Below are 115,343 nucleotides of genomic sequence, written 5' to 3' on the forward strand. Positions count from 1 at the left end.
GGCCCACGGAAGTATCGCTTCACGTCCATCCATACGGAGCGAAGTCGCCCCGTCCCTCCTGCCCGTAGGTAAATGCTGCTGTGAGTAAAGACTGTTCTTCGGACGGTACCCCAGCATGGTCTCCGGCGTCCGCCTCGGACGTCCGGCAATCCCGCCTTCGAAGGCTCAACGGCGGGAAACCCGCGAGGGTTCCCGGCGCCCCCGGCGGCGGGACCGCGATCCCTCAGCCTCCGTATACGTGCGGGGCGAGGGTGCCGACGAAGGGGAGGTTGCGGTACTTCTCCGCGTAGTCCAGCCCGTAGCCGACGACGAACTCGTTGGGGATGTCGAAGCCGACCCACTTGCAGTCGAGCGCGACCTTGGCCGCGTCCGGCTTGCGCAGCAGGGTGCAGATCTCCAGCGAGGCGGGCTCGCGCGAGCCCAGGTTCGACATCAGCCAGGACAGCGTCAGGCCGGAGTCGATGATGTCCTCGACGATCAGGACGTGCTTGCCCTTGATGTCGGTGTCCAGGTCCTTGAGGATGCGGACGACACCGGAGGACTGGGTGCCCGCGCCGTACGAGGAGACGGCCATCCAGTCCATGGTGACGGGGGTGGACAGCGCGCGCGCCAGGTCCGCCATGACCATGACCGCACCCTTGAGGACCCCGACGAGGAGCAGGTCCCTGCCGGCGTACTCCGCGTCGATCTTCGCGGCCAGCTCGACCAGCTTCGCGTCGATCTCTTCCTTGGTGAGGAGCACCGACTGGAGGTCGGTGCCCATGTCCTTCTCGTTCACCCGCGTCTCTTTCCTTGCCTGCCGGGTCCGGGGTGGAGCCCCGGACCCGCACGGCCGCTCGCCCTGCATGTCAGCCGCTCGTGCGTCAGCTCTGCCGGATGACCAGTCTGCCACCCTGGCGCAGGGCTTCGACGCGGCCGGGGAGGTTGATGGCCTGCTGGCCGCGCCAGCCGGTGACGAGGCGGTCCACTTCCTCGATGTGCCGGGCGAAGAGCGAGCCGGCCGGGGACCCCGCCTCTATGGCGGCCCGGCGCAGCACCCGGCGCCGCACGGCGGGCGGCAGCGCGTACAGCTTGGCGCACTCCAGCCGGCCCGCGTCGTCGCGCACGTCGCGGTCGGCCTCGGCGGCCCAGGTGTCCAGGGCGTCGGCGTCGTCGCGGGAGAGCTGCGCCGTACGGGCGAGGGCTTCGACGACGCCCTTGCCGAGGGCCTTCTCCAGCGCGGGCAGGCCCTCGTGGCGGAGCCGGGAGCGGGTGTAGGCGGGGTCGATGTTGTGGGGGTCGTCCCAGACGGGCAGGGACTGGGCGAGACATGCGGTGCGGGCGGTCTGCCGGTCGAGCTGGAGGAAGGGACGACGGTAGCGGCGGGCCGGTCCCGAGGCGGCGGCCATGCCGGACAGGGACCGGATGCCGGAGCCGCGGGCGAGGCCCAGCAGGACGGTCTCGGCCTGGTCGTCGCGGGTGTGGCCGAGCAGGACGGCGGCGGCGCCGTGGCGTTCGGCGGCGGCGTCGAGGGCGGCGTAGCGGGCGTCACGGGCGGCGGCCTCGGGGCCTCCCTCGCGGCCGACGCGGACGGCGACGGCCTCGACCGGGCCGAGGTCCATGGCGGCGAGCCGGGCCGCGACCTCGGAGGCGCGGGTGTCGGAGCCGTCCTGGAGGCCGTGGTCGACGGTGATGCCGCCGGCCCGGACGGGAAGTTTGCGGGCCTCGAAGGCGAGGGCGGAGGCGAGCGCCATGGAGTCGGCACCGCCGGAGCAGGCCACGAGCACCAGAGGGGTGTCGGGGCGGTCGGGGAGTGCGCCGTGGCGGCTGCCCGCTCCGGCCTGTGCGAGCTCGGGGTGCGGGGCGGCGTGGCCGGCGCGTTCGGTCTGTTCGGCGTATTCGTCGATGACGTCGTGGAGTACGCGGCGGACCGCCAGGCGTATCGCCGCGACCGCAGGATGGGGACCCATGTCCGGTGCCCTTCGTGAAGTTCTTCAGGGGTGGCTCGGAGTGCCGGGACGGAAAGGAGTGCCGTCACTCAGAGTGCGTCGATGGTGACAGAGCAATCCCGTTCATCGAGCATTGCACGCCTTCCCATGCCCTCACGGTCCCTCGGATGGGTGATTACCGGCGCGTTGCCTTCGGCCCTCGGGCCGTGATCACGACTCTGCCTTACGGTGCACCCTCGCGATCCAGTCCCCGGGCCGGGCGATCTCGGCCTTGGTCGGGAGGGTGTTGGGCGAGGTCCACACGCGGTTGAAGCCGTCCATGCCGACCTCGTCGACGACGGCGCGCACGAACCGTTCGCCGTCCCGGTACTGGCGCAGCTTGGCGTCGAGGCCGAGCAGTTTGCGCAGCGCCTGGTCGAGGCGGCCGGCGCCGCGGGCGCGGCGCTGCTGGAACTTCTCGCGGATCTCGGCGACGGAGGAGACGACCTCGGGGCCGACGCCGTCCATGACGTAGTCGGCGTGTCCTTCCAGGAGGGACATGACGGCGGTGAGCCGGCCGAGGATCTCGCGCTGGGCGGGGGTCTGGACGAGCTCGACGAGACTGCGGCCGCCGTCCTCGCCGTCCTCGCCCTCGGGCCGGCCGCCGGTGAGGGACTGGACGGCCTCGCGCAGCCGCTCCAGGAACGTCATCGGGTCGACGTCGGTCTCGTCCAGGAAGGACTGGATCTCGCCCTGGAGGTGGTCGCGGAGCCAGGGCACCGCGGTGAACTGGGTGCGGTGGGTCTCCTCGTGGAGGGCGACCCAGAGCCGGAAGTCGTGCGGGTCCACCTCCAGCTCGCGCTCGACGTGGACGACGTTCGGCGCGACGAGCAGGAGTCTGCCGCCGCCGGCCGCGGAGGCGGGGAGTTCGCGGGTGGCGGGGGCGAAGGTCTCGTACTGGCCGAGGACGCGGGAGGCGAGGAAGGACAGCAGCATGCCGACCTCGACACCGGTCACCTTGGAGCCGACCGCGCCGAGCACGGCGCCGCCCGCGCCGCCGCTGCGCCGTTCCTCCATCTTCTCCAGGAGGGGGCGCAGCAGTTCGCGGAAGCCCGCGACGTTGGCCTTGATCCAGCCCGTCCGGTCGACGACCAGGACGGGGGTGTCCTCGGGTTCGGTTCCCCCGGGGATCATCCGGGTGAAGGAACGGACGTGCTCCTCCGCGGCCTTCGCGTGCCTGCGCAGCTCCGCGACGACCTCGCGGGCCTCCTCGCGGCTGATCTCGGGGCCCGGCCGCACAAGCCGGGTCGCGGTCGCGACCGCGAGGTTCCAGTCGACCATCCCTGCACCACCGATGCTCGTCATGCGTCAACCGTACGTGCTCGGCCCTTGATGCGGTGAGGTGTTGACGGGGTCATCGTCTGCCGGCCGCGAGAGCGGTGGCGAGTTCGTCGAGGGCGGCCTGGGCCTCGGTGGGGGCGGTGGTGCCGGAGGCGAGGAAGGCGAAGGAGAGGAGCCGTCCCCGGGTGTCGACGACCGTTCCGGCGAGGCTGTTGACGCCGGTGAGGGTGCCGGTCTTGGCGCGGATGAAGCCGGTGCCGCCGTCCTCGCTGGTGTAGCGGCCGCTGAGCGTGCCGCTGAATCCGGCCACGGGGAGGCCGGTGAGGACGGGCCGCAGTTCGGGGTGGGCCGGGTCGGCCGCCCGGGCGAGAAGACCGGCCAGCAGGGCGGCGGTCGCCCTGTCCTTGCGGTCGAGCCCGCTGCCGTCGGCGACGTTCACGCCCTTGAGGGGCAGACGGAGCTTCTTCAGCTGGGCGGTGACGGCCCGTCGGCCGCCGTTGAAGTCGGCGGGTTCACCGGCGGCGATCGCGGTCTGCCGGGCCAGGGCCTCGGCGATGTCGTTGTCGCTGTTGGTCAGCGCCCGTTCGACGAGGCCGGAGAGCGGGGCGGAGAGGTGGGTGGCGACGGTGCGGGACTTCCTTGCGGGGCGGCCGGGGACGGGGGCGCCCTTGGTGGGGACGCCGGCGTCGTGGAGGAGTCCGGCGAAGGCGCGGGCGGCGTCACGGGCCGGCTCCTCGCTGCGCGGGGCGGGGCCCTTGGAGGAGTCGTCCTGTCGGCCCTCGTTCACCATCAGGGCGCTCATCGGCGCGATGTTCTCGTTGGGGCCGATCGGGTGGTGCGTGGGACCCGAATAGCCGGAGGTGTCGTAGCGGAGGCGTACGGAGCGGGCCTTGCCCGTCTTGAGGGCGCGGGCGGTGCCGGTGGCCAGGGCGCGCAGGGCGGCCTTGTCCAGGGTGGGGTCGCCGCCGCCGACCAGGGTGACGGTGCGCAGGTCGGCGGAGGCGCGGACGGTGGTGGGGATGCGGTGGGCGGGGCCCAGCGCGCTCAGGGCGGCGACGGTGGTGGCGATCTTGACCGTGGAGGCGGGCGTCATGGGGGCGTCGGCGCCCTTGCCGTAGAGCCGCCTGCCGGTGGCGGTGTCGATGACGACGGCGGCGCGCCGGCTGCCGAGCGCGTCGTTCTCCAGCAGCGGGTCCAGGACGGCGCGCAGGTCGCGGGTGGCGCCGGCCGGGGCGTCCTTCGCGGCGGCGTCCGCGGTGCCCAGTGCGGCGAGCACGGCGGGGGCGCTGGGCGCGGGGGCGGGGTCCGTGGTGTCGCCGGCGGCGTGATGTGCGCCACCTGTGCGTTCGGCTGCGGCCGCCCGGTCCCGCTCGGCCTTACGCTGACCCGAGTCCCAGGGGCCTGCGGCGAGAACGGCGCCGGCCGCGAGGGCCAGTCCCGCGACGGCGGAGACGGCCATGACCTGCCAGTTGTTCGCTCCGCCGGGTACGCCCGGGCGGGCCGCGAGACTCCCGCCCGGCCTGCCGGGCGGTTCGGTCGACGCTCTTTCCACCGGCTCGGCCACCGTTGACCAGCCCCTTTCGCGAGCACACATCTGCGTGAGGGACACTTAACCACCAGTCGTATGTGTTGATCATGGAGGAGCCACCCGTGGAGTTCGACGTCGTTATCGAGATCCCGAAGGGTTCGCGCAACAAGTACGAGGTGGATCACGAGACCGGCCGGATTCGTCTGGACCGTCGGCTCTTCACCTCGACCAGCTACCCGGCGGACTACGGCTTCGTCGAGAACACCCTCGGCGAGGACGGCGACCCGCTGGACGCGCTGGTCATCCTGGAGGAGCCGACGTTCCCGGGCTGCCTCATCAAGTGCCGTGCGATCGGCATGTTCCGGATGACCGACGAGGCCGGCGGTGACGACAAGCTGCTGTGCGTCCCGGCGTCCGACCCCCGGGTGGAGCACCTGCAGGACATCCAGCACGTGTCGGAGTTCGACCGCCTGGAGATCCAGCACTTCTTCGAGGTCTACAAGGACCTGGAGCCGGGCAAGTCCGTCGAGGGCGCCGACTGGGTCGGCCGCGCCGAGGCCGAGGCCGAGATCACCGCCTCCCGCAAGCGCCTTGAGGCGCAGGGCGGCGCTCACTGACATTCCGCTTCCGGCAGCGGAGCGAGCGGATCACGAAACGGGCGGTACACCTTCACAGGTGTGCCGCCCGTTTCGCGTGACCTCCCTTGGGCGTGGCCATACTGGGCAGGAGCGCAGCCGAGGACGTGAAGCCGAGGAGGAGCGAGGTCGAGTGGTGGCGGAACCGGGCGGGTCAGATGACGAGAAGCCCCAGTCCGACGAGGCGCACAGCGCCTTCTCGCGGCCTGCCGGAACCGAGCCCCCCGCGGCGCCGCCGGAGGAGGACCACCCGACGTCGGAATTCGCTCTTCCGGCCGGTGTGACGCCCGAGCCGCCGTCCGGAGGCTCCGGTTCCGGTTCCGGTACGGGTTCCGCTTCCGGGTCGGAGACGATCGGTTCGGCGTTCGCCCCGCCGAGCACGTACAGCTTCCGGGACTCCCCGCCGGCGTTCACTCCGGCGTACGGCGTCCCGATGGTCCGGCTGACCAAGGAGGCGCCCTGGCAGGACCGGATGCGCACGATGCTGCGGATGCCGGTCGCCGAGCGCCCGGCGCCGGAGCCGGTCCAGCGGCACGACGAGGCGGGCCCGGCGGTGCCGCGCGTGCTCGACCTGACGCTGCGCATCGGGGAGCTGCTGCTCGCGGGCGGCGAGGGCGCCGAGGACGTCGAGGCGGCGATGTTCGCGGTGACGCGCAGCTACGGCCTGGACCGCTGCGAGCCGACCGTGACGTTCACCCTGCTGTCGATCTCGCACCAGCCGTCGCTGGTGGACGACCCGGTGACGGCGAGCCGTACGGTACGCCGCCGGGGCACCGACTACACACGTCTGGCGGCGGTCTTCCGGCTCATCGACGACATCACCACGGTCGAGGGCGAGGTCTCGCTGGAGGAGGCCTACCGGCGGCTCGCGGAGATCCGGCGCAACCGGCACCCGTACCCCGGCTGGGTGCTCACACTGGCCGCCGGTGTGCTTGCCGGTGCGGCGTCGGTGCTGGTCGGCGGCGGTGTACTGGTGTTCGCGATCGCGGCGCTCGGGGCGATGCTCGGTGACCGGCTCGCCTGGCTGTGTGCGGGGCGCGGGCTGCCGGAGTTCTACCAGTTCGCGATCGCGGCGATGCCGCCCGCCGCGATGGGCGTGGCGCTGACGCTGACCCACTGGTCGGACGTACGGCCGTCGGCGGTGATCACCGGTGGGCTGTTCGCGCTGCTGCCGGGGCGGGCGCTGGTGGCGGGCGTGCAGGACGGCCTGACCGGGTACTACATCACGGCCTCGGCGCGGCTCCTGGAGGTCATGTACTTCTTCATCGCCATCGTCACCGGGGTGCTGCTGGCCCTGTACGGGGGCCTCCAGCTGGGCGCGGAGCTGGACCCGGAGGCGCGGTTCATCACGCACGACCGGCCGGTGATCCAGATCCTGGCGTCGATGACGCTGACCCTGTCCTTCGCGATCCTGCTCCAGCAGGAGCGGGCGACGGTGCTGGCGGTCACCCTGAACGGCGGGGTGGCCTGGATCATCTTCGGGGCGATGTCCCGGACGGGGGGGCTCTCGGCGGTGGCCGCGACGGCTACGGCGGCCGGGCTCGTGGGACTGTTCGGGCAGTTGCTCTCGCGGTACCGCTACACCTCGTCGCTGCCGTTCATCACGGCGGCGATCGGGCCGCTGCTGCCCGGTTCGGCCACGTACTTCGGTCTGCTGGGTGTGGCGCAGAACGAGCTGGACCGGGGGCTCGCCTCGCTCTCGACGGCGGTGGCGACGGCGCTGGCCATCGCCATCGGGGTGAATCTGGGGAGCGAGATCTCCCGGCTGTTCATGCGGGTGCCGGGTGCGGTCGGCGGCGCGGGCCGCCGCGCGGCCAAGCGGACGCGCGGCTTCTGACCGTGCGGGCCGCCGGACGCGCGACGGCCCGCGGGTCACGGTTCACGGGGATACGGCGCTCAGCGCTTGGCGTGACGGCCGCGACGGCCGGCGGCCGGTTCCTGCGGGGGCGCCTCGCCGCCGCCGGAGGCCGCGTCCTTCTTGGCCTTGCTCCGGGCGCGCAGGAACTCGATGGCGATCGGGACGACGGAGACCAGCACGATCAGGACGAGGATCGCCTCGATGTTCTTGTGCACGAACTCGACGTTGCCGAGGGCGGCGCCGAGCAGCGTCACCCCGACGCCCCACAGGACGCCGCCGATGACGTTGAACACGAGGAACGAGCGGTAGTTCATCCGGCTGACGCCGGCGATGATCGGGGTGAACGTGCGCACGATCGGCACGAAGCGGGCCAGGATCAGCGACTTCGGGCCGTGTTTCTCGAAGAACTCGTGGGCCTTCTCGACGTTCTCCTGCTTGAAGAGGCGCGAGTCGGGCCGGCTGAAGAGCGCGGGGCCGACCTTGCGACCGAAGAGGTATCCCACCTGGTCGCCGATGATCGCCGCCAGCGCGACCAGGACGCAGACCAGCCACAGCGGGGTGTGCAGCTTGTCCGCCGTCACCAGCAGGCCCGTGGTGAACAGCAGGGAGTCACCGGGCAGGAAGAACCCGATCAGCAGCCCGGACTCGGCGAAGACGATGACCAGCACGCCGAGCAGGCCGAACTGACCGATGAGATGGTCCGGGTCCAGCCAGCTCGGTCCGAGCGCAAGCGTATTCAAGGGTCCGGGCTCCAGGATGAGGTCGATAAGCGGCTGCGTGGCCGCCCCAAGCTATCAACGCCTCGGGGCGGCCCCGGGTTCCACCCGCCTCCGTGACCGCTTACGAGCGGCGGCGCGCGTTGGCCTCGATCGCGTCGCGCAGGTGCTCGGCGAGGCCCGGCCGCATGGAGTCGTAGAACTCCTTGAACTGCGGATCGGTGACGTACATCTCGCCGAGGCCCCGGTGGATCTCGTAGGTGCACTCGTAGAACCAGGTGCAGATGTGGAGCCGGTGCTCCTCCGCGAGGTCCGTGGCGCGCTCGCCGTCGGCCGGTTCGCCGGCCTCCATCAGCGCGTCGTAGCGCTCGCCCCAGGAGGCGACCTCGGCCTTCATCCGCTGCCAGTCCTCCTTGGTGTAGCGGGCGGCCCGGCGCTGCGACTCGGCGTAGGTGTCGGTGCCGCCCCAGCGGCGCTCGGCCTCCTCGGCGTGACTCTCGGGGTCCTTGTCGCCGAAGACCTCGAACTTCTCCTCGGGGGTGAGGTTGATGCCCATTCTGCGTGCCTCCATGGCTGTCTCTACGGCGGCGGCCATCCGCTGGAGTTCGGCGATCCGGTGCGACAGCAGCGCGTGCTGGCGTCGCAGGTGCTCCTGCGGGTCCGCGCCCGGGTCGTCGAGCAGGGCCGCGATCTCGTCGAGGGGGAAGCCGAGCTCCCGGTAGAACAGGATCTGCTGCAGCCGGTCCAGGTCGGCGTCGTTGTAGCGCCGGTGGCCCGCGTGGCTGCGCCCGTTCGGCGAGAGCAGGCCGATGGAGTCGTAGTGGTGCAGGGTGCGCACCGTGACCCCGGCGAAGCCGGCGACCTGTCCCACGGAGTGCTCCATGGCTTCCCGCTCCTTCCCGTGTGGGTACGCGTCCGAGCCTGGGCCCTGACGCGACGTGAGGTGCAAGCCCGGCTCGACCGGCCGCCGCGAACCGCCCCTTTTGAAGGGTTGTACGGCTTTTGTCTCGCTAGGGTGTGCCGGGTGCCCACCGATTCCGCCGTCGCCGCCGCCCAGCCGGCCCCCGCCCGCCGGCTGCTCGCGCTCATCGTGCCCGCCCTGGCCGTCGGCGTGGCATCGGCCCTGGTCCTGCTCGGGGTCAGCCTGCTCGCGGACGGCCTCCAGGACGTGCTGTGGGAGACGCTTCCCGACGCCCTGTCGGTCGGGCGGTACTCCTCGCTGTGGATGATCGTGATGCTCACCGTCACCGGTCTGGTGACCGGTCTCGTCATCCGCTCCGTGCCCGGCCGCGCCGGACCGGATCCGGCGACCCTGGGGCTCGTCGACCCGCCGCTGCCCCCGCTCGTGGTGCCCGGCCTGCTCCTGGTCACCGTCCTGGCCCTGGCGGGCGGGGTCAGCCTCGGCCCGGAGAACCCGATCACCGCCGCCAACATCGCCCTGGCCGCCTGGGCGGGCCGCCGGCTCGTGCCGGGCGCGCCCGGTGAGCTGTGGTTCGTGCTCGCCGCCGCCGGCACCATCGGCGCCCTCTTCGGCACCCCGGTGGCCGCCGCCCTGATCCTCACCGAGACGCTGGCCGCCAGGCCCGGCACCGGCGCGCTCTGGGACAAGCTGTTCGGGCCGCTCACGGCCGGGGCCGCCGGGTCGCTCACCATGTCGCTGGCCGAGCACCCGAGCTTCGACCTGTCGCTGCCCGCGTACGCCCACACGGGCTGGGGCGACCTGCTCGCCGCCCTCGTGATCGCGTCCGCCGGAGCGGTGCTCGGCCTCGCGGCGGTGTACGCCTTCCCCCTGGCGCACCGCTTCTTCCGGGCCCTGCCGCATCCCGTGCTCGCCCTGACGCTGGGCGGTCTGGTGCTGGGCCTGCTCGGGGCGCTGGGCGGGCATCTCACCCTCTTCAAGGGCCTGGACGAGGTCAAGACGATCGCCGCCGATCCGGACGGCTGGTCGGCTGCCGAGTTCGGGACGATGGCGGTGGTGAAGACCGCGGCCCTGGTGATCGCGGCGGCCTGCGGCTTCCGGGGCGGCCGGATCTTCCCGGCGGTGTTCTCGGGCGTGGCGCTCGGCCTGTGCGCCCACGCCCTCGTCGACGGGGTCCCCGTCTCGCTCGCGGTGACGTGCGCGGTGCTGGGGGTCCTGCTGGCCATCACCCGGCAGGGCTGGCTGAGCCTGTTCACGGCGGCGGTGCTGGCCGCCGACACGGCCCTGCTGCCGGTGCTGTGCGTCGCCTCGCTGCCCGCCTGGCTGCTCGTGACCGGCCGACCGCTGATGCAGCTGCGCGAGGACGGTACGGCGCTGCGCTGAACCGTACGGCCCAGCAGCGGGTGGCGGACGCGGGCCCGGTCCGTATCGTCGGATTCGTCCGGTCTCGCGAGCGCGAGCCGAGAAGGGCAGGTCCGTGATGCCGCTCCACCGGGGCTCCGCGCACGACGGCGAACCGGCCGCCGAGGAGCGCAGGCGGGCGCTCAACCCGTTCTTCGGCGAGGCCGACCCGGTCGCCGGGATGGAGTGGGCGCCGCCCCGGCACCGGATGCCGGACGGACCGCTGCCGCCCTCCACCGCGTACGGGCTGGTCCACGACGAACTGATGCTGGACGGCAACTCGCGGCTCAACCTCGCCACCTTCGTCACCACCTGGATGGAACCCCAGGCCGGGGTGCTGATGGCCGAGTGCCGCGACAAGAACATGATCGACAAGGACGAGTACCCGCGCACCGCCGAACTGGAACGGCGCTGTGTGTCGATGCTCGCCGACCTCTGGCACGCCCCCGACCCCTCGGCGGCCGTCGGCTGTTCGACGACCGGGTCCAGCGAGGCGTGCATGCTCGCCGCGATGGCGCTCAAACGCCGCTGGGCGCTCAAGAACGCCGACCGCTACCCGGCGTCCGCCAAGCCCAACCTCGTGATGGGGGTGAACGTGCAGGTCTGCTGGGACAAGTTCTGCACGTTCTGGGAGGTCGAGCCGCGCCTCGTGCCCATGGAGGGCGACCGCTTCCACCTCGACCCGCAGGCCGCCGCCGACCTCTGCGACGAGAACACCATCGGGGTGGTCGGCGTCCTCGGCTCCACCTTCGACGGCAGCTACGAGCCCGTCGCCGAGCTGTGCGCGGCCCTGGACGCGCTCCAGGAGCGCACCGGCCTCGACATCCCCGTCCACGTCGACGGGGCCTCCGGGGCCATGGTCGCGCCGTTCCTCGACGAGGACCTGGTGTGGGACTTCCGGCTTCCCCGGGTCTCCTCCATCAACACCTCCGGCCACAAGTACGGCCTGGTCTACCCGGGCGTCGGCTGGGCGCTGTGGCGCTCGCCCGCCGAGCTGCCCGATGAGCTGGTCTTCCGGGTGAACTACCTGGGCGGCGACATGCCCACCTTCGCGCTGAACTTCTCCCGGCCCGGAGCCCAGGTCGTCGCGCAGTACTACACCTTCCTGCGGCTGGGCCGCGAGGGCTACCGGGCCGTGCAGCAGGCGGCCCGGGACGTGGCGACCGGCCTGGCCGCGAAGATCGAGGAGCTGGGCGACTTCCGGCTGCTCACCCGGGGCGACCAGCTGCCCGTCTTCGCGCTGACGACCGGACCGGAGGTGACGGCGTACGACGTCTTCGACGTGTCACGGCGGCTGCGCGAGCGGGGCTGGCTGGTGCCCGCGTACACCTTCCCGGCCGATCGGGAGGACCTGGCGGTCCTGCGGATCGTGTGCCGCAACGGCTTCTCCTCGGACCTGGCGGAACTGTTCCTCGAGGACCTGCGGTTCCTGCTGCCCGAACTGCGCGCCCAGCCGCACCCCCTGCCCCGGGACCCGAACGCGGCGACCTCGTTCCACCACTGAGGGGGGCGCTACTCCGTCGCGTACGGGTTCTCCTCGCCCTCGGCGAGCACCCCCACGAACGGGGCGCCCTCCCCCGCGAAGACGTACGCCCCGCCCTCGATCCGCTCGATCAGGCCGCGCGTCCACTCCGCTCCGGCGTCCGCCGCGTGGACCCACATGTTCATGATCTCGCCGATGTGCCCGGCCGCCCCCGGGGTGTAGCGGTCGGTGACATCGGTGCGCCAGGCCGCCAGGTGCGCCAGCCGCTTCCGGAGCAGGGCCACCGCCTCGGACCGCTCCAGGTCGACGATGAAGCCGATGCCCGCGGAGAGCACGTCCATCTTCTGGTCGTACGAGGTCAGTGCGGCGCGCAGCAGGGCGAGGTACTCCTCGGTGCCGCGGTCGGTGATCTCGTACTCGATGCGCGGCGGGCCGCCGGCGGTGCTCGGGGCCACCTCGTGGGCGAGCAGCATGCCCTGCTTCGCGAGCTGCTTCAGCGCGTGGTAGACGGAGCCGGGCTTGGCGTTGGACCACTCGTGCGCGCCCCAGTACTCCAGGTCGTTGCGGACCTGGTAGCCGTGGGCCCGGCCGTGCTGGCGCACGGCGCCGAGGACCAGCAGCCGGATCGCGGACATGCCCTCACCTCTCTGGTCAACCCGACCAGCGTAGCGGGGGGTGTGCCCTCGGGGGCGTACGGCGATGTCAGAAGGGGAAGACGCCGCGGCCGTGCTGGACGGAGATCCACTTCTGGGTGGTGAACGCGTCGACCGCCGCGTCCCCGTTCATCCGGCCGAGGCCGGAGTCCTTCTCACCGCCGAAGGCGATGCCCGGGTCGTCGTGGACGGTGGAGTCGTTGACGTGGAACATCCCGCTGCGGATCCGCCGGGCGAAACGCACGCCCCGTCCGGTGTCCGCGGTGTGCACGGCGCCGCTGAGCCCGTACGGGCTGTCGTTGACGATCCGCACCGCGTCGTCCTCGCCGTCGAAGGGCACCAGCAGCGCCACCGGCCCGAAGATCTCCTGGCGGAGCAGGGGGGAGTCGTCGGGCAGCCCGGTGAGCACGGTCGGCTCGACGAGGTTGCCGCGCACCCGGCCGCGCACCGGCGCCCGGGCGCCCTCGGCGATCGCCTGGTCGACCAGGGCGGCCAGCGATTCGGCGTGGAAGGTGTTGATGACCGGGCCGATGCAGGTGTCCGGCTCGCGCGGGTCGCCGGTCTTCAGGGCGGCCACCCGCGCGCAGAACTTCTCGGTGAACTCCGCGGCCACCGGGCGGTCCACCAGGATGCGGTTGGCGGCCATGCAGACCTGGCCCTGGTAGACGAACCGGCTGAAGACGGCGGCGTCGACCGCGTAGTCGATGTCGGCGTCCTCCAGCACCACCAGGGCGCTGTTGCCGCTGAGTTCGAGGACGGTCCGCTTGAAGAGCGCGCCCGCGGTGGCGGCGACGTGGCGGCCCACCCGGTCCGAGCCGGCGAAGGAGATCACCTGGGGGACGGGGTGCTCGATGAACGCGTCGCCTATCTCGGCGACGTCGGTGACGACCACGTTGAGCAGGCCGGCCGGCAGCCCGGCGTCCTCGAAGATCTTCGCGATCAGCCCGCCGCCGACGACGGGGGAGTTCTGGTTGGCCTTGACGACGACCGCGTTGCCGAGAGCGAGGGCCGGGGCGACCGACTTCATCGTGACCAGGAGCGGGAAGTTGAAGGGGCTGATCACGCCGACGACCCCGACGGGCAGCCGGTAGAGGAGGTTCTCCCTGCCGTCCGCGGCGGAGGGCAGGATGCGTCCCTCCGGGGTCAGCGCCTGCCGGGCCGCCTCGCGCAGGAACTCCCGGGTGAGGCCCAGCTCGTACTCGGCCTTGGAGCGGGTGCCGCCCAGCTCGTCGATGATCGTCTCGGTGATCTCGCCGGCCAGTCGCTCGGTGACCCGCAGCGCGCGCTCCAGGACGTCGCGGCGACGGTGGGGGCCGGCCGTCGCCCACTCCCCCTGCGCGCGCTCGGCGGCACGGTAGGCGAGGTCCACCTCCGCGGCCGTGGCGACGGTGATCGCGGCGAGCTTCTCCCCGTTGTACGGGTTGAAATCGATGATGTCCCAGGAGCCGGTGCCCGTCCGCCATTCACCGTCGATGTACTGGCCGGACAGTTCTCGGAAGAAGGACATGCGATCCCTTAACTCAGGTGCAGACTCCTGGGGAATCGCCATCCTACTGAAATATCAGGAGAGTTGGAGAAGACCCCGGAGCAGGTCACGGCTCTCCTCCGGACCGGGACTGTCCTCATGGAGCCGCGTCATCGCCTTTTCGTACTGGGCGACTTCTTCCTCCTTGTCCAGATAGAGCGCGCTTGTCAGCTGCTCCAGATAGACGATGTCCGACAGATCGGATTCCGGGAATCGCAGCATGGTGAAGGAACCGCTCTCGCCGGAGTGCCCGCCGAAACTGAAGGGCATCACCTGGAGCGTGATGTTCGGCTGCTCCGACATATCGATCAGATGCCGCAATTGCGCCCGCATCACTTCCCGTCCGCCGTACGGGCGGCGCAGCGCCGCCTCGTCCAGCACGGCGTGGAAGCGGGGCGCCCGCTCGGACACGAGGATCTTCTGCCGTTCGAGCCGGAGGGCGACCCGGCGCTCGACCTCGGCGGCGGGGGCGCCGCGCATGCCGCGCGAGACGACCGCGTGGGCGTAGTCCTCGGTCTGCAGCAGCCCGTGCACGAACTGGACCTCGTAGACCCTGATGAGCGAGGCCGCCCCCTCCAGACCGACGTACGTCTGGAACCAGCCGGGCAGTACGTCCCCGTAACTGTGCCACCAGCCCGCCACATTGGCCTCACGGGCCAGGGCGAGCAGCGATTCCCGCTCCGCCTCGTCCGTGACGCCGTAGAGCGTGAGCAGATCCTGGACGTCCCTGGCCTTGAAGCTCACCCGTCCCAACTCCATGCGGCTGATCTTCGATTCGGAGGCCCGGATGGAGTAGCCGGCCGCCTCGCGCGTGATGCCGCGCGAGTCACGCAGTCTCCTGAGCTGAGAGCCCAGCAGGATGCGCCGCACCACGGACCCACTCGACTCGCCTGCCGCCACTGGTCCAACCCTCCCCATCGCTTCCTGGCATCGGGGCTCCCCCTGAACCCCAAGAGGCGGATTCTGCCACCAAAACGCTTCAGCCCGTACTCGTTCGATTACGGAAATGGGAAGACCTTGAGGAGAGGGCGAAAACACCGGCGGGAAGAAATGAGCAAGAACCGGACGGGGTTGGACAGGTCCGGCGCGTGCACGTGCATCTGCCCTTGCATCTGCTGTGCGCATTCGGAACCATGGAGCCGCGCACCTGCGTTCTCGTTCGTGTTGTGCCGCTGTAGCCGGTACGCAGTACCGGTCCAGCCGCGATTCCCGGGAGTGCCTCGCATGGGGACGAATGGATCGACGATGCTCGAGCCGTTACGGCAGGGGCTTCCCCCCATCGACCCCTCCGCCGCCTCCGGATCGGCCACCTGCACCCTGCCACCACGCTACGAAGCGGTCGGCGGGGCCAGGCATTTCACCCGCGCGACCCTGGGCGGCTGGGGACTGACCGAACGCTTCGACGACGTCGCGCTGGTCGTCTCCGAACTGGTCACCAACGCCCTGCGGCACGCCCTGCCGGCCGACGCCCCGCGCGAGCCCCAGGAGCCGCCCGTACGGCTGCACCTGATGCGCTGGACCTCGCGACTGGTGTGCGCGGTGCGCGACCCGAGCCAGGCGAGCCCGGTGGCCTCCGAGGCGGCGGACTCCGCGGAGTCGGGCCGGGGACTGTTCCTGGTGGAGTCCTTCAGCGACTGCTGGGGCTGGCACCCCTCGCCCGTACTGAGCGTGGAGAGCTCCCCGGGCCCGGCGGCGCCACGGGGCAAGGTGGTCTGGGCCCTGTTCAGACTGGCCGACCCGGTGTGACGGGGCGGTGCGGCCGGCCGGCGCACCGCGTGGCACACCGGTCCGAGGGCCGGATCCCGCTGCGGGTGAGCGGGGTCCGGCCCCCGGTCGCGCCCGGCACCGCGGGGCGTCAGCCCACGAGGTGGTCGAACTCACCGTCCTTCACACCGAGCAGCAACGCCTCTATCTCCGCCGGCGTGTAGACCAGCGCGGGCCCGTCGGGGTGGCGCGAATTGCGCATCGCCACTCCCCCGTCGGGCAGTTTCGCGAACTCCACGCAGGAACCCTGGGAGTTGCTGTGTCTGCTCTTCTGCCAGACGACTCCGCGAAGCTCTGTGGCCGCCATGCCGTTGTACACGTGGTGCACAGGACGCTCCCCGAGTTGCAAGGTGCAAGTGTCAACTGACCCGGATCATAGCTGTGTTCAATTCTTGGTGCATGAGCGTATGCACGGGCAGATGCACGTGCACGCGGGGTGTTCCCGCGATTACAGCTCCTGCCGACAGAGACGTGCGAACGGCCTCCCCGGCTCCCGGTTCACGGAGTTGACTCCTCGGCACTCCTTGCGGCCCACTGGTAGCTCGGACGGCCATTCGTCTTCCAGGGGGAATTCCGCATGCACAAGATCGCACGTACCGGCGTGGTCCTCGCCGCCGGTCTGCTGACCGCGTTCGCGCTCACCGGTTGCGGAAGCGACGGTGACAAGAGCGACACGGGCAAGGACTCCGGGGCCGGGGCGAGCCCGACGGCGGGCGGGGAGAGCGACTCGCCCTCCGGAGGGGACGGCGGCAGCGGCAAGGACTCGGCGGGCGACGCGAAGGCGCTGGAGGGCGCCTGGGCGGGCCAGACGGACGGCAAGCCGGTCGTCCTGTCCGTCACCGCCGGCAAGGCCGTCGTCATCGCCGAGTCCCACGTCTGCTCGGGCAGCGTCTCGGACCCGGGCAGGCCGGCGCTGGAGCTGAAGTGCGCCGACGGCGACACCACCCGGACCAAGGGGTCCGTCGAGTCCAACGACGGCGAGACCGTGGTGGTCTCGTGGGACACCGGGGTCGAGGACAAGCTCGCCAGGACCGACGCGGACTCGCTGAAGAACCTCCCGGACCTGTCGGACCTGCCGACGCCGTGAACCGCGCGGGCGCCGTGCGGCCGTGACGCCGTGACGTAGGCATGCGGAACGTCGGGGACCGCGCGGCGTCATGACGTCAGCCCCCGGGAGAAGTCCTCCAGCGTTTCGAGCAGCAGGCCGACGTTGTTGCGTACGAGCGCGGTCCCGGTGGAGGCCGGCGCCCCGGCCGCCTCCTCCCGTGCCAGGCACTCCGCCTCCCAGCGCTCCAGCGCCTCCCGCACCGGCGTCCAGTCCGGTACGCGCCGCTCCCGTACCGCCTTCGCGCCCCGCTCGGTGGCCCGGCGCAGCGCCTCGGCGAGCGGCGCGGCCCCCGGTACGAACACGGCCCCCCTCCTGGGGATGTGCGCCTCAAGGAGCATCGCCACCCGGCCGAGCTGCACCAGGGCGTGCTGGGTGGCGTCGGCGGCGCCGTGCGAGAGGCCCCGGTGGCGCACCGGTTCGTGCCGGGCGGTCGCCACCGCCTCCTGCCAGGCGATCCGGGCCTCCCGGGTGGCGAGCAGGGCCTGCCGTACGTCGTCGTGGCCGCGCTCGGCCGGGTCCGCGTACTGGTCGACGACCGCGGCGGCGTACCGGCCGTCCTCCTTCAGCCAGTCGCCGAGCCGGGTGCGCAGGCGCGGGGTCTCCCAGGCCGGGTAGACGGCGTACGAGATCATCGCCAGGAGCCCGCCGGCCAGGGTGAGGAGCACCCGCTCGAACACGGTCTGGGAGAGGTCGTCCCCGGCCATGCCGAGCAGGAAGACGACGTACCCGCCGACGCATGCCTGGGCGACCGCGTAGCCGGTCCGCATCAGCAGGTACATCAGCAGGGCGCAGATCACGGCGAAGGCGGCGGACAGGCCGGTGCCCGGGTGCGCGACCTCGACGACGGCGGAGGCGAGGAAGACGCCGACGAGGGTGCCGCCGAACCGGGCGACCGCGCGGGAGTACGTCTGGGAGAACTCCGGCCGCATCACCATCACGGCCGCCATCGGCGCCCAGTAGCCGTGTCCGAGCGGGAGCAGACGGCCCAGCAGGTAGCCAATCGCGGCGACGACGGAGAGCCGGACGGCGTGCCGCAGGATCGGGGAGCCGTGGTGCATCTCGCGGCGCATCGACCGCAGGATCACCGGTACCAGCCGCAGCAGGCTGGGGCGCTGGTGGTGCTCGGCGGGCAGCGCGCCGCCCCGCCCGCCCCCGATGGCACCGGCGGTCTCCTCCGCCCCGGCCCGCTCCGCCTTCGTACCGTCGCCCTCGGCCGCCTCGATCACGTCGGAGAGCAGGGCGGCGAGCCGGTCGGCGGCGCGCAGCGGCGGGCCGGTGAGCAGGGCCCCGGTGTCGGGGGTCTTCAGCGCGGCGACGGCCGGCGCGGGCAGTTTCACGGGGTCGCCCTTGCGGATCGCCCGCGCCGCCGCGTCGAGCAGCGATCCGGCGGCGGCCAGCAGCTCGCGGACGCGGTCGCGCTCGGGGCCCTCGGACGGAACGCCCATGGCCGGGTCGGCGAGCGAGGCCAGCACCGGCCTGATGCGCTCGGCGACGCCGCGTGAACCGTGCAGTTCGGCCGGGCGGCGGCGGGCCTCGCGCGCGGTGACGGCGGCGGCCCTGCGCGCGAGCATCAGCGGCACCGGGTCGAAGTGGGCGACCGGGTCATGGCGCAGCCGCCGCGCGTAGTCGGCCTCGGCGGCCAGGGCGTCGGCGAGCGCGTCGCGCTGGGCACCCCATCTGCGGACCGGGAAGAGCACGATCAACGAGGCCTGGACGACCCCGCCGAACATGATCATCGCGCCGTGCAGGGCCGCCTGGGCGACGGAGGTCGGCAGGGTGATGGTGACGAGCATGATCGCGACGTTGGACGCGGCGATGATCCCCCCGGTCGGGCCCGCCGCCCAGGCGAGCCCGGCGAGGAAGGTCCAGATCACCAGGAGGAGCACGAAGAGCGGGAGGTGGGGACCGGCCACATAGCCCACGAAGGTGGTCAGGCCGAGGCTCACGCCGGAGACCAGGGCGAGCACGGGTCGGGGGCGCCAGCTGCGCTGGAAGGTGGCGATGGCCGCCTGGAACGCGCCGAACGCGGAGCTGGCGGCGACCACGGGTCCGAAGAGCGCGAGGCTCGCCCCGATGACCACGGCGAGCCCGGCCGCACCACGCAGCGCGATCAGCGGTTCGAGGCGCCGCCGCTCGATCTTCAGGCCGGAGCGGGCGGTCTCCTTCAGCGCCCGGAGCCAGCTCATGGACCGAGCCTAACCGGATTTCCCGTTTTGCCCGAGTTGCCGGTGCGGGGCTCCGGGGAGCGGGCGGTCGGGACCGGATCCGGCCGGCTTCCCGCCGAAGCGGGACCACCGGTCCCGGCCCGGACGGTCCCGGTCCGGACGGACCCGGCCTGGACGCACCCGGCCCGGACGGTCCCGGTCCGGACGGTCCCGGCCCCGGCGGCTCAGCCCCTGATGCCCGGCGCCTGCCCGCCCATCCGGGCGCGGTCCGCCGCCCGGGTCCCGTGGGTCCAGCCGTCCAGGTCGGTGGCGCCCCGGACCCGGGTGGTCGTGGTGCGGGGGAACATCTGCTCGGCGGTCTCGCTGACCGCCAGGTCACGTGCGGCGAGCACCGGGAGCAGCCCGGAACCGGCGTCCGTACCGCCCTCCGCGTCGGCCTCGGCCGTGGCGCGGGCGGTTCCGTCGGCCAGCCGGCTGCCCAGGCGCTGGGCGTACGCCATCAGGAAGGACTGCCGGAACGTCTTGGTCCGCTTGCGTCCGCCGGCCCGCTGGCCGGCCTCGGCCCGGGTCATCGCGGCCGTGCCCTGCACCAGGAGCGAGGTGTGCAGCAGTTCCACGGCCTCCAGGTCCGCCTCGAAGCCCACCACCGTGGTGAAGCCGAGCTCGCTGTTCCAGACGGCCCGGCAGCGGTTCGCCGAGGCCACCGCGTCCAGCAGGATCGCCTTGGCCGTCTCGTAGGGGGCGTCCACACCGATCCGGCAGGCGCCCGGGGTGCGGTCGCCGTGCGTACGGGCGGCGAGCAGGGCCTCGTCGATGCTGTGCCGGGCCATCAGCTCCTGCGCCTTGGTGGTCAGCGCCTCCGCCTCCTCCGGATACCCGGTCGCCTCCGCCTTCGCCAGCAGGGCCCGGATGCGGGTCAGCATGCGGGGCTCACCGGCCGCCGGCGGCCGGTGCAGGGCCTCGCGCCCCGCACCCGGCGGGGGCCCGACGGGCTCGACGACCGGCAGGGCGAGCAGCAGCCGGTGGAGCGCGAGGAGCGCGGAGGCGTACGAGAACCGGTCGGGCCGGCCTGCCGGCGGCGCGGGCGGCAGCTCGTCCAGCTGGGATCGCCAGCGCGGCGGCAGCTCGTCGTAGCGGCGGACCTCGGAGGCGATCAGCCCGGCGGCCACTCCCGCCGCGTGCTCGCCGAGGTCGCGGCGGACGATGCGGACGACGTCGGCGGGCAGCCAGCCGCGCTCCCAGGCCCGCCGGACGAACTCCTCGCCCCGGCGCACCAGCTCCGCGTCGGCCTCCGGGGCGGCGGCGAGCAGCGAGGCGCCGGTGTCGAGACCGGCGTCGCCCTCCGTGTAGAGGGCGGCCGCGAACGCCTGGTCGATCACCGATTCCATGCGCTCAGGGTAGGCGCCCGCCGTCCACAGCCTGTGGATATCGAACACGCGACCGATAGCGGGAGGGCGGTCCGGTGCTCCCGGCCGTTGCGTCAGTCCGTGCCCGAGCCACGACCACCGGAACCTGGGTATCAGCATCAATGTCAGTGCCGGGTGCCAGACTCGCTCGCATGACCGAACGCTGGGCGCTGGCCGTCACGGAGAGCGGAGGCGCCCGCCTCGCCCCGTTGAACCGCTCCGGCCGGCCCGCGGGCCCGGTCCTCACCGAACCGGACCTGGCCGGGGCGGTCCGCTCCCGGCCGGACGTCACCCGCTGGGTGTGGCGCTCGACGGCCGAGGTCTACCCGCGGCTGCTGGCCGCCGGAGTGCGGGTGGAGCGCGCCTACGACGTGGAGGCCGCCGAGTCCCTGCTGCTCGGACACGAGGGCCGGTTCGGCGAGCCCCGTTCGGCGGCCGCCGCGCTCGCCCGGCTGCGCGGCGGGCCGGTGCCGCCCGATCCGCCGCCCCGGCCCGCGGAGCCCGGCTCCCAGTCCTCCCTGTTCGAGCCGTCCTCGGGCCCGGAGCTGCCGTTCGACGCACTGACCGAGGTGTACGCGGCGCAACTCGCCCGGCACGACACGACGGACCGGCCGGACCGGATGCGGCTGCTGACGGCCGCCGAATCGGCGGGGATGCTGGTCGCCGCCGAGATGAACCGGGCGGGCCTGCCCTGGCGGGCCGACGTCCACCGCGAGGTGCTGCGCGAACTGCTCGGCGAGCGGTACGCGGGCGGGGGCGAGCCCCGCAGGCTGGCCGAGCTGGCCGACGAGGTGTCCGCCGCCTTCGGCCGCCGGGTGCGCCCGGATCTGCCGGCCGATGTGGTGCGGGCCTTCGCGCAGGCCGGGATCAAGGTGCGCTCGACGCGCCGCTGGGAGCTGGAGGGGCTGGACCACCCGGCGGTCCGGCCGCTGGTCCAGTACAAGAAGCTGTACCGGATCTGGACGGCGCACGGCTGGAGCTGGCTCCAGGACTGGGTCCGCGACGGCCGCTTCCGCCCCGGGTACCAGCCGGGCGGCACGGTCAGCGGGCGCTGGACGACCAACGGCGGCGGGGCGCTCCAGATCCCGAAGGTGATCCGGCGTGCCGTCGTCGCCGACGAGGGCTGGCGCCTCGTCGTCGCGGACGCCGACCAGATGGAGCCGAGGGTGCTGGCCGCGATCTCCCGCGACCCGGGCCTGATGGAGGTGGCGGGCCACGAGGGCGACCTCTACACCGCGCTGTCCGACCGCGCCTTCCACGGCGACCGCGACCACGCCAAGATCGCGCTGCTCGGTGCCGTCTACGGGCAGACGTCCGGGGACGGCCTGAAGAACCTGGCGGCCCTGCGCCGCAGGTTCCCGCGCGCGGTGGCCTATGTGGACGACGCCGCGAAGGCCGGCGAGGAGGGCCGTCTCGTACGCACCTGGCTGGGCCGCACCAGCCCGCCGGCCGCCGGGCGCGGGGAGGACGGGGAGGCCGGGCTCCCGCAGGAGGAGGCCGAACCGACGGAGGAGGGGCGCCACGGCTTCCTGCCCGGTTACGCCTCGTCGGACGCCCGGGCGCGCGGCCGGTTCACGCGCAACTTCGTGGTCCAGGGCAGCGCGGCGGACTGGACGCTGCTGGTCCTGGCGGCCCTGCGCCGGTCGATCGCCGAGGCCGGGCTCCGGGCCGAGCTGGTCTTCTTCCAGCACGACGAGGTGATCGTGCACTGCCCGGCGGCGGAGGCCGGGACGGTGGCGGCGGCGATCCGGGAGGCCGCCGAACTGGCCGGACGGACGGTCTTCGGCGAGACACCGGTGCGGTTCCCGTTCACCACGGCGGTGGTGGAGCACTACTCGGACGCGAAGTGAGAACGGGGAAGCGGCCGGCCCGGGCCCGCCCCCTCGGACCCGGGCCGTGCGCCGTACGTGCCCCGGGGAGAGAGCCCGGGGCACGTGGCGCGGCGGATCGGCCGCCCGCTCGTCCGGCTGTCTACCCGCGTTCCCACAACGCGGGGACATGCGGCGGCTCCCAGCCGGTCAGGGCGGTGTGAGCCTGCAGACAGCGGTACGCGGCCCCGCCGTAGGTGACGCGGTCTCCCGCGGTGTAGGACGTCCCGGCCGTCCAGGTGCCGCCCGGTCCGGTCGGCGGGTCGGTGGGGGGATCGGTCGGGTCCGTCGGGTCCGTCGGGTCCTGGGCGACGTCGAGGACGAAGTCGAAGGTGCCCTCCCTGCCGGAGCCCGCCGCCCGGACGTTCATCAGCAGCGCCGCGTCGTACAGCATGTCGGTGCTGTTGCGCGGCTCGCCCGGGAAGTACAGCTGCGTGGTGAGGATGCCCGAACCGGGCGCCTGGGCCTTCACATGGATGTGCCGGGTACGGCCCGGGTAGAGCCCCGGCACGATCGTGGTGAGGGTGAACGCGCCGTTCCGGTCGGTGAACTGGTGGCCGCGGAAGGCGTAGCCGTTCATGTCGTACGCGCCGTTGGTGTCCGCCTGCCAGAAGTCGAGCAGCACTCCGGGGATGGGCCGGCACTCGCGTCCGAAGACGTAACCGCTGACGGTCAGCGGCACACCGGGCGTCGACGCGGTCACCAGGCTGGTGCGCAGCGGGGAGTTCGGCTTGAAGTACGGGCCCTCCATCTGGTCGTGCGTCGGCTCGTCGCCGTCGTCGCAGTCCGGGGTCGGGGCGAGCGGCCGGCCGGTGTTCCCGGCGTCGCGGGCCAGCGCCACCCCGCCGCCCGCGAACAGCGGTACGGCGGTGGCCACGAGCGCGGCCCTGAGGAGGGACTTGCGGCTGATCGCCGGACCGCCGGCGGCTTCGGCGGGGGCGGTGGGCTCGTTGCTCTCGGAGGGCTCGGGGGAGGCTGGGGGCATGACTGACGGACTCCTCGGGATGGTGGGGAAGGGCACGTGCGCGGTGCGGGGGCCCGGGGCCGACGGCGGCCCCGGGCCCGTTCCTCGATCGCCGGAGGGGCGGGTGCCGCGGTGTTACAGGGCCCGCCAGAGGGCCGGGACGTTCGGCGGGGTCCAGCCGGGCTGCGCCAGGTGGCCCTGGAGGCAGCGGTAGCTCGCCGAGCCGTACGTCACGACGTCACCGGCCGCGTAGGTGGTCCCGGCCGCCCAGGTGCCGCCCGGGTTCGTCGGCGGGTCGGTCGGGTCCGGTGGGGTGGTGGAGCCGTTGGTGACCAGGGTCAGGCCGTACACCTGAAGGGCCGGGTTCAGCGGCTGGAAGTACGTCACGCCGCCCTGCGAGCAGTTGCCGGTGCCACCGGAGGTGACGCCCTGGGCCTGGCTGCCCGAGACGAACGAGCCGCCGGAGTCGCCCGGTTCGGCGCACACGTTGGTCCGGGTCACCCCGGAGACGGTGCCCTCCTGGTAGGTGACGCTGCTGTTGCGCTGCTGGACCGTGCCGCAGTGCCAGCCGGTCGTCGAGCCGGACCGGCAGACCGAGGAGCCCTCGATCGCCTCGGTGGAGCCGGTGACCGTCACATCGCCGTTGCCGTAGCCGTTGACCAGCGGGCGCGGGGTCCAGCTGGTGTTGGTGGCGACCCAGGAGTAGTCGCGGCCGGGGAACGTGGAGCCCTGGAAGGAGCCCTGGGCCTGCTGGTTGTAGCCGCTGGTGGAGACGCCCGGCGTGCCGCAGTGCCCGGCGCTGACGAAGCCGCTCTGGGTGCCGCGCTTGACGGGGAAGCCGATGGAGCAGCGGCCCGAGCCGTTCATGTAGTACGCGTCGCCGCCGCGCAGGTCCGCGAAGGTGCGGGGCCGCTCGGTCGAGCGGGTGACCGTCACCAGGTCCCGGGAGACGCCGGCCTTCGCGAGGAACGCGTCGGCGGCGGACGCCTCGCCGGCCTGGACGACGACGCGGTTGCTGCGTACGTCGACGTACCAGGCGGGTATGCCCTTCGGCGCGGTGCGCAGCGCGACCCGGTCCAGGGCGGCCTTGGCGGCGTCGAGTTCGGCCAGGCTGTGGTCGACGACCTCGGCGCGGGCGCCGGCCTCCGTGATGCGGGCGGCGTCCGCGGCGTCGGTGGTGGCGACGGTCAGGTCCGCGGCGTCACCGCTGACCCGGGCCCCGGCGAACCGGTCGCCGAGCGAGTACCGCAGCCCGGCGGTGAGGGCGGCGGCCCGCGACTCGTCGGCGATGCGCCCGCGGGCCTCGGTGGCGGTGAGTCCGAGGTCCCGCTGCATGGCCTTCAGGAGGCCGGGCGAGAGGTGGGCGGCGTCCGCCGCGGGGGCGGGGGCGTGGGAGGCGGGGCCGGCGGACGCGGTGCCGGTCAGCCCGGCGAGCGCGAGCGCGCCGACGGCCACGGTGGCGGTACACGCGGCCAGGGCCCGCCTGCGGAGCATGGATCTCTCCACGTAACTCTCCTTGGCTTCAGAGGAATCGCTTCAGAAGAATCGCTTCAGAGGAATCGCTTCAGGGTGTTGCCGGGGGAAGCGCTTCGGGGAATCGCCGCCAAGGTAGCCGCGTACACGTCAGCTGCAGGAGATCCCGTCCGCCCCATCGCACCGCGTTATGGGGCGGACGGCGTCGGCCGGGGCTCCCCTCGCACACGGGGCGCGAGTAGGTTCCCCCCATGCGCATAGGCCAACTGCTGGGCAGCGGACGCAACGCGGACGTGTACGAGCTGGACGAGGCGTGGGTCCTGCGGCGTTACCGGGACGGGCTGGACGCCACCCGTGAACTGCCCGTCATGTCCTACCTGGCGGCATCCGGCTACCCGGTGCCCCGGCTGGGCCCGCGGCCCCCGTCGGCCGGCCCCGGCGACCTGGTCCTCCAGCGCCTGCACGGTCCGACGATGCTGGAGTCCCTGCTGTCCGGGGCGGTCGGCGCCGAGGAGGGCGCCGCGCTGCTGGCCGGCCTGCTCGCCGATCTGCACACCGTCCCGGCCCGGCTCTCGCCCGACCCCGAGGACCGCGTCCTCCACCTCGACCTCCACCCGGACAACGTGATGCTGACGGCGGACGGGCCCGTGGTCATCGACTGGAGCAACACCGAGGAGGGCCCGCCCGCCCTGGACCGGGCGATGTCGGCGCTGCTCCTGGCGCAGGTGGCCGTGGACCCCGGCCACCCGGCGGCGGACGGGGCCCGGGAACTGGTGACCGCCCTGATGGCGCGCCTGGTCGCCGACGACGGCGTCCCCGCCGCCCGTCTCGCCGACGCGGCCGCCCGGCGCGCCCACAACCCGACGACGACCCCGGCCGAGGCGGCCCTCCTCGGGGACGCGGTGGCCCTGGTCACCGCGCTGGCGGGTCGGTAGCGGGCCCGGCGGGCTCCACCGGCCGGGTGCGAGAGGCGAGCGCGGCGGACAACGTCCCGGCCGGCCGGCTCCGCGACGCGGTCGACGCGGGTTCCGGACGGGACTTCCGAGACCGCCGTCGCCCGCCCCTTGTCGCGCGCCCAGCGGGTCATTAGGGTCGCCCCGTTGTCGAAGCGCTTCGACGGAGCCGCTTCGCCACCGCCTCCGGCAGCACGCCCGCGCGACGTACAGGAACGGATGCCATGCCAGTCCGAGACCAGACGGGCACCACCGTCAGCAACCCGGTGATCCCCGGATTCCACCCCGACCCCAGCGTCTGCCGGGTCGGCGAGGACTACTACCTGGCGTGCTCCAGCTTCGAGTACTTCCCGGGCATCCCCCTCTTCCACAGCCGCGACCTCGTCCACTGGACGCAGATCGGCAACGTCCTCGACCGGCCGGAGCAGTTGCACCTGCCCGCCGGCACCCGGGCCTCCGGCGGCGTCTACGCGCCGACGCTCCGCCACCACGACGGCCGGTTCTGGCTCGTCGTCACCAACGTCGAGGTGGGCAACCTCCTCTTCACCACCACCGACCCGGCCGGCCCCTGGTCCGACCCCGTCCCCCTCCCCGGCGTCCCCGGCATCGACCCGGACCTGGCCTGGGACGAGGACGGCACCTGCTGGTGCACCGTGGCCGGCGTCTCCCAGGTCCGCATCGACCCGCACACCGGCGAGACCTTCGGCGAACCCCGCCGCATCTGGTCCGGGGCGCCCGGGGCGAAGGCGCCGGAGGCCCCGCACCTGTACCGGATCGGCGACCACTGGTACCTCCTGATCGCCGAGGGCGGCACCGAGCGCGGGCACGCGGTGTCGGTCGCGCGCGGGCCCTCGCCCGCCGGACCGTTCGAGCCCTGCCCGGACAACCCGGTGCTCACCCACCGGGGCCGCGAGCACCCCGTCCAGAACACCGGACACGGCGACCTGGTGCAGGGGCCGGACGACTCCTGGTGGCTGGTGCTGCTCGGCGTGCGGCCAGGCGGCGGCACCCCCGGCTGGCACGTGCTCGGCCGCGAGACCTTCCTGGCCCCGGTGACCTGGGTGGACGGCTGGCCCGTCGTCGGCGAGGTGTCCACCGAACTCCCGGCCCCTCCCTGGCCGTTGGCACCCGCTCCCGACGCGCCGGCCCGGGACGACTTCGACCTGGCCGAGCCGCGCCCGTACTGGATCTCGCCCCGCCGCTCGACCGCCGGGCGGGCCGGGACGAAGGAGCGCCCCGGCTGGCTGACCCTGCACGGCCGGGGCGGCACCCTGGACGACCCGGACGCCGTGTTCACCGGCCGCCGCCAGCAGCACCTGTCGTGCCGGGCCCGCACCCTGGTGGACGCGGCGGACGGGCACGGCGGGCTCGCGGTGCGGCTCGACGAGGCGCACCACTACGCGGTCGAGGCGGGCGGCGGCGAGATCCGGCTGATCGCCCGGATCGGCCCGCTGCGCACGGTGGTGGCGGCCCGCCCCGCGCCCCCCGGTCCGGTGGTCCTTGGCATCGACGCCGTACCCACCCGGCCGCCCCTCGGCCCGTGCACGGGACCGGACACGGTGTCCCTGGGCTTCGAGGAGCCGGACGGCACGTTCACCGTGCTCGGCGCCCTCGACGGGCGCTACCTCTCCACGGAGGTGACCGGCGGCTTCACCGGCCGGGTGATCGGCCTGTACGCCGCGAGCGGCACCGTCCACTTCGACTGGTTCGCGTACGAGCCCTTGGACGTCCGGGGGCCGGAGGCCGAGGGGCGCACCCCGTAACGCATCGCCCCCGGCCGGCGGCGTCGCCGGACTTCCGCCGCCGTTCCGCCGAGGACGCCTCCCCTGCCCAGCGGGTCGGCGGGGACCGGACGGCGGCCGTGCCGGACGCCGGTCCGCGAGCCGCGCCGCCCCGGGGCGCGTGGGGTTCCGGGGCGGGGGGACACCCGAAGGGGGACGGCGGGGGGCACGAACGGGGAACTGGATCCTGGAGGGGTGGGTTGGCAGGGTGGCGGTGCGCCGGTCCGGCCCGGACCGGCCGGGACGGGAGGCCGACCGAGTGGGCACGCCGAACTACGTAGTCACCCCGGCGATGGTGACCGCTGCCAAGAACTCCTGCCGTACGACGGCCGAGGAGATCAACGCGCAGCTCTCCACCCTGCGGACGTACGTCGTCAACCTGGAGCAGGTCTGGCAGGGCATCGCCCAGCGGACATTCGACACGTACATGGCCGAGTACGACGTCTACGCGAAGATGCTCAACCAGGCGCTCAACGAGATCGCCGACGGCCTCTCCAGCACCCACCTGAACTACTCCGAGGCCGAGGCCACGGCCATGCGGAACCTCCAGGCGCTGGAGAACGAGCTGCCCTCGGCCCGGCTGGACTGAACGCCGGCCAGGAGAACGGAGATCACTGTGACGGGCATCGAAGACAGCAGAATCCTGGTCCACGCCGACCTGTCCACCGCCGGACCGGAGATCAACCGCAGGGCGGCGGAGATCAGCGAGGAGCTGTCCCTTCTGATCAGGCAGTTGCAGCCGCTCGCGGCGACCTGGACCGGAGAGGCCAAGGAGTACTACGAAGTGCTCCAGGCCGAGTGGAACATGGCGGCCGAAGGCCTGTTCGGACCCGAGGGTGTCCTCGGCCGGATCGCGCACGCGCTGAACGTCAACTGGGCGAACTACTCCAACGCCGAGTGGGCCAACGTCTCCACCTGGCGCACCAGGAACTGAACCATCCGGCACCGCGTCCCCTGCGGACCGGCGCCACGGCCTCCGCCTCCCCGGGGCAGGAGGCCCTTTCACGACCCCGAGAGGAACCGGCACCCATGGCCGACGAACACTGCCGGATCACCGTGGTGGCCGAGCGCCGGCAGGTGGACCTCGCCGTACCCGCCCACGTGCCGATCACCGACTGGATCGACGGGGTGGCCGGGCTGTGCGGTGCGGACGACGACGAACTGATGCCCGTCGCATGGTCGTTGCGGGCCGGGCCGGCGGTCCCGCTGCCTCCCGATCGTTCCCTGGCCGAGTCCGGTGTGACCGACGGCGAGGTCCTGCACCTGACCGACCTCCTGGCCGACGAGTACGACGAACCCGTGGTCCGGGATGTCGCCGAACAGGTCACCGAGGTCTCGGAGCGGCTGCTGGACCGCCGCTGGGACACCCGGTCCCGGGCCGTCGTCGTGCTGCTGTCGGGGCTCGTCTGGCTGTCCGCCGGAGTCCTGCTCGGGCGGACCGTGAACGGCGGTACGGACGGCGCCGAGCTGGTCTCCTGGACCGCGCTGGGCGTCTGCGGCCTGCTCCTCGGCGTGCTGCTGCCGGTGCTGGGCTGGGTCGCCGGTGAACGCCGCTGGGCGGTACCCGTCGGAGTGCGTACGGCCCTGGCGGTCTGCGCGGTGCCCGCGTTCGCGATGGCCGGCCTCGGTCTGACGGCCGGTGCGGCGCCCGGCGGCTCCGGCATCACCGGCGGCGCCGTCGCGGCCGTCACCTGCGGCGCGCTGATCGGGGCCGTACTGGCCTGTGCCGCCGCGCTGAACGCGGTGACCGCCGCCGTACTGCTCGTGGTGTTCACCGCGACGGTCCCCACCGTGGTCCTCGCGCTGACCGGTACCGGCCTCGACCGGAGCGCGGCCGTCGCCGGACTGCTGGCCTTCGCGCTGCTGCTGGTCGCGCCGGGGACGGCGGGCCGGGTCGCGGCAACCGGATACCGGCACTCCGGACGGGAGCTGCCCGCGTCGGGACCGGCGCTGGAGGCCGCGGTGCGGAACGCGATGCGGCTGCTGCTGGTGTGGAGCGGGCTGCTGTCGCTGACCCTGGCCGTCTCGCTGGCCCTGCTGGCCGGGACCGCGTCCCCCTACGGTCCGGCGATCGCCGCCGCCCTGGCGCTGGGGCTGCTGCTGCGGGCCGGACAGGCGGTCACCGTGAGCGAGGTGGCCCCGGTCGGGGCAGCCGGTGCGGTGGGCGTGTTCTTCCTGCTGCTGAACGCCCCCGAGCGGTTCGGGCTGCCCCCGGTGGCCGGGCTCGCGGGAGTCATGGCCGTGGCCGTGGTCCTGGTGGCGTACGGGTTCCGGCGGCTCATGCGGCCGGAGTCGGCCGGCGCGGGCCGGCCCGGCTGGCTCGGGAACGCGGGCACGGTCGTCGGCGCCCTGGCGATCCCGCTGACCGTGGCCGCCTTCGGTGTCTTCGACATGCTGTCCGGTCTGGGCAGCCACCTGTGAGACCGAGGCGCGGGGCGCCGCGCAGACCGTCCCGGCCCGAGCCCCACGACGGCCTTCCCGGCGGTACGACACGGGGCCGGGGCACGGCCGGTGCCGTACCGGGCAGCGCGACCTGGGCCACGGAACGGGGCGGTGGGCTAGCGGGCGGCGCTCGGAACGGCGTCCTGCCGGGGGTCCCGCGAGGGCTCGGAGAGCAGCCCGAGCTCGATGGCCCGGCGGGTCAGGTCGGCCTTGTTGCCGACGTCCAGCTTCGTCCGGATCCGCTTCACGTAGGTGCTGATGGTCGCCTCGGTCAGGCCGAGCCTGCGACCTATCTGGCCGTGGGTGAGGCCGCCGGCGAGCAGCCGCAGGGTCTCCTGTTCGCGCCTGGCCAGCGGTCTGGGCTCCGAACCGGTCGCGCGGTCGGCGAGTTCGGCGTACAGCCGGGGCATGAGCAAGGGCGAGATGTGCAGGCCGCCCTCGCTCACCGTCTCGACGGCGCGCAGCAGTTCCCGTTCCTCCACGTACTCGGTGACACAGCCCAGCGCCCCGGCGCGGATCACCGGGAGGATGGGATGGGCGGCCACGGTGTCCCGGACCACGAGGACCCGGCCACGGGCGGCGAGCCGGGTGATGGACCCCGTCGCCGGTACGAAGCGCCCGTCGGCGTGGGCATCGGACCCGCCGGCCGCGTCGACGTCTGCGTCTGCGTCTGCGTCTGCGTCTGCGCCGAGCGAAGAACCGCGCGCCGCGCCGGGCCGTGGCTCCGGGCCGGCCGCGGCACCGGGGCCGGTGCGCGGAGGGCCGTAGAGGATGACATCGGCGGTCATGCCGGCGGCCGCGAACTCCGCCGCGGTCGGTGGCGCGGGGAGAAGTTCGGTCCCCTCGACAGCCGATATGACGCGGGCGAGTCCGTGGCGCACCAGGCTCCGTTGCTCGATGATGGCGATCCGCATGTGCGCAGTCCTGCTTCCCGTCCTCTGTCCGGCACAGTCGTGGGTGGGCACCGTCCTTGCCGATGGAGGTGCACGGGCCGTCTTCGTCCCGTGGCTCGCGACGGCGCCACGAGGCCCGCTGCCCTCTCGCGAAGGCGTTCACCTGCGGCGATGCCCCCGGTTCGGCGGTCAGGTTACGCATCGCCGGGATGCCCGAAGCGCACTTATCGCATGCCTGTGTGAGCGAAATCGGAAGTTCATCTTCCACTGGTGCGATCTTCACCTGGGCTTTCGCATACCCCTCTTATCCCGTCCGTCCGCGCTGGATACCCTCACGCGGCCCGCACCAGGAAAGGCAGATCCGTGTCCGACCCGGAGACCCCCGAACAGCCCGCCGGCTCCCCCGCGCCGAACCGTCTCACCCAGGAGGACCGCCACGGTTTCATCTCGGCGTTCGTCTCCGGCGTACGCCCGGCCGGTGAATCCGGGCGGGCGGGCGGCCGGCTGCTGCTGGTCGGCATCTCGGTCGTGGTGGCGCTGGGACTGACCGCCGTCGTGGTGGGCGCCTTCTCCGGAGGCGGGTCCGACGACAAGGCCGCTGCGCACTCCCCGTCCGCCTCCCCGGTGGGCAGGAGCGGCGGGCCGGGCGGACACGCGTCCCGGACGCCGGACGGATCCGGCGGCGCGAAGGGCGGATCCGGCGGCGCGGCAGGCGGCTCCGGCGGCGCGAGGGGCGGAGCCGGCGGCGCGGCAGGCGGCTCCGGCGGCGCAACGGGCGCAACGGACGCAACGGACGCAACGGACGCAACGGGCGGATCGGGGCCCGGCAGCACGGGCGCGGGGTCCGGCCCGGGACCGGGTAAGGGCAGCGGCACCGCCGCCAACGGCGCGTCCGGAGCCGGCACCGGGCCCACGGGCACCGCCGCCCCCGCCGCGTCGCCCAAGGTCCAAGGCGCCACCGTCGCGAAGGCCACCTTCACCGCCCTCGCCGGTTACGGCTGCCCCAGCGGTTCCGGCGCCACGGTGTGGGCCGCCGACCCCGACTACGACGCGGGCATCGACGGCTGGCTGCGCAGCTCCACCGGCGGTTACACCGGCGGCGGATGCAGTGGACGGTACGTGTCGCTGCCGATGTCCGGCTCGGCGGGCAGCCGGGACGCGGACACCTACTTCCTCTGGAAGTTCGACTACGGCTCGGCCTTCACCTCCGGTACCTGCACGGTGTCGGTGTACGTACCGAACCACGCCAGCAAGACCTATGTGGGCGGCTCCCCTTCGTACTACGCCCTCTACAACTCGACGAAGAGCGGCGGCACGGCGGCCGGATCGTTCAGCGTCAACCAGGTCGCGCACCGCGGCGACTGGGTCAGGGCGGGTTCCTGGAGGGTCAGCGGCGGTCCGCTGACCATCCGGATGGTGAACACCGGGACCGGCGAGGACAGGGACACCCAGCACGGGCACCACGCGGCCGCCCCGATACGGCTGTCCTGCGTCGCCGCGTGATCGGCCGGGGCAGCGGCACGGCCCTGCGGGTCGGCCCGCACGGGTGGGGCGCCCACAAGACCATCGGCGCGGCGCTCAGGGCCGCCGCTCCCGGCGCCGTCGTCTCGGTCCAGCCCGGCGTGTACGCCGAGACGCTGGTGCTCGCCGGGGATGTCGCGCTCGTCGCCGAACAGGGTCCCGGTTCGGTGCGGCTGACCGGCGCCCGGGGCGTACCGCTGACCGTGACCGGGGGCACGGTCAGGGTCGGCGGGCTGGTGGTGGAGGGCCCCGGCGGCCGGGCGGCGGTCCGGGTGACCGGCGGCGCGGTGGAGTTCGAGGAGTGCGAGATCGGCGGCGGCCCCCTGGAGGTTTCCGGGGACTCCGTCACGGCCCTGCGCGGCTGCCGGGTGCGGGCGACCGGGACGGCGGTGGCGGTACGGCTGTCCGGGCCCGGCCGTACCGAGCTGACGGATGTGACGCTGGACGGGGCGGGGCTGCTGGCCGAGCGGCACGTGGAGGTGCGTGCGCACGGGCTGACCGTGACCGGCGCGCCCGAGGACGCGCTGGTGTTGCGGGACGGCGCCGGGGGCGAGTTCACCGAATGCACACTGAGCGGCGCCGCCGCCAGTGCCGTACAGGTGGTGGCGGGCGGACGTCCGGTGCTGCTGCGGGACTGCCTGCTGGCGGACAGCGGGAAGCAGGGCGTCCTGGTGACCGGCGGTGATGCCGGTAGGGGTGGTCCGGCCGGCCCGGCCGGTGCTCGCGGTTCGGCGACCGCCGGTCCGGGGACGGGCGGCCCGGTGACGGACCGTCCGGGCGCAGGCGGTGCGGTGACGGACCGTCCGGCGGCGGGGTTCCCGGACCCCGCCGGCGCCGTCGTTCTCGACGCCTGCCGGATCACCGCCGGGCACCTCGGTGTCCGGGCCGGCGGCCCCGGCGCCGGGCTGACGCTGCGGAACTGCCGGATCGAGGGGACCGGCGGGGTGGGCGCGCTCGCCGACGACGGAGCCGTTCTGCGGATGTCGGACTGCCGCGTCAGCGACACCAAAGACAGCGGGGTCGCCGTGCACAGCCGTGCGCGGGCCGCCCTCGACGACTGCGCCGTGACCGGCGCGGGCGGCAACGGGGTGTTCGCGACGTATCGGGCGGCCCTGCGGCTGACCGGCTGCACGGTGACGAAGAGCACCTGCACCGCCGTCCATCTCGGCGACGGCGTACGGGCCGTGCTGCGCGGCTGTGTCCTCAGCGACGTGCCCCAGCACGGCATACGGGTGGGCGACGGCGCACTGGCCACGGTCGAGGACACCAGGATCGGGCCGGTGGGAATGGCCGGGATCTCCGTCGCGGGCGGCGACCTCACCGCCCGCCGGATCCGCGTGACCGGCGCCGAAACCGGGATCGACCTGACCACCCCGCACCGCCCGCTGCTGGAGGGCGGCGAACTCACCGCCTGCCGTACCGGTCTGCTGATCGGGGCCGACACCGGAGCCCAGGTGAGTGGTCTACGCGTCCGGAACAGCGGTGAGCTGGGCATCCGGATCGGAGAACGCGCCGCGCCCTGGCTGATCGGCTGCCACGTCCTCGACACGGCGGGCAGCGCCCTGGTGATCCTCGCCGGGGCCCGCCCCCGGATCACCGGGACCCGGGTCACCCGCGCCGAAGGCAACGGTCTGTACGCGGCGGACGGCGCGGCCGGTGAACTCACCGACTGCACGTTCGGCTCGACCGACTGCCCGGCGGTGTTCGCGGGCCGGGACGCCTCACCCGTGCTGCGGCGGGTCCTGATCCACCACACCGCCGAGGACGTCCGGTTGGCGGAGGGCTCCCGGGCGGTGTTCCGGGACTGCCGGATCGACGCGGTGGAGACCAGCGATCTGCCACCGGGTTCCCTGGCGGCCGCCGGCACCCCGGTGGGCACGCCGGAGTCCGATACCGGCACCGGCACGGATGCCGGCTTCGCGCCGGAGGGTGAGCGTACGACGGTGACGGGCGGGTCGGGGCCGGGCGGCGGCTCTGTGGCCGTACCGGTGACGGGCGACGGCGGTGCCACGGCGTCCGGGGAGGAGCCCTTGGAGGAGCTGCTCGGCGAACTGCGCGCGCTGGTGGGGCTGGAGCGGGTCAAGCAGGACGTCGAGACGATGGTGAAGCTGATGCGGCTGGTCCGTCGCCGCACCGAGGCCGGTCTGCCGCCGCCCCCGCTCAGCCGCCATCTGGTCTTCGCGGGCAACAGCGGCACCGGCAAGACCACGGTGGCCCGGCTGTACGGGCGGCTGCTGGCCGCGCTCGGCCTGCTCACCAAGGGCCACCTGGTGGAGGCCGACCGGGGCACCCTGGTCGGCGAGTACGTCGGCCACACCGCGCCGCGCACCACGGCCGCGTTCCGGCAGGCGCTCGGCGGGGTGCTGTTCATCGACGAGGCATACGCGCTGGTACCGCACGGACAGGGCGGCGATTTCGGCCAGGAGGCCATCGCCACCCTGGTCAAGCTGATGGAGGACCACCGGGACGACGTGGTCGTGATCGTGGCCGGATACCCGGAGGAGATGGATCACTTCGTCTCCGCCAACCCGGGCCTGGCCTCCCGTTTCACCCGCACCCTGGTCTTCGACGACTACGACGCCGAGCAACTGGCCGGGATCGTGGCGCGGCACGCCGCCGAGCACCGCTACGAGCTGGGCGAGGGGACCGCCGAGGCGCTGCGCGAGCACTTCGACGGCCTGGTGCGCGACGAGACGTTCGGCAACGGCCGGGGTGCCAGGCAGCTCTTCCAGCAGATGACCGAACGACACGCGGGCCGGCTCGCGGACCTGCCCGAGCCGACGACGGCAGAACTGGTGACCCTGCTGCCGGCGGACGTACCGGAACCGGAGTGGGGGGAGGACCGGCGTCGTGCCCCCTCCGCCGGGGGCGGTTACGAGGCGCTTCGGTGACCGGTCCGGGGGCTTCGGGCGGTCCTATCCCACGACGGGCGTCGGCGGCATCTCCGGGAAGACCGAGTTGTAGTCGGCGTTGGCGTAGGTGCTGCCGGCCCGGTCGATCAGCACGATGAACTGGCCGACGAGTTCGATGGCGTCGGCGCATTCCCGCATCACCTTCGTCATCGCCGGGTTCATGCCGGCGGCGAACTCCTTCGCGGCCTGCTGGAGTTCCGTGTCCGGTTCGAGGTGCGGGCCCTGGGGATCGAGGGACCAGATGCCGGTGGAGAAGTCGAAGAACGAGTTGTCCACCATCAGCTGGGCGTTCTGGCCGAAGACGGTGCTGTCGTTGACCGCGCCGGAGACCCGCGCGACCATCGCCATGTAGCCCTCGACCGCCGTCCTGGACGACTCCAGCAGGCCCTGCATGGACTCCCGGATGCTGCCGAGGTCCACGGTGATCTCCGGGTGGGAGCCGCCGACCGCGGTCGAGGCCGCCCCGCCGCCGCCGGACGGCGTCGGGCCCAGGTTCGCGGTGATCGGCGGGGCGTCGCCCCAGATCATGGCGAGGGCGGGCATCTCCACGGTGGCCTCGGCCGCCGTGCCGTTACCGGTGCTCTGGGTGTCCGAGGAGCTGCCGGAGGTGTCCAGGGGGGCCCGCGCCGGGCCGTGCGCCGAGTTCTTCGGCTCGATGGTCGCCACGGTCACTCCCGGTGCTGGTGGGACGGATGCGGTGCGGCCGGGCCCCGGGCCGCCCGGTACATCGCCCGGTACCCGGTCTCGGGCGGCAGCCGGCCGCAGCCACCCTGCCGGTGCCCGGTCACCGCGTCCAGGTCCCTGTTCGGGGACGCGATACGGCGCGGGAAAAGGGAAGTTACCCCTGGCGGTGGCCCGTCCTAGGGTACGAGCGTGCCCAGTCCTCCCAGCCCCGGTGATTTCCTGGCCGATCTGGCGCAGCTGCGCGAGGCCATCGGCACCGTCAACGGCTGCCACCAGACCCTTGAAGAGCTCACCGCCCAGGTGGACAAGGCGTTCAGCGGTGCCGAGGACGTATGGCACAGCCGGGCAGGTACGTCATTCGCCGTTCTGCACACCGATTTCGACGCGGCGATGCGGCAGCTGTTCGAGCTGTTGGCCGAGATGGCCGTGCGGATGCAGAGCGCCTACGACACGTACCACGAAGCGGAACTGCAGAACACCGTGAACGTCACGGCGTGACGACCGCGGCCCGCCGCACGGGCCGACCAGGGCAGGAGGACCCGTGATCACACAGCCTGACATCGACGCCCCCTACGCCGCGGCGACCACGGTCACCGACGGGGTCATCACCGTGTACGCGAGCCAACTGGTGACCCTGGGACGGCTGGTGGGCGGCACGGACGGGGCCGGCGGTCTGGTGGGTGAGATCAGCGACACCCTGAAGACGCTGTTCAACACGCTCAGTGCGCTGGAACTCGGCTGGCAGGGCCAGACGCAGGCGGAGGCCAAGAAGTTCGCCGACCGGCTGGACGCCTGTCTGACCACACTGCTGGGCACGGACGACGAGGACGCGAAGTACAGCGTGCTCAACCGGGTCGCGGTCGCCCTGAGCAGCTCCGGGAACAACTATCTGCTGGCCGAGGACGCCGTGGTGAAGATGTTCACCGAGTTCGGCGCCAACATCTCCCGGAGCGGCGACGCCTCGGGCGCGGGGACCAGCATCAACGACGCGACCCGGACGGCGATCAGCGAGATCTTCTGAGCCGGGCGGCCACGCCCGCGCTCACCATCCCGCCGATCCCGTCCTGCCGATTCCGTCCCGCCGATCCCCTCCCGCCGAACCCGTCCCGCGGCCCGTTCCCCGGCTGGTACGGCGCGGGCGGACACGGGCGGCGTCCCGCCCCCGCCCGACCCCTCGCTCCGACCATGCGCACGACAGGTGATCCCCTTGAGCGTCGAACCCGCCGATCCGAATCTCGCGACCGGGATATACGAACTCGGCAACGCCTGGATCGACTTCAGCGACATGCTGTGGGAGCGGATGTCCGCGATGGACACCGCGGTGCACTCCGCGCGGTGGACCGGTGACGGCAAGAACATCACGGACACCACCTGGAACCAGGTCCACGACAACCACCTGCAGAAGGCCGTCGACGACGCGCGGGCGATCGGCAACGCCATCAACAACTGGGGCGACCAGGTCCAGCAGATCTTCGACCAGCGGGTGGAGCAGGAGAAGCAGGAGGCCCTGACCGGCCTCTTCGGGGCCGTGCTGTCGCTGGTGCTGTTCTTCGTTCCGTTCATCCCGCTGCCGGAGATCCTGTCCGTGCTCTTCCGGGTGGTGGCCGAGCTGGTGTCCTCGGTGCTCCAGTCCATCCCGGCCGCTGTCGCCTTCGCGGCGGAGGTGGCGGTCGCCGCCGTCACCTCCGCCGGGGTGCAGCTCGGCATCGATGTCGCCGCGCAGGCGCTGGGCGCCGTGGCCGCCGGGGGCGACATGCCGGACTTCACCAGCGCGGAGTGGTGGAAGGGCGAGGCGATCAACCTGGGCGTGGCGGCCGCACTGGGCGTCACGATGGCCAAGGCGGAACCGGCGGTCACCTGGGCCTCCGACAAGACCCTGCCGACGAAGATCGAGGCACCGTCGATCACCGAGCGGAACGCCGGTGTCCCCGCCGGTGCGCCGGGCGGGATCGGCACGCCCCTGTACAAGGACATGGTCACCGTGACCGGCAAGACCGCCGGGAAGGACCTGAACACGGCCCCGGCCGGGCCGTTGAACAGCTCGGTGAGACCGGTCACGAACACGACGGTGAAGAGCACGGAACTCGGTGTCCGGCCCGCCAACGACACGACCACGCCCGCGCCGGCCCGGACCGTACCGAAGAACAACGACGAACTGCTCCCGCCGGTCGCCCGGAACGAGTCCGTGCGCCCGACGACACCGACGACGACCGGGCCCCGCACGGCGGACCGGCTCCCCGACGGCCCGGGCGGCAAGGCCGGGACGTCCGGAAACCCCGGCGCACCGACCGTCACACAGGGCAAGGCGACGAATCTCGACACGGAACCGTTGCCGCCGGCCGGCGGCAGCACCGAGAAGTTCGTCGCGCACTCCGATGACGGAGAGAGCACCTCGTACGTCGGGAACACCAGCGAGTCGCCGTACTCCGCGGGCTCGAAGAACCCGCTGAACTCCGAGAACTCCACGCCGGTGCCGATGCCGAAGGAGGAGAACGGCGGGCTGTACCAGGCGCCCGCCAAGTCCCTGTCCGGCGACAGGAACGTCACGCAGGACGTGCGGGCCACGCCCGTCGACAACCCGCGACCCACGCCGTCGGACAGCGGCAAGGCCCCGGTGAAGCCGACCGAGGCACGGGACCTGACCGCCAGCCTGGGGACGAGACCCCACGCCTCCGAGAACCCCGGCCGGCCGGCCGGGACGCCGCTTTCGGTCAAGGAGGAGCCTGCGGCGACCGCCACCGCGCATCAGCAGCGGTTCACCCGGGGTGTGGAGGAGCTTCGGGACAGGTTCGTCAGCTCCTCCAGCACCTCCCGCAAACTCCAGGAACTGGGACCCGAGGGCCGGCAGGAGATATTCGACGGGATGGTCCGGGACGCCAGGGCCAAGTACGACGAGATCTACGGTACGAGCACGGACAAGCGCATCGAGCGGCCCCTGACCTCCGCCGAGGCGGACAAGAAGTGGCAGCAGACCGTGCGGGACCTGTCCCATACGGTCAAGGGGCGGGCCGACCGCTTCCACGTGGACGTGGACCAGCGCATCGACCGCGCGACGTCCCACGCCGGCGACGCCTGGGAAGGCAAGCACGCTCCCAGGGAACTGGTCGAGCGGGCCGCGAAGCAGTACCGGGCCGAACTCCAGCACATCGGTGAGCAGACGTGGGGGCGGATCTCCGAGAAGCCCCACATGTCCGGAGAGGAGGCGCACAGCCAGTTCGTCGCCGCCGCCCGGCAGACGCGCGACCGTATGGACCAGGTCGTGGACCGGCTCACCGCCGGCCGCGAAGACATCAAGGCAATCGTCTCGAAGTGGGACGGCGGCCACGCGAAGTGGACGCCGGGCGGGCTGCGCGAGATCACCGACCACTATCAGCAGGTGCTGGCCGTCGAGGCGGACCGGGTGTGGCACGACGTGGCCACCGCCGCCCCGAAGGGCACCCGGCAGGACACCCTGTTCACCCGGTTCACCAAGGCCTGGGAACAGCGCAGGGCCGAAGTGCTGGACCGGCTGGCGGGTGACCTGCGCGCCCAGGAGGTCTGGGAGACCGCCCACACGGTGCATGGAGACCTGAAGCGGATCATCAGCCTCCGGGCGCAGGAGCAGGACGTCAAGGCCCTGGACGTGTACGGCTCGGTGAGGAAGGGCATCGCCGCCGACCTGGAACACGAACTCGACCTCCTCCGCCTGGTCGGCGAAGCACCGGCCGGCAAGGGCGGCCCGGGCAAGGGCCTCGACGGGCACGTGAGCAAGCAGCACCTCGACGAACGCCTCGAGGCGCTGAAGGACGGCATCCAGGGCCGGGTCGACTTCGAGACGGCGGCGGCGCTGAAGCTGAAGGACGCCGAGGCCGCCTACCTGGCAGCGCACGGACAGGAGTTCAATGCCGCGCTGCGTGACGCCCTGTACCGGGGACTCACCGACACCCGGGGCGAGCTGCGCGGTACCTCCTGGACGGCGCGGGACGTGGAGTCCGCTCTCGCCGGCCTCGACCGGCGGCTCGACGCGGTCACCGCCGCCGAGCACGACCCGTACGCCACCCCGGTGGGGGCCACGTCCTACCGGCCGCCGGCCCTGTCGGCGTTCCCCGGCGAACTGGTCACCTCCCCGCGCGAGAACCCGCAGGGGGCGCCCTCACGGAACACCGCACGGGACGCGCCGCTGTGGACCGGCCCGCCCTCGACCCACGAGAAAGCCGTCGCGGCGATCACCGCGAAGTACGGCGACGCGATCCGGCCGATCGCCGACGACCTGCCCCCGACGCTGAAGAGCCTGGGCGACAAGATCGACCGGCTGCTCGCCGACCGCACCGACGACGTCCTCATCAAGGCGTTCACCCATGAAGGCCGTCGTCCGTCCGACGACGTCCTCACCGCCTACCGGGACACCACCGGCAGGAAACTGCTGGACGACACCTCCGACGAACTGATCGGCACGTTCCGGTCGGTGGCCCGGACCTGGGACGACGGCCGTCTCTCCGCCACCACCCCCGAAAAGGCGCGAGGCGACTGGGAGAGCGCCCGCGACCGCGTCCTGGGCGGCCTGGAGGACCGCGAACGGAGGCTCTTCGACGACGCCGTCGACCGGTACCGCAGGGGCGCGGAGTTCGACGCGCGGGTCGACCGGCTGACGGCCGACAAGGCGGCCCTGCCCCGCTCCGGCCGGTACGCGCGCGAGGAGTACGTCAGCCATCCCGGCGACAGCACCCCCGAGCACCTGCTCGACTACGCGGCCCTGGTCGATCAGCGCGTGGCCGGCGTGCTGGACCGGGTCGAGCAGACCCTCCACCGGTCCGACCGCGCCGGCTCCCCCGACCCGGATGCCCTCGCGACGGCGAAGGACAAGTGGACCGGCCTGGCGAGTGCCCGGCTGATGGGCGGCCGGCGGGTCGCCGAGGACCTGATGAGGACCGGCGTCGACCGCGACACCGCCGTCACCCGCGCCCTCGACCGCGCCGTCGACCGGGTCCACGCCGAGCTGGAGGCCGAGGCCGCCCGGGTCCGGGCGCACGAGCTGGTCACCCGGTACGCCGAGAGCCGCGGGCCGGCCTCCGACGCCCCCGCGGTCCGTACGACCCTGGAGCAGTGGGACCACCACCTCGCCGCCGCCCTGGACGAGCACATGGCGGCGCGCGGCGAGACCAACCCGGCCGCCTGGACCCCCGAGGACCGCGCGTTCTTCGAGCGGACGCTCGCCGAGCTCACCTCGCCCATGGAGCTGTCCGAGCGTTTCCTCCACCACGAGCAGGTGCAGAACCACCTCGGCGCCCTCGCCGGCAAACTCGACGCGGACATGGCCCACCCGCCCGGTTCCCGGCTGGTGGCGAAGAACGTCCTCGGCGAGAAGGTCATCGACACCGCCGAACGGATCCTGGGCCACCCCGGCGCCCCGGGCCGTACTCCGCTCGACGGCGCCTACGACCCGCGGACCACCGCCTACCAGGTGCGGGCCCGGAACCTGGTCGGTTCGGCGGAACGCGTGCTGGCGGAGGAGGCCCGGATCGCGAAGGCGGCCTACGAGGCGGGCCGTGACTGGGACGACGCCTTCGGCCTGGACCCCCGTCTCTCCGCGCGGCAGGGCGGTCACCGGGAGGCGGCGAAGGCGTATCTCGACGACCGGGTCTCGGCGTGGACGCATTACCACGGCGACGGCAGCGTGACCGCCGCCGGCTGGCTGGAGGCCGACCGCGGTGCCGGCTCCCCGTTCCTGCGTGGCGCCACCGATCACGAGAACTTCCGGCTGGAGCAGGCCGGGACCGTGGAGGCACGTACGGTACGGGCGCTGAAGGCGATCGGCCGGCAGCTCGAGACGGCGGACACCCCCGCGGCCCTGGCCAACGTCCGCGAGAACGCCCTCTCCGTCGTCCGCACCAGCCGCGAACACGGGCTGAACGACCATGCCGAGCAGGCCCGGCAGTACGCGGAGAGCGCCCGGGCGAAGGCGGACGCGCTGGAGCAGACCGAGGCCACCGGTTCGGCCTCGGTCAAGGACAAATCGGTCGAGGACAAGACGTACTCGCTCACGGAAGGGCCCGGGAAGAAGACCGCGCCGGAGCCGGCCGAGAAGACCGGGCAGAGCACGGGATCCGGCGGCGGCGAGCGGTCGCGGCCTGCCGACTGGCGTCAGGACCGTCCGTACGCCGAGGTGCGGACGGTGACGCGGGAGCTGGAATCCGCCGGTACGCGCGAGGCGATCGACCGACTGGAGCCGAGGCTCCGTGACGCGCTGGAGACGTACCGGAAGTCCGCCGCGGACGGGCCCGAGAAGGGGCGTGTGGTCGGCGCGGCGACGAAGGCACTCGACGAGGCCCGGCTGCGCCGGGACACCGTGCCCGACAACGAGTCGGTCGCGGCCCGAAAGCCGTCGGCCACCCCGGTTCCGCCGACGTCCGGCAACCGGGTGCACGGTTTCTCCGACCTCCTCAGGACGGAGAACGCCAGGGGGACGAACGCGAGCGACGCCGGGAACTTCGGACACCGCTGGTCCGCGGGCCGGGACCGAGACGCTTCCGGCAGCGGGACCGAGATCACCCGCCGCACGGAGAACAACGAGGGCGGCGTCCTGCATCTGACGGCCGACCGGTACGGGACGGCCACGCCGTACGACGAGACCGTGCCGACGACCGTGGGCGGCAACAGGCACACCGACCGGGGATACCGGGGGCACGCGGCCGAGGTGCCCCGGGCCGGCGTCCGCGACGATCTCTCCGGCGCGTCCAACGGCCTGGTGGGCGGTTCCGGGACCACCGGCCCGCACGCCGTGAAAGCGGAGGAGGAGCTGTCCGGAGGCGTCGAGGGCGTCTCCGGGAAGAGCGCCGAGAACACCCCGAAGGCCACCCCGAAGGCCACCGTCCAGAACCCGCCCGCGAAGGCCACCGTCCAGGACCCGTCCGCGCAGGCCACCGTCCAGGACCCGCCCGCGCAGGCCACCACCCCCCAGGTCGCCTCCCAGTCGTCGCAGAGCGTGTCCGACGAGCCGAAGGCCACGGATCAGGAACTCCTGGCAGAGCGGCAGAAGGCCGTGGACGCCGCGCGGAACCGGTACGACCAGGCACTCGGACAGGCCGAGAGGCAGGCGGACGTCCACCGGGCCCGGCTGGCGGAGCAGACCGAGGCCGTAGCGCGACTGCGGCAGGAGCGGCAGCGGTTGCAGGAGGCCCAGGACCGTCTCGACGAGATCGAACGCTCGCTGGACGGGACCCGGAAGTCCTCGACGGCCGAGGACGCGACGGCGGGAGCGGTGGTCGTCGATACCGGGTCCGCGGAGGAGTCGCACGAGAACGAAGGTCCGGGCGAGTCGCCTGGACAGCCGTTCACCGAGGACGACGCGGCGCGGGCACGCGAGGATGTGTCGGCCGCCACCGCCGAAGTACACGCGGCCGAAGAGGCGTGGCGTGCGGCGGAGCGCCGGTCGAACGACGCGTTGCATGCCTGGCTCGGCTCGGAAATGGAGCTGGAGCGGCGGCGGACCGAATGGTCCGAGGCCGAGTACTCCCTCCCGTACCTGTCGGGTCCCGGGCCCACCGCCTCTCCGGTACGGGAAACCGGACCGGATCCGCTGACTGCCCTGAGGAGGCGGGTCGTGGCGGCGCGGGAGGAGTTCGAGAGGGCGAGCAGGACCGTCGCCCTGGCCGAACAGGAGAAGCACGCCGGGCAGCAGCTCACCGAGGCGGAAAACGCCTTGGGGGCCACGCACCTGCCGATGGGCGACACCCGCGGCGTCGAGCGCGCCGAGCGCTTCCACGCGTCGGCTCTCAGACTGGCCCTGGAGGCCGCCGCGGCGACCGGGATCGATGCCGGGACGGCACAGCGGGAACGGGAGCGGGCCCTTGCGGTCCTTGAGGAGGCCCGGCGTGACCTGCGGGCGGAAGCGGCGCGTCAGGCCGGCATACGTCGTGCGGAGGCCCGGGAGCAACTGACGCGGTGGGAGCAGGCCGTGGAAGCGGCGAATCAGCAGCACGAGCGCGCCCAGCAGGAGCGTCAGGAGCTTCAGCGCAATCTCAGCGACGTGGACGAGGTACTGGGACGGGTCCGGCTGTGGCAGATCAAGGCGCGGTTGCGCACCGACTTCGCCCGTTATGAGCTTGCCGAGCTCACCCGCCGTGCCCAACCACCCGCCGCGCCGCCGGAAACGGACGGGACACCGCCCACGACGGAGTCCGCCCCGACCGAAGAAGCCGGCCCGCCCGTAACCGAGACCGACACTGAAACCGAGACCGACACCGACACCGACACCGACATGGAAGCGGCACGTGCGGAGCTGGAGGACGCCCTCACCGAACTGAGGAAGGCGGACGAGGCACTCGGTTGGTCCGAGCGGCTGGACAGTACCGCCCTGCACGCCTGGGTGGATTCCAACCGGGCGGCGGAGAGAGCGCGGACGAAGGTGACGGAGGCGCTGTCGAACGTCCGGCGGTACACGTACCAGGCGGGAGGCAAGGAGACCGGATCGGGATCGGCCGAGGAGGCGGAGTCGGCCGGGACGCCGGAGACGGCAGAGACGGCAGAGACGCCGGAGGCATCGGCGGGGCCGGCGTCGCAGCAGACACAGGCGGCCAGGAAGCAGTACTCCTCGAGGAAGGAGCAGGCCGGGACCCCCGGTTCGGCGAACCAGGGGAACGTCCTGCCGCCCGACGACCTCATCGAGGGACTGGCGGACGACAACCCGGTGTTGCCGTCGCCGCCGTCACGGCTCACGAGGGGAATGGTGGGGGCCCAGGACGTGGTGATCGCCCTGGGGAACGGCCCGCAGGACTTCGTCCGCCAGCTGGCTCCGGCCCTCGAACGCCATCTCGGGACCCAGGACGCCGCCCTCGCCCGCGACCAGATCACGCAGTACCTGCGCACCGTCCACCTCGGAGCATGGCTGTACGCCCTCACCAACGGCGAGACGAAGTACCTCGCCATCACCACGCCCGGCTGGAGCGGCCGGCTTCCGGTGCGGGCGAGGCTGGAGGACGCGCAGACGGCCGAGCAGATCGAGAAGTTCGAGTTCGAGCCCGGGGTCGAGACGGGCGCGGGCACGGCCACGGCGTTCGACACCAACACCTCCTGGAACTACGGCGGTACCGCGCGGGCCACGTTCCCCTTCATACGGTTCGACTACAGCCGGGTGTACGGCCACGACAGCAATCAGGGCATGGTCTACCAGGACCTCGGCCGGACGATCGGCCGCGGCAAGACGGCCGTCAAGGCTCTGAGGATCCATGCGAACGCGGCCTTCACCGTCGACTTCTCCGAAGTGGGAACCCGCGGACGCGGCGGCGATGACCAGCGGCAGCCCACGGAGAGCACGGAGACCGTCGTCCTGAAGGCGGCGGTGGTCACTCCGGAGCAGGACTCGGAGTCGGCACCGTCGGTCAGGATCGGCCGCAGAGTGCCGACGCACATGGCGACGATGCGGGCCCTCGGCCCCATGGACCTCCTGGAGGACACCTACGCCCTCGACGACGAAGGGCTGCGGGACGACAAGGGCCTGGGCGCGGCACTGCGGCGAGGACTGCCGAACGGGACGCAGAGCCCCTACGACGCCGCCGTCGACTTCTACGGAAGTGCGGCGGCCGCGGACGAGGCCCTGGCCATGCTCGAAGAGCTGATGCCGCTCACCGCGCTGCACGAGAAGCTGCGCGCGCTCATGTGGGACGGCCCCGTCATGATCGACCTGCCGAACGACAGCACGGTGGAGCTGTCCGCCGAACTGGCCGAGGCGCACTTCGTGTACGACAACAAGGAGACGGAACTCAACGTCGGGACCGGATCCGCCCAGTCCGTGATCTTCACCTCCGGCGCCGCCCGGTCCCGTAACGACACCAAGGCCGTACAGGGCAACCAGCTGGGCGACCCCGACACCTGGATGTTCCCCGGGGTGTCGGAGGCGTCGGGGTTCAAGGCTTCCGTCTCCCACTCGAGTACGACCACCGGGGAGTCGGCCGACCTGCGGGAGAACACGTCCACCACCGGCGGCACCGTCAAGGCCAAGGTGCCCAGTTCGGTGTTCGACGGAAAGGTCGTCCTGGCCGTGACCTTCACGAACGGCGGGGCACGGACGACGAGCGGGTCGACGCTCCTCGGGGTGCGGACCTTGGTGCGGCAGTCCGACGCCAAGGAGGTGAAGCCCGGCGCGGGGGCCTGGCAGAGCCCACTGATCACCCCTGAACCCGAAGAGGAGGAGAACCACGAGCAGAACCGGCAGGACCGGCGCACGTTCGAGCTGCCGGTGTTCAAGGCCGGTGACAGGGCCCGAAGGCCCCGGAACATGGAACTGTCCGACGACGCGGTCGTCCTCGGACTGTTCTCGGGCGGGGACATCGAGTTCCCCGAGCTGTCGGACTTCCGCGAGAACCGCCGGACGGTCCCGGCCCCGAGCCGGGAGCCGCGACGGGTCGCCGGCCGGCGGGCCAACCCCGTCCAGCAGCGGCTCGACACGATCGGTTCCCTGGTGTACGCCCGGTGGTCCCGGCACGCGGTGGCGATCCAGAACGCTTTCCGCTCCGACCGGCTCGCCGCGAACCTGGTCGGGATGCAGCACAGCCCGCTGCGGGGACCCTCGTTCGACCACACGACGACCTACGGCAAGATGCGCATCGGCGCCTCTGCCACGGTGCGCGGCCTGGCCTATGTCGAGACCATCGCGAAGTCCGAACTGAACGTGATCAACGAGTCGAGCACGGCGTCCTCGCAGCGCGGCGGCTCCTCGCAGATGAGCCAGTGGCAGGGGACCGGAGGAGCCTACTTCGGTCTGGCCGAGGGCGTGTCGTGGCAGCCGGCCGTCGGCCCCACCAAGGGCGGGCGTGAACGGCACCTCCAGCGTCTGGCCGACTCCTCCAAGCTGCTCGCGAACAGCAAGTTCGAGGAGGAGATGGCGCTCTTCGCCGGTGAGGTGGAGCTGCGGTTCGGCGCCGTCGGCGGCAATGGCCAGGAGGTGCAGAGGCAGGGAACGGGCGAAGACCCCTCTGTGGTCGTCGTCCCCTTCTTCGTGGCCATTCCCACCCGGCTGACCGACGAGTACGTGGTGTCCGAGGACGGTGTAGGCCCGCAGATCTTCGACGGGGTGGACGTGGCCCGGGCCAAGGCGGGCGAGAGGAAGGCGGAGGCTGCGACCAAGGAGGCCGAGGAGGCCGAGGCCACGGCGAAGCGGGTGGCTGAGGGCACCTCGCAGATCGTCGACGACACCCCGGTGCCCGTCGAAGAGCCCCGGCGGGACCCGCGTGCCCCCCTCGTCGGGCGGGCCGAGCGGCAGACCCTGCCGGCGGACACCCAGATCCTGTCGCTCGGCGGCGGCAACAAACTGTTCAGGGCGGTGCTCACGAGCCTGGAAGGACAACAGCTCGGGGCCCTGGCCCGGGCCGAGGAGGAGGCCGTCTACGAGCCGCTGCTCGGCGCCGGATTCCTGCGGCCCCTGCTGGCACGCCTGTCGGCGGCCTCGGAGCAGAACCTCCGGCTCGGGGACAACGAACTCCCGTCCCCCGTGGAGATCATCACGGGACGGCACTCGCGGGTGGTGTTCGAGGTGGTCGAGGCCCGTGACTTCGTCTACGAGAAGACCGTCAAGTCCTTCGAGGCGGAGACCGGTGTCGAGCAGTCCCACCTCACCGGTTCCTCGGACGACACGCTGGACCGCAAGGGCGAGGTCCTCGACAGCGTGGTCACCGCGCCGTACGTCACCGTGCAGAACACGGCCACCGAGACGACGGACAGCAGTGTGAGCCGGGTCATGGACTCCGGTACGACGCTCCAGGCCAAGAGCAAGGCCACCGAGCCGTACGGCATCTTCAACGGCACCCTGCGCCTGGTGGGGCGGGTCGAATACCGGAAGTGGCACAAGGGCCGACGCACCTGGACGAGTTCCGGGCGGGACCGGTTCGAGACGGACCTGCCGGTGCGGGCCGCCTTCCCCACCGCGCGCCTGGAATACCCGGACGGTGGCGCGCCCGACGTCAAGAGGGGCAGTCGCGAGTCGTCCCGGGCCACGCTGCTGAGCCGACGGCTGCGCGGGAGCGACATCCCCGGACCGGTGCGGCTGACCCTGGACACCGATCCGCTCGCCGGGCTGCGGTCCAGGGGGGTCTCCCTCTTCGGCGGCAAGAAGTGGAAGAAGATCAGCACGTACCTGGTGGGACAGCTGACCACTGTCGATCTGACCGCTCCGGCCCGCGGCGCCTTCGACGGCCAACCCGTGATCATCCCCTTCGACGGCGGCTGGGCCGAGGTGACCCTCGCGCTGCGCAAGGGGTTCGACCCCGTGCACGACCGGGAGATCGACACGGTCGAGTTCAACATCGGCAACGCCGAGTCGTACAGCGAGGACAGCGTCGACGGCGACTCCGCGAAGTCCCGGAGCACGTCCCGGTCACAGCGGTTGGGCGTGACCTTCAAGAAGGACGTGGTCCCCGGCACGGCACTGGCGGCCACCCTCTCGTACCAGCGGACGAGGGGGCAGGAGAACACCGAGTCACGGCTGTCCAACGTGACCGTCGGCACCGGTACCAAGAGCAAGACGGAGGGCTCCGCGTTCGACGACGAGGTCGACATACGGATCACCGTGCACCGGGACTTCTCCAGCAGCCGGGCCCGCTTCGCCGCCGCCGCGCTGTACGCGGCGGACGTCTGGCAGACCGGGAAGCGGCGGTCACGGATGAGGCACACCCAGCGCGAGCTGGCTCCCGTGGTGGAACTCCTGCAAGTGGCGCAGGGGGTGAAGGATGCCTTCGAGAAGCAGGTGGAGGAGGGGATGGAACCTCTCCCCCTGAACCGGCCCGGTCTCAAACCCGTGTCCAGGAACGATGTCGAGACGGCCGAGAGGGAGACGGCCGGGAGGGAGAACGCCGCGCAGGCGGTCGAGACGGAAGCGAACCGCCGGGAGAACGAGGAAAGGGCGAAGCAGGACGAGGAGGAGCTGTCGGCGCTCCAGGCGACGTCGTTGACGCAGCGGCAGCAATGGATGCTCAAGCGGACAGGTTCGTTCTCCACCACACTGCACGCCCGGATGAGCCACATCTCCCCGAAGAGCGAGACTCAGGCGAGCAGGTTCTCGGACGCCGACACCGTCGAGGATCCCGGGGCTCCAAAGACGCTCACGGCCCAGTACCTGACCGACAGAACGGTGCAGGTGCGGTCGCTCACCTCGGTGGAAAGCATCCGCCAACTGCTGAACGCCCGTGGTGCCGCTTATTTCAAGGGACTGTGGGACAGGAAGTCCCACGGTGCCTCGCACCACACCAACGGCCGGTTCGTGCTCGGCTCGGTCAGCCGGGAACGGCTGATGGTCTGGCTGTCCGACCGGCTGGCCCACCCCGGCTCCACCGACCCCTTCACGGTGACGGTGGACGGCAAGAGCCCCGACGACACCATGACGATCCAGATCGAGGCCGACTTCCCGGTCGACTTCACCTACACGGGATACGACAAGAAGGCCGAGCGGGCCACCGCCTCCGAATCCGGCCACCGGGTCGACCTTTCCCAGAGCACGTCCACGGCGCACAGTCTGTCCGGCGAGTTCGCCCCGGAGTTCGGCTCCTCACCGTTGCGGCTGCGCTTCGGCGTCAGGACCGGGGGAGCCTTCCGCAAGCGGAGCACCGACCGCAGCCGCGAGGCCGGCCGTACCGTCCTGAACAGCAAGACACCTGTGCCGTACGTGCGTTACGACGGATGGGTCGGGCTGAAGTTCACGTTCCGGCGCGGGGGCAGGGACGCACGGACCAGCGAGGGCCTGATCCCGCTGGAGATCGCCCTCCCCCTCCGGGAGGCGAAGCGGGGCGAGCCCGCCGCCTCCCAGGAACCGCCCGCGGTGGGGACGGTCACGGCGCCTCAGGCGCAGCCGCGGAAGTCCACGGATCTCGCCACCATCGTGGAGGAGGACGAGACGGAGGAGGCAGGCCAGGAGGAGGCAGGCCAGACCCTCGCCTGGTTGGAACCCGTCCCCAAGAGCGCCCGGCCGGACAAGCAGAAGAAGAAGGAGAAGGAGGCGTCGCACGAATCGGTCCAGCCGGCCGTCGAAGGCGGTCAGGAGAACCGGCCCCCCGACGCCGAGCCGCACGAGGACGAGGACGACGTCGGCCTGCGGACCGCGCTGAAACCGAGCCTTGGGCCGTACCCGGGCGGCAGCACCGGCGGCTCGGGGGCGGAGTCGAGCACGTCGAAGCAGAAGCGCGTCCAGCACAGCTCTGCCGGCTCCAGCCGCTCCCAGGCCGTCTCGACAGACGTCCGGATGGAGGAGCTCGAGGAGGACCCCGTCGTCGTCCACGACCCGGACGTACGGATGGAGGAGGAAGAGGACCCGTTCGAGGAGATCCCCGAGGGCAGTTCGCTGGGCGAGGTGACGGTCGAGCCGCAGCCCGTCGAGGATCCGGAGGAGAACCTGGAAGCGGACGCGCTGCCGCACGAGTTCGCCGCTCCCCTGCCCTCTGCCTCGTTCACCGCCACGCGGTACCGCCGACCGGACGGACAGATGGTGACCCGCATCACGGTCGCCATCCATCTGCACCCGCGGTCCGGAGCGGGCGAGACCGAGTTGGCCCGGGCCCGCACGCTGGCCGTGCGCGGCCTCGCCCGCTACTTCAACACCCCCGGGCACCGGCTCTCCTACGGCGACCTGCTCGAAGTGAGGGCGACGTTCCCCGAGTCGGCGACGGGGGCGCACCACACCGTCAACGTCCACCGGGGCGCGGGCCGGATGGACTCCGCCAACTGGTACATCCAGAGCCCGGCCACGCCGTGGCAGGTGCGGGAGGACGACCTGGAGAGCCACGGGACACCGGTACCGGAGGAGGACTCGGAGACCGAGACCGTTCTCGCCCATGAGATCGGCCACCTCCTGGGCTTCCAGGACCAGTACCGCGAGGCACGGTCCTGGGCGACGGTACGGCCCGTCTACCAGGACGGCTCTTTGATGTCCGCCTACGACCTGGACGCGTACGGCAGGGTCACGGTCGACGCGGACTTCCAGACGGTCAGCACGCAGAGGCACCCCCACCTCCGGCTGGTCCCCCGCGATCTGAGGCTGCTGGGTCTCATGGTCGAGCGGGCCTGGCGGCGCGCGGCGGCCGCGGGACGGGTGGCTCCCGAGACCGTGCCTGCTCCGGACGCCCCCCGCATCACCGACCGGCTGATCCCGCTGGAGGTGCGCGAACGCGTGCTGCGCGGCGACCCGCGCCGGAGGATCGCCGGCCTGCTGGATCCGACCGGTCCCTCCGGGCGGTACGCCTCCGTCCCGGAGGGCACGGCCCTCAACCCCAACGGCACCTATCTCGCGTACCTCCACCGCGGTCCGGCGCCACGGACCCGGCATGACCGCCCCCGCATGATGTTCCCGGCGCACTGGAGCGCCGACGACGTGCTGCACGCTGTCGAGCAGGTGTACCTGGAGCAGGTGCGGTCGGCGAACCTGCGGCCGGTACGGGCCGGCATGCCCGACGGCACCCAGGAGTTCACCGGGACCTACCAAGGGGTCCGGATCACCGGCACGGTGGACGCGTCCGGCGTCATCACCGACTTCGCGCCGCACGAGGACCAGAGCGAGGCCGGTCCGCCGCGCGACGCGGCCGAGGCCGCCGCGCGACTGCGCGCGCTCCAGGACCCGGCGACGGCCCGGACCGTGCCGATGCTCCAGCCGCCCGGTGAGCCGTACACGGCGCCGGCAAGGCCCGCCCTGGTCATCGGCGAGCCGGCCCGGCAGTTCGTGCTGCGCGGTGACCGCTTCCACCGGGTCGGCTTCCACTACACGCACCCCGCCGTCTCGGACGACGACCTCACGTCCGGTTCCGAGTCCGAAGTCGACCACGAACTGCTGTACAACGACCGCGGCATCCTCGTCCAGGCACAGACCGGCCCGTCGCTGCCCAACGGTGTCCGCTTCGGAACCGTCTACTACCGGCGCCCGGACGCCGACCAGCTGCACACCAGGGTGTCGCGGGTGCGGCAGATCCGGGAGGACGGCGTACTCGGCCGGCCGATCTCGGACGAGCTGTACGACGAGGTCGCCGGGAAGTTCCGGTACTCGGACCACGGAGGCCGGAACGCTCTGGGTGCCGACGGCCAGTATCGTCAGTCGCATCCGCTCTTCCCCGCCGGCTGGAGCACCGAGACCCTCTGGCAGGAGGTCGCCCGGGCACACGAAGCGGCCCTCGCGTCAGGGCGTTTCGCCGTTCTCGAAGGGGGCGGCTACCTCTGGGAGGGGGTTTCCGGCGGCGTACGCATGCAGGGTCAGGTGCTCGACGGCACTCTGATGTGGGTGCGGCCGACCCGGCACCAGCCGCGGGCCGTGTGGGACGAGTGGGAGATCATCGCCCGGAGCGAGCCGGTCGTGGTCACGGGCTCGGACGGCAACAACCGGGCGGTCCCCTTCCGTCGTCAGCAGGTTCTGTTCGGCGGTGGCGACTGGGGCGTCCGGATCGTGCGCGAACTGCGGTATCCGGTGTCGTACACGCCGGAGCAGGTGGCTGCCCTCCGCGCCTTCGTGGAGCGGCTGCGGGCACGGCTGAACACCTCGGTCGACTCCTCCCGGGGGACGTCCGTGGCGGGGACGGCGCCGCTCACCCTGTTCGACCTGGAGCTGCGCCCGGCCGGGATGGGTCAACCTCATGACGTCGGAGACTGGCACCGGTCGGCGCTGAGCGGGAACGTCGTGCTCGGAGAACTGTTCGGCTGGGGGTCGGGCAACGGCTGGGGGCGTCGGGCCCTGGTCGAGCGGTTGGGCGGCGCCGTGCTCCAGGCCGAAGGCTGGGTGCCCGACGGCGATCAGCTCCCGCAGGGGATCCCCGGCCCGGACACCCTGATCGGGCTGGAGCTGGATCTCATCCGTCACCGGGCCGGCCTGGACAGCCTGTTCGACGAGCCGGACCTGGACGAACTGCTCGCCCTGAACCGGGCGGACGAGCTGGCTCCGCACGCCGGCAGGGGGGCCACCGAGCAGCACGTGATGCGACTGTTCGACGGCTCGACGGTTCCGGACGTGCTCGAAGGCGTTCTGCCCGACGGGTGGAGCGGGGACCGCGCCCGGCTGGCCGTGCTCCAGACCCTTCAGGGAGCCCATCCCTCCGAGCGGATACCGGCGGACACGCCCGGCGCTCTGCGCCTGGTGGCCCGGCCCGCTCCCGGCTTCCGGCTGGAGATGACCGTGTCGCGCACCGATGGCGCGGTGCTGTCGTACCAGCTCTTCACGGAACCCGCACCCGCGCGCTCCGTCGCCCGGCCGGCCCACCCCGTCGCCGCCGAACTGCGGGTCTCACCGACTCTTCTGTCCGCCTTTGCCGCGCTGCTGGGCGAAGTGGGAGAAGAGGACCTGTGGTCCGTCGCGCCGCTGCTGCGTGAACCGCGGCCTCTCGGTGCCCTGTTCGACCAGCTGGCGCGGATCACGGACCGGCTCGGTGTGGACCGCACGCGGCTCGGGCGGTTCGTCGCCGACATGTCGGAGCTGCGCGTCCGGATCGACCAGTGGACGCACTACGACGCCCAGCTCCGTTCCCGAGGCCAGACCTTGGCCGAGGCGCGCGCCTCTCTCCACCGGAACAAGCGGGCACGTTCCGTCGAGGACGGAGGGGAGGAGCGTCCGTCCGCCCGGCGGCGGACGGACGACTCCGGGACGGAGGTGGTCTCCGGGACGGGGACGACCCCGGAGACGGATCCTGCATCCGAGACGGACCCGGTCTCCGAGACGGACCCGGTCTCCGAGACGGACCTGGACTCCGAGATGGAGATCGACTCCGAGACGGAGTGGGGACTGCTCCTCGAATCGGACACCGAGGCGATGTCGCAGGACGAGGAGGAGGCCGTGGAGGAGTACGAGGACCAGACCGGGCAGGAGTACGACCGGGAACAGCGGCACCAGGCGTCGTACCGGGCCCGGACCCGTGCGGAGGAAAGGGATGTGCCGCGTCCGCCGGTAAGGAACAGCCCCCTCCGGTCGCGGGTGTCGCGGGCACCCGGCCGCGCCCTCGGCGCCCCGGGCGCGCCGACGCGAGAGCCGTGGTCCGCGCAGGGCACGCCGGATCAGGTGCCGACCCCGCCGGATCCGGTGCGGAACGCTTCTCCCGCGCCGGCGCCGATCGTCTTCGTGGACGACGGGAGCCGGATCAGCGGCCGCTTGCAGGCCGTCGCGTGGTCGCCCGCCGGTACGAAGGCCACCGGGACCGGAGCGGCGGGGGACGGCGAGGGGAGGGCGCTGGCCCAGCTCCGGTACGTGCTGGGGACCCCGCTGCCGACACCGGCCGGGGGCACCCCCTCGGCCGGGGTGCCGCGGCAGGCCCACGTCACGGGCCTGCTGCTGGGCAGCGAACGCGCCGCCGACCTCACGCACGCCCTGCTCACCAAGCTGGTACGGGTGGCGGCGGCGGAGGAGGTCACGGAGATCGTCCTCGACGTGGCCTCCGGGACCCTTCCGGAGGGACTGCTGACGTCGTGGGGCTTCGTGACGGCGGGCGGATCCGCGCCGGAACGGTGGACGGTGCCGGTGACGGAGCTGCGGCGGACGCTGAACACCAGGTCCGTGTCGCCCGGCCTGAAGGTGGCGAACTGCGAGTCGGGCCGGATCTGAGGGAGGTGACGGCCCGCCCCCGGGCCGTCACAGCACCCCGTCCGGGCCAGGCACTCCGTTCCGTACGGTTCCCTCGGAGGGTGTCCCGGCCGGCTTCTCCGAGGGCGGCCCGTGCCGCGCCTCCGCGCCGCCCCGCCGCGCCGGCCCTCCGCGTCACCCCTCCGTCCCCGAACTGGGACCTGGGCCGGGGCGGGGTCCGACGGCAGGATGGCGCGGGGCGGAGACCGCCGCCCGTTGCCGACAGGAGCCGACCGCCATGTCCGACCCCGCGCACCGCTTCCCCGGGCGCCGTGATCCCTCCGGCCGCGGGAACGTACCGCTGGCCGCGCTCACGGAGCGAGTGCTCAGGCTCCAGAACGGACTGGCCGAGCAACAGCACGCGATGGGCCGTACCACCGTCACCGGTCACGGGGGCGGAGGCCTGGTGACCGCCACGGTCAGCGGCGAGAACCGGCTGACCGACCTGCGGATCGATCCGTCCGTGATCGACCCCACCGACCCGGAGGGGCTGGCCGCGGTGGTCGTGGAGGCGGTGCAGCAAGCCCTGGACGGAATGAGCGCACAGCGTGTCGCCTCCGCCGGGGATCTGGTGCAGGGAATGGGCGAGCTGGCCGAAGGCCTGCGCCGCCGCACCGAGGAGTCGCGGGCACGGGGCCGCCGGGTGCCACCCCCGCCGGCCGTACCCCTGATGACCCCGCCCGGCACCCGTTCCGGCCCCGGCTCCCGCCCCGCCGGCCCGACCGGAAACCCCGGGCAGGACAGGACGGGCGCGGACGGACGTCCACCGACCGCCTAGGCCGGCCGCGACGCCCCTGGTCAGCCCGGCTCGCGCCGGTACCGGCCCGGCCGGTGGCTCCGACGGAACCCGCGGAACCCGCCCCCGTGACTCGGGCGGGACCGCACTCCCGCCGAAGCCCACGGCCCCGGCCGAACCCGCAGCCCCGACGGAACCCGTAACCTCCCCCGCCCCACCGCCCGGTCCCGGAGAGCACCTGAATGTCGCGGATCGTCTTTCACCGCCCCGCCCGGGTCGTCCCGCCCGAACTGCCCACCGACCCCGTGGTGGTGGCCGCGCCCCCGCAGCCGGCCACCCGGGACTCCAGTGCCAACTGGCTGATGCTGCTGATGCCTCTGCTGTCCAGCATCAGCATGGCCGCCTACATGATCGTGGCAGGCCGGCGGATGTTCATCCTGCTCGGCATCTCGTTCGTGCTGCTGTCCATCGGGCTCACCGTGGGTGTCCGGATGCAGATGCGTTCCACCCAGCGCAAGAAGCAGCTCCGGGCCCGGGACCGCTACCTGGACCATCTGACGGAGGTCCGTAAGTCCGCCTGGCAGGTCGCCTCCGACCAGCGGCTGCTGGCCGCCTGGCGGCACCCGTCGCCGTACCGGTTGCGGGCCGTGGCGGCCGGCCGCCGCCGGGTGTGGGAACGGCGGCCCACCGACTCCGACTTCCTGATGGTGCGGCTGGGCACCGGCCGGGCCCGGCTGGCCACCCCTGTACGGCTGGCGTCCCGCAACGACCCGACCGTCGAGTACGACGCCCGGGCCAAGGCCGCCGCCGACCGGCTGGTGGCCGGCACCGCCGTGGTCCTGGGCCAGCCGCTGACCGTGGACCTCTCGCGCGGCGGAGTGGTCAGCGTGCTGGGACCGGCCGGGCCCGCCCGGGGGGTCGCACGGGCCCTGCTGACCCAGATCGCGGTGCTGCACGCGCCGGACGACGTCCGGATCGCCGTCGTCACCGGCGGCGCGCGCGAGGAGAGCGGCACCGCCCGCTCCGGCGGCACCACACCGTGCGCGGACACCGACGGTACGCCGCCGGCAAGCGGCCGCACGGACGGTACGGCTGCGGAGAACGACCCTCCGGCGGGTGGCGACCGGGGTACGCCCCCGGCGGGAGGCGGCGCCTCCGGGTCCGGAGCCTGGGAATGGGCGAAGTGGCTGCCGCACACCCACGACCCCGAGGAGACCGGTGAGGCCGGTGTGGTGCCGCTGGTCGCGGAGGACTTCGCCGGGATCGCCGACCGGGTCACCCAGTGGCTGACCAGCGCACACGAGCAGTCGTACGGAAGGCCGTTCACCCTCGGTGCCGGGCGGGGCGCCGACGCCCGGCAGCGCCTGCTGGTCCTCCTGGACGGCTACGACCCGCGCAGCGCCTGGGCCCGTACCCCGGAGGCGACGGCCCTGCTCACCGACGCCGGCGCGGACACCGGACTGACCGTGGTCTGTGTGGTGGAGGAGGAGAAGGACGAGCCGACCCGGGCCGACGTCCGGATCCGGGTGGCCGAGGACGGCACCCTGACCCTGGAGAGCCGGACCGGCGGCAACGCCCGGGGTGGCTCGGCCGCGCAGCCGGACCTGGTCGAGGGCGCCGTCGCCGACCGGCCGAGCCCCGCGCTGTGCGAGGCCATCGCGCGCGCCCTCGCGCCGCTGACCCTGTCCGACGAGGGCGACGAGATCCTGGCCCGCACCATGTCGCTGCCCGAACTGCTCGGCGTCACCGACCTGGACACCTTCGACCCGGAGGAGCTGTGGGCCCAGACCGGGCCCGACTCCGAGCGGCTGCTGTGCTTCCCGGTCGGCTTCGACGCCCAGGGCGACCCGCTCACCCTGGACCTCAAGGAGGCGGCGCACGGCGGTATGGGACCGCACGGCCTCGTGATCGGCGCCACCGGTTCCGGCAAGAGCGAACTGCTGCGGACCCTGGTCAGCGGCCTGGCCGCGACGCACTCGCCTGATCTGCTGAGCTTCGTCCTGGTCGACTTCAAGGGCGGTGCCACGTTCGCCGGGGTGACCGGACTGCCGCATGTGGCCGGTCTGATCACCAACCTGGTGGACGATCTCGCCCTGGTGGACCGGGTGCGCGACGCCCTTCAGGGCGAACTCCAGCGCCGTCAGGCCCTGTTGCGTGACGCGGGCAACCTGGACTCGGTCCGCGAATACCAGGCCCTGCGGGCCGCGGGGCGCACCGGCCCGGACGACACCCCGCTTCCCCCGCTGCCCTACCTCTTCCTGATAGTCGACGAGTTCGCCGAGCTTCTCACCCAACGCCCCGAATTCGTCGATCTGTTCGTGCAGATCGGACGGGTCGGCCGAAGCCTGGGCATCCATCTGCTGCTGGCCGGGCAGCGCATGGAGGAAGGGCGCCTGAAGGGCCTGGAGTCCAACCTGTCCTACCGGGTCTGTCTGCGCACCCTGTCCGCCGCCGACTCCCGTACGGTGATCGGCACCCCGGACGCGTACAAGCTGCCGCCGCTGCCCGGCTCGGCGTATCTGAAGGTCTCGGACACCCTTTACGAGCGGTTCCGGGTCGCACATGTCTCGGGTCCCCATGACGGTACCGGGGACGAGGGTGAGGCGGAGGCGGGCGCCGGTGTGCGGCCGGCGCCGTTCGAGCTGCGCAGGCCGCCCGAGGAGGGCACGGAGCAGCAGGCGCCGCCACCGAGGCCGCGCCGTGAGACCGGCGGCCCGACCGAGATGCAGGTCCTGGTGGAGCACCTGACCGGCGCGGGGCAGCCGGTGCACCAGGTGTGGCTGCCGCCGCTGCCGGCCGCGCTGCCCCTGGACGCACTGACCGGCCCGGCCACCGGGACGGCACCAACGGCCACCGGTAACGGTGCGCGCACACCCAGGAAGCCGTCGGCCTTCACCTCGGCGCCGCCGTCGGCCTCCCCATCCGTGTCCGCGTCCTCCTCCGCAGGTCACGGCGGTCTGCGCGCCGCCTACTGGCCCGACCACGGCACCCTGCGTGTGCCGATCGGCGTCGCCGACCTTCCCGTGCGCCAGCAGCAGGTCCCGGTCATCCCGGACTTCAGCCGTGAGTACGGTCATCTCGCCCTGGTCGGCGCCCCGCGCACGGGCAAGAGCACCTTCCTGCGCACCCTGATGCTCGCCACGATGATCACCCACACTCCGGAGCAGGCCCAGTTCATCTGCCTCGACTTCGGCGGCGGCGCACTTCAGCCGTACGAGGCGGCGCCGCATGTCAGCGGGGTGGCCGGGCGGCCCGAGCCGGAACGCGCCCGGCGCGCGCTGGCGGAGGTCGTCCAGCTCATCGACGAGCGTGAACATCTCTTCCGCGAGCTGCGTGTCGACTCCGCGGACACCTTCCGGCGCCGCCGTGAGGAGGGGACCCTGCCCCCGGGCACCCGGGCTGCGGACGTGTTCCTGCTCGTCGACAACTGGGCGAGTCTGCGCACCGAGTTGCAGGACGGCCAGGACAACACGGTGGACGTGACCGTGCTGGACATCGCCACCCGGGGACTGGGCGTCGGCGTCCATCTGGTGCTCACCGCCAACCGCTGGGCGGAGCTGCGCACCGCGCTGCGGGACAGCATCGCCGCCCGTCTCGAACTGCGCCTCAACGAGCCGGGCGAGTCCGAGATCGACCGCAGGGCCGCCCGCAGGTTCGCGCCGGTCGCCGTACCCGGCCGTGGGCTGGCCCCGGGCGGGCTCCAGTTCCAGGTGGCGCTGCCCCGGCTGGACGGCCGGGACACCCTGGAGGACCTCGCCGAGGCGCAGTCCACCGCGCTGGACCGCGTCGCCGCCGCCTGGCGGGGGCCCACCGCACCGGCCATCCGCACCCTGCCCGAACGGCTCACCCGGTCCGAACTCGCCGATGTGTACGCCGCGTCCGGTGCCCACAAGGAAGCCCCGGGCGTACCGGTCGGGCTCGGCGAGAACGATCTGCGGCCGGTGCTGCTCGACCTCTCGCCGACCGAGCCGCACCTGCTGGTGTACGGGGACTCGGGCTCGGGAAAGTCCGTCTTCCTGCGTACCTGGCTGGCGGCGATGACCGAGCGGTACACCGCTTGGGAGACCCGGTTCATCCTGATCGACTACCGGCGTTCGCTGCTGGACGTGGTCCCCGACGACCATCTCGGCGCCTACGCGGGCGACGCCAAGGCGGCCCGCGCCTTCGCCGAGCAGGTCGCCGCCAAGCTCGCCGAGCGGCTGCCGCCGGCCCGGGTCACCGCCGCCGAACTGCGAGCCCGCAGCTGGTGGGAAGGACCCGAGTTCTATGTCGTGGCCGACGACTACGACCTGGTCGCGACCGGCCGGGACGCCCCGCTGGCCCCTCTGGTCCCCTATCTGGCACAGGCCCGGGAGACCGGCCTGCATGTGATCGCCGCCCGCCGGGTCTCGGGCCACAACCGCACCGCGCTCACCGACCCGGTCTTCAGCCAGTTGCCGGAAATCGGCGCGAGCGCGCTCATCCTGTCCGGCAACCCGCGTGAGGGCGCCCTCGTGGACGGCGAACGCGCCCAGCGCCGGGCACCCGGCCGGGCTGTCCTGCTACGCCGCAAGGAGGGCCGCACGGTGGTGCAGATCGCCGTCGGCGAGGAGAACGAGGACTGAGGATCAGCCGCACTGCGTGCCGGGTATCGATCCGCGGTTCCGGTCCGCTCCGGCCGTCCTCGACGCGGACCTCCGCACGGATCCGGGCGTAGAAGTGCTCCTGACGGCGGCCCCCGAAGACGGCCTCCCCGGAGTCGGCGGGGGTGAGTCGCCCGCCCGCGTCGACCCGCGCCGGTTTCGTGGGGACGCGGCCCGGAGCAAGGTGCGGAAGCCGGCGCGCCTCCGTGACCAGGGCCGCCCGCCGCCCGCAAGCCGGCCGTAGCGGAGTGGGTGAAGGGTCGGTCCCACCTGCCGAAGGACGCGACGCGGCGCATGGGCGAGTTCTTCGTACCGCCGCAAGCGGCCGCCCCGGAGACCACTGCCGAGACCACGGACACCCGTGGGGCCCGCGCCCGGCGACGACACCGCATCCAGCAAAGGCAAAAGCCCCAGGTCACGGCGAGTGAGTCCTGAGGCTTCTACAGAGCCGCCTTCGGGATTCGAACCCGAGACCTACGCATTACGAGTGCGTTGCTCTGGCCAACTGAGCTAAGGCGGCGCCGCCCTGTTCGCACCATGATGCGATCAGCAGCGACGCCAAGTCTACACAGTTTCCGAGGGTGCTCCGTACCAGCCCGCCCCGCCTACGTTCGCCCAGGTCAGCGGCGCAGGACGGGGCTCAGGTGCACTTCTTGCCCGAGGCCGGCGGGGTGCCCTCCAGGAGGTACGTGTTGATCGCCGTGTCGATGCAGTCGCTGCCGCGGCCGTACGCGGTGTGGCCGTCGCCCTCGTAGGTGAGGAGGGTGCCCGAGGAGAGCTGGTCCGCCAGGGACTCGGCCCAGGCATACGGGGTGGCCGGGTCGCGGGTGGTGCCGACCACGACGATGGGGGCGGCGCCCTCGGCCTTGATGCGGTGGGCGGAGCCGGTGGCGGGGACGGGCCAGTAGGCGCAGTTCAGGGCCGCCCAGGCGAAGCCCCTGCCGAAGACCGGGGATGCCTTCTCGAAGGAGGGGAGGACCTTGTCGACGGCCTCGGGGCCGGAGAAGGCGGGCGGGAGGTCGAGGCAGTTCACCGCGGCGTTGGCGAACATCAGGTTGGTGTACTTGCCGCTCGGCTCACGTTCGTAGTAGCTGTCGGCCAGGGACAGCAGGCCGGAGCCGTCGCCCGACTCGGCGGCGGTCAGCGCCGCCCGGAGCTGGGGCCAGGCCGACTCGTCGTACATGGCGGCGATGACGCCCGTCGTGGCGAGGGATTCGCCGAGTTCGCGGGACTCGCCCGTAGGGACCGGGTCCGCGTCCAGCCGCGTGAACAGCTCCTTCAGGCGGTCCGCCGCGTCGGAGGCGGACGTGGTGCCGAGCGGGCAGTCCGTCTGCTTCACGCAGTCCTCCGCGAAGGACTGGAACGCCGTCTCGAACCCCGCCGTCTGGTCCCGGTTCATCTCCACGGAGGAGAGCGAGGGGTCCATCGCGCCGTCGAGGACCAGGCGGCCGGTACGGCCGGGGAACAGTTCGGCGTACGTCGCCCCCAGGAACGTCCCGTACGACGCCCCCACGTAGTTCAGGTGCTCGTCGCCGAGCAGGGCGCGCAGCATGTCCATGTCCCGGGCCGTCTCCACCGTCGAGACGTGCGGCAGGACCTCCCCCGAGCGCTTCTCGCAGCCCGAGGCGAACTTTTTGAAGGCACCGCTCAGCTTCGTGACCTCGGCGTCGTCGTCCGGCGTCTGGTCCACCTGTGTGTACGCGTCCATCTGCGCCCCGGTCAGACACTCGACGGGCTCACTGCGCGCCACCCCGCGCGGGTCGATGGCCACCATGTCGTAGCGTGCGCGCACCTGGGCGGGGTAGCCGATCGCGGCGTAGCCCTGGAGGTAACCGATGGCCGATCCGCCGGGGCCGCCCGGGTTCACCAGGAGGGAGCCGATCCGCTTGCCGGGGCCGGTCGCCTTCTTACGGGAAACGGCCAGCTCGATCTCGCCGCCGTCCGGCTTCGCGTAGTCGAGCGGTGCCTTCATCGTCGCGCACTGGAAGCCGCTGACACCGCAGTCCCGCCAGCTGAGGTGCTGGGAGTAGAACGGCTTCAGGGCCGCCGGCACGGCCGAGGGCGAGGCGGAGGCCGCCCCGGCGGGGGCCGAGGCACCCGAGGACGAGCTTCCACTGCTGCACCCGGAGACGAGCAGGCCGGCAGTGCCGAGCGCGAGGGCGAGAGTGCGGAACGGGCGCCTGGTGTCCATGCCGGGAGCGTAGCCGCCACCTCACCGCTCACCCGATTCATTCCTCTTTCGGGTGATTCGCCGTATGAACGGACCCACCGGCCGGTCCGGTCGTGGGACCTGCCTCAGCCCGCGCGCAGGGCCATCGTCATCGCCTCCACCGCCAGCAGCGGGGCCACATTGCGGTCCAGGGCGCGGCGGCAGGCCGATACCGCCTCGATCCGGCGCAGTGTGCGCTCCGGGGTGGACGAGCGGGCGACGCGGTCCAGGGAGTCCTGCGCGTCGGCGTTGGCTATGGCGATCCGCGAACCGAACTGCAGGGCGAGCACATCGCGGTAGAAGCCGGTCAGCTCGGTGAGCGCCAGGTCGAGGCTGTCGCGCTGGGTGCGGGTCTTGCGGCGCTTCTGCTTGTCCTCCAGCTCCTTCATCACCCCGGCCGTCCCTCGCGGCATCCGGCCCCCCGCGGTGGCGCCGAGGGCGGCCTTCATGTCCTCCGTCTCCTTGACGTCGATCTCCTCGGACGCCTGCTTCGCGTCCTCGGTCGCCGTGTCGATCAGCTCCTGCGCGGCCTTGAGGCATCCCCCGATGTCCTCGACGCGCAGCGGCAGCTTCAGCACCGCGGCCCGCCGCGCCCGGGCCCGCTCGTCCGTGGCGAGGCGGCGCGCCCTGCCGATGTGCCCCTGGGTGGCGCGGGCGGCGGCGGCGGCCCGCTCCGGATCGATGCCGTCCCTGCGGACCAGGACGTCCGCGACCGCGTCGACCGGCGGCGTACGCAGCGTGAGGTGGCGGCACCGGGACCGGATCGTCGGCAGCACGTCCTCCAGCGAGGGCGCGCAGAGCAGCCACACCGTGCGCGGAGCGGGCTCCTCGACGGCCTTCAGCAGGACGTTGCCCGCGCCCTCGGTGAGGCGGTCGGCATCCTCCATGACGATGACCTGCCAGCGCCCGACGGCCGGCGAGAGCTGGGCGCGGCGCACCAGCTCACGGGTCTCCTTCACCCCGATGGAGAGCAGGTCGGTGCGGATCACGTCGACATCGGCGTGCGTACCGATGAGGCTGGTGTGGCAGCCGTCGCAGAAGCCGCAGCCCGGCGCCCCGCCCAGCGCGCGGTCCGGGCTGGTGCACTGCAGCGCGGCGGCGAAGGCCCGGGCGGCGGTGGAGCGTCCCGAGCCGGGCGGGCCGGTGAACAGCCAGGCGTGCGTCATCTTCGAGGCGGGCGGCGCCGGCTCCCCCGCCGCCTCGGAGGTGACCAGCGTGTCGGCGTCCCGGGCGGCGGCGCCCAGCTGCTCCTGCACCCGGTCCTGGCCGACCAGGTCGTCCCATACGGACATGGGTCACCGCCTTTCCGATTCGCACGACGCGTGGCTCTCGTCGATCCGGTCTCCCATTGTGAGGGACGGGACCGACAATGCGGACGCCGATGGCCCCGTACCCGGGAAAGGTGCGGGGCCATCGGCGTCGTCCCGTAGGGGTGACCCGGTCAGCGGCGTGGCCGTCGGCCCCGGCCGCCCGAGGGCTCCGGACCCTCGTCGTCATGCCGGCCCAGCAGTTCGTCGGCCAGGCTGGGCAGGTCGTCCAGCGGGGTCTCCTCAGCCCAGTCGGGCCTGGGGCGCCGTGAGCGGGGGGTCCCCTGCTGCTCCTCGGCCTGCCTGGGGTCCGCGTGCGGGTCGGTGATCTGGGGCAGCTCACGGGTGCGCTCGTTGTCGCCCTCCGCCGGCCGCTCGTCCCGGAAGATGCCGCGCGGCACCCGGTCGGCCGGGTCGGATTCCCGTACCGAACCGTGCCCGGTGTCCCGTACCGCCGGCAGCACGGTCGTCTCGTCCGCCGCGCCGGAGGGTCCGGGCGCGTCCGAGAACTTCGGGATCACCGTCGTCTCGTCCTGATCGGACGGCCAGGGCGCCGACGACGCGCCCCGGGACCGGTCGGAGTCGGACGGCCGGTCCACGGGCGAGGGCACCGGCTGGGTGATCTCGTTCGGGTCGACGATCGGGGTGGGCACCGTCAGCTCGTTGTCGGGCACGGAGGGCTCGTCGCCGGTCCCGCGGGGCGCCGACGAACCGGACGGCTCGTTGCCGCTTCCGGAATCCGAGGAGCCGCCGGCGTCCTGGCGCAGCCGGGACTCCTCCTGCCGGGCGGCCCGGGCGCGTGCCTCCTGCCGCGCGGCCAGGGCACGTGCCTCCTCCTCGCGGGCGGCCCGCTCCCGGGCGCGCTCCTCGGCGGCCGCCGCTTCGGCCCGGGCCTTCGCCTGGGCCTCCGCTTCCTCCTGGCGCCGGGCGGCCTCGGCCCGGAGGAGAGCCTCCTCGGCCTTGCGCTGCTTCTCCAGACGCCTGGCCTCGGCCTCCTTGCGCAGCCGGGCCTCTTCCTCCGCCTGGCGGCGCAGCCGGGCCTGTTCGGCCTCGTAGGCGGCTTCCTCGGCCTCTCGGCGGGCCCGGTCGGCCTCGGCGATGCGGCGGGCCTCCTCCGCGCGCTGCCGCTCCTCCTCCGCGCGCTGCCGGGCTTCCTCCTCGGCGCGCTGCCGGGCCTCCTCGGCCTGGCGCTCGGCCTCGCGGCGGCGCGCTTCCTCCTCCTCGCGACGCTTGCGCTCCTCCTCCTCGGCGCGGAGCTTGGCGAGCTGTGCCTGCCGCTCGCGCTCAAGGCGCTCCTCCTCCGCCTTGCGGGCGGCCTCCTCCTCGGCGCGGCGCCTGGCCTCTTCCTCGGCGGCCTTGCGGGCCTCCTCGCGGGCCTTGATCTCGGCCTCGGAAAGGGGCAGGACCTGGTCGAGGCGGTGGCGTACGACCGTGGTGATGGCCTCCGGTTCCTGGCCGGCGTCCACCACGAGGTAGCGCGTCGGGTCGGCGGCGGCCAGGGTCAGGAAGCCGGAGCGCACCCGGGCGTGGAACTCGGGCGGCTCGGACTCCAGCCGGTCGGGCGCCTCGGTGAACCGTTCCCTCGCGGTCTCGGGCGCGACGTCCAGGAGCACGGTCAGGTGCGGTACGAGTCCGCTCGTCGCCCAGCGCGAGATGCGGGCGATCTCGGTGGGCGCCAGGTCGCGGCCCGCGCCCTGGTAGGCCACGGACGAGTCGATGTAGCGGTCGGAGATGACGACCGCGCCGCGCTCCAGTGCCGGGCGGACGACCGAGTCGACGTGCTCGGCGCGGTCGGCCGCGTACAGCAGGGCCTCGGCCCGGTTGGAGAGTCCGGCCGACGACACGTCGAGCAGGATGGACCGCAGCCGCTTGCCGACCGGGGTCGCACCCGGCTCGCGGGTGACGACGACCTCGTGGCCCTTGGCCCGGATCCATTCGGCGAGCGCCTCCACCTGGGTGGACTTGCCGGCTCCGTCGCCGCCCTCCAGGGCGATGAAGAAACCGTTCGCGGCGGGTGCGACCGCCGGGTCGCCGCCGCGCAGCGCCTCGCGCAGGTCGCGCCGCAGCGGTACGCCGGAGCGGTCGTCCGTCTTCGCCAGGACGATAACCGCGACCGGCAGCAGCAGGGCGCCGACGAGCATCAGCGTGAACGCGGCGCCACCGTGGGCGAAGACGAAGTCGCCCGTGGTCAGCCGGTGGGTGCCGATGGCCGCGGCGACCAGGGGGCCGCCGACCGCACCGAGTGCGATCAGGACCCGGACGACTGCCTGGAGGTGTTCGGTGATCCTGATCCGGCGCGCTTCCTCGGTCTCCTGGTCGACGAGGACATGACCGGTGTTCGCGGCGACGCCCGCCGCGTACCCGGCGAGTGCGGCGAGCAGGACGACGGTCGCGGTGTCCGGGACGAGGCCCATCGCCAGGAGCGCGATGCCCGTGACGGCGGTGGCGAGGGAGAGCATCCGCCGCCGCGACAAAGTGGGCAGCACCTTCCCCGCCGTACGGATGCCCACACCCGTACCGCCGGTGAGGGCGAGGACCAGCAGGGCGAGGGTGACGGGACCACCGCCGAGGTCGCCGGCGTGCAGCACGGCGACCGCGGCCGCCGCGGCGATGGCTCCGGCGACAGCGGCGCAGGTGGCGACGATCAGCGGGATGGCGCCGGTACGCCCCTTCTCGGGGCCGTTCCCCGCGGACGGCCGGCGCAATCCCTCCAGCGGCGAGCGCGGGCGGGGCGTCGGTGTACCGGGCAGTTCCAGGAAGTACAGGGTGGAGACGGAGGCGGAGAACAGCCCGGCCGCGACGTACGAGCCGAGGGCCGCCTGGTGGAAGGAGAACCAGTCCAGGCCGGAGCCCAGCAGGTTGCCGATGACCGTGGCGACCAGCAGGACGGCCGCGGCGAGGGGAACGGCCGCGAAGTCCGTCCGCAGGGAGAGCCGGCGCAGGGCGTCGAGATGGTCCGGCAGCGGGCGCACGGCGGCACCCTCGATCGGCGGGGCGGGCAGCAGCGCGGGGGCCGCGCTCTCCTTGGCGACCGTCCAAAGCCGTTCGGCGGCGCCGGCCACGAAGACGGTGACGAGGATCATGGTGAGCGCGTTGGAGGGTGTCCAGTCGATCCACAGGGGCGCGACGACCAGCAGCGCGAGCCGCAGCCCGTCGGCCCCGATCATCAGCCACCGCCGGTCGACCGGCCCGCCCGGCGCCGTCAGGGACGTCAATGGTCCGAGAAGTACGGCTCCGAAGAGCAGGGTGGAAATGATGCGGACTCCGAACACGGCGGCGACGGCGAACGCCGCCCCGCGGTATCCGGATCCGAATGAGCCCTCCAGGACCGCCGCTTGCAGCGACAGCAACACCAGCACGAGAAGGGCGAGTGCATCGCCGGTACTGCCGACGAGCTGGGCGCTCCACAACCGCTTCAGCGGGGGAACACGCAACAGGGCTCGTACGGCGCGCTCGCGTGAGTCTGCGGCAAGTGTGTCGGAGGTGGGGCTCACGACCGTAGGCTGCTCGGCTCGCGTCATCCGCCCAGCCTAACGGGACACTCCCGCCCTCCGTGTCCCCCCACCCGAACAAACGCCCAGCACGGCTGGGCGTCCCAGGTACGAAGCCCAAATCCAGCCCCGTCGGCGTTTGAGGCGCGTGTTGCGGGGAAAGCGGCCCGGTTACGGGAAGGGGCGGCAGGGGAGCGGGACCGCCGCAGGCGCACCCGTCCCCCGAGACCCCGTCCCGCCCGGAGGACTCAGTCCTCCGCCCCCGAAGCGGCGGCCTTCTTCGCCGCAGGAGCCTTCTTCGCCCCAGCCGTCGCCTTCTTGGCGACGGTCTTCTTCGCCGCAGTCTTCTTCGCCGCGGCGGTCTTCTTGGCCGGGGCCTTCTTCGCGGGAGCCTTCTTCGCCGTCTTCTTCTTCGCGGGCCCCTTCGCCCGCTTCTCGGCGAGCAGCTCGTATCCCCGCTCCGGCGTGATGTCCTCGACGCTGTCACCCGTGCGCAGCGTCGCATTCGTCTCGCCGTCGGTGACGTACGGCCCGAAGCGCCCGTCCTTCACGACGACCGGAGCCCCGCTCACCGGGTCCGTGCCCAGCTCCTTCAGCGGCGGCTTCGCGGCTGCCCGTCCCCGCTGCTTGGGCTGCGCGTAGATCGCCAGTGCCTCTTCGAGCGTGATGTCGAAGATCTGGTCCTCGGAGGTCAGCGACCGCGAGTCCGTGCCCTTCTTCAGGTACGGGCCGTAGCGGCCGTTCTGCGCGGTGATCTCGACGCCTTCGGCGTCCACGCCGACCACCCGCGGCAGCGACATCAGCTTGAGCGCGTCGGCCAAGGTGACCGTGTCCAGCGACATCGACTTGAACAACGAAGCCGTCCGCGGCTTCACCGCGTTCTTGCCGGTCTTCGGCGTGCCCTCGGGCAGCACCTCGGTGACGTACGGCCCGTACCGCCCGTGCTTGGCGACGATCTGGTTCCCGCTCACCGGGTCCGCGCCGAGCTCGAAGTCGCCGCTCGGCTTGGCCAGCAGCTCCTCGGCGTACTCGACGGTCAGCTCGTCGGGCGCCAGGTCGTCGGGGATGTCCGCCTTCTGGTAACCCTCGGTGTCCTTCTCGCCCCGCTCGATGTACGGACCGTACTTCCCGACGCGAAGCTTGATGTCGTTGCCGACGGGGAAGGAGGAGATCTCCCGGGCGTCGATCGCACCGAGGTCGGTGACGAGCTCCTTGAGCCCATCGAGGTGGTCGCCGTCGCCGTTGCCCGCGGCGGAGGCCGCGCCCGCGCCGGCCCCTTCCTGCGTACCGAAGTAGAACCGCTTCAGCCACGGCACGGACTGGGCCTCACCGCGTGCGATGCGGTCGAGGTCGTCCTCCATGCGGGCCGTGAAGTCGTAGTCGACGAGCCGGCCGAAGTGCTTCTCCAAGAGGTTGACCACGGCGAACGACAGGAACGACGGCACGAGGGCCGTGCCCTTCTTGAACACGTAGCCGCGGTCGAGGATCGTCCCGATGATCGAGGCGTACGTCGACGGGCGGCCGATCTCGCGCTCTTCGAGCTCCTTGACCAGCGAGGCCTCGGTGTAGCGGGCCGGCGGCTTCGTCGCGTGGCCGTCGACCGAGATCTCGGCGGCGGACAGCGCGTCGCCCTCGGCGACCTGCGGCAGCCGCCGCTCGCGGTCGTCGAGCTCGGCGTTCGGGTCGTCGGCGCCCTCGACGTACGCCTTCATGAAGCCGTGGAAGGTGATCGTCTTGCCGGACGCGGAGAACTCGGCGTCGCGGCCGTCGCTCGCCCGGCCGCCGATCTTGACGGTGACCGAGTTACCGGTCGCGTCCTTCATCTGGGAGGCGACGGTCCGCTTCCAGATCAGCTCGTACAGCCGGAACTGGTCGCCGGTGAGGCCCGTCTCGGCAGGGGTGCGGAAGCGGTCGCCGGAAGGGCGGATCGCCTCGTGCGCCTCCTGCGCGTTCTTGACCTTGCCGGCGTACGTGCGCGGCTTCTCGGGCAGGTAATCGGCCCCGTACAGCTGCGTGACCTGTGCCCGGGCCGCGGCGACCGCGGTGTCCGAGAGGGTCGTGGAGTCCGTACGCATATAGGTGATGAAGCCGTTCTCGTACAGCTTCTGCGCGACCTGCATGGTGGCCTTGGCCCCGAAGCCCAGCTTCCGGCTCGCCTCCTGCTGGAGGGTCGTCGTCCGGAACGGGGCGTACGGGGAGCGGCGGTACGGCTTGGACTCGACGGACCGCACGGCGAACGCGGAGTCGGCGAGCGCGGCGGCCAGGGCGCGGGCGTTCACCTCGTCCAGGTGCAGCGTCTGGCCGGAGCCGGACTTGAGCCGCCCGTCCGGACCGAAGTCGCGGCCCTGGGCGATGCGGCGGCCGTCGACGGCGCTGAGCCGGGCCGTGAACGTCGACGGGTCGGAGGCGTCGCCGCCCCGCCCGGTGGCGAAGGTTCCGGTCAGGTCCCAGTACTCGGCGGAGCGGAAGGCGATGCGCTCGCGCTCCCGCTCGACGACGAGCCGGGTGGCGACGGACTGGACACGGCCCGCCGAGAGCTTCGGCATGACCTTCTTCCACAGGACCGGCGAGACCTCGTAGCCGTAGAGACGGTCGAGGATGCGGCGGGTCTCCTGGGCGTCGACCATGCGCTGGTTCAGCTCGCGCGGGTTGGCGACGGCGGCCCGGATCGCGTCCTTGGTGATCTCGTGGAAGACCATCCGGTGGACCGGGACCTTCGGCCGCAGGACTTCCTGAAGGTGCCACGCGATGGCTTCGCCCTCGCGGTCCTCATCGGTGGCGAGGAAGAGTTCGTCGGACTCGGCCAGCAGCTGCTTCAGCTTCCTGACCTGGGCCTTCTTGTCGGCGTTGACGACGTAGACCGGCTGGAAGTCATGCTCGACGTCCACGCCGAGGCGGCGCACCTCGCCGGTGTATTCGTCCGGTACCTCGGCGGCGCCGTTCGGGAGGTCGCGGATGTGCCCGACGCTCGCCTCGACGACGTATCCGGGGCCGAGATAGCCCCCGATCGTCTTCGCCTTGGCAGGCGACTCGACGATGACGAGTCGGCGGCCGCCCTGTGCGGTCTCGCTGGTCGGGGACAACTTCGCTCTTCTCTCCGGTCGACGCTCGGTGGGCATCCGGGGCAGCGCGATGGCGCTGCCGACAGTGCTGTCGCTGCGGAGTGTGACGGTACAACCCGCCCCCGTGTCAAACGGCAAAAGCCCGCAACGGCCACTCGAACGGTAACCCGACTTCCGCCATTCCTGCCGCCCGGCCCGCTAGGTCCGCCCCGTGCACGGCCGCTGCCTGCGGTTTCGGCGGCGCCCCGACCGCCCTGCAGGTGCCGGGAGCGCGGGGCGGGCGGCCCGGGCGTGTTCCCGGCGCCGCGCAGGGGGCCGGGACCGGGCCGGGCTCGTACGCCCGACGCGGAGGCCCGCTCAAGCGCGGCCGAGGCACCACACCCCGAGGACGAGGAAAAGTACGCCGAACACAGTGGCGAGTGCGGTGGAGACAGCGGGGCTCACCCGGTACGCGACCGGCGCGCGGTGCAGCACGCGCGCCCCCGTCCACAGCAGCAGCGCCGCGCCGAACAGCGCGAACGTCGTTCCGGCGAAGACAGCGGGCCCGCTCTCCATCCCGTACGCCTCCCTCTCCCCCTGCCGATTCCTCGCTGACGCAGGGAGGCTCCCACCGCGGAGCGTCGCGGACGCCAACACGGGGTGAACAGCAGGACCGTCACATCACATCGAGCGTCGCGCGCCGCCGGCTCCCCCGTTCGAACAGGGCCAGCAGCACGACGGCGAGCAGCGCGTACCCCGCCCCCGTCAGGAGTTCCGCCGCGATGCCCCGGCCGTCGAGCCCGGCCCCGGCGGACAACTGACGCGCCGCGTCGGCGGCATGAGTCAGCGGGAGTACCTCCCCGGCGGCCCGCATCCATCCCGGCAGGGTCTCTCGCGGCACGTTCGCGCCGGTCAGGAGCAGGAGTACGGAACCGGCCACGTTCGATACGAGGAAGACGTCCCGGAACCGCAGCCCCAGCGCCCCCAGCGCCAAGCCGAAGGCGGAGCACCCGGCAGCGGCGGCGAGCAGGACCGCTCCGAGCCCCGGCAGAGCCTCAACCGGAATCCGCAGCCCGAGCAGGAGGCAGGCGGCGGAGAGCGTGAAGACGCTGATGAGGAGGCCGTTCAGCACATACGGGATCGCCCGGCCGAACCAGAGCGGAGCCCGGTTCCGAGGGCTGAGCAGGACCGCGCCGAGCGTCCCGTACCGCCGCTCGTTGGCGACGGCCATCGTGCCCCCGTACACACAGGCTGTGGACGCGGAGATAACGGCGTTGCCGAGCAGATAGAACCGGTCGTCGGCGACGTGCAGCTGCCGTCCGAGGAAGACGAAGAAGAGGAGTTGCAGCAGTGGACCGACGAGCAGGGTGCCGATGAACATCGGTGGTGTCGTCCAGTTGAAGAGCGCCCGGTAGGACAGGGCGCCACCGATCACCACGAGTCGCAGCGTGGAAACGGCTCGGCGGTAGAGGCCGGGAACGGAACCGGAATCTGTGTGAAGGGCAGGGGCGGGCATGCGGGCAACTCCTGGGGTGGGCGGGAAAGGTTCGAGGCGCAGGCTCGCGCAGCAGGTCAGGCCAGGGCGAGGGTCGCGGCGGCCCGGGCGCGCTGTTCGACGCGTCCCAGCACGAGGACGGCGAGCAGCGCGTAGAACGCGCCGAGTCCGAGGGCGATGCCCATGGGGACCAGCACCTCCCCGGCTCCCGCCCCTCCGGAGGTCGCCGCGTGCACCGCGCGGGAGCCCCAGGTGGTGGGGAGCGCCCAGGAAACCGGACGCGTCCAGTCCGGCAGCACGGTGGTGGGCACGAGCATCCCGGACAGCAGCCACACGGGCGCGTCCAGCGGGTTGGCCAGTGCATTCGCGTTGCGCAGCAGTACGAAGGTGGCAGCGAGCAGCAGCCCCATCATCCCGAGCGAGAGCACACAGACCGGGACGGCGACCAGGAAGAGCGCCGGATGCGCGAAGTCCAGCGGCACGTCGAACAGCACGGCGCCCCAGAGCACCGTCGCGCCCATCGCGTACGTGCCTATGACGGCGGTGGCCAGGGTGATGGGCAGCAGGACGAGGGAGAGCGGCGTGGGTGAGGCGACGAGCGTCTCCAGCGTGCCCAGCCAGCGCTGGTTCTGGACGGCGCCGCCCGATCCGAAGAGCACCGAGGACCAGATGCCCATCAGCCCGGCTCCGACGGCCGCCGTCAGCAGCCGGTCGGGGTCGTCGGCGGCGCGGAAGAGGTAGACGGAGAGGGTCGCGTACACCAGGGGCACGAGGACGGCGAAGGTGATTTCGAGCGGCGAACGGCTCATGTACGAGACGTGCGTCCGCACGCCGACAGCGATCAGACGCAGGGTTCTGGCGAACGTCATGCCGCGGCCTCACTGGCGTCGCGACCGGTCTCCGCGGAGGCGGTCTCTGCGGAGGCGGTCTCTGCGGAGGCGCGAGCCGTGGGAGCCGGCTCGTCCGCCTCCTCGACGATCGCGATGTAAGCATCCTCCAGCGTGGGTTCCCGGGTGACGACCCGTCCGGCCCGTACCCCGTCGAGCGCTGCCAGAACCTGGCCGTGCAGATCCGCGCCCCGCTCCGTCTGCACGATGACGGCCTGGCGGCTCCCCCGGTCCTCGGCGGACACTCCGTGCACACCGGCCACGGCGCGGATGCGTTCGAGATGCTCCTCGCCCGCCCCGTACGCCTCGATCTCCAGGATGCCGCGTTCCTGAACGCGCGACTTGAGTCGGTCCGGCGTGCCCAGGGCCCGGATGGTGCCGCCCGCGATGACGGCGATCCGGTCGCACAGCTCGTCGGCCTCCGCCATGTAATGCGTGGTCAGCAGCACCGTGGTGCCGTCGGCTCGCAGGTCGGCGACGGTGCGGCGCAGATCGCGCGCCGCCACGGGATCCACGCCGATGGACGGTTCGTCGAGGAACAGGACGTCGGGCCTGTGCAGCAGTCCGCGCGCGACGTGCAGCCGCTGCCGCATCCCCCGCGAATACCCCTCGACGCGCTCCTTCTCCCGCCCGGCGAGGCCGACCAGCTCGAGCAGTTCGGCGATCCGCCGCTTCTGGTCCCGCGGCTCGACGTCGTACAGCTCGGCGAAGTACCGCAGATTGTCGAGGGCGGAGAGCCGGTCGTACAGCCCCCGGTCGCCGCCGAAGACGTAACCGATCCGGCGGCGTACGGCGACGGGGTCGGACGCCACGTCGTGTCCCAGCACCCGGGCCGTGCCTGAGGTGGGCAGCAGCAGGGTGTTGAGCATCTTGATGGTGGTGGTCTTGCCCGCGCCGTTGGGCCCGAGGAGCCCGAAGAGTTCGCCGCGAGCCACCTCGAAGGTGATCCCCCGCACGGCTTCGGTCTCGGTGCGGCGCGGACGCAGGAAGCCGGTCCGGCTGGTGTAGGTGCGGCGCAGGTTCTTCGCCTCGATCGCAAGCATGGCCCGGACGCTAGGCCCGTCTCCGCCACCGCCGCCATCGATTCGGGGCCCCCCGAATCGTCCGCGCGGTCCCGCGGCCTCTCACGACACCGCGCGCAGCACCTCTTCCCCCGAGAGCAGCGCGAGGAGGGCGCGGCCGGTGTCGGTGAGCTGGTAGTAGACGCTGCGCCCGATCCGGTGCCGGGTGACGACATCGGCCTCGGCGAGGACCGACAGGTGCTCCGAGACCGTGCTCGGCGCGAGCCCCAGCCGGTCGGCTATCCCGGCCGTGGTGAGCGGCCCCCCGAGCTGGCGCAGCACCGAGGCCCGGCCCCGCCCCAGCAGCAGCCCGAGCCGGTCGCCGCTGTCGGCCCGCTCCGCCGGCCGCTCGCGCAGGGCGCCCGCGCCGCGCGCCTGGAAGGACACCGTCAGGACCTCGGGGTCGTCGGTGGAGTAGAGCCGGCAGCCCTCCGCGAAGACGAGGGGCACGAGCAGCAGCCGCCGCTCGCCCGCCCGGTACTCCGCGTCGATGTGCTTCGTCAGTTCCAGCACGGGCGGCTCCCACCTGGCCCGGCTCTCCAGACCGGTGAAGAGCGCGTCTATACCCTCGGTGGCGAACGTCCGCGCCCGTATGAGCACTTCGTCCTCGACGAGACGCCGCATAACTGGCCAGTGGGCGGCCAGCGCGCCTTCCCAGTACGCGGCGTACGCATCGGCGAGTGCGCCGCACGCGGCCTCGGGATCGGCGACGTACGGCCGTATGTGCGGGTGGTCCTCAAGACCTGCGTAATGCTCGGCGACTCCGGCCCGTACGACGTCGACCGGAGTGGCCCGGATGGTGTCGAGCTCCGTCTCGACGGACGTGGCCCCGACCGGTCGGGGCAGCAGGAAGTCGGGGAACTGGTGGGGACCGTCGGTCAGCAACCGGAGCGCATGCGTCCGGTCGTCCTCGCGCAGCACCTCGCGGGCCCGCACCACCCATTCCTCGTAGGGGCGGGAGGGGTGGCGGTGCGGCATCGTGAGATGGAGGCTGCAGAAGGCGTCCCACAACGGGCTGATCGCGATGCGGGTGGCTCCGAGCGACGCCTCGTCCAACTCGATCCGGATCATCCGGTCACCCGCCCGCCCGGGGGCAGCGGCTCCAGGAATCCCTCCTCCACCAACAGCCGGATGGCCTGCGGCGTGCGGTCCCGCAGCAGCACCGGGTCCTCGTTCATCAGCTGCGCGATGGCGTCGAGGATGCGCCCGGCGGGCAGCGAGCCGTCACACACTCCGGCAAAGCCGGCGCCGACCGCGTCGACCTTCGTAGCCCTTCGCATGCCACGGTTCTGACGGAGCACCACATGCTCCGGGTCTTCGGCCCCGGGGAGCCCGACCTGCTCCTGCACCACCTCGGCGGCCAGGGTGAAGTGGGCGGCCAGAAGCGCCGCGTCGTCCTGTTCGCGCAGGTAGTCCTGGCGGTCGAAGTGCGCCTCGACGGCGGGACCGAGCGGCTGCTCCACGGCGTGAGGCCACTCCTCGATCACGATCGAGGGGGCTCCGGCGGCCGCGGCGGCGGACTTCCGCAGCGTGATCCAGCCGAAGCCGACGCCCTTCGTCCGCCGGGCGTCGAACTCGTCCAGCCAGGCGTCGTACCGTGCCTTGTACTCCTCTGGGTCCGTGCGGTGGTCGCCGCTGTCACGCAGCCACAACTCGGCGTACTGCGTGACGTCCTGCACCTCGCGCTGCACGATCCAGGCGTCGCAGCCTTCCGGAACCCAGGAGCGCACCCGGTCCTGCCACTCCTCGTCCTCGGTGTGCTGCCAGTTGGCCAGGAAGTGCGCGAAGCCGCCCTCGTTGAGCCGGTCGCCCGTCTGCTGCACCAGAGTCCGGCAGAGGTCGTCGCCGGCCATGCCGCCGTCGCGGTAGGTGAGCCGGGCGCCGGGCGAGATGACGAAGGGCGGGTTGGAGACGATCAGGTCGAAGGTCTCGGTGCCGACCGGCTCGTACAGGGAACCCTCCCGCAGATCGGCCGGGGCGGCGCCGGACAGAGCGAGGGTGAGCCGGCTGAATTCGAGGGCGCGCGGATTGAGATCGGTGGCCGTGACCCTCGTGGCATGCTGCGCGGCGTGCAGCGCCTGGATACCGGAGCCCGTACCGACATCAAGGGCGGAGCCGACGGGCTTGCGGACGGTGATCCCGGCCAGAGTGGTGGAGGCCCCTCCGATGCCGAGGACGACGCCCTTCTCGCGCGAGCCGATCCCGCCCGCGCCTCCCACCGCGCAGCCCAGGTCGGAGACGATGAACCAGTCCTCGCCGTCCGGCCCGCCGTACGGCCGCACATCGACGGTCGCCCGGACCTCGCCGGCCGTCTCGGTCAGCCAGCCGTCCGCCACGCACTCCGCGAGCGGGAGCACGGCCGCTGCCCGCTCGGCGGGCACGGGCCGCTGGAGCAGGAAGAGGCGCACCAGCGTGGCGAGCGACGTCTCGCCCTGCGTGGCCCGCAGCGCCGGCACCGTCTCACTGCGCGCCAGCGCGGCGTAGGCGGACGCGCCGAGCAGGTCGAGGAGCCCGTCGGCCGTGAACGCGGCCGCGAGCAGGGCCTCGCGGAGTTCAGGCGCGCGGTCCGCCGAGGGAAGGTCTGCTGCGAAAAGGCTGGTCTTACTCACGTGCCCCATTGTGACGGCTCCCACTGACAACGGCAGCGACCCGGCCACCGCCCCGGCTGTCCCCGGGGTGTGCCGGGCCGCTCACCCGATGTCCGCAGGCCGTGACACCGGCCGCCCCGTTACGCCTTCTTACTGGCGGACGCCGACGGAGACGCTTCCTTCGACGGCTCGGTCGAGGGCTCGGAGTCGTCCGACGGGCCGGCCGAGGGAGACGCCGAGGCGGTCGGCTTCTGGCAGCCCTCCTGCTTGGCCATCGCGGTGCCGACCTCGCCGGACTGGAGCTTCTTCAGCGCCTGGTCGCCGCTGGTGCTGATCTTGTTCAGTTCCTCCGCGATGCCTTTGAGGCCGTCGGCGAACTTCCCCTGATCCTTCGTCTCCAGGGCGTCGACCTTCTCCTGCAGCTTCGCGTAGGCCGCGGAGGAGGCGTTGAGCTCCTTCACCGCCTCCTTCTGCGTGGTCTCGCCGTCGTCGACCGGCGGGGGGCCCGCCGAATCGACGGCCGAGCCCAACGCCTTGTACGCCTGCGAGATCTGCTGGAAGGCGGCCGAGTCGGTCTCCTGGACGTCGGCGGGCTTGCTGTTGTCGGCGGTCTGCTGCTGGATCGACGCGTTGGCGTTCGCGATCTTCTGCAACTGGGGCTGGACCTGGTCGCAGACCTCCTTGGCCCAGTCGTTCACCTTGTCGTCGCTGTCGTCGCTGCAGCCCGACAGTGCCAGTACGAGTACCGCACCGCCGGACAGTGCGGCTGCAAGCTTCTTGTTCACCGGTTTGGTCCCTTCCAAGGCTCTCGGCCCCGGAACTTACACGCCGAACGCCCTCCATCCGGGCGCCAGGCGTCCGATAGGCAGGCTTTTGCAGCCATTTGCACCAAGGGAAATGAGGGATATGCAACTCACCCAAACAGCCCTCACCGAGGGGAACACGTGAACGATTCCCTACTCGAATGAGGAGCTGCCGCGCGCGCGGGAGGTCAATCAGGCTCGGGTGCAAGGAAGCTGAGAGCCCGTCGCTCGACAGAGAAACCGTCACTCCACAGAGACACCCCTCGCGCCGCTCGGCGTCGCCCCCCACTCAGGGAAGAACGGCGACCGGCACCTTGGGCCAGCTCATCCGGATGACACCGCCGTCCGCACCGGACCTGACCTCCACGTCGTCGACCAGGCCACTGATGACCGCGAGGCCCATCTCGTCCTCGTCGTCCGCCTCCGGTTCGGGCTCGTAGAGCCCACCGCCGGACGTGGCAGCACGCCGCCCGGAGACGCCGCCCGGAACCGAGCCATTCGCGCCGGGGCCCGGGACCTCGTCACCGACCTCGATGGCGAACGTCTTCTCCTCCTCGATCAGGACGACCGCGACAGGAGCCGTAATGCCATGGCTGCGGTGCAGGCCGACGGCCCGGCTGCACGCCTCGCCCACGGCGAGCCGGACCTCGTCGAGCACGGCCTCGTCGACCCCGGCCCTGCGCGCCACGGCCGCCGCCACGAGGCGGGCGGTCCTGACGTGTTCGGGCTGGGCGCTGAAGCGGAGTTCAACGGTGGCCATGCAATCCCCCTCGAACGTACGTATGTGCATGCCGGGGACGAGCCCCACGGACCGGTCCCTGGCTCTCTCTGCGAGCCCTCGGTTCCCTGCCGACGAGCCCTCTTACCCGGGCGGGTCGGGCGGCTGACAAATAAAGCAGCCGCGGACCACCGACCGGGTGATCCGCCAGCTACCGACCGCCGTCCAGGATCTACCGGCCACGACGGAACAGGGCCTGCCGCACCGGCGGACCCCACCGGAGCCGCGCAGCCGAGACCGTCGCCGGACCGGCAGATAACCGGCCCGGCGCCAGGCCGGATGTCAGTCGGTGGCCGCGACGGCCTCGTCGACCGTGGTGTGGATCGGGAACACCTTGGTCAGGCCGGTGATCCGGAAAATCTTCAGAATGCGCTCCTGGTTGCACACCAGGCGCAGCGAGCCCTCATGGGCCCGCACACGCTTCAGGCCGCCCACAAGCACGCCGAGGCCGGTGGAGTCGAGGAAGTCGACGCCTTCCATGTCGACAACCAGGTGGTAGCTGCCGTCATTCACCAACTCGACCAACTGCTCGCGCAGCTTGGGCGCGGTATACACATCAATCTCGCCACCGACCTCGACGACCGTACGGTCGCCACCAGGGCCGGACACATTGCGAGTCGACAAGGACAGGTCCACGGATCCTCCAGCACCTTGCTATCGAGCGGTCGCCCCTCGGTCTCCCCGACGGAGCCGGGGGACGGATCGCCAGCCGCGATGGCATTCAATCACTTACCGGCAGCCATGCACGACGCCTTGGGACCATTGTCCGTCTTGCCAGTGACACACTCGGTGCCGATGGCCAAGAATCATTACCCCGGTCGACCCCCGGAGAGTGGGGGGTCCCGCCCCTCTCCGAACACGGTCCTCGACCGGCTCGCCGCAGGGGCGGGCCGGTCCGCGCGCATCACTCATACGGAGCACTTGCCCCCGCGCGCGGGAACCCATGCCGTCTGGCCCGATCGCATCCGTCCGGAAGTGATCGCCGCCATCCAGAAGGCCGGCATCGACCACCCCTGGGCCCATCAGGCGACCGCCGCGGAGTACGCCCTGGACGGCACATCCGTCGTGATCGCCACCGGAACGGCGTCCGGCAAGTCGCTGGCCTACCTCGCCCCGGTGCTCAGCGCCCTCCTGGACGGCTCCGAAGCCCCCAACGGGCGCGGCGCCACCGCCCTCTACCTCGCCCCCACCAAGGCCCTGGCAGCCGACCAGCGCCGTTCCGTCAGGGCTCTCGCGGCTCCGCTGGGCAACGGCATCCGGCCGGCCGTCTTCGACGGTGACACCCCCGTCGAGGAGCGCGAGTGGGTGCGTCAGTACGCCAACTACGTGCTCACCAATCCCGACATGCTGCACCGCGGGATCCTCCCGTCACACCCCCGCTGGTCCTCCTTCCTGCGCTCCCTGCGCTACGTCGTCATCGACGAGTGCCACACCTACCGGGGCGTCTTCGGCTCGCACGTCGCCCAGGTGGTCCGCCGGCTCCGCCGGCTGTGCGCCCGTTACGGCTCCGAACCCGTCTTCCTCCTCGCATCCGCCACCTCCGCCGAGCCCGCCCTCGCGGCGGGCCGCCTCACCGGTCTCCGCGTCACCGAGGTGGCCGACGACACCTCCCCGCGCGGCGAACTGGTCTTCGCTCTGTGGGAACCCCCGCTGACCGAGCTGCACGGCGAGAAAGGTGCCCCGGTACGCCGTACCGCCACGGCCGAGACCGCCGACCTGCTCACCGACCTCACCATCCAGGGAGTCCGCTCGGTCGCCTTCGTACGCTCCCGGCGCGGCGCCGAGCTGATCTCCGTCATCGCCAAGGAACGCCTCGCCGAGGTCGACAGCTCCCTGCCGCCCCGGGTCGCCGCCTACCGCGGGGGCTACCTCCCCGAGGAACGCCGCGCCCTCGAACACGCTCTGCACTCAGGCCGGCTCCTCGGCCTCGCCGCCACCACCGCACTCGAACTCGGCATCGACGTCTCCGGCCTGGACGCCGTCGTCATATCCGGATACCCGGGCACCAGGGCTTCCCTCTGGCAGCAGGCGGGCCGGGCCGGCCGGGCCGGCCAAGGGGCTCTCGCCATCCTGGTGGCCCGCGACGATCCGCTGGACACCTTTCTGGTCCACCACCCCGACGCCCTGTTCCAGCAGCCCGTGGAGTCGACCGTCCTGGACCCGGACAACCCATACGTCCTCGCCCCCCATCTCTGCGCCGCGGCTGCGGAGCTGCCGCTCACCGAAACCGACCTCCAGCTCTTCGGCCCGGCCACGGCCGGGCTGCTCCCCCAGCTGGAGACCGCCAGGCTGCTCCGCAAACGGCCGTCGGGCTGGCACTGGACCCGCCGCGAGCGGGCCGCCGACCTCACCGACATCCGGGGCGAGGGCGGCCGTCCCGTGCAGATCGTCGAGGAGGGCACCGGCAGGCTGCTGGGCACCGTGGACGAGTCCGCCGCCCACAGCGCCGTGCACGAGGGCGCCGTCCACCTCCACCAGGGCCGCTCCTACCTGGTCCGGAAACTGGACCTGGAGGACTCCGTGGCCCTGGTCGAGCAGGCCGACCCGCCGTACTCGACCACCGCCCGAGACACCACATCCATCGCTGTCCTGGACACCGACACCGAGATCCCCTGGGGGGACGGGCGCCTCTGCTACGGGTCGGTCGAGGTCACCAACCAGGTCGTCTCCTTCCTGCGCCGTAAGCTGATCACCGGGGAGGTACTCGGCGAGAGCAAGCTGGACCTGCCGCCCCGTACCCTGCGCACCCGGGCCGTGTGGTGGACGGTGACCGAGGACCAGCTCGATGCCGCCCGGATCAACCCGGAGATCCTCGGCGGCGCGCTCCACGCCGCCGAGCACGCCTCGATCGGGATGCTGCCGCTCTTCGCCACCTGCGACCGCTGGGACATCGGCGGGGTGTCCGTCCCGCTGCACCCCGACACCCTGCTGCCCACCGTCTTCGTGTACGACGGCCACCCGGGTGGCGCCGGATTCGCCGAGCGCGCCTTCCACACCGCCCGCGAGTGGCTTTCGGCCACACGCCTGGCCATCGCATCCTGCGAGTGCGATGCGGGATGCCCGTCCTGCATCCAGTCCCCCAAGTGCGGCAACGGCAACGACCCCTTGCACAAACGGGGCGCCGTCCGCCTCCTCACGGAGCTCCTGCGTTATGCGCCGGGCGGGGAGAGCCCGAGCGCTCCGGCTGAGGGTTCCTCCAGGGCGGAGGAACGTCCGCCGCAGGCCCCGCCCGCGACCTGACCTCCGGGGCGTACGGTCCGAACCGTGCCCTGGCCATCACATCGGCGACCTCCCCCAGAACCGCACAGTGCACCACTTCCGCCCCCTGAGCCCCGGCCACCTCCTCGGCTGACGCGCAGGCCGCCGCGGTGCCCTCCAGGGCCCGGTCCGCCGCAGCCAGCGCCGCCAGATCGGCCGCGCTCCCGGCACGGTGCCGAACGGCCACCACCTGTCCGAACGCCAGAATCACCGCGAACACGGTGCACAACGTCGCTGCGGTCACCGCCGCCCATACCGTCGCGAACCCCTGATCCCCCACTGGCAGCCGGGCCGGTTGCCCACCCCGCCCACTGGGCCCCCTCACCGTTCGCCCTCTCTCCCCGCCACGTCCGGCGCGTCCGGCGCGTCCGGCGCGTCCGGCGCGTCCGGCGCGTCCGGCGCGTCCGGCGCGTCCGCAGCTGGCGCGGCCGGCACTGGCACATCCTCCGCCGCCGCGGCAGCCTCCGCCCTCAGGGTCACAGCGAGGCGTCCGGGCCCAGCCGTCGGGGCGGTCACCCTCACCCGCCACAGTGATCCGGCCCGTGCCACTGCGACCGAAGCCCCCTCGGGCGCTGCGGAGAGAGCGGCTTCCCGCACCTGCGCCGCCGGTTCCGAACGAGCTGCCGCCCGGGCACCGGCTCTCGCCGCGTCCACGCAACGGATCTGGGCCGAGGCGGCCATCAGCGCCCAGAGCAACGCCAGGGCGAAGACCGCCAGCACCGGAATTACCATGGCGGCCTCCGCCGTCACCGCGCCCTGATCGCCCGGACGCCTGGCACCCATGACCGAGGCCTCGCGCTCTTCCCTCTTCCGTTGCCCAAGCCGACCCGCAACCATGCGGCCAGTCACCTCCACACCGTCCTCAGAACTTCGCATCGAGCGCGCCCTTCAGCAACGACTGCAGCTGGGACATGACCGCCGCGCTGGTCACCACCTTGTAGAGCACCGCGGCAAACGCGCAGGCCGCGATCGTGCCCACCGCGTACTCCGACGTCGTCATCCCACTGTCCGCCCCCGACCGGGCGCGGCGGGCCACGGACCTCATCCAGTTCTTGATCTTGTACATCATTTCCGAACCCCCGATATGCCAGTTACGTACAGGAAAAACCCGAACTGCTCTTGCGTCTTCGTTCCGGATCACGCCGGTTGCAGCAGGCCCCCGGCCAGGCCGATCACCACTGGAGCCACCCCTACCGCCAGGAACGCGGGGAGGAAGCAGAGGCCGACCGGGGCAGTGACCATCACGGCGGCCTTCTGAGCCCGCGCCACGGCTGCCCTCGCCCGCTCGGCCCGCAACGCCTCGGCCATCCGGGTGACCGGCTCCGCCGCCGGAGCGCCGGTCGAGCCCGCCCGGTCCAGACAGCGGGCGAGGGCCCCGGCCCCCGGTATCCCCCCGAACCGCCCCCAGGCGACAGCGGGGTCACCACCAAGCCGGATTTCCGCCGCTGTGCGGGCGAGCTGCTCACCCACCGGTCCGCCCAGCGACTCGCCCACCGCCTCGGCCGCCTCCACCGGGCCGGCACCGGCGGAAATGCAGGCCGCCAGCAGATCCGCCGCCATGGGAAGTTGCCGTACGGCCTCCGCAGTCCGCGCCTTCGCCTCGGAGGCGCGTTGCACGGCATGCCCTAGTCGCTCTCGCTGCCACCGCCAGCCGCCGTAGGCGGCGGCCAGGCCGACCGCCCCTCCCACTAGGCCGCCCACGAGGAACCATCCCGTCAACGCGACTGCCGCCCATGCCACCCACTGTTTGACCGGGCCGGCGGAGACCGTCCAGCCCACCCGGGAAGTCGTCCAGCCCACCGGGGGGCCGGACGACCGGAGCGGCCCCGACCGCCCGGTAGAGGCCGCCGGTGCCACCACCAGGAGCCGCTCGCCTCGTCGCCTTACCCGTCGGCCCACTTGATGCCGGGCCAAGGGCAGAACCACTCGGGCGTAGAGCGCCAGTGCCACTCCGAGGGCCTCCACCGTCTGAACGGGCCAGCCGGCCGATACGTTCATCCCGTTTCTCCCGTCCGGACGATCCGGGTGGCCCACAGGAGACCGCACACCTCCAGCAGCCCGCCCGTCGCCAGGCAGATCAGTCCGGCGGTGCTGTGGAGCAGCACCTTCAGCGGGTCCGCTCCGAGTGCGGCGCCGAGTCCCATGCCGAGCACGGGGAGCAGGGCAAGCACCGCGACCGTCGACCACGCTCCCGCCAGTTGCGCCCGCAACTCCTCGCGCTGACGACGTTCGGCTCGCAACGCGCTTTCCAACCGGGTCAGCCCTGTCGCGAGGCCCGCCCCGCTGCCCACCGCCACCCGCCAGCAGGCGGCCACTCCGGCCAGTCCGTCCAACCCCGGCTCGCCCGCCGCCTGGACCAGTGCCCTCGGTACATCGCCACCGAACCGCGCCGCGGCCGACACCCGGAACCCGGCTTCGCCCATCACTGCCGTGCTGCGCACCGCGACGAGCAGCGCCTGCCCCGGCTCGTGGCCGGCCCTCAGTTCACCGACCAGCGCCCCGCACAGGTCCACCACCCCGTCCGCCCGGGCTTCCCGGTCCTTGCGTGACTGCCTCTTCCGCAACCACCGCCGCGCCACAGGAACCGCGACGGCCCCCGCGATCAACGGCAGTACGGACTGCCCGAGCACCGCCAGAGCCGAAGCCACCGGGAGACACAGCCACTCCCACCGTCCCCTCAGCCGTTTCTCGATCCGGCTGCGCGCCCTCCACCACTTCTCCCGGGCCTCCGACTTCTCGCTCCCGCCGGAGAGCAGCGCCAGCGCTCTCCGCAGCGGTCGCGCCCGCCCCATCAGGACCAGCCACACCGCCATCGCCGCACACAGTGCTGCGGCATGCACCGCCTCGGGGATTCCGGCAGGCGCCCTCCCTCCGATCACAGAGCACCCCCGATCAGCTCGTACAGCCGCTCCCAGCCCCGTTCCCGCTCGAAGCCCGCGGCGCCCCAGCACAGCGCCGGAACCGTCCTCACCAGCCCCGCCGCATCCCGCTCCAGCACATGGATGTCTGCGATCCGCCTGCGCCCGGCGCGGTCCCGTACAAGATGGACCACGACCGACAAAGCCGCCGCCAGCTGACTGTGCAGCGCCAGCCGGTCCAGCCCCGCCGCAGTTCCGAGCGCCTCCAAACGTGCCGGGACGTGCCCGGCAGCATTGGCATGAACGGTTCCGGATCCTCCCTCATGCCCGGTGTTCAGGGCTGCCAGGAGCTCGGTCACCTCGCTGCCGCGCACCTCACCGACCACCAGCCGATCGGGGCGCATGCGCAAGGCTTGGCGCACCAGGTCCCGGAGTGTCACCCGGCCGGCACCCTCCTGATTGGCGGGGCGCGACTCCAGCCGCACGACGTGCGGGTGATCCGGGCGCAACTCCGACGAGTCCTCGGCGAGCACGATCCGCTCGCGCTCCCCCACCGCTCCCAGCAGACTGGAGAGCAGGGTCGTCTTGCCCGCCCCTGTACCACCGCTGATCAGGTACGAAACCCGCGCCTCCACCAGAGCCCTCAACACTCGGTCACCCCCGGGCGGGACGGTCCCCGCTTCGACCAGCTCCGTCAGGGAGAAGGCCCTGGTCCTGACCACCCGCAGCGACAGACACGTCGATCCGACCGATACCGGGGGCAGCACGGCATGCATGCGGGTGCCGTCCGGAAGCCTGGCGTCCACCCAGGGTCTGGCGTCGTCGAGACGACGCCCCGCCACAGCCGCGAGCCGTTGCGCCAGTCTGCGAACCGCAGCCGCGTCCGCGAAGGCCACTTCGGTGAGTTCCAGTCCGCCGCCTCGGTCCACCCAGACCCGGTCGGGCGCTGACACCAGGACGTCCGTGACACCGGGATCGGCCAGGAGCGGTTCCAGTACCCCGGCCCCGATCAGCTCGCCTCTCAGCTCGTCCGCCCGGCCCAGCACTTCCGCCGTGCCGAGCAGACGCCCCTGCGCACGCAGCGCGGCGGCGACCCCGGCCGGGGTCGGAGCCGTCCCGCTGTGTGCGAGCCGTTGCCTGACGGCATCGAGCAGCGCCTCGGTCATGAGATGCCCCCGGTGACCGAGGTGTTGGCACTCTCCGGCACGAGCGCCTGTTCCCAGAAGGCGGCGCAGAACCTGGCAAGCGGCCCACGTGCGTTGCCTCCGGGTGGCTCGCCCACGTTCTGCTCGGCCGACAGAGCCCTTTCCCACGGGACTTCCCCAGCCAGCGGCAGGCCCATCGCTCGGGCCACCCATTGCTCGTCGAGCCCTGAGGTGTAAGGTCCCCGCGCCACAACCCGCAGGTCGTCGAGCACCATTCCGGCCATCGATACCACCCGCTTCGCCGCCGCGACCGCGCGCAGTTCACCGGGGACGACCACAAGCCCCAGATCGAGCTGGGCAAGGGCCTCGGCCACCGCTTCGTCCACCCGGCGTGGCAGATCAACCACCACCACCCCACCGAGCCTGCGTGCTGCGGCCAGTACCGCTCGCATGGCGGGCGGCGGGATGACCACCCAGTCGTCACGGCCCCAGCTGAGGACCCGCAGCCCGTGCAGCGCTGGCAGCGATTCCTCCAGCGCCCCTCCACCGACCCGCCCCTTTGAATGGGCGAAATCAGGCCAACGCATTCCCTCAGCCCGCTCGCCACCGAGCAGCACGTCGATACCGCCGCCCAACGGATCCCCGTCGATGAGCATGGTCCGCTGCCCAGCCCTCGCCGCGGTCACCGCGAGGGCACAGGCCAGCGTGGACGCACCCGCACCGCCTCGACCCCCGATCACTCCCACCGTGAGGGCGGGCCGGCCGACGCCTTCCGCCGCGTTGGCGATCTGGTCGACGAGCCAGTTCTCGGATTCAGGCAGACGAATCACGTATTCAGCGCCGATTTCGACGGCTCGGCGCCAGACATCGGGCGCGTCCTGATCGCGTCCCACGACCATGACGCCCCGTCTGCGCGCCGCTCCGCGGCACCGTGCGGCCGCGTCCTCGCCGACAAGAACCATGGGCGCCTGCTCCCAGCCCCCTCGGCGATCGGGCAGCGCGGGATGCACTTCCGGTTCCGCACCGGCAGCGGCGCACAGCCTCAGCAGATCGTCGAGCAAGTCCACATCCTCGGTCACGATCAGCGGACCGCCCCGTCGTGCGTCGGCAGGCGTCAATCGATCCCGTGCACTGGATTCAGCCATACTCTCCACCCCTCCATCACGCGCCTTCGCCACGGTTCACGGCGATCTCGGAGCTCATCCGAGAACGGCGATCCCGGCACCCGTGGACTTCACGGGTGGAATCACGGTGGGGCGCTCCCGGAAATCATGTGGATCTTGCTCAAAAACCGTGGACAACTCAGCGGTTGTGAATAACTCCGTAGCTCACACAGGTGACTTCCCGATGCGACTCTTCCGCTACCCAGCGTCACGATGCATGCTGAAGCGAGCCGACCTCAGGCAGAGCCCGACATGGAGCAGAGGGAGAAGAAATGGTCGATTCCGCGCGGCAAACCGCGTCCGGACATGCGACGACCCCCGCCGGGGGGGAGAGCGGGGGTCGTCCCCACGGCCGACTCGGGGGGGGAGGAGCCGGACCGGGGTTAGCACGGTCGCGAACGATCCGTGACTTCCATGGTGTACCCGAGGCCCTTCTCAGGCAAACCCACGCGCCGGGGTATACGCCGAATGGCGGCCCCCTATGCTCTGGCATGTGGAAAACCGCTTCTTGCCGCGCACAGCCGCCTTCTTTGACCTGGACAAGACGGTCATCGCGAAGTCTTCGACACTGACCTTCAGCAAGTCCTTCTACCACGGCGGGCTGATCAACCGCCGCGCCGTGCTGCGCACCGCGTACACGCAGTTCGTGTTCCTTGCCGGGGGCGCGGATCACGACCAGATGGAGCGGATGCGCGAATATCTCTCGGCGCTCTGCAAGGGCTGGAACGTGCAGCAGGTCAAGGAACTCGTGGCCGAGACCCTGCACGATCTGATCGACCCGATCATTTACGACGAAGCGGCGACGCTCATCGAGGAGCATCACACCGCCGGACGCGACGTCGTGATCGTCTCGACCTCGGGTGCCGAGGTGGTCGAACCAATCGGTGAGCTGCTCGGCGCCGATCGCGTCGTCGCCACCCGCATGGTCGTCGGCGACGACGGCTGCTACACGGGCGAAGTGGAGTACTACGCGTACGGGCCCACGAAGGCCGAGGCCATCAAGGCACTTGCGGTCTCAGAGGGCTACGACCTGGCCCGCTGCTACGCGTACAGCGACTCGGCGACCGACGTACCCATGCTGGAGTCCGTCGGCCATCCGCACGCGGTCAACCCGGACCGCGCGCTGCGCCGGGAGGCGACCCTCCGGGAATGGCCGATTCTCACTTTCGACCGGCCCGTACGGCTCAAACAGCGCCTCTCGGCGTTTTCCCTGCCGCCTCGGCCGGCGCTCATGGCCGCGGCAGCAGTGAGCGCCGCCGCCCTGGCCGCCGGAGTCGTCTGGTACGCCGCCCGTCGTAGAGCCACCACGGCGTCCGCCTGACACCGCCAGTTGGACCAACTCGTCCGTAATTGAACCTAAAAGTAAAGAAGTGCGGCCAGCACTACCGCTCACCCGGCCCGTGGAGTACAAAGGATTCAACGGCCCGCGAGACCAAGGACATCCGCGAGGATGACCTGAATTACGCAGCAAAGGCCCACGGACCGCGCATGAAAACCCAGCACCCACGCGACGTCGACCCGTCGATTACGGGCCAGCCGCACCAGGAGCGGGCAAAGACCCCGGCCTGATGGGCACATAACGAGGACGCTTGGTAACTGGGCAGACATGCCAGCGGCGGTACCGAGACCGGTACCGCCGCAACCACGTTCACCGCCACATCGCGCCCACCGGGGAGCACCGGCGTTGCGCGCACACGCGCTACGCGGCGCCTCGCTGAAGGGCCTCACACACTGCCGTCGATTCCCTGACGCCGAGTTCCGCCGAGCGCCCGCAATGCTTGATCCAGGCGGCCACACCCTCCGGCGTGCCGGAGAGATAACCATCGAAGGCCGCCACGTAGGCCGCCCTCCCCTGCTCGGCGTGCCCGACTTCGGCCGGGCAGATCGACTTGGGATCGAGTCCGCTTCCGATCAGCACGATCCGCTCCGCGGTCCGCGCCACCAGCCCGTTGTGCGTCCCGAAGGGACGAAGGGCCAGCAGTTCCCCGTGGACGACGGCGGCTGTCACCAGAGCGGGCGCCTCACTCCCCGACAGGATGAGCCGGGTGAGTCCGTCCAGTCGGCCTGCAACCTCGTCCGCGTCCGGCAGCGGCGCCTCGATCAGCGGCTCGTCCACCGGCTCTCCCGCGAGTCGAGGCCGTCCGACAGCGTCCTCCGGGGCGGCGCCACCCGCAGCCACCAGATGGAGCCTGGCGAGAACCCGCAAGGGCGACTGCCGCCAGATGGAAAGAAGCTGCCCCGCCTCCGCCGTCAGGCGAAGGGCGGCCCCGACGACACGGGCCTCGTCGTCGCCGCTGAAGTCGGTGCGCCGCCGCACCTCCTCAAGATTCCAGTCGGCGCCGGACAGCGCGGCCGATCCGCGGGCGCCCCGCAGAGCGGCCTCCGCAGTGACCTCGTTACTGCGGCGCCGCATCACGCGATGACCGTAGACCCGGTCGACGGCCTTGCGTACGGCGTCCACCGCGTCGGTCACGCCCGGCAGAGCGCTCAGAGCGACGAGCGGGTCCGAGGAAGTCGTACTCATAAGTAGCGAGGCTACGCGCCTTACGCCCGCCTACCGCCCGGGAGTGGCCTTCTTCACGAAACCTGGCAACACAAAGCAATGGATCGACTACCCTAGGTGAACATGAAGATCGCTTTCGTAGGGAAGGGCGGCAGCGGCAAGACCACGCTGTCCTCGCTCTTCATCCGCCACCTCGCCGCCAATGAAGCCCACGTCGTCGCGGTGGACGCCGACATCAACCAGCACCTCGGAGCCGCGCTCGGCCTCGACGAGGACGAAGCCGCGGCGCTGCCCGCCATGGGGGCGAAGCTACCTCTGATCAAGGAGTATCTGCGCGGCAGCAATCCGCGCATCGCCTCGACCGAGACGATGATCAAGACAACGCCGCCGGGCGAGGGCTCACGCCTGCTGCGCATTCGTGAGGACAACCCGATCTTCGAGGCCTGCGCCCGCACGGTCCGGCTCGACGACGGGGACATCCGCTTGATGGCGACGGGGCCGTTCACCGAATCAGACCTCGGCGTGGCGTGTTACCACTCCAAGGTCGGCGCGGTCGAGCTCTGCCTCAACCACCTCGTCGACGGCCCCGATGAGTACGTGGTGGTCGATATGACCGCTGGTTCGGACTCCTTCGCCTCAGGGATGTTCACCCGCTTCGACATGACTTTCCTCATCGCCGAACCGACCCGCAAGGGCGTTTCGGTCTACCGCCAGTACAAGGAGTACGCGCGGGACTTCGGCGTGGATCTGAAGGTGGTCGGGAACAAGGTGCAGGGCGAGGACGACCTGGAGTTCCTGCGCGCCGAGGTGGGCGACGACCTGCTGGTTACCGTCGGCCACTCCGACTGGGTGCGGGCTATGGAAAAGGGCCGCCCTGCGCGCTTCGAACTGCTCGAGGCCGACAACAGGATGGCTCTTCAGACCTTGCAGAACGCGGCGGAGGACTCGTACGAGCGGCGGGACTGGGGTCGTTACACGCGTCAGATGGTCCACTTCCACCTGAGGAACGCGGAAAGCTGGGGAAACGAGAAGACCGGGGCCGACCTTGCCGCCCAGGTCGACCCGGCCTTCGTGCTGGACGAGCGCCTCACTCGCGCCGAGGCCGCTCAGCCTGCTTGAGCGACCGATGCTTCCGGTGGGCCGCGCGGTATTGCCGTGTCCTCGGTGAACGCACCGGAGGGCGCCGGGCACATTCCCTGCCCGGCGCCCGGGATCACGGACCGGGCCCCTAACGGCCGGCCGGATTCCCTGCGGCTGCGGCAGGTGCCTCCGAGGCCTCCTGGTTCTGGCCCGCGCCCGTCTCGAGGAAGGCGGGCCAGCCGGCCTTGGGCTCCTGGCCGACCTTCAGCGTTCGGAGCGTCGCCAGCGTCGCCGGGTCCTGTGCGTCGAGCCAGTCCGCCAGTTGCCTGAACGAGACGCAGCGCACGTCCGCCTTGGTGCAGACCGTCGCGATCGTCTCCTCGATGGCGCGCATGTAGGTGCCGCCGTTCCAGGACTCGAAGTGATTGCCGATGATCAGCGGTGCGCGGTTGCCGCCGTACGCGCGGTCGAAGGCCTGGAGGAGGCCGTCACGCATCTGGTTTCCCCAGAATTCGTGCTTGTCCGGGTCCCCTTGCGTTGTCCCGGACTAGTTGAACATGAAGTTGTAATCCATCGAGAGCGTCTCGAAGTCTCGGCCCGGCACCGGGACGAGCTGCATGGAGAGGCCCCAGACGCCGTTCTTCTTCGGTCACACCTGGTCGTTGACGCCACTGGAGTCATAGCGGAATCCCCTGGCGCGTGCCGCCTCCACCATGTTCTTCCGGCCCTCCAGGCAGGGGGTTCGGCCGCCGACGAGTTCCTTGTCGTAGTCGAAGGGCAGCGATTCCTCCCCCTTGAGGACGGGGGCATTCGTCTTCCAGCTCTTCACGAAGGACTTCGCCTGGCTGATCTCGCTCTTCCACTCATCGACGGACCAGGTGCCGACGCCCCCGTCCTTGCCACAGAAATGGCCGTTGAAGTGGGTGCCGATCTCACTGCCTTCCCGCCAAGCACCGCGGAGCTGGGTGAGGGTGTCCCGGATGCCCTCGGTGTCGTTGAAACCGATGTCCGAGCTGCCGGCGTTGTGCCTGGGAGGGTCGTACTGGGTCCGCTTCCCCTCCGGCAGCAGGTACACACCACTGAGGAAGTACGTCATCGAGGCGTTGTACTTCTTGCCCACCTCACGGAAGTGGGAGAAGAGCCGCTGACCGTCCTCCCCGGCTCCGTCCCACGAGAACACCACGAACTGCGACGGCTTCTGCCCAGCTGCCAGGCGTTGTGCACTCGGCTGCTCGGGCTGAACGCCTGTGAACGCGGTGGAACCGTCACCAATGGCCCGGAACACTGACTTGGGCGCCGCTTCCGCAGCCTTCTTCTCTCCTGCGACGCCATTCACGGCTCCGAGACAGGCGGCCCCCGATCAGGAGTCCGCTCCCGAGCACCCGGCCGCTCCCGCCACCAGCGCCACGGTCACGACGCCCAGGGCGATCCTTTTCGCGGTGGCCATCATCCGCCCACCTCTTTCTCGCAGGTAGCCTGCGCCGAGTGCCGGCACGGTGCGGCCAAGGTCGCACGCACTGCCGAAATGCCAGTGCGACAGATCGAATGAAAAGCTGCTTATTCACCGGAATGGGTGACTAAAGGGACCATTTGCCCTCAACCCTGGACGCAGTTCTTTACTCTCCATTACGGTCTATTTACCGAGAGTTGAGATATCCCGCCGCTGCATGCCGTGACCCACGGCCGCGTCACCGAGTTTCGCGACCGCGCCGCCCAGGAGGAGACGGGAAATATGTCTGCCTGCGTACCTACTCGCCACGACCACTCATCACGCAGTTCGCGCCCCTCCCGGTCTTCGGGAGTCAAGCGACCGCACAGCCCGCCCCCGCGCGGCGGGCGATTCCGCATCGCGGGCGCCGACGTATCGGCATCCATCACTGTCTTCCTGCTCGCCATCCCCATGTCGCTGGGTCTCGCAGTCGCCATGGGTGCACCTCTGGAGGCGGGCCTCATCTCCGCCGCGATCGGCGGCATCGTCGCCGGACTCCTCGGCGGGACGCCGCTCCAGGTCTCCGGCCCGTCCGCCGGACTGACCGTGGTGACAGCCGAGACGATCCAGATCTACGGCTGGCGCACCACCTGCGCCATCACCATCGGAGCGGGCCTGCTTCAGCTCGCGCTCGGCTCCCTACGTGCAGCCCGCAGCGCCCTCGCCGTCAGCCCTGCCATCGTCCACGGCACGCTCGCCGGTATCGGCGTGGCCATCGCACTCGCTCAACTGCATATCGTTCTGGGCGGTACACCACAGAGCTCCGCCATCTCCAACGTCCTGCATCTTCCCGATCAGTTGGCACGTGTCAGTCCTGCCGCTCCGCTGATCGGCGCGCTCACCGTATCCATTCTCGTCCTGTGGCCATTGCTGCCAGGACGAACCGGACGGCTTCTGCGTCGTGTCCCGGCGGCCCTGGCCTCCGTGGGCCTCGCCACGGCCGTGGCAGCGTGGGCGGCACCGTCGATCGCCCGGGTCGATCTGCCCTCCTGGCGCTCGCACGCCCTGCCCGAAATGCCTCAGGGACCTGTGCTCGGTCTGGCTACCGCTGTGTTCACGATGATGCTGGTAGCCAGCCTGGAGTCGCTGCTCGCCGCTGTCGCCGTGGACAAGCTGGTCGCCGACCGGAACCGTTCACGCTCAGCCGACTCCCCTGCCGGGTCTGGAGAAGTACGGGGCAACGCGACAATCGATAAAGGCGAGTTGAGCCAGCACAGCGCCCCCTTCACCACTGCGGTGGCACCCGCCCCCGAAGCCACCGCCCCTGCCGATCACAGCCGGTTCACGCCGCCACTCAAACGCTCCGACCTGGACCGGGAGCTACGCGCACAAGGCATCGCCAACGCGGTGTCAGGCCTGCTGGGCGGCCTCGCGGTCTCCGGCGGGGCCGTACGCAGTTCGGCGAATGTGAGAGCCGGGGCGACCAGCCGCGCCTCCACCGTGCTGCACGGTGTGTGGATCCTGCTCGCCTCCGGCCTGCTCGTCACAGCCCTGGAGCGCATTCCGCTGGCGGCCCTGGGCGCGCTGGTGATGATGGTCGGCCTGAAGATGGTGAGCCTCGCCCACATCCGCAACGTTCACAAGCACCGGGAATTCCTCGTGTACGGCGCGACAATCGCCGGCGTGCTGGTGGTCGGCGTCCTCAAGGGCGTGGCGATCGGGATCGCTGTCGCGGTAGCTGTCGCCCTGCACCGACTGGCCAGGACCCGGATCTCGGTGTCCGAACATAACGGGCAGCATCTCGTGGTGGTGCGCGGCCAGTTGACGTTCCTTGCCGTGCCACACCTCAGCCGCGTGCTGGGTCGGCTTCCCCAAAATAGCGATGTGGTAGTCGAGTTGGACGGCTTCTTCATGGATCACGCCGCATACGAGACGATTCAGGACTGGAGCAACGCCCATACGGCCCACGGCGGACAGGTGGCTTTCGCCGGCCGATCAGGCGGCAGGATCGCCGAGCCCGCCGCAGCGGCTCACTCCTGCTGTCGTCCGTGGACTCCATGGCGCAACCATCACTGCCACGACCAGGCCGAGCACGCTCCTCCCCCGCCGTCCACCGGCAATGGGCCACATTCCGTACTCAACACCGGCACCGCAACAGAGCCCGTCACAACCAAGGGCTCAGGCGCAGGAAGTCACACCCCCACCCCGCCACACACCGACAGCGACTCCACCCCGGAGCCGGCCCCGCCGCTCCCGCAGCCCTCACCTCTCTCACAGGCCGCACACGCCACACAGGCAGCCCCCGCATCACACGTGGCGCCCTCCCCCCAAGCTGCCTCTCCCCGACCACACACTTCCGCCGACCGGCCCTCGCGGGCCGGCGGTGAACACCGGCTGGTCAGGGGTCTCAGCTCGTTTCAGCGCGACACCGCACCCCTGGTCCGTGGGGAGCTTGCGCGGCTCGCCAGGGAGGGGCAGCGTCCCTCACAGTTCTTCATCACCTGCGCGGACTCCCGCCTGGTGACGAGCATGATCACGGCCAGTGGCCCGGGTGACCTGTTCACCGTGCGCAACATCGGCAATCTGGTGCCGCCCCCGGACGCCGAGGAGGGCGATCACTCGGTGGGGGCCGCGATCGAGTACGCGGTGGACGTGCTCGGCGTCGAGTCCATCACCGTCTGTGGCCACTCGGACTGCGGCGCGATGAACGCACTGCTCGAAGGCGCATCGGATGCCCCGGACACGTCGCTGTGGCGCTGGCTCCGGCACGGGCTCCCCAGCCTGGCCCGGGTGACCTCGACCGACAACGCGCGAGCCCGGTTCTCCGGCCGGCTGCCCGCCGATGCGATGGAGCAGCTCTGCCTGACCAACGTGGTCCAGCAGCTCGACCATCTGAGGGCTCACCCATCGGTGGCACGACGCATCGCCGACGGCACCCTGCAGCTCCACGGCATGTACTTCCACGTGGCCGAAGCCCAGTCGTATCTGCTGACCGAGGGCGGGAGCGCCGAGAGCGGAACGGCTGAGGTGTTCGACCCGGTCGCACCCGCCCACCCGGCCGAGTTGGCACGTACGGGCGCCTGAACCACAAGCCCCCCGGACCCGTGAGACCTAGTGATCCCGCTTTCGCGCTCCTCTGCACCACCTGCAACGCTCACCGCGGCGACGAGGCGCCACAGCCCGAACCGCCACACCGGCTCCGTGCACCACCGCGCCACCCCGGCATGGAAGCGGGATCATGCCTCTATACACGAGACACAGGTCTAAACCAATTCCTGGCAGACACTTGTCACCCGGCCTCGGGACTGATGAGCTATGCCCCAGGACACAACGGACACCCTGGGACTGGGAGAAGTCGTGAGCAACGAGAGCCTGGCCAACCTGCTTCGGGAAGAGCGGAAGTTTGCGCCGCCTGCCGAGCTGGCCGCGAACGCCAACGTCACTGCGGAGGCGTACGAGCGGGCCGAGGCGGACCGGCTGGGTTTCTGGGCCGAACAGGCCCGCCGCCTGACCTGGGCCACCGAGCCGACCGAGACCCTCGACTGGAGCAACCCGCCCTTCGCGAAGTGGTTCGCGGACGGCGAGCTCAACGTCGCGTACAACTGCGTGGACCGGCACGTCGAGGCGGGCAACGGTGACCGGGTCGCCATCCACTTCGAGGGCGAGCCCGGCGACAGCCGCGCGATTACCTACGCGGAGCTGAAGGACGAGGTCTGCCGGGCCGCGAACGCGCTGGCCGAGCTCGGTGTCGGCAAGGGCGACCGGGTCGCCGTCTACCTCCCGATGATCCCCGAGGCCGCCGTCGCGATGCTGGCCTGCGCCCGCATCGGCGCAGCGCACTCGGTCGTCTTCGGCGGTTTCTCGGCCGATGCCATCGCCGCCCGTATCCAGGACGCGGACGCGAAGGTCGTCATCACCGCCGACGGCGGCTACCGCCGTGGCAAGCCCTCCGCACTCAAGCCCGCCGTCGACGACGCCGTCGCCCGGATCGACGGCGTCGAACACGTCCTGGTGGTTCGCCGCACCGGCCAGGACACCGCGTGGACCGAGGGCCGCGACGTCTGGTGGCACGAGATCACCGGCCGCCAGTCCGCCGAGCACACCCCCGAGGCGTTCGAGGCCGAGCAGCCACTGTTCATCCTCTACACCTCGGGCACCACCGGGAAGCCGAAGGGCATCCTGCACACCTCCGGCGGCTACCTCACCCAGGCGGCCTACACCCATCACGCGGTGTTCGACCTCAAGCCGGAGACGGATGTCTACTGGTGCACCGCGGACATCGGCTGGGTGACCGGGCACTCCTACATCGTGTACGGGCCGCTGGCCAACGGCGCGACGCAGGTGATGTACGAAGGCACCCCCGACACCCCGCACCAGGGGCGCTTCTGGGAGATCGTGCAGAAGTACGGCGTCACCATCCTCTACACCGCGCCCACCGCGATCCGCACGTTCATGAAGTGGGGGGACGACATCCCCGCCAAGTTCGACCTGAGCAGCCTGCGCGTCCTGGGCTCGGTGGGTGAGCCGATCAACCCCGAGGCCTGGGTCTGGTACCGCAAGCACATCGGGGCCGACAGGTGCCCGATCGTGGACACCTGGTGGCAGACCGAGACCGGCACCATGATGATCTCGCCGCTGCCCGGCGTCACCCACACCAAGCCGGGCAGCGCCCAGCGCGCCCTGCCGGGCATCTGCGCGACCGTCGTCGACGACGAGGCCAACGAGGTCCCCGACGGCGGAGGCGGCTACCTCGTCCTCACCGAGCCGTGGCCCTCCATGCTCCGCACCATCTGGCGCGACGACCAGCGCTTCCTCGACACCTACTGGTCGCGCTTCGAGGGCAAGTACTTCGCCGGCGACGGCGCCAAGAAGGACCAGGACGGCGACATCTGGCTCCTCGGCCGGGTCGACGACGTCATGCTGGTCTCCGGGCACAACATCTCCACCACCGAGGTCGAATCCGCCCTCGTCTCACACCCCGCGGTCGCCGAGGCCGCCGTCGTCGGCGCCGCCGACGAGACGACCGGCCAGGCCATCGTCGCCTTCGTCATCCTCCGCGGCACCGCCACCGCCTCCGACGAGCTCCTCGCACAGCTGCGCAACCACGTCGGCACCACCCTCGGCCCCATCGCCAAACCCAAACGCATCATGCCCGTCGCCGAACTGCCCAAGACCCGCTCCGGCAAGATCATGCGCCGCCTCCTGCGCGACGTCGCCGAAAACCGCGCCCTCGGCGACGTCACCACCCTGACCGACTCCTCCGTCATGGACCTCATCCAGACCCAACTGCCGTCGGCCCCCTCCGAAGACTGACACCGAGAACTCGGCTCGAAGGGCCTCCAGCAACCGAAGGGCATCCGGCAGCGTGCCGGGTGCCCTTCGGGCATTTAAGGTGAAGATCACCACTCCCCCGCCCCACCCCCACCCCCCGCCATTACAGTGGCAGCTGATCTACAACAAGACAGGAAAATCTCCACAGGGGTGCCGGGAAGTCTGGTCGGCAAGTGCATCAGCCATGCCATCGCTGCCGTACCGACCCGGAGGTCTCCCCCCGTGGCCCCACCCACCCCCGCTCCCAACGGCCCGCGTCACACCTTCCTGGGGCGGCTGCCGCTCCCCGAGCGCAACTACGTCGCCGACGCCCTGCGCACGGAGACCGTCGGTGGTGTCCTCCTGCTGGTCGCCGCCGTGGCCGCACTGGTGTGGGCGAACACCGCCGGTTCGAGCTACTCGGCCGTCAGTCACTTCCACATCGGGCCCGAAATCCTCGGGCTGCACCTCTCCGTGGAGCACTGGGCCGCCGACGGTCTGCTCGCGATCTTCTTCTTCGTCGCGGGCGTCGAACTCAAACGTGAACTCGTGGCGGGCGAGCTGCGCGACCCCAAGGCCGCCGCCCTCCCCGTGGCCGCCGCGCTCTGCGGCATGGCCGTCCCAGCGCTCGTCTACACGCTGGTGAACGCGCTCGGCGACGGTTCCATGGACGGCTGGGCGGTTCCCACCGCCACCGACATCGCCTTCGCGCTCGCCGTTCTCGCTGTCATCGGCGCCTCGCTGCCGGCCGCGCTCCGGGCCTTCCTGTTGACGCTCGCCGTTGTGGACGACCTCTTCGCGATCCTGATCATCGCCATCTTCTTCACCGAGGACATCGACTTCCTCGCGCTCATCGGTGCCTTCCTCGGCCTGGGACTCTTCTATCTGCTGCTGCGGCTTGGTGTGCGCGGCTGGTACGTCTACGTACCGCTCGCCGTTGTCATCTGGGGACTGATGTACAACAGCGGCATCCACGCCACCATCGCTGGTGTCTCCATGGGGCTGATGCTGCGCTGCACCCGGCGCGAGGGCGAGGACCACTCGCCCGGGGAACACATCGAGCACCTGGTGCATCCCCTGTCGGCGGGCTTCGCCGTGCCGGTCTTCGCACTCTTCTCCGCCGGTGTTTCCCTCTCCGGCGGCGCGGTGGCCAGTGTGTTCGACCGGCCCGAAACGCTCGGGGTCGTCCTGGGACTCGTCGCCGGCAAGGCGATCGGCGTCTTCGGCGGTACGTGGTTGACCACCCGGCTCACCAAGGCCGAGCTGAACAAGGAGCTGGCCTGGGCGGACGTCTTCGCGATCGCCACACTCGCCGGCATCGGCTTCACCGTGTCACTGCTGATCGGGGAGCTCGCCTTCGCCGGTGACGACGACATGATCAACGAGATCAAGGCGTCGGTTCTGCTCGGCTCCCTGATTGCCGCCGTACTCTCCGGTGTACTGCTCAAACTCCGGGTACGCAGATACAGGGCGCTGTCCGACGCCGAAGAGCTCGACGAGGACGGTTCCGGAGTACCGGACGTCTACGAACAGGACGACCCGGCGTACCACCTGAGGATGGCCGCGATCTACGAGGAGAAGGCGGCCGAGCACCGCCGCCTTGCCCGACTGGCGGGGGGAGCGAGCAGCAAACCGGACAGTCCGGCATGATCTGACATCGGACGTGTTGAACAGGAGAGGGAGTCAGGGATGAGCGACCCCGGCAATTACGCGGGCAGCGCCGACCGCAGTCTCGGCCAGCTGGTCGCAACGGCGACGGCCGAACTGTCGGCGCTGGTGCACGACGAAATCGCCCTGGCCAAGGCCGAGGTACGGCAGGACGTCAAACGCGGCGTCATCGGCAGCGTGGCGTTCATTGTCACGGGCGTGCTGATCCTGTTCGCGATCCCGGTGCTGAGCTTCGCAGCGGCGTACGGCATCCACAACCTGGGGCTCGGCCTCGCCTGGTCGTTCCTGATCGTGGGCGGCGCGTTCATCCTTCTGGGCATCCTGCTCGCGCTCTTCGGCTACGCGAAGATCAAGAAGGTCAAGCCGCCGGAGAAGTCCATCGCGTCCGCCAAGCAGACCGCCGCCGTCCTTCAAGGCGTCAAGCCGCACCCGCGTCCGGAGATCGCCGCCGACGTGATCCTCCCAGTGGGCGGCAGCACCCGCGCGGACCGGGCCATCGAAACCGCTCCGGTCCAGGACAAGACCTCGGCTGTGGCACGCTCGTCCACATGACCGTCCCCGATTCCAGCGCATTCGGCCCCCTGGGCCCGGACGACCGGGCGGGCCGCGAAGGGCCCGCCGGCCCGCCGGGCCCCGCGCCCGCGCCGTTCCCACCGGCCGGGGGCCCCGTCCGCCTCGACGGTCCCTGGACCCACCGGGACGTCGCGGCGAACGGCGCCCGCTTCCACATCGCCGAAATGGGCGAAGGGCCGCTGGTCCTCCTCCTGCACGGCTTCCCGCAGTTCTGGTGGACATGGCGCCACCAGCTGCCCGCGCTCGCCGAGGCCGGGTTCCGGGCCGTGGCGATGGATCTGCGCGGCGTCGGCGGCAGCGACCGCACGCCCCGCGGTTACGACCCCGCCAACCTGGCGCTCGACATCACCGGCGTGGTGAGGTCGCTCGGTGAACCGGACGCCGCCCTGGTCGGCCACGACATGGGTGGCTACCTGGCCTGGACGGCCGCCGTGATGCGCCCGAAACTGGTGCGCCGACTGGTCGTCTCCTCGATGCCCCACCCGCGGCGGTGGCGCTCCTCGATGCTCTCCGACTTCGGGCAGTCCCGGGCCGGCTCGTACATCTGGGGCTTCCAGCGGCCATGGGTGCCGGAGCGTCAGCTCGTCGCCGACGAGGCGGCCTTGGTGGCGCGGTTGATCAGCGACTGGGCGGGCCCGGGCAAGTCGGAGTTTCCCGACGAGACGACCCTGGGCGTCTACCGGAGCGCCATGTCCATCCCCTCGACGGCGCACTGCTCGATCGAGCCGTACCGCTGGATGGTGCGCTCGCTGGCGCGCCCGGACGGCATCCAGTTCAACCGGCGCATGAAACGGCCCGTTCGGGTACCGACGCTGCATCTGCACGGTTCACTCGATCCGGCGGTCCGCACCCGCAGCTCCGCCGGGTCCGGCGAGTACGTCGAGGCGCCCTACCGTTGGCGACTTTTCGACGGTCTGGGTCACTTCCCCCATGAGGAGGATCCGGCCGCGTTCTCGGCCGAACTCATCAACTGGCTCAAGGACTCCGAACCCGATCGCTGATTCCGTGGGCACGCACGTCCTACGAACAGCCACGTGCCTGACGCATAGGCCAATTGGCTGACGGATAGGCGGTTACGGACCATGAGGCACGGGCAGACGTCCGGGTATGGGCTGGACGCACGACTTCGGTGACGCAGCACGCAACCGTCGCTCGACCGCCACGGCGGTTCCGGGCATTCATGAGGGGGACGGCCTCCAGGGCCGGGTGCACGCTTTGCAGGTCATGCATGATCCTCGGGTCGGCATCTCACGCATCCTCCGCCGCCGGGCCCGCTGGGTCTCGGCGCGGCTTCGCCATCCCCGCAACTGACGCCCCCCGGGCCCGCAAGGGCCGCCCACGCCCCTCTTAGAGCGCGCACCCCTGGCTGTCGACCTGCTGGTTGGCGGTACGGCCCTGCGTGATGTCGTCGCGGATCTCGTCCGCCGTCAGCGCGTAGCCGGTGTCCGGGTCGTCGAGCGACTTCGCGAACACGACCCCGTACACCTTGCCCTCGGGAGTCAGCAGCGGGCCGCCGGAGTTGCCCTGGCGGACCGTGGTGTAGAGCGAGTACACATCGCGGCGGACCGTGCCCCGGTGGTAGATGTCGGGGCCGTTGGCGTCGATGCGGGCCCGGACGCGCGCGGAGCGTACGTCGTACGCGCCGTTCTCCGGGAAACCCGCGACAATGGCGCTGTCGCCCGTCTCCGCGTCGCTCTCGGTGTCGGCGAACTGCAGCGGCCTCACGTCGAGGTCCGGGACGTCGAGTACGGCGATGTCGCGCTGCCAGTCGTAGAGGACGACCTTCGCGTCGTACAGGCGTCCCTGGCCGCCGATCTGGACGGTCGGCTCGTCGACGCCGCCGACGACGTGGGCGTTGGTCATCACCCGGCGGTCGGAGAATACGAACCCCGTGCCTTCGAGGACCTTGCCGCAGCTCGGAGCCGTACCCACGACCTTCACGATGGACTGCTTGGCACGCGCGGCGACGGGGCTGCCGACCAGCGCCGGGTCGGGGGCCCTGACCTCGGTGATCGGTTCGTTGGCGAACGGGCTGAAGACCTGTGGAAAGCCGTTCTGCGCGAGGACCGACGAGAAGTCCGTGAACCAGGTGGACGCCTGGGGCGGCATGACCCGGGAGACGCCCAGCAGAACCGAGGAGCTACGGACCTCCTTGCCCAGCGTCGGCAGCGAGGTGCCCGCCAGGGCGGAGCCGATCAGCCAGGCGACCAGCAGCATGGCCACCACGTTGACCAGGGCGCCGCCGGTCGCGTCCAGGGCACGCGCGGGCGACCACGTGATGTGGCGGCGGAGTCTGTTCCCCAGATGGGTGGTGAATGCCTGGCCCACCGACGCGCACACGATCACGATGACGACCGCGACGACGGCTGCGGTGGAGGACACCTCCGAACCGTCCGTCATCTGGTCCCACAGGACCGGCAGTAGGTAGACGGCGACGAGACCGCCGCCCAGGAACCCGATCACCGACAGAATGCCGACGACGAACCCCTGGCGGTAGCCGATGACCGCGAACCACACGGCACCGGCCAGCAGCAGGATGTCCAGCACGTTCACCGTCTATAGCCTCGCAGATTCGTCACCGGGCCCGTACGTCTCCGTGGTCCGGGCGGGCCCGGAGCGGCGGAACACGGAAGTCAGCCTGTCATGCGCGCCAGTCGAGCGGCACCTGCCTGGCCCTGTCCCACGGGCGTTCCCAGCCCGCGAAGTGCAGAATCCGATCGATCACCCCGGCCGTGAACCCCCAGACGAGTGCCGATTCGACCAGGAATGCCGGGCCCCGATGGCCGCTGGGGTGAACGGCCGTAGCCCGGTTGGCGGGATCCGTGAGATCCACCACGGGGACCGTGAAGACCCGCGCCGTCTCCCCGGGGTCGACGACGGAGACCGGACTGGGCGTACGCCACCAACCGAGGACGGGTGTCACCACGAAGCTGCTCACCGGGATATAGAGCCGGGGCAGCACGCCGAAGATCTGCACTCCACGCGGATCGAGGCCGGTCTCCTCCTCGGCCTCCCGCAGAGCGGCCCTCAGCGGCCCGGTCGTCGCCTGGTCGCCGTCCTCCGGGTCGAGCGAGCCGCCGGGGAAGGACGGCTGCCCCGGATGGGAACGCAGGCTTCCGGCTCGTTCCATCAGGAGGAGTTCGGGGCCGCGCGCGCCCTCGCCGAACAGGACGAGCACGGCGGACTGACGCCCAGCGCCGCTCTCGGGCGGCAGGAAACGGCTGAGCTGCTGCGGCCGTACGGTCCGCGCGGCGCGGGCGACAGGGTCGAGCCATTCCGGCAGCCCTTCGGCCGAGACGTTGACCGGGAGGCCGGCGCCGGTCGCGTCGGCCGTCACGACGTCCGTACGGCCGCCGCGCGCGCCGCCGCACTGTTCCGCCCCGTGGCGTTCCGCAGCAGCGCGTTCCCTGCTGCCGTACTGCTCCTTGGCATGCTGCTCCGTGCCGGATTCATGCGTCTTCATGGGCACCCCTCCGTCTCACAACGCCTGTCGTCCCACGATTCGTTCCGCAGCGGCGGTCCGCGTCAGTCGGCGCCCAGGGGAGGTGCCGGGCTCCCCGGGTAGTCCGACGGCGGGTTCAGCCGCTGGCCCGGCCGGCCGCCCATCTCGTACTTCAGGAGCTTGCGGGCCTTCTCCGGGTCCGTCTCGCCCTCACCGTACGAAGGACACAGCGGGGCGATCGGGCAGGCGCCGCAGGCGGGCTTGCGGGCATGGCAGACGCGGCGTCCGTGGAAGATGACGCGGTGCGAGAGCATGGTCCACTCGCTCTTGGGGAAGATCGCCGCGATCTCCGCCTCGACCTTCTCGGGGTCCTCCTGCTCGGTCCACTTCCACCGCCGGACCAGTCGGCCGAAGTGGGTGTCGACAGTGATTCCAGGGACGCCGAAGGCGTTGCCGAGAACGACATTGGCCGTCTTGCGGCCGACACCCGGCAGCTTGACGAGATCCGCGAGCCGTCCCGGCACCTCGCCGCCGAAGTCGTCCCGGAGCGCGGCGGACAGGCCCAGCAGCGACTTCGCCTTTGCCCGGAAGAAACCGGTCGGCCGAATGAGCTCTTCCACTTCCTCCGGAACGGCGGCGGCCATGTCCTCGGGAGTGGGATAGGCGGCGAAGAGGGCGGGAGTGGTCTGGTTGACCCTCAGGTCGGTGGTCTGAGCGGAGAGAACCGTGGCCACGAGCAGTTCGAACGGATTCCGGAAGTCCAGCTCCGGGTGGGCGTACGGGTAGACCTCGGCGAGCTCGCGGTTGATCCGGCGGGCACGGCGGACCATGGCCAGGTGCGACTCCGGCCGCCCCGGCTTCTTCTTCGGCGCTCCGGCCACGGACTCCCGGCTCTCCGTGGTGCCGGTCCCGGCCGCCTCGGCCGTATCCGGCTTCGCTCTCCTGGCCGATCCGGAGCCGGCGAGCCCGGCGGGTCGGCCCTTCGCCGTCCCGGGCCTGCTCTCCGCCGTCTTCTTCAGGTTCTCCCGGCCACCCGCACCCTGTTCGCCCACAGCGGAATCACGGCCCTCCGACACCCCATCAGCCCCCTTGGCCTGCGCTCTCACCGGCATTCTGGACACCCGGCCAGCCTAGAGCCCGCCACTGACATTCGCCCCGGTCACCGATGATCCGCCCCCAATCGGCCCCCTGCCGTACCCCTCGGCACGCGCGTGCGTCAAACTGGTTTGTGATTGATCGCACTGTTTTACCGTCCGGCATGATGGGGACCACGGTTCCCTGAACAGGCCGACAAGGAGAGAACTCGTGGACGACGTTCTGCGGCGCGCCCCGCTTTTCGCGGCGCTCGATGACGAGCAGGCCGCGGAGCTCCGCGCCTCGATGAGTGAGGTGACCCTCGCGCGCGGCGACGCGCTGTTCCACGAGGGTGACCCTGGCGACCGCCTCTATGTGGTCACCGAGGGCAAGGTGAAGCTCCACCGCACCTCCCCCGACGGTCGCGAGAACATGCTGGCGGTACTCGGCCCCGGCGAGCTGATCGGCGAGCTCTCGCTCTTCGACCCGGGCCCGCGCACCGCCACCGCCACCGCGCTGACCGAGGTCAAACTCCTCGGCCTCGGCCACGGCGACCTGCAGCCCTGGCTCAACGCACGCCCCGAGGTGGCCACGGCCCTCCTGCGTGCCGTCGCCCGGCGTCTGCGCAAGACCAACGACCAGATGTCCGACCTGGTCTTCTCCGATGTGCCCGGCCGTGTCGCCCGCGCCCTCCTGGACCTGTCCCGCCGCTTCGGCGTCCAGTCCGAGGAAGGCATCCACGTGGTGCACGACCTGACGCAGGAGGAGCTGGCCCAGCTGGTCGGCGCCTCCCGCGAGACGGTCAACAAGGCCCTCGCCGACTTCGCCGGCCGCGGCTGGCTGCGGCTGGAGGCCCGCGCGGTGATCCTCCTGGACGTGGAGCGGCTGGCCAAGCGCTCGCGCTGACCCGGCACCGTACGCCATGTGTGAGGGGTCCTGCCGGTACCGGCAGGGCCCCTCACACATGCGCCGTCAGATCAGCCCGTGATCGGCCAGGTACTCCAGCTGCGCCCGCACCGACAGCTCGGCCGCCGGCCACAGCGAACGGTCCACGTCCGCGTAGACATGGGCCACCACCTCGGACGAGGTCCGGTAGCCGGATTCCACCGCCGTCTCCACCTGGGCCAGCCGGTGCGCACGGTGGGCCAGATAGAACTCGACCGCGCCCTGGGCGTCCTCAAGCACCGGGCCGTGCCCGGGCAGCACCGTGTGAACCCCGTCGTCGACCGTCAGCGAACGCAGCCGCCGCAGCGAGTCGAGGTAGTCCCCCAGCCGCCCGTCCGGGTGCGCCACCAGCGTCGTCCCACGTCCGAGGACCGTGTCCCCCGTCAGCACCGCCCGGTCGGCCGGCAGGTGGAACGACAGCGAGTCCGCCGTGTGACCCGGCGTCGGCACCACGTACATCTCAAGGCCGCCGGTCGTGATCACATCACCCGTGCCGAGCCCCTCGTCGCCGAGCCGCATCCGCGGGTCGAGCGCCCGCACCTTCGTACGGGTCAGCTCCGCGAACCGTGCCGCCCCCTCCGCGTGGTCGGGGTGGCCGTGGGTGAGGAGGGTCAGCGCGATCCGGCGGCCCGCCCGCTCGGCGGTGTCGATGACGGCGCGCAGATGGGTGTCGTCCAGCGGGCCCGGGTCGATGACCACCGCCAGGTCGGAATCGGGCTCGGCGACGATCCACGTGTTGGTGCCGTCCAGCGTCATCGCCGAAGGGTTGGGCGCCAGGACGTTGACCGTACGGGTCGTGGCGGGACCGGACAGCACACCGCCGCGCGGCTGTCCGGGCAGTGCCCCGGCGTCGCTCATGCCGCACCGCCTTCCGTGGCGTCCGTTTTCCGCCCGCTGCGCGTTTCATCCGTAACGGCCGTGGAAACGCGCTTGGTGAACTCCTCGTGCCCGGGCCAGCTCAGCACCAGCTCGTCACCGTCCAAACGGGCCTGCGCGAGTACGGGGGTCAGGTCCTGGTCCGATGCCGCCTCCAGCACCTGCGCCGCGGTGGCGTACGGCCGGAGCGTCCGTAGCGTCGCCACGGTCGGCGGCATCATCAGCAGCTCGCCCCGGTCGTATCCGTCGGCCGCGTCGCCCGGCGTGATCCACACCGTGCGATCAGCCTCCGTGGAGGCGTTCCGGGTGCGCTGGCCCGTGGGGAGCGCGGCGGCGAAGAACCACGTGTCGTAGCGGCGCGGTTCGAACTCGGGCGTGATCCAGCGTGCCCACGCGCCGAGCAGATCCGAGCGCAGCACCAGGCCTCGCTGTTCCAGGAACGCGGCGAACGACAGCTCCCGGGCCACCAGTGCCGCGCGATCGGCCTCCCAGTCGTCGCCCGTGGTGTCGTTGACGACGGTGTCCGTCGTCGGCCCGGCGAGCAGCACCCCGGCCTCCTCGTACGTCTCGCGGACGGCCGCGCAGACGATCGCCTGCGCCTCGGCCGACGTGCCCACACCCAGCCGGTGCGCCCAGGTCTCCAGCGTGGGTCCGGCCCAGCCGACGAGCCGGTCGTCGTCGCGCGGGTCGACACCGCCACCCGGATAGGCGTACGCGCCTCCGGCGAAGGCCATCGAGGTGCGCCGGCGCAGCATGTGGACGACGGGCGCGCCCCCGGTGCCGGTGGCGTCGTCCCGCAGCAGCATCACGGTGGCCGCCCGCCGGGGCACGGCGGGCCTCAGCTCGCCTGCCGCGAGGGCCCTGATCCGACCAGGCCATTCCGGGGGGTACCACTGACCATTGGACATGGCCGGAGGCTATCCGGAACCGGGACGATGTTCGAGGGTCCCCCGGTCCGTACATGCCCTGTACACAAATGCCCTCCGCCCCCGGACACGGATGATCCCGCCCGGTCGTGACGACCGGACGGGATCAGGGTCTGGAGGAGGCGGGTCAGGCTCCGGTCAGCTCGACCTGGATCTCGACCTCGACCGGCGCGTCCAGCGGCAGCACCGCGACGCCCACGGCGCTGCGGGCATGGACACCCCTGTCGCCGAGGACCTCGCCCAGCAGCTCGCTCGCGCCGTTGATCACGCCGGGCTGGCCGGTGAAGTCGGTGGCCGACGCGACGAAGCCGACGACCTTCACGACCCGTGCGATCCGGTCCAGGTCGCCCGCGACCGACTTCACGGCGGCGAGGGCGTTCAGTGCGCAGGTCTTCGCCAGCTCCTTGGCCTCGTCGGGCGTGACCTCGGCGCCGACCTTGCCGGTCACGGCGAGCTTGCCGTCCACCATGGGCAGCTGGCCGGAGGTGTACACGTACACCCCGGACTGCACGGCCGGCTGGTACGAGGCCAGCGGCGGCACGACGGCCGGCAGGGGCAGCCCGAGCTCGGCGAGCTTCGCCTCGACGGTGCCCGCCACTACTGCTTCTCCCGCTTCAGGTACGCCACGAGCTGCTCGGGGTTGTTCGGGCCGGGAACGACCTGGACCAGCTCCCAGCCGTCCTCGCCCCAGGTGTCCAGAATCTGCTTGGTCGCGTGCACGAGAAGGGGCACGGTCGCGTATTCCCACTTGGTCATGGCCCGACTGTAATGCCTGCACAATCCGGGGCACGCGCAGCCTCGTGCGTAGCCTGCGGTGCGACTGGTTAGGCTCGAATACGTGAGCAGGTTCCAGGTCGTCAGCGGCAAGGGTGGTACCGGTAAGACCACGGTCGCCGCCGCCCTCGCGCTCGCCCTCGCGACCGAGGGCAGACGCACCCTCCTCGTGGAGGTCGAGGGCAGACAGGGCATCGCCCAGCTCTTCGAGGCGGAGGCCCTCCCCTATGAGGAGCGCAGGATCGCCGTCGCCCCGGGCGGCGGCGAGGTCTACGCGCTCGCGATCGACGCGGAGCTGGCGCTCCTCGACTACCTCCAGATGTTCTACAAGCTCGGCAGCGCGGGCCGGGCGCTCAAGAAGCTCGGTGCGATCGACTTCGCCACCACGATCGCGCCCGGCGTGCGGGACGTCCTGCTGACGGGCAAGGCATGCGAGGCCGTCCGCCGCAAGGACCGGCAGAACCGGTTCGTCTACGACTACGTGATCATGGATGCCCCGCCGACCGGCCGCATCACGCGCTTCCTCAACGTGAACGACGAGGTGGCGGGGCTCGCCCGGATCGGCCCGATACACAATCAGGCGCAGGCCGTGATGAGGGTGCTGAAGTCCCCGGAGACGGCGGTGCACCTGGTGACCCTGCTGGAGGAGATGCCGGTGCAGGAAACGGCGGACGGCATCGCTGAGCTGCGCGCCGCCGAACTGCCGGTGGGCCGGGTCATCGTGAACATGGTGCGCCCGCATCTGCTGGACGGGGAGGCGTTGCGCACCGCCGCGGGCGGCCGGCGCAAGGAGATCGCCAAGACGCTGACGCGGGCGGGCGTGACCGGCGCGGCCGGGCTCGTGCGCCCCTTGGTCGAGCAGGCCGCCGAACACACCCAGCGGGTCACCCTGGAACGTGGGCAGCGCACCGTACTGGCCGGCCTCGGCCTGCCGGGGTACGAGCTTCCGCTGCTCGGCGAGGGGGTGGACCGGTCCGGGCTCGACGAGTTGGCGGCTGCACTCCGCGAACAGGGCGCGGGTCAAGGGGAGTCCGGACGAGGGGCGGGTTCATGACAGCGCGTGCGAAGGCGGGGGCGGACGGCGGTGTGCGTACGGAAGCCGGTGCGGCGGCTCCCGTGCCGGCGCTGGACACCGACGCCCTGATCGACGACCCGGACATCCGGATCATCGTCTGCTGCGGTTCCGGTGGCGTCGGCAAGACGACGACCGCCGCGGCGCTCGGGGTGCGGGCGGCGGAGCGCGGCCGCAAGGTCGTCGTTCTCACCATCGACCCGGCCCGCCGGCTCGCCCAGTCCATGGGCATCGACTCGCTGGACAACGTCCCGCGCCGGGTGGAGGGCATCGAGGGCGAGGGCGCCGGTGAGCTGCACGCCATGATGCTCGACATGAAGCGGACCTTCGACGAGATCGTCGAGGCGCACGCCGACGGCGAGCGGGCCCGCGCGATTCTGGAGAATCCCTTCTACCAGTCCCTGTCGGCCGGATTCGCGGGCACGCAGGAGTACATGGCGATGGAGAAGCTCGGCCAGCTCCGGGCGCGCGACGAGTGGGACCTGATCGTTGTCGACACCCCCCCGTCACGGTCCGCCCTGGATTTCCTGGACGCCCCGAAGCGTTTGGGCTCGTTCCTGGACGGAAAGTTCATCAAGCTGCTGATGGCTCCGGCGAAAATGGGCGGTCGCGCGGGGATGAAGTTCCTCAACGTGGGCATGTCGATGATGACCGGAACGCTGGGCAAGCTGCTCGGCGGTCAGTTCCTGCGGGACGTACAGACCTTCGTCGCCGCGATGGACACCATGTTCGGCGGATTCCGTACCCGGGCCGATGCCACGTACAAACTGCTTCAGGCGCCCGGTACGGCGTTTCTCGTCGTCGCGACACCGGAGCGGGACGCGCTGCGCGAAGCGGCGTACTTCGTGGAACGCCTGGCCGCGGAGGACATGCCGCTGGCGGGGCTGGTGCTCAACCGGGTCCATGGCAGTGATGCCGCCCGGCTCTCCGCCGAGCAGGCTCTGGCCGCCGCAGAAAATCTTGAAACCGACGGCATTGTGGATCAGATGGCCGGGAAGGCTGGACTTCGTGAGCCCGCCGACTCCCCCGCGGCCGGGTACGCACCCACCACGGACACCACCGGAACCGCCCCTCCCGAGGCCGAGGCGGACCGCGAACCCCGATCCGACAGCACCACAGCCGTCACAACCGAAGAGCTGACTGCGGGCCTGCTCCGTCTTCATGCCGAGCGGATGCAGATGGTCGCGCGCGAACAGGACACACGCGACCGCTTCACCACGCTGCACCCCGAGGTGGCCGTGACCGCCGTGGCCGCGCTGCCCGGAGATGTCCATGACCTCTCGGGCCTACGAGCCATCGGGGACCGGCTCGCGACCGGTTCCGCACCGGCCGGAGCTGCCTAGCCCCTCGTATTTCGTAAGCCGTACACGCCACCGGCCCTATCCCACGGCGGCGAACGTCTCCTGCAGCTCGTCGTCCTCCAGCCCGATCGCCACGGGCAGGATGCCCGAGGACCGCTCGTACTCACTGCGGGCGGTCTCCAGCAGTCGGCGCCAGGACGTCACGGTCGGCCGTCTGCGCAGCAGCGCGCGGCGCTCCCGCTCGGTCATCCCGCCCCACACGCCGAATTCGACGCGGTTGTCCAGCGCGTCGGCCAGGCACTCGGTCCGCACCGGGCAACCGGTGCACACCGCCTTGGCCCTGTTCTGCGCTGCCCCTTGTACGAACAGTTCATCCGGATCGGTAGTGCGGCAGGCTGCCTGCGCACTCCAGTCGGTTACCCAGCCCATCCCGGCGCCGTCCTCTCCCGAATCGAGGCTCCCCCACGGCGGCAGCGGCATATTCACCGCTGCCAGTTGAGGACGTTACGGAAGGTGGCGACAGCACAACACCCCCTTCGGGCCCAATCTTGAATGGCCCGAACGGACTATGCGTATGCGGCAGATCACCCAGGGGAGTGAGGTGAAGACATGCGGAACTATCCCGTCAAAATCGGGACAGCCCACCAGAACTAGAACGGACGTTCGGTGACACACGGGGCGAATTCGGGAGCGCCGCGTGAGTGGCCGGATCGTGCACAGGGGTTGATACGGAACCGGACTGCTGTGACAGTTGAGAGCAGCTTAGGCCAAGGCATATCCGTGTGTCCGGCGAATGGGAACGTAGCCGCCTCGCGTCGCCATGCCGGCAGGTCCGGCCGCTGCGGCACGGCGCACGCGCCGCCCGTGAAGGTCACGGTCCGGTACGGGAACGCTCCGAGGGCCACCCGGTCCTACGGAACGCTCATATCTACGGATTAGGCTGCCTCCATGCCAAAGAAGCGCTCGGGCGGGGGTCTCACCACGACCCAGCAGGCCGCCAAGTTCCTCGGTGTCGCCGCACTCTCGGGAGTCGTCCTGGCGGGCATCGCGCTGCCGGCCGCCGGAGCGCTGGGGCTCGCCGCCAAGGGAACGGTCGACGGGTTCGACGAGATCCCCGCCAATCTGAAAACTCCGCCGCTGAGCCAGCGCACCAAGATCCTGGACAACCAGGGCGGCCTGATCGCCACGGTCTACTCGCGCGACCGCACGGTGGTCCCGCTGACGAGCATCTCCCCGTACATGCAGAACGCGATCATCGCGATCGAGGACGCCCGCTTCTACGAGCACGGCGCGGTCGACCTCAAGGGCATCCTGCGCGCGCTGAACCGCAACGTGCAGGCGGGCGGGACCGCGGAAGGCGCGTCGACCCTCACCCAGCAGTACGTGAAGAACGTCTTCGTCGAGGAGGCCGGCGACGACCCGGCCAAGGTCGCCGAGGCCACCCAGCAGACGCTGGGCCGCAAGGTCCAGGAGTTGAAGTACGCGATCCAGGTCGAGGAAGAACTCGGCAAGAAGAAGATCCTGGAGAACTACCTCAACATCACCTTCTTCGGGCAGCAGGCATACGGCGTAGAGGCGGCTTCTCAGCGCTACTTCTCCAAGTCCGCGAAGGACCTGAAGGTGGAGGAGGCGGCGCTGCTGGCCGGGATCGTGCAGTCACCCAGCCGTTACGACCCCATCAACGACACGGAGGAAGCGACCAAGCGCCGCAACACCGTGCTCCAGCGGATGGCCGACATCGGCAAGATCTCGCAGGAAGAGGCGGACAAGGCCAAGGAGACCCCGATCAGGCTGAAGGTCAAGCGGCCGCAGAACGGCTGCATCACCGCCGTCAGCGGCGCGGGGTTCTTCTGCGACTACGTCTCGAAGATCGTCAAGAACGACCCGGCCTTCGGCAAGACCGCGAAGGACCGCGCCAAGCTCTGGGCGACCGGCGGTCTGACCATCAAGACGACCCTGGACCCCAGGTCGCAGGCCGCGTCCAACGAGGCCGCCGTCTCCCGGGTCAACAAGGACGACAAGGTCGCGGACGCGGTCGTCCAGGTCCAGCCCGGCACCGGACGGATCCTGGCGATGGCCCAGTCCCGGCCGTACGGGCTCGACCCCGCCAAGCACCAGACCATGCTGAACCTCTCCGTCGACCACGCGATGGGCGGCAGCTACGCCGGCTTCCAGGTCGGGTCCACGTTCAAGCCGATCACCGCGGCGGCGGCGCTGGAGAAGGGCATCAGCCCGGCTCAGAGCTTCGACACCCCTTCTTCGATCAGCTTCCCCGCCGATGCCTTCCGCACCTGCGAGGGCGCACCCACGGACGACAAACCGTGGGAGGTGGAGAACGAGACGGAGGAGGAGAAGGGCATGTTCGACATGACCAGCGCGCTGGGCAAGTCGATCAACACCTACTTCGCGAAACTGGAACAGAAGACCGGCCTCTGCGAGACGCTCGCGATGGCGAAGAAGGTCGGCTACGAACGCGGCGACAACAAGCCGCTGTGGCAGGTCGCCAACACCACGCTGGGGGGGCAGGAGTCCACCCCACTGGCCATGGCCTCGGTGTACGCGACCTTCGCCAACCGCGGCACGTACTGCACGCCGGTCGCGCTCCTCTCGGTCACCAAGCCTGACGGCAAGCCGATCGACGTGCCGAAGTCACAGTGCAACCGTGCGATGAGCGAGCACACGGCCGACACGATCAACCAGATGCTCAAGGGCGTCGTCGAGGACGGCACCGGCACGCAGGCCGGCCTCAGCGACCGGGACAACGCGGGCAAGACCGGTACCACGGACGAGCGCAAGAACGCCTGGTTCGTCGGCTACACGCCGAACCTGTCCACAGCGGTCTGGGTCGGCAGCGACGGCGCCCACCAGAACAAGATGACCGACATCGTCATCGGCGGCCAGTACTACGACAAGGTCTGCGGTGGCTGCCTCCCCGGTCCCATCTGGAAGACGGCGATGACCGGCTCCCTCAGCTCCTCCGAGACACCGTCCTTCAACCCGGTCGACGTACCGCGGGCGAAGCCGAAGGAGGACAAGGAGGACAAGGACCGGGACAAGAAGAAGCCGGGCGACGACAACAAGCCCGGCGACGACACCCCGTTCCCCGGCATCAGCGTCCCGCCGGACATCCTCGGCGGGAACAACGGCCACGGCCGCGGCCAGAACGACGGCGGCACGAACGGCCCCTGAGCAGTCACTGCACGTACGAGGGCGGGGCGCCCCGAGCAATCGGGGGCGCCCCGCCCTCGTGTGTACGCGGGTGGCCCGGCTTCGGCCGACTGCTGGGCTCGCCCGGCCTCGGCCGGCTCCGCTCAGCCCGCGAGGAGCTTCTTCACCGTGGCGGCCACCCGGCCACCGTCGGCCCGGCCCGCGACCTTCGGGTTGACGATCTTCATGACGGCGCCCATCGCGCGCGGCCCCTCGGCCCCGGTGGCCTTCGCCTCGTCGACGGCGGAGGCCACGATCGCGGTCAGCTCCTCGTCGCTCAACTGCTGCGGGAGGTACGCATCAAGGATCTCGCCCTCCTTCTTCTCCCGCTCGGCCTGCTCGGTCCGGCCGCCCTTGGCGAAGGCGTCGGCAGCCTCACGGCGCTTCTTGGCCTCCTTGGCGATCACCTTCTGCACCTCGTCGTCGGAGAGTTCGCGGGCGGTCTTGCCGCCGACCTCCTCCTTGGTGATCGCGGTGAGGGTCAGCCGGAGCGTGGACGAGGTCAGCTCGTCGCGCGCCTTCATGGCCGTGGTGAGGTCTTCCTTGAGCTTGGACTTGAGCGTGGTCATGGGGTGATTGTGGCAGGTGCGGGGCGCCCGGCGCCCGCCTGTTTTCCTGCGGGTGCGCGTCGTCTGCGACGATGGGCGCATGCGCGCACGCTACGGAGTACCCCTGAAAATCACGGCGGTCACCGCCGCGGCCGGCGCCGCCGGTCTCGCCTACGCGGCAGGCTTCGAGGTCCGCTCGTTCCGCCTGCGCAGGGTCACGGTCCCGGTGCTCCCGCGAGGGGCACGTCCGTTGCGGGTCCTGCAGATCTCCGACGTCCACATGGTCAGCGGGCAGCGCAAGAAGCGCGCCTGGCTTCAGTCGCTGGCCGGCCTGCGCCCCGACTTCGTCGTGAACACCGGGGACAACCTCTCCGATCCCGAGGCCGTACCGGAGCTGCTGGACGCGCTCGGCCCGCTGATGGAGTTCCCGGGCGTGTACGTGTTCGGCTCCAACGACTACTACGGCCCCAAGCTCCGCAACCCGGTCCGCTATCTCTTCGAGAAGGCGTCGGGTCGGCACGGCCTCAACGGCAACGCCCCGGCGGTCGGTGTCGTCCACAACCCGTGGGAGCCGATGCGCGACGGCTTCGACGAGGCGGGCTGGCTCAACCTGTCCAACACCCGCGGTCGCCTCAAGGTAGACGGCCTCGAGCTGGCCTTCACAGGCCTGGACGACCCGCACATCAAGCGTGACCGCTACGCCGAGGTCGCCGGCGGCCCCGAGACGGACGCCGACCTCTCGATCGGCGTGGTCCACGCCCCGTACCTGCGCTCCCTCGACGCGTTCACCACGGACGGTTACCCCTTGATCCTCGCCGGTCACACCCACGGCGGCCAGGTCTGCATCCCCTTCTACGGTGCCCTGGTCACCAACTGCGACCTGGACACGGACCGCGTCAAGGGCCTCTCCGCCCACTCCTCCGGCGGCAACCGGGCCTACCTCCACGTCTCGGCAGGCTGTGGCACCAGCCGCTACGCCCCGGTCCGTGTGGCCTGCCCCCCGGAGGCGACCCTGCTCACCCTGACGCCCCGGGACCTCTGACGGGGCCGCCCCCTCCGATCACGGCAAAACCGGATTTCGTCTCCGGGCGCCGGTGGGCTAGAGTTGTCGATGTCGCCGGGAGACCGGTGGCGATCGGGGTGTAGCGCAGCTTGGCAGCGCGCTTCGTTCGGGACGAAGAGGTCGTGGGTTCAAATCCCGCCACCCCGACAGCCGCAAGAGCAGGTCAGGGGCCTGATCCGAGAAATCGGATCAGGCCCCTGAGTGGTTTCCGGGACTCTCGCGCCGCTGCTACCCGTGATGGTGTTGCCCTCGACCCGGTTGCCGACGCCGGCGACCCGGCGGGCAGGTCAGTCCGGCGGGAAGCCCCCTGGGCCGAGGGGAACCCGACCGTGTTCGCGGTGGGTGACTCCTTCAAGTGCACCGGAGTCGTGACAGGTGTGTCCGCGGGCCGGTTCCACACCGGCAACGCCACGGTGGACGCGGCCGCTCACCTGGACCGGACTCGACTCCGGCTCCTACTGCCTCAGTCGGGTGGGAAGGCCGCGGCGCGTCCGGCCCCGGTCAGTCCCGTCGGATGTGCTGGAGTTCGATGTGGCGCCGGGTGAGCGGCAGGGAGGCCAGGGCGGCGGCGAGCAGGATTCCTGCCGTGCAGACCACGAGGAGCGGGAGCCCGTCGCCGTCCCAGTGGACGGTTCCGCCACCGGTGATCAGGTAGCTGGATTCGGCGAGACGGCCGGCGACCAGGGCCCCCACGAGGCCGACGACGAGCGGGAGCATGACCTGGATGCACTGAGCCGCGCGAACGGTCAGAGGACGAGCGCCCAGGAGGTTCAGCATCGCGAGGCGGCCTCGGCGTTCCATGGCCCGGTCCGCGGCGGACACGGCGAAGGCGGCGACTCCGATGACCAGACCGAGGACCATTCCGGCCGCGAGGAGACTCTTGACCACGGTGATCTGCTGCAATGCCTCCACGTTGACACCCACGGCCTCGACCTCGGCGGTGGGCGCGAGGGCTCCGACGCCGTCGAGCACCTTGCGTACGGTGTCCGGATCGGAACTCGACATCAGGACGAACCGGCCCTCCGCGGGCCGCTGTCCGGCGGGGAGCGCGGAGGGCGGGATGAGCACGTCCGCGCCGACGAAGACCGAGGGCTGATGCGCCCGGATGACGAGGGGGTCGCGGGGCAGCGTCACGTGGAACTTATCCCCGCCGGTCCCTCGTCCGCCGGTTGCGTTTAGCAGGAACGGGTAGGTATGGCCGGGCCGGACATCGGGGTCCTCGGCCACGTCGGAATCGGTGAGGCGCTGGATCCTGCCGTCCACACAGCCGCGAGGTGGTACCGCGGTGAACGCCGCGAGCTGGTCGCAGCCGGCGACCACGGCGGTGATGCGGGGCGAGGCGAAATCTGCCTCCGGAGTCCAGGAGTCCATGACGACGGCCTGCCCCTTCGCGCCCTCGACCTGGCGCATACGGGCGCGTTGGCCCTCCGTCAGGTCGCTGAGGGGGAGGGCGTACTCCTGGGTGGGGGAGGTGGGCCGGCTGATGTGGGCAAGCTCGACGAGGAGACCCTGGGCGAGGGAGGCCGCGTAGACAAGGAGGACCAGGCCGGTGACCACCCGCAGGGAGCTGCCGGGTTCGACCTCGTTGCGGCGCATGGCGAGTGCCAGGGGAAGCGACTGGGTGGTGCCGGCGAGCCGGTGGGCGAGCCAGGCCGTGACCGGCGCG

General features: G+C 71.6%; 81 protein-coding genes, 2 tRNA genes and 1 pseudogene (2 of these 84 only partly in view). 34 read left to right on the plus strand and 50 right to left on the minus strand.

Going from position 1 to position 115,343, the window contains the following annotated elements; translation table 11 throughout:
- From ftsH to dacB, 5 genes are all read right to left on the minus strand, one after another.
- Nucleotides 1–29, minus strand: the start of a protein-coding gene (ftsH, locus tag ABZ564_RS08235; RefSeq protein ID WP_360851476.1) for an ATP-dependent zinc metalloprotease FtsH. The gene continues 1,996 nt to the left of window position 1, outside the view; only the first 29 of its 2,025 coding nucleotides appear in the window; the start codon lies at nucleotides 27–29; the stop codon falls past the left edge of the window.
- A 194-nt stretch (nucleotides 30–223) separates the two neighbouring features.
- Nucleotides 224–763, minus strand: a complete 540-nt coding sequence (gene hpt / locus ABZ564_RS08240; RefSeq protein WP_123462079.1) for a hypoxanthine phosphoribosyltransferase — start codon at nucleotides 761–763, stop codon at nucleotides 224–226.
- A 100-nt stretch (nucleotides 764–863) separates the two neighbouring features.
- Nucleotides 864–1,949, minus strand: a complete 1,086-nt coding sequence (tilS, locus tag ABZ564_RS08245) for a tRNA lysidine(34) synthetase TilS (RefSeq protein ID WP_360851479.1) — start codon at nucleotides 1,947–1,949, stop codon at nucleotides 864–866.
- Between the two features lie 189 nt (nucleotides 1,950–2,138).
- Entirely contained in the window at nucleotides 2,139–3,272 is a 1,134-nt protein-coding gene (locus ABZ564_RS08250) for a zinc-dependent metalloprotease (protein WP_360851482.1), read from the minus strand.
- A 49-nt stretch (nucleotides 3,273–3,321) separates the two neighbouring features.
- Nucleotides 3,322–4,812: a D-alanyl-D-alanine carboxypeptidase/D-alanyl-D-alanine-endopeptidase gene (gene dacB / locus ABZ564_RS08255; protein ID WP_360851485.1), complete on the minus strand. Its 1,491-nt coding sequence runs from the start codon at nucleotides 4,810–4,812 to the stop codon at nucleotides 3,322–3,324.
- 86 nt (nucleotides 4,813–4,898) lie between these two features.
- On the opposite strand from dacB, the gene ABZ564_RS08260 reads away from it, so the two are divergent.
- Nucleotides 4,899–5,393, plus strand: coding sequence for an inorganic diphosphatase (locus ABZ564_RS08260; protein ID WP_360851488.1), 495 nt, complete (start codon nucleotides 4,899–4,901; stop codon nucleotides 5,391–5,393).
- Between the two features lie 151 nt (nucleotides 5,394–5,544).
- Entirely contained in the window at nucleotides 5,545–7,248 is a 1,704-nt protein-coding gene (locus ABZ564_RS08265) for a threonine/serine exporter family protein (RefSeq protein WP_360851491.1), read from the plus strand.
- A 59-nt stretch (nucleotides 7,249–7,307) separates the two neighbouring features.
- On the opposite strand, the gene ABZ564_RS08270 is transcribed toward ABZ564_RS08265, so the two are convergent.
- Together ABZ564_RS08270 and ABZ564_RS08275 are read right to left on the minus strand one after the other, a co-directional pair.
- Nucleotides 7,308–8,009, minus strand: coding sequence for a VTT domain-containing protein (locus ABZ564_RS08270; RefSeq protein ID WP_360851493.1), 702 nt, complete (start codon nucleotides 8,007–8,009; stop codon nucleotides 7,308–7,310).
- 100 nt (nucleotides 8,010–8,109) lie between these two features.
- A complete protein-coding gene (locus tag ABZ564_RS08275; protein WP_360851495.1) occupies nucleotides 8,110–8,868 on the minus strand; it encodes a MerR family transcriptional regulator in 759 nt (252 codons plus the stop codon).
- A gap of 141 nt (nucleotides 8,869–9,009) precedes the next feature.
- Between ABZ564_RS08275 and ABZ564_RS08280 the strand changes: the two genes are divergently transcribed.
- Nucleotides 9,010–10,287, plus strand: a complete 1,278-nt coding sequence (locus tag ABZ564_RS08280; RefSeq protein ID WP_360851498.1) for an ion channel protein — start codon at nucleotides 9,010–9,012, stop codon at nucleotides 10,285–10,287.
- 97 nt (nucleotides 10,288–10,384) lie between these two features.
- A complete protein-coding gene (locus tag ABZ564_RS08285; protein WP_360851501.1) occupies nucleotides 10,385–11,809 on the plus strand; it encodes a glutamate decarboxylase in 1,425 nt (474 codons plus the stop codon).
- 8 nt (nucleotides 11,810–11,817) lie between these two features.
- Here the strand turns inward: ABZ564_RS08285 and ABZ564_RS08290 are convergent, their stop codons facing one another.
- From ABZ564_RS08290 to ABZ564_RS08300, 3 genes are all read right to left on the minus strand, one after another.
- Nucleotides 11,818–12,423, minus strand: coding sequence for a PadR family transcriptional regulator (locus tag ABZ564_RS08290; RefSeq protein WP_360851504.1), 606 nt, complete (start codon nucleotides 12,421–12,423; stop codon nucleotides 11,818–11,820).
- 67 nt (nucleotides 12,424–12,490) lie between these two features.
- On the minus strand, nucleotides 12,491–13,948 hold the full coding sequence (locus ABZ564_RS08295) for an aldehyde dehydrogenase family protein (RefSeq protein WP_360851507.1): 1,458 nt from the start codon (nucleotides 13,946–13,948) through the stop codon (nucleotides 12,491–12,493).
- A gap of 54 nt (nucleotides 13,949–14,002) precedes the next feature.
- Nucleotides 14,003–14,884: a helix-turn-helix transcriptional regulator gene (locus ABZ564_RS08300; protein WP_360851510.1), complete on the minus strand. Its 882-nt coding sequence runs from the start codon at nucleotides 14,882–14,884 to the stop codon at nucleotides 14,003–14,005.
- A 327-nt stretch (nucleotides 14,885–15,211) separates the two neighbouring features.
- On the opposite strand from ABZ564_RS08300, the gene ABZ564_RS08305 reads away from it, so the two are divergent.
- Nucleotides 15,212–15,712, plus strand: a complete 501-nt coding sequence (locus ABZ564_RS08305) for an ATP-binding protein (protein WP_360851513.1) — start codon at nucleotides 15,212–15,214, stop codon at nucleotides 15,710–15,712.
- 109 nt (nucleotides 15,713–15,821) lie between these two features.
- Here ABZ564_RS08305 and ABZ564_RS08310 read toward each other — a convergent pair whose 3' ends face one another.
- Nucleotides 15,822–16,058, minus strand: a complete 237-nt coding sequence (locus ABZ564_RS08310; protein WP_111330080.1) for a DUF397 domain-containing protein — start codon at nucleotides 16,056–16,058, stop codon at nucleotides 15,822–15,824.
- A 249-nt stretch (nucleotides 16,059–16,307) separates the two neighbouring features.
- Here ABZ564_RS08310 and ABZ564_RS08315 point away from each other — a divergent pair, with 249 nt between their 5' ends.
- Complete coding sequence (locus tag ABZ564_RS08315; RefSeq protein WP_360851517.1) at nucleotides 16,308–16,817, plus strand: hypothetical protein; 510 nt, start codon at nucleotides 16,308–16,310, stop codon at nucleotides 16,815–16,817.
- A gap of 68 nt (nucleotides 16,818–16,885) precedes the next feature.
- Here the strand turns inward: ABZ564_RS08315 and ABZ564_RS08320 are convergent, their stop codons facing one another.
- Both ABZ564_RS08320 and ABZ564_RS08325 read right to left on the minus strand, forming a co-directional pair.
- A complete protein-coding gene (locus ABZ564_RS08320) occupies nucleotides 16,886–19,024 on the minus strand; it encodes an FUSC family protein (RefSeq protein ID WP_360851520.1) in 2,139 nt (712 codons plus the stop codon).
- 203 nt (nucleotides 19,025–19,227) lie between these two features.
- Nucleotides 19,228–20,391 carry a DUF2786 domain-containing protein gene (locus ABZ564_RS08325; protein ID WP_360851523.1) on the minus strand — a complete coding sequence of 388 codons (1,164 nt, stop codon included), beginning with the start codon at nucleotides 20,389–20,391 and terminating at the stop codon, nucleotides 19,228–19,230.
- Nucleotides 20,392–20,561: 170 nt separating this feature from the next.
- Between ABZ564_RS08325 and ABZ564_RS08330 the strand changes: the two genes are divergently transcribed.
- The gene (locus ABZ564_RS08330) at nucleotides 20,562–22,259 is read left to right on the plus strand and encodes a bifunctional 3'-5' exonuclease/DNA polymerase (RefSeq protein WP_360851526.1); all 1,698 of its coding nucleotides are present in this window, start codon (nucleotides 20,562–20,564) and stop codon (nucleotides 22,257–22,259) included.
- A 121-nt stretch (nucleotides 22,260–22,380) separates the two neighbouring features.
- On the opposite strand, the gene ABZ564_RS08335 is transcribed toward ABZ564_RS08330, so the two are convergent.
- Both ABZ564_RS08335 and ABZ564_RS08340 read right to left on the minus strand, forming a co-directional pair.
- Nucleotides 22,381–23,262, minus strand: a complete 882-nt coding sequence (locus tag ABZ564_RS08335; RefSeq protein ID WP_360851529.1) for a carbohydrate-binding protein — start codon at nucleotides 23,260–23,262, stop codon at nucleotides 22,381–22,383.
- Nucleotides 23,263–23,376: 114 nt separating this feature from the next.
- Entirely contained in the window at nucleotides 23,377–24,735 is a 1,359-nt protein-coding gene (locus ABZ564_RS08340) for an alpha-lytic protease prodomain-containing protein (RefSeq protein ID WP_360851714.1), read from the minus strand.
- A gap of 230 nt (nucleotides 24,736–24,965) precedes the next feature.
- On the opposite strand from ABZ564_RS08340, the gene ABZ564_RS08345 reads away from it, so the two are divergent.
- The 5 genes from ABZ564_RS08345 (at nucleotide 24,966) to ABZ564_RS08365 (ending at nucleotide 29,869) form a co-directional block, all read left to right on the plus strand.
- A complete protein-coding gene (locus ABZ564_RS08345; protein ID WP_360851532.1) occupies nucleotides 24,966–25,649 on the plus strand; it encodes a phosphotransferase in 684 nt (227 codons plus the stop codon).
- A 242-nt stretch (nucleotides 25,650–25,891) separates the two neighbouring features.
- Entirely contained in the window at nucleotides 25,892–27,430 is a 1,539-nt protein-coding gene (locus ABZ564_RS08350; RefSeq protein WP_360851535.1) for a glycoside hydrolase family 43 protein, read from the plus strand.
- 277 nt (nucleotides 27,431–27,707) lie between these two features.
- Nucleotides 27,708–28,037, plus strand: a complete 330-nt coding sequence (locus ABZ564_RS08355) for a WXG100 family type VII secretion target (protein WP_360851539.1) — start codon at nucleotides 27,708–27,710, stop codon at nucleotides 28,035–28,037.
- A 27-nt stretch (nucleotides 28,038–28,064) separates the two neighbouring features.
- The gene (locus ABZ564_RS08360; protein ID WP_360851542.1) at nucleotides 28,065–28,382 is read left to right on the plus strand and encodes a WXG100 family type VII secretion target; all 318 of its coding nucleotides are present in this window, start codon (nucleotides 28,065–28,067) and stop codon (nucleotides 28,380–28,382) included.
- 95 nt (nucleotides 28,383–28,477) lie between these two features.
- Nucleotides 28,478–29,869, plus strand: coding sequence for an EsaB/YukD family protein (locus ABZ564_RS08365; RefSeq protein ID WP_360851545.1), 1,392 nt, complete (start codon nucleotides 28,478–28,480; stop codon nucleotides 29,867–29,869).
- A 137-nt stretch (nucleotides 29,870–30,006) separates the two neighbouring features.
- Here ABZ564_RS08365 and ABZ564_RS08370 read toward each other — a convergent pair whose 3' ends face one another.
- Nucleotides 30,007–30,804 carry a response regulator transcription factor gene (locus tag ABZ564_RS08370; RefSeq protein WP_360851548.1) on the minus strand — a complete coding sequence of 266 codons (798 nt, stop codon included), beginning with the start codon at nucleotides 30,802–30,804 and terminating at the stop codon, nucleotides 30,007–30,009.
- A gap of 342 nt (nucleotides 30,805–31,146) precedes the next feature.
- On the opposite strand from ABZ564_RS08370, the gene ABZ564_RS08375 reads away from it, so the two are divergent.
- Together ABZ564_RS08375 and ABZ564_RS08380 are read left to right on the plus strand one after the other, a co-directional pair.
- Nucleotides 31,147–32,286: a hypothetical protein gene (locus ABZ564_RS08375; protein WP_360851551.1), complete on the plus strand. Its 1,140-nt coding sequence runs from the start codon at nucleotides 31,147–31,149 to the stop codon at nucleotides 32,284–32,286.
- Complete coding sequence (locus tag ABZ564_RS08380) at nucleotides 32,283–35,195, plus strand: right-handed parallel beta-helix repeat-containing protein (protein WP_360851554.1); 2,913 nt, start codon at nucleotides 32,283–32,285, stop codon at nucleotides 35,193–35,195. Before ABZ564_RS08375 ends, ABZ564_RS08380 begins: the two co-directional genes overlap by 4 nt.
- A gap of 24 nt (nucleotides 35,196–35,219) precedes the next feature.
- Here the strand turns inward: ABZ564_RS08380 and ABZ564_RS08385 are convergent, their stop codons facing one another.
- On the minus strand, nucleotides 35,220–35,882 hold the full coding sequence (locus tag ABZ564_RS08385) for a hypothetical protein (RefSeq protein WP_360851557.1): 663 nt from the start codon (nucleotides 35,880–35,882) through the stop codon (nucleotides 35,220–35,222).
- 207 nt (nucleotides 35,883–36,089) lie between these two features.
- Here ABZ564_RS08385 and ABZ564_RS08390 point away from each other — a divergent pair, with 207 nt between their 5' ends.
- From ABZ564_RS08390 to eccCa, 5 genes are all read left to right on the plus strand, one after another.
- On the plus strand, nucleotides 36,090–36,398 hold the full coding sequence (locus tag ABZ564_RS08390; protein ID WP_360851560.1) for a WXG100 family type VII secretion target: 309 nt from the start codon (nucleotides 36,090–36,092) through the stop codon (nucleotides 36,396–36,398).
- Nucleotides 36,399–36,441: 43 nt separating this feature from the next.
- The gene (locus ABZ564_RS08395) at nucleotides 36,442–36,921 is read left to right on the plus strand and encodes a hypothetical protein (protein ID WP_360851563.1); all 480 of its coding nucleotides are present in this window, start codon (nucleotides 36,442–36,444) and stop codon (nucleotides 36,919–36,921) included.
- Between the two features lie 186 nt (nucleotides 36,922–37,107).
- A complete protein-coding gene (locus ABZ564_RS08400; RefSeq protein ID WP_360851565.1) occupies nucleotides 37,108–54,426 on the plus strand; it encodes an EndoU domain-containing protein in 17,319 nt (5,772 codons plus the stop codon).
- A 256-nt stretch (nucleotides 54,427–54,682) separates the two neighbouring features.
- On the plus strand, nucleotides 54,683–55,222 hold the full coding sequence (locus ABZ564_RS08405; RefSeq protein ID WP_360851568.1) for a YbaB/EbfC family nucleoid-associated protein: 540 nt from the start codon (nucleotides 54,683–54,685) through the stop codon (nucleotides 55,220–55,222).
- A 200-nt stretch (nucleotides 55,223–55,422) separates the two neighbouring features.
- Entirely contained in the window at nucleotides 55,423–59,784 is a 4,362-nt protein-coding gene (gene eccCa / locus ABZ564_RS08410) for a type VII secretion protein EccCa (RefSeq protein WP_360851571.1), read from the plus strand.
- Between the two features lie 464 nt (nucleotides 59,785–60,248).
- Here the strand turns inward: eccCa and ABZ564_RS08415 are convergent.
- The 14 genes from ABZ564_RS08415 to ABZ564_RS08480 all read right to left on the minus strand — a co-directional run bounded on the left by ABZ564_RS08415 (nucleotide 60,249) and on the right by ABZ564_RS08480 (nucleotide 78,098).
- A tRNA-Thr gene (locus ABZ564_RS08415) sits at nucleotides 60,249–60,322 on the minus strand.
- A gap of 120 nt (nucleotides 60,323–60,442) precedes the next feature.
- Complete coding sequence (locus ABZ564_RS08420) at nucleotides 60,443–61,993, minus strand: alpha/beta hydrolase (protein WP_360851574.1); 1,551 nt, start codon at nucleotides 61,991–61,993, stop codon at nucleotides 60,443–60,445.
- 104 nt (nucleotides 61,994–62,097) lie between these two features.
- Nucleotides 62,098–63,303 (minus strand): DNA polymerase III subunit delta', encoded by a 1,206-nt coding sequence (locus tag ABZ564_RS08425; RefSeq protein WP_360851577.1) that lies wholly within the window; start codon nucleotides 63,301–63,303, stop codon nucleotides 62,098–62,100.
- Between the two features lie 149 nt (nucleotides 63,304–63,452).
- Entirely contained in the window at nucleotides 63,453–66,839 is a 3,387-nt protein-coding gene (gene tmk / locus ABZ564_RS08430; protein WP_360851580.1) for a dTMP kinase, read from the minus strand.
- Between the two features lie 218 nt (nucleotides 66,840–67,057).
- Nucleotides 67,058–69,892, minus strand: coding sequence for a type I DNA topoisomerase (gene topA / locus ABZ564_RS08435; protein WP_360851583.1), 2,835 nt, complete (start codon nucleotides 69,890–69,892; stop codon nucleotides 67,058–67,060).
- A gap of 336 nt (nucleotides 69,893–70,228) precedes the next feature.
- Nucleotides 70,229–70,426, minus strand: a complete 198-nt coding sequence (locus tag ABZ564_RS08440) for a hypothetical protein (protein WP_360851586.1) — start codon at nucleotides 70,424–70,426, stop codon at nucleotides 70,229–70,231.
- 100 nt (nucleotides 70,427–70,526) lie between these two features.
- Complete coding sequence (locus tag ABZ564_RS08445) at nucleotides 70,527–71,288, minus strand: ABC transporter permease (protein ID WP_360851589.1); 762 nt, start codon at nucleotides 71,286–71,288, stop codon at nucleotides 70,527–70,529.
- 134 nt (nucleotides 71,289–71,422) lie between these two features.
- Entirely contained in the window at nucleotides 71,423–72,214 is a 792-nt protein-coding gene (locus ABZ564_RS08450; protein WP_360851592.1) for an ABC transporter permease, read from the minus strand.
- A complete protein-coding gene (locus ABZ564_RS08455; protein ID WP_360851595.1) occupies nucleotides 72,211–73,275 on the minus strand; it encodes an ABC transporter ATP-binding protein in 1,065 nt (354 codons plus the stop codon). Before ABZ564_RS08455 ends, ABZ564_RS08450 begins: the two co-directional genes overlap by 4 nt.
- An 81-nt stretch (nucleotides 73,276–73,356) precedes the next feature.
- Nucleotides 73,357–74,364 (minus strand): helix-turn-helix domain-containing protein, encoded by a 1,008-nt coding sequence (locus ABZ564_RS08460; protein ID WP_360851598.1) that lies wholly within the window; start codon nucleotides 74,362–74,364, stop codon nucleotides 73,357–73,359.
- Nucleotides 74,361–75,911, minus strand: coding sequence for a methyltransferase (locus ABZ564_RS08465; protein ID WP_360851601.1), 1,551 nt, complete (start codon nucleotides 75,909–75,911; stop codon nucleotides 74,361–74,363). Before ABZ564_RS08465 ends, ABZ564_RS08460 begins: the two co-directional genes overlap by 4 nt.
- A gap of 110 nt (nucleotides 75,912–76,021) precedes the next feature.
- Nucleotides 76,022–76,666: a small secreted protein gene (locus ABZ564_RS08470; protein ID WP_360851605.1), complete on the minus strand. Its 645-nt coding sequence runs from the start codon at nucleotides 76,664–76,666 to the stop codon at nucleotides 76,022–76,024.
- Nucleotides 76,667–76,973: 307 nt separating this feature from the next.
- Nucleotides 76,974–77,444 (minus strand): ATP-binding protein, encoded by a 471-nt coding sequence (locus ABZ564_RS08475; RefSeq protein WP_360851607.1) that lies wholly within the window; start codon nucleotides 77,442–77,444, stop codon nucleotides 76,974–76,976.
- A gap of 300 nt (nucleotides 77,445–77,744) precedes the next feature.
- Nucleotides 77,745–78,098 (minus strand): STAS domain-containing protein, encoded by a 354-nt coding sequence (locus ABZ564_RS08480; protein WP_003967428.1) that lies wholly within the window; start codon nucleotides 78,096–78,098, stop codon nucleotides 77,745–77,747.
- Nucleotides 78,099–78,176: 78 nt separating this feature from the next.
- On the opposite strand from ABZ564_RS08480, the gene ABZ564_RS08485 reads away from it, so the two are divergent.
- The gene (locus ABZ564_RS08485) at nucleotides 78,177–80,702 is read left to right on the plus strand and encodes a DEAD/DEAH box helicase (RefSeq protein WP_360851610.1); all 2,526 of its coding nucleotides are present in this window, start codon (nucleotides 78,177–78,179) and stop codon (nucleotides 80,700–80,702) included.
- Here ABZ564_RS08485 and ABZ564_RS08490 read toward each other — a convergent pair.
- The 7 genes from ABZ564_RS08490 to ssd all read right to left on the minus strand — a co-directional run bounded on the left by ABZ564_RS08490 (nucleotide 80,596) and on the right by ssd (nucleotide 85,802).
- Complete coding sequence (locus tag ABZ564_RS08490) at nucleotides 80,596–81,045, minus strand: Rv3654c family TadE-like protein (RefSeq protein ID WP_360851613.1); 450 nt, start codon at nucleotides 81,043–81,045, stop codon at nucleotides 80,596–80,598. The genes ABZ564_RS08485 and ABZ564_RS08490 overlap by 107 nt on opposite strands.
- Nucleotides 81,042–81,470: a TadE family type IV pilus minor pilin gene (locus ABZ564_RS08495; RefSeq protein ID WP_360851717.1), complete on the minus strand. Its 429-nt coding sequence runs from the start codon at nucleotides 81,468–81,470 to the stop codon at nucleotides 81,042–81,044. The genes ABZ564_RS08490 and ABZ564_RS08495 overlap by 4 nt, the downstream gene beginning before the upstream one ends.
- Nucleotides 81,471–81,582: 112 nt before the next feature.
- Entirely contained in the window at nucleotides 81,583–81,786 is a 204-nt protein-coding gene (locus ABZ564_RS08500) for a DUF4244 domain-containing protein (RefSeq protein ID WP_360851720.1), read from the minus strand.
- 71 nt (nucleotides 81,787–81,857) lie between these two features.
- Complete coding sequence (locus ABZ564_RS08505; RefSeq protein ID WP_360851616.1) at nucleotides 81,858–82,718, minus strand: type II secretion system F family protein; 861 nt, start codon at nucleotides 82,716–82,718, stop codon at nucleotides 81,858–81,860.
- Entirely contained in the window at nucleotides 82,715–83,560 is an 846-nt protein-coding gene (locus ABZ564_RS08510; RefSeq protein WP_360851620.1) for a type II secretion system F family protein, read from the minus strand. The genes ABZ564_RS08505 and ABZ564_RS08510 overlap by 4 nt, the downstream gene beginning before the upstream one ends.
- Nucleotides 83,561–83,595: 35 nt before the next feature.
- Complete coding sequence (locus ABZ564_RS08515) at nucleotides 83,596–84,744, minus strand: TadA family conjugal transfer-associated ATPase (RefSeq protein ID WP_360851623.1); 1,149 nt, start codon at nucleotides 84,742–84,744, stop codon at nucleotides 83,596–83,598.
- Nucleotides 84,741–85,802 carry a septum site-determining protein Ssd gene (ssd, locus tag ABZ564_RS08520; protein WP_360851723.1) on the minus strand — a complete coding sequence of 354 codons (1,062 nt, stop codon included), beginning with the start codon at nucleotides 85,800–85,802 and terminating at the stop codon, nucleotides 84,741–84,743. Before ssd ends, ABZ564_RS08515 begins: the two co-directional genes overlap by 4 nt.
- 565 nt (nucleotides 85,803–86,367) lie before the next feature.
- Here ssd and ABZ564_RS08525 point away from each other — a divergent pair.
- Nucleotides 86,368–87,207: an HAD-IB family hydrolase gene (locus ABZ564_RS08525; RefSeq protein WP_360851627.1), complete on the plus strand. Its 840-nt coding sequence runs from the start codon at nucleotides 86,368–86,370 to the stop codon at nucleotides 87,205–87,207.
- A 378-nt stretch (nucleotides 87,208–87,585) separates the two neighbouring features.
- On the opposite strand, the gene ABZ564_RS08530 is transcribed toward ABZ564_RS08525, so the two are convergent.
- Nucleotides 87,586–88,410, minus strand: coding sequence for an oxidoreductase (locus tag ABZ564_RS08530; protein WP_360851630.1), 825 nt, complete (start codon nucleotides 88,408–88,410; stop codon nucleotides 87,586–87,588).
- Nucleotides 88,411–88,512: 102 nt separating this feature from the next.
- Between ABZ564_RS08530 and ABZ564_RS08535 the strand changes: the two genes are divergently transcribed.
- Nucleotides 88,513–89,508 carry an ATP-binding protein gene (locus ABZ564_RS08535; RefSeq protein ID WP_360851633.1) on the plus strand — a complete coding sequence of 332 codons (996 nt, stop codon included), beginning with the start codon at nucleotides 88,513–88,515 and terminating at the stop codon, nucleotides 89,506–89,508.
- Nucleotides 89,509–89,617: 109 nt separating this feature from the next.
- Here ABZ564_RS08535 and ABZ564_RS08540 read toward each other — a convergent pair.
- A pseudogene (locus ABZ564_RS08540) lies at nucleotides 89,618–90,805 on the minus strand (hypothetical protein).
- Between the two features lie 396 nt (nucleotides 90,806–91,201).
- Here ABZ564_RS08540 and ABZ564_RS08545 point away from each other — a divergent pair.
- The 6 genes from ABZ564_RS08545 to ABZ564_RS08570 all read left to right on the plus strand — a co-directional run bounded on the left by ABZ564_RS08545 (nucleotide 91,202) and on the right by ABZ564_RS08570 (nucleotide 99,760).
- Complete coding sequence (locus tag ABZ564_RS08545) at nucleotides 91,202–93,982, plus strand: SulP family inorganic anion transporter (RefSeq protein ID WP_360851726.1); 2,781 nt, start codon at nucleotides 91,202–91,204, stop codon at nucleotides 93,980–93,982.
- Between the two features lie 231 nt (nucleotides 93,983–94,213).
- Nucleotides 94,214–96,211: an acetate--CoA ligase gene (gene acs, locus ABZ564_RS08550; RefSeq protein WP_360851636.1), complete on the plus strand. Its 1,998-nt coding sequence runs from the start codon at nucleotides 94,214–94,216 to the stop codon at nucleotides 96,209–96,211.
- Nucleotides 96,212–96,451: 240 nt separating this feature from the next.
- Complete coding sequence (gene nhaA / locus ABZ564_RS08555) at nucleotides 96,452–97,858, plus strand: Na+/H+ antiporter NhaA (protein ID WP_360851639.1); 1,407 nt, start codon at nucleotides 96,452–96,454, stop codon at nucleotides 97,856–97,858.
- Between the two features lie 39 nt (nucleotides 97,859–97,897).
- Complete coding sequence (locus tag ABZ564_RS08560) at nucleotides 97,898–98,428, plus strand: phage holin family protein (protein ID WP_360851642.1); 531 nt, start codon at nucleotides 97,898–97,900, stop codon at nucleotides 98,426–98,428.
- Nucleotides 98,425–99,450 (plus strand): alpha/beta hydrolase, encoded by a 1,026-nt coding sequence (locus ABZ564_RS08565; protein ID WP_360851645.1) that lies wholly within the window; start codon nucleotides 98,425–98,427, stop codon nucleotides 99,448–99,450. The genes ABZ564_RS08560 and ABZ564_RS08565 overlap by 4 nt, the downstream gene beginning before the upstream one ends.
- Before the next feature lie 106 nt (nucleotides 99,451–99,556).
- Nucleotides 99,557–99,760 (plus strand): hypothetical protein, encoded by a 204-nt coding sequence (locus tag ABZ564_RS08570; RefSeq protein ID WP_360851648.1) that lies wholly within the window; start codon nucleotides 99,557–99,559, stop codon nucleotides 99,758–99,760.
- Between the two features lie 36 nt (nucleotides 99,761–99,796).
- Here ABZ564_RS08570 and ABZ564_RS08575 read toward each other — a convergent pair whose 3' ends face one another.
- From ABZ564_RS08575 to nth, 3 genes are all read right to left on the minus strand, one after another.
- A complete protein-coding gene (locus tag ABZ564_RS08575) occupies nucleotides 99,797–101,002 on the minus strand; it encodes a MarP family serine protease (RefSeq protein WP_360851651.1) in 1,206 nt (401 codons plus the stop codon).
- Between the two features lie 88 nt (nucleotides 101,003–101,090).
- Nucleotides 101,091–101,912, minus strand: a complete 822-nt coding sequence (locus tag ABZ564_RS08580; RefSeq protein ID WP_360851655.1) for a CoA pyrophosphatase — start codon at nucleotides 101,910–101,912, stop codon at nucleotides 101,091–101,093.
- Between the two features lie 62 nt (nucleotides 101,913–101,974).
- Nucleotides 101,975–102,943: an endonuclease III gene (gene nth / locus ABZ564_RS08585; protein ID WP_360851658.1), complete on the minus strand. Its 969-nt coding sequence runs from the start codon at nucleotides 102,941–102,943 to the stop codon at nucleotides 101,975–101,977.
- A gap of 253 nt (nucleotides 102,944–103,196) precedes the next feature.
- Between nth and ABZ564_RS08590 the strand changes: the two genes are divergently transcribed.
- Nucleotides 103,197–103,871, plus strand: a complete 675-nt coding sequence (locus tag ABZ564_RS08590) for a Crp/Fnr family transcriptional regulator (RefSeq protein ID WP_014046869.1) — start codon at nucleotides 103,197–103,199, stop codon at nucleotides 103,869–103,871.
- Nucleotides 103,872–103,937: 66 nt separating this feature from the next.
- On the opposite strand, the gene ABZ564_RS08595 is transcribed toward ABZ564_RS08590, so the two are convergent.
- The 4 genes from ABZ564_RS08595 to ABZ564_RS08610 all read right to left on the minus strand — a co-directional run bounded on the left by ABZ564_RS08595 (nucleotide 103,938) and on the right by ABZ564_RS08610 (nucleotide 106,468).
- Nucleotides 103,938–104,768, minus strand: coding sequence for an MBL fold metallo-hydrolase (locus ABZ564_RS08595; protein WP_360851661.1), 831 nt, complete (start codon nucleotides 104,766–104,768; stop codon nucleotides 103,938–103,940).
- Complete coding sequence (locus ABZ564_RS08600) at nucleotides 104,765–105,694, minus strand: NUDIX hydrolase (protein ID WP_360851664.1); 930 nt, start codon at nucleotides 105,692–105,694, stop codon at nucleotides 104,765–104,767. Before ABZ564_RS08600 ends, ABZ564_RS08595 begins: the two co-directional genes overlap by 4 nt.
- A gap of 145 nt (nucleotides 105,695–105,839) precedes the next feature.
- Nucleotides 105,840–106,310 (minus strand): RidA family protein, encoded by a 471-nt coding sequence (locus tag ABZ564_RS08605; RefSeq protein ID WP_360851667.1) that lies wholly within the window; start codon nucleotides 106,308–106,310, stop codon nucleotides 105,840–105,842.
- Nucleotides 106,310–106,468 (minus strand): DUF4177 domain-containing protein, encoded by a 159-nt coding sequence (locus ABZ564_RS08610; RefSeq protein WP_003991873.1) that lies wholly within the window; start codon nucleotides 106,466–106,468, stop codon nucleotides 106,310–106,312. The genes ABZ564_RS08605 and ABZ564_RS08610 overlap by 1 nt, the downstream gene beginning before the upstream one ends.
- 82 nt (nucleotides 106,469–106,550) lie before the next feature.
- Here ABZ564_RS08610 and ABZ564_RS08615 point away from each other — a divergent pair, with 82 nt between their 5' ends.
- Both ABZ564_RS08615 and ABZ564_RS08620 read left to right on the plus strand, forming a co-directional pair.
- A complete protein-coding gene (locus ABZ564_RS08615; protein ID WP_360851671.1) occupies nucleotides 106,551–107,540 on the plus strand; it encodes an ArsA-related P-loop ATPase in 990 nt (329 codons plus the stop codon).
- A complete protein-coding gene (locus tag ABZ564_RS08620; RefSeq protein WP_360851674.1) occupies nucleotides 107,537–108,901 on the plus strand; it encodes an ArsA family ATPase in 1,365 nt (454 codons plus the stop codon). The genes ABZ564_RS08615 and ABZ564_RS08620 overlap by 4 nt, the downstream gene beginning before the upstream one ends.
- Nucleotides 108,902–108,937: 36 nt before the next feature.
- Here the strand turns inward: ABZ564_RS08620 and ABZ564_RS08625 are convergent, their stop codons facing one another.
- A complete protein-coding gene (locus ABZ564_RS08625) occupies nucleotides 108,938–109,288 on the minus strand; it encodes a WhiB family transcriptional regulator (RefSeq protein ID WP_360851677.1) in 351 nt (116 codons plus the stop codon).
- Between the two features lie 519 nt (nucleotides 109,289–109,807).
- Between ABZ564_RS08625 and ABZ564_RS08630 the strand changes: the two genes are divergently transcribed.
- Nucleotides 109,808–112,048: a transglycosylase domain-containing protein gene (locus ABZ564_RS08630; RefSeq protein WP_360851681.1), complete on the plus strand. Its 2,241-nt coding sequence runs from the start codon at nucleotides 109,808–109,810 to the stop codon at nucleotides 112,046–112,048.
- Nucleotides 112,049–112,170: 122 nt separating this feature from the next.
- Here ABZ564_RS08630 and ABZ564_RS08635 read toward each other — a convergent pair whose 3' ends face one another.
- Entirely contained in the window at nucleotides 112,171–112,635 is a 465-nt protein-coding gene (locus tag ABZ564_RS08635; RefSeq protein WP_360851684.1) for a GatB/YqeY domain-containing protein, read from the minus strand.
- Between the two features lie 79 nt (nucleotides 112,636–112,714).
- On the opposite strand from ABZ564_RS08635, the gene ABZ564_RS08640 reads away from it, so the two are divergent.
- Together ABZ564_RS08640 and ABZ564_RS08645 are read left to right on the plus strand one after the other, a co-directional pair.
- Complete coding sequence (locus ABZ564_RS08640; protein WP_360851687.1) at nucleotides 112,715–113,656, plus strand: metallophosphoesterase; 942 nt, start codon at nucleotides 112,715–112,717, stop codon at nucleotides 113,654–113,656.
- 94 nt (nucleotides 113,657–113,750) lie between these two features.
- A tRNA-Pro gene (locus ABZ564_RS08645) sits at nucleotides 113,751–113,824 on the plus strand.
- Nucleotides 113,825–114,178: 354 nt separating this feature from the next.
- On the opposite strand, the gene ABZ564_RS08650 is transcribed toward ABZ564_RS08645, so the two are convergent.
- Nucleotides 114,179–115,343: the 3' portion of an ABC transporter permease gene (locus tag ABZ564_RS08650; protein WP_360851689.1), read on the minus strand. It continues 1,154 nt past the right edge of the window; the window shows 1,165 of its 2,319 coding nt (coding positions 1,155–2,319); its start codon lies off the right edge, out of view — the gene reads right to left on this strand; its stop codon occupies nucleotides 114,179–114,181.

Source organism: Streptomyces sp. NPDC019224 (assembly GCF_040632605.1).
GTDB lineage: Bacteria > Actinomycetota > Actinomycetes > Streptomycetales > Streptomycetaceae > Streptomyces.

What these genes read in the sequence shown, in the direction of transcription:
- hpt (WP_123462079.1), bottom strand. Translation starts at nt 763, where the DNA reads ATGGGCACCGACCTCCAGTCGGTGCTCCTCACCAAGGAAGAGATCGAC.
- tilS (WP_360851479.1), bottom strand. Translation starts at nt 1,949, where the DNA reads ATGGGTCCCCATCCTGCGGTCGCGGCGATACGCCTGGCGGTCCGCCGC.
- ABZ564_RS08250 (WP_360851482.1), bottom strand. Translation starts at nt 3,272, where the DNA reads ATGACGAGCATCGGTGGTGCAGGGATGGTCGACTGGAACCTCGCGGTC.
- ABZ564_RS08275 (WP_360851495.1), bottom strand. Translation starts at nt 8,868, where the DNA reads ATGGAGCACTCCGTGGGACAGGTCGCCGGCTTCGCCGGGGTCACGGTG.
- ABZ564_RS08285 (WP_360851501.1), top strand. Translation starts at nt 10,385, where the DNA reads ATGCCGCTCCACCGGGGCTCCGCGCACGACGGCGAACCGGCCGCCGAG.
- ABZ564_RS08290 (WP_360851504.1), bottom strand. Translation starts at nt 12,423, where the DNA reads ATGTCCGCGATCCGGCTGCTGGTCCTCGGCGCCGTGCGCCAGCACGGC.
- ABZ564_RS08295 (WP_360851507.1), bottom strand. Translation starts at nt 13,948, where the DNA reads ATGTCCTTCTTCCGAGAACTGTCCGGCCAGTACATCGACGGTGAATGG.
- ABZ564_RS08300 (WP_360851510.1), bottom strand. Translation starts at nt 14,884, where the DNA reads ATGGGGAGGGTTGGACCAGTGGCGGCAGGCGAGTCGAGTGGGTCCGTG.
- ABZ564_RS08305 (WP_360851513.1), top strand. Translation starts at nt 15,212, where the DNA reads ATGCTCGAGCCGTTACGGCAGGGGCTTCCCCCCATCGACCCCTCCGCC.
- ABZ564_RS08315 (WP_360851517.1), top strand. Translation starts at nt 16,308, where the DNA reads ATGCACAAGATCGCACGTACCGGCGTGGTCCTCGCCGCCGGTCTGCTG.
- ABZ564_RS08320 (WP_360851520.1), bottom strand. Translation starts at nt 19,024, where the DNA reads ATGAGCTGGCTCCGGGCGCTGAAGGAGACCGCCCGCTCCGGCCTGAAG.
- ABZ564_RS08325 (WP_360851523.1), bottom strand. Translation starts at nt 20,391, where the DNA reads ATGGAATCGGTGATCGACCAGGCGTTCGCGGCCGCCCTCTACACGGAG.
- ABZ564_RS08330 (WP_360851526.1), top strand. Translation starts at nt 20,562, where the DNA reads ATGACCGAACGCTGGGCGCTGGCCGTCACGGAGAGCGGAGGCGCCCGC.
- ABZ564_RS08335 (WP_360851529.1), bottom strand. Translation starts at nt 23,262, where the DNA reads ATGCCCCCAGCCTCCCCCGAGCCCTCCGAGAGCAACGAGCCCACCGCC.
- ABZ564_RS08340 (WP_360851714.1), bottom strand. Translation starts at nt 24,735, where the DNA reads ATGCTCCGCAGGCGGGCCCTGGCCGCGTGTACCGCCACCGTGGCCGTC.
- ABZ564_RS08345 (WP_360851532.1), top strand. Translation starts at nt 24,966, where the DNA reads ATGCGCATAGGCCAACTGCTGGGCAGCGGACGCAACGCGGACGTGTAC.
- ABZ564_RS08350 (WP_360851535.1), top strand. Translation starts at nt 25,892, where the DNA reads ATGCCAGTCCGAGACCAGACGGGCACCACCGTCAGCAACCCGGTGATC.
- ABZ564_RS08365 (WP_360851545.1), top strand. Translation starts at nt 28,478, where the DNA reads ATGGCCGACGAACACTGCCGGATCACCGTGGTGGCCGAGCGCCGGCAG.
- ABZ564_RS08370 (WP_360851548.1), bottom strand. Translation starts at nt 30,804, where the DNA reads ATGCGGATCGCCATCATCGAGCAACGGAGCCTGGTGCGCCACGGACTC.
- ABZ564_RS08405 (WP_360851568.1), top strand. Translation starts at nt 54,683, where the DNA reads ATGTCCGACCCCGCGCACCGCTTCCCCGGGCGCCGTGATCCCTCCGGC.
- eccCa (WP_360851571.1), top strand. Translation starts at nt 55,423, where the DNA reads ATGTCGCGGATCGTCTTTCACCGCCCCGCCCGGGTCGTCCCGCCCGAA.
- ABZ564_RS08420 (WP_360851574.1), bottom strand. Translation starts at nt 61,993, where the DNA reads ATGGACACCAGGCGCCCGTTCCGCACTCTCGCCCTCGCGCTCGGCACT.
- ABZ564_RS08425 (WP_360851577.1), bottom strand. Translation starts at nt 63,303, where the DNA reads ATGTCCGTATGGGACGACCTGGTCGGCCAGGACCGGGTGCAGGAGCAG.
- tmk (WP_360851580.1), bottom strand. Translation starts at nt 66,839, where the DNA reads ATGACGCGAGCCGAGCAGCCTACGGTCGTGAGCCCCACCTCCGACACA.
- ABZ564_RS08440 (WP_360851586.1), bottom strand. Translation starts at nt 70,426, where the DNA reads ATGGAGAGCGGGCCCGCTGTCTTCGCCGGAACGACGTTCGCGCTGTTC.
- ABZ564_RS08450 (WP_360851592.1), bottom strand. Translation starts at nt 72,214, where the DNA reads ATGACGTTCGCCAGAACCCTGCGTCTGATCGCTGTCGGCGTGCGGACG.
- ABZ564_RS08455 (WP_360851595.1), bottom strand. Translation starts at nt 73,275, where the DNA reads ATGCTTGCGATCGAGGCGAAGAACCTGCGCCGCACCTACACCAGCCGG.
- ABZ564_RS08460 (WP_360851598.1), bottom strand. Translation starts at nt 74,364, where the DNA reads ATGATCCGGATCGAGTTGGACGAGGCGTCGCTCGGAGCCACCCGCATC.
- ABZ564_RS08465 (WP_360851601.1), bottom strand. Translation starts at nt 75,911, where the DNA reads ATGGGGCACGTGAGTAAGACCAGCCTTTTCGCAGCAGACCTTCCCTCG.
- ABZ564_RS08475 (WP_360851607.1), bottom strand. Translation starts at nt 77,444, where the DNA reads ATGGCCACCGTTGAACTCCGCTTCAGCGCCCAGCCCGAACACGTCAGG.
- ABZ564_RS08485 (WP_360851610.1), top strand. Translation starts at nt 78,177, where the DNA reads ATGGCATTCAATCACTTACCGGCAGCCATGCACGACGCCTTGGGACCA.
- ABZ564_RS08500 (WP_360851720.1), bottom strand. Translation starts at nt 81,786, where the DNA reads ATGTACAAGATCAAGAACTGGATGAGGTCCGTGGCCCGCCGCGCCCGG.
- ABZ564_RS08505 (WP_360851616.1), bottom strand. Translation starts at nt 82,718, where the DNA reads ATGAACGTATCGGCCGGCTGGCCCGTTCAGACGGTGGAGGCCCTCGGA.
- ABZ564_RS08515 (WP_360851623.1), bottom strand. Translation starts at nt 84,744, where the DNA reads ATGACCGAGGCGCTGCTCGATGCCGTCAGGCAACGGCTCGCACACAGC.
- ABZ564_RS08525 (WP_360851627.1), top strand. Translation starts at nt 86,368, where the DNA reads ATGCTCTGGCATGTGGAAAACCGCTTCTTGCCGCGCACAGCCGCCTTC.
- ABZ564_RS08530 (WP_360851630.1), bottom strand. Translation starts at nt 88,410, where the DNA reads ATGAGTACGACTTCCTCGGACCCGCTCGTCGCTCTGAGCGCTCTGCCG.
- ABZ564_RS08535 (WP_360851633.1), top strand. Translation starts at nt 88,513, where the DNA reads ATGAAGATCGCTTTCGTAGGGAAGGGCGGCAGCGGCAAGACCACGCTG.
- ABZ564_RS08545 (WP_360851726.1), top strand. Translation starts at nt 91,202, where the DNA reads ATGTCTGCCTGCGTACCTACTCGCCACGACCACTCATCACGCAGTTCG.
- acs (WP_360851636.1), top strand. Translation starts at nt 94,214, where the DNA reads ATGCCCCAGGACACAACGGACACCCTGGGACTGGGAGAAGTCGTGAGC.
- ABZ564_RS08560 (WP_360851642.1), top strand. Translation starts at nt 97,898, where the DNA reads ATGAGCGACCCCGGCAATTACGCGGGCAGCGCCGACCGCAGTCTCGGC.
- ABZ564_RS08565 (WP_360851645.1), top strand. Translation starts at nt 98,425, where the DNA reads ATGACCGTCCCCGATTCCAGCGCATTCGGCCCCCTGGGCCCGGACGAC.
- ABZ564_RS08570 (WP_360851648.1), top strand. Translation starts at nt 99,557, where the DNA reads ATGGGCTGGACGCACGACTTCGGTGACGCAGCACGCAACCGTCGCTCG.
- ABZ564_RS08580 (WP_360851655.1), bottom strand. Translation starts at nt 101,912, where the DNA reads ATGAAGACGCATGAATCCGGCACGGAGCAGCATGCCAAGGAGCAGTAC.
- ABZ564_RS08595 (WP_360851661.1), bottom strand. Translation starts at nt 104,768, where the DNA reads ATGAGCGACGCCGGGGCACTGCCCGGACAGCCGCGCGGCGGTGTGCTG.
- ABZ564_RS08600 (WP_360851664.1), bottom strand. Translation starts at nt 105,694, where the DNA reads ATGTCCAATGGTCAGTGGTACCCCCCGGAATGGCCTGGTCGGATCAGG.
- ABZ564_RS08610 (WP_003991873.1), bottom strand. Translation starts at nt 106,468, where the DNA reads ATGACCAAGTGGGAATACGCGACCGTGCCCCTTCTCGTGCACGCGACC.
- ABZ564_RS08620 (WP_360851674.1), top strand. Translation starts at nt 107,537, where the DNA reads ATGACAGCGCGTGCGAAGGCGGGGGCGGACGGCGGTGTGCGTACGGAA.
- ABZ564_RS08625 (WP_360851677.1), bottom strand. Translation starts at nt 109,288, where the DNA reads ATGGGCTGGGTAACCGACTGGAGTGCGCAGGCAGCCTGCCGCACTACC.
- ABZ564_RS08630 (WP_360851681.1), top strand. Translation starts at nt 109,808, where the DNA reads ATGCCAAAGAAGCGCTCGGGCGGGGGTCTCACCACGACCCAGCAGGCC.
- ABZ564_RS08635 (WP_360851684.1), bottom strand. Translation starts at nt 112,635, where the DNA reads ATGACCACGCTCAAGTCCAAGCTCAAGGAAGACCTCACCACGGCCATG.
- ABZ564_RS08640 (WP_360851687.1), top strand. Translation starts at nt 112,715, where the DNA reads ATGCGCGCACGCTACGGAGTACCCCTGAAAATCACGGCGGTCACCGCC.